The sequence below is a fragment of the Leisingera sp. NJS201 genome, from assembly GCF_004535885.1.
Taxonomy (GTDB): domain Bacteria; phylum Pseudomonadota; class Alphaproteobacteria; order Rhodobacterales; family Rhodobacteraceae; genus Leisingera.
Map to the genome: position 1 here is coordinate 3,200,001 of NZ_CP038234.1, position 114,314 is coordinate 3,314,314.

At 61.9% G+C, this 114,314-nt stretch carries 103 protein-coding genes and 12 pseudogenes (2 of these 115 cut by a window edge); 63 read left to right on the forward strand and 52 right to left on the reverse strand.

Annotated elements, in window-relative coordinates; translation table 11 throughout:
* The 4 genes in view from ETW23_RS15590 to ETW23_RS15605 are tightly spaced (at most 5 nt apart) and all read right to left on the reverse strand, a layout consistent with a single transcriptional unit that may run on beyond the window.
* Positions 1-28 carry the start of a carboxymuconolactone decarboxylase family protein gene (locus ETW23_RS15590; RefSeq protein ID WP_134830544.1) on the reverse strand. The gene continues 356 nt to the left of window position 1, outside the view, so the window shows 28 of its 384 coding nt (coding positions 1-28); its start codon is at positions 26-28; its stop codon lies beyond the left edge, outside the window.
* Position 29: 1 nt separating this feature from the next.
* On the reverse strand, positions 30-1,484 hold the full coding sequence (locus ETW23_RS15595) for an aldehyde dehydrogenase family protein (RefSeq protein ID WP_134830545.1): 1,455 nt from the start codon (positions 1,482-1,484) through the stop codon (positions 30-32).
* Positions 1,485-1,489: 5 nt separating this feature from the next.
* Positions 1,490-2,590 (reverse strand): aromatic ring-hydroxylating dioxygenase subunit alpha, encoded by a 1,101-nt coding sequence (locus ETW23_RS15600; protein WP_134830546.1) that lies wholly within the window; start codon positions 2,588-2,590, stop codon positions 1,490-1,492.
* Positions 2,587-3,474: a MurR/RpiR family transcriptional regulator gene (locus ETW23_RS15605; protein WP_134830547.1), complete on the reverse strand. Its 888-nt coding sequence runs from the start codon at positions 3,472-3,474 to the stop codon at positions 2,587-2,589. Before ETW23_RS15605 ends, ETW23_RS15600 begins: the two co-directional genes overlap by 4 nt.
* A 70-nt stretch (positions 3,475-3,544) precedes the next feature.
* Between ETW23_RS15605 and ETW23_RS15610 the strand changes: the two are divergent.
* The 9 genes and pseudogenes from ETW23_RS15610 to ETW23_RS15650 all read left to right on the forward strand — a co-directional run bounded on the left by ETW23_RS15610 (position 3,545) and on the right by ETW23_RS15650 (position 12,762).
* Positions 3,545-6,002: pseudogene (locus ETW23_RS15610) on the forward strand (FAD-dependent oxidoreductase).
* Between the two features lie 98 nt (positions 6,003-6,100).
* On the forward strand, positions 6,101-7,183 hold the full coding sequence (locus ETW23_RS15615) for an alcohol dehydrogenase family protein (protein WP_134830548.1): 1,083 nt from the start codon (positions 6,101-6,103) through the stop codon (positions 7,181-7,183).
* Positions 7,180-7,788, forward strand: a complete 609-nt coding sequence (locus tag ETW23_RS15620; protein ID WP_134830549.1) for a dimethylsulfonioproprionate lyase family protein — start codon at positions 7,180-7,182, stop codon at positions 7,786-7,788. The genes ETW23_RS15615 and ETW23_RS15620 overlap by 4 nt, the downstream gene beginning before the upstream one ends.
* Positions 7,789-7,805: 17 nt before the next feature.
* Positions 7,806-8,090, forward strand: a complete 285-nt coding sequence (locus ETW23_RS15625) for a hypothetical protein (RefSeq protein WP_134830550.1) — start codon at positions 7,806-7,808, stop codon at positions 8,088-8,090.
* A 356-nt stretch (positions 8,091-8,446) separates the two neighbouring features.
* Complete coding sequence (locus ETW23_RS26820) at positions 8,447-8,617, forward strand: hypothetical protein (RefSeq protein ID WP_348773148.1); 171 nt, start codon at positions 8,447-8,449, stop codon at positions 8,615-8,617.
* Positions 8,614-9,723 (forward strand): mandelate racemase/muconate lactonizing enzyme family protein, encoded by a 1,110-nt coding sequence (locus ETW23_RS15635; RefSeq protein WP_134830551.1) that lies wholly within the window; start codon positions 8,614-8,616, stop codon positions 9,721-9,723. The genes ETW23_RS26820 and ETW23_RS15635 overlap by 4 nt, the downstream gene beginning before the upstream one ends.
* 4 nt (positions 9,724-9,727) lie before the next feature.
* Positions 9,728-10,321 carry a dimethylsulfonioproprionate lyase family protein gene (locus ETW23_RS15640; RefSeq protein ID WP_134830552.1) on the forward strand — a complete coding sequence of 198 codons (594 nt, stop codon included), beginning with the start codon at positions 9,728-9,730 and terminating at the stop codon, positions 10,319-10,321.
* Positions 10,318-11,421, forward strand: a complete 1,104-nt coding sequence (locus ETW23_RS15645) for a mandelate racemase/muconate lactonizing enzyme family protein (protein WP_134830553.1) — start codon at positions 10,318-10,320, stop codon at positions 11,419-11,421. Before ETW23_RS15640 ends, ETW23_RS15645 begins: the two co-directional genes overlap by 4 nt.
* A gap of 66 nt (positions 11,422-11,487) precedes the next feature.
* Positions 11,488-12,762, forward strand: a complete 1,275-nt coding sequence (locus ETW23_RS15650; RefSeq protein ID WP_134830554.1) for an aspartate aminotransferase family protein — start codon at positions 11,488-11,490, stop codon at positions 12,760-12,762.
* 71 nt (positions 12,763-12,833) lie between these two features.
* Here ETW23_RS15650 and ETW23_RS15655 read toward each other — a convergent pair whose 3' ends face one another.
* The 4 genes from ETW23_RS15655 to ETW23_RS15670 form a co-directional block, all read right to left on the reverse strand.
* Positions 12,834-13,877: an Ldh family oxidoreductase gene (locus ETW23_RS15655; protein ID WP_134830555.1), complete on the reverse strand. Its 1,044-nt coding sequence runs from the start codon at positions 13,875-13,877 to the stop codon at positions 12,834-12,836.
* A 269-nt stretch (positions 13,878-14,146) separates the two neighbouring features.
* Positions 14,147-14,497 (reverse strand): RidA family protein, encoded by a 351-nt coding sequence (locus tag ETW23_RS15660; protein WP_134830556.1) that lies wholly within the window; start codon positions 14,495-14,497, stop codon positions 14,147-14,149.
* A gap of 49 nt (positions 14,498-14,546) precedes the next feature.
* Positions 14,547-14,888, reverse strand: coding sequence for a hypothetical protein (locus tag ETW23_RS15665; RefSeq protein ID WP_134830557.1), 342 nt, complete (start codon positions 14,886-14,888; stop codon positions 14,547-14,549).
* 87 nt (positions 14,889-14,975) lie between these two features.
* Positions 14,976-15,848, reverse strand: coding sequence for a MurR/RpiR family transcriptional regulator (locus ETW23_RS15670; RefSeq protein ID WP_129369955.1), 873 nt, complete (start codon positions 15,846-15,848; stop codon positions 14,976-14,978).
* A 153-nt stretch (positions 15,849-16,001) separates the two neighbouring features.
* Between ETW23_RS15670 and ETW23_RS15675 the strand changes: the two genes are divergently transcribed.
* The 7 genes from ETW23_RS15675 to ETW23_RS15705 all read left to right on the forward strand — a co-directional run bounded on the left by ETW23_RS15675 (position 16,002) and on the right by ETW23_RS15705 (position 24,129).
* On the forward strand, positions 16,002-16,787 hold the full coding sequence (locus tag ETW23_RS15675; protein WP_134830558.1) for an N-formylglutamate amidohydrolase: 786 nt from the start codon (positions 16,002-16,004) through the stop codon (positions 16,785-16,787).
* On the forward strand, positions 16,780-17,376 hold the full coding sequence (locus ETW23_RS15680; RefSeq protein WP_134830559.1) for a TRAP transporter small permease subunit: 597 nt from the start codon (positions 16,780-16,782) through the stop codon (positions 17,374-17,376). The genes ETW23_RS15675 and ETW23_RS15680 overlap by 8 nt, the downstream gene beginning before the upstream one ends.
* Positions 17,376-18,878: a TRAP transporter large permease subunit gene (locus tag ETW23_RS15685; RefSeq protein WP_129369952.1), complete on the forward strand. Its 1,503-nt coding sequence runs from the start codon at positions 17,376-17,378 to the stop codon at positions 18,876-18,878. Before ETW23_RS15680 ends, ETW23_RS15685 begins: the two co-directional genes overlap by 1 nt.
* Before the next feature lie 52 nt (positions 18,879-18,930).
* Entirely contained in the window at positions 18,931-19,965 is a 1,035-nt protein-coding gene (locus tag ETW23_RS15690; RefSeq protein WP_129369951.1) for a TRAP transporter substrate-binding protein, read from the forward strand.
* Positions 19,966-20,082: 117 nt separating this feature from the next.
* On the forward strand, positions 20,083-21,435 hold the full coding sequence (locus ETW23_RS15695) for a glutamine synthetase family protein (protein ID WP_134830560.1): 1,353 nt from the start codon (positions 20,083-20,085) through the stop codon (positions 21,433-21,435).
* 100 nt (positions 21,436-21,535) lie between these two features.
* Complete coding sequence (locus tag ETW23_RS15700) at positions 21,536-22,918, forward strand: aldehyde dehydrogenase family protein (RefSeq protein ID WP_134830561.1); 1,383 nt, start codon at positions 21,536-21,538, stop codon at positions 22,916-22,918.
* A 65-nt stretch (positions 22,919-22,983) separates the two neighbouring features.
* Entirely contained in the window at positions 22,984-24,129 is a 1,146-nt protein-coding gene (locus ETW23_RS15705; RefSeq protein WP_134830562.1) for an iron-containing alcohol dehydrogenase, read from the forward strand.
* Positions 24,130-24,198: 69 nt separating this feature from the next.
* On the opposite strand, the gene ETW23_RS15710 is transcribed toward ETW23_RS15705, so the two are convergent.
* Positions 24,199-24,414: a hypothetical protein gene (locus ETW23_RS15710; protein ID WP_134830563.1), complete on the reverse strand. Its 216-nt coding sequence runs from the start codon at positions 24,412-24,414 to the stop codon at positions 24,199-24,201.
* Between the two features lie 147 nt (positions 24,415-24,561).
* Positions 24,562-25,565: pseudogene (locus tag ETW23_RS15715) on the reverse strand (LacI family DNA-binding transcriptional regulator).
* Between the two features lie 143 nt (positions 25,566-25,708).
* On the opposite strand from ETW23_RS15715, the gene gap reads away from it, so the two are divergent.
* Both gap and ETW23_RS15725 read left to right on the forward strand, forming a co-directional pair.
* Positions 25,709-26,737: a type I glyceraldehyde-3-phosphate dehydrogenase gene (gene gap, locus ETW23_RS15720; RefSeq protein ID WP_134830564.1), complete on the forward strand. Its 1,029-nt coding sequence runs from the start codon at positions 25,709-25,711 to the stop codon at positions 26,735-26,737.
* 278 nt (positions 26,738-27,015) lie between these two features.
* Positions 27,016-28,089 (forward strand): Mrp/NBP35 family ATP-binding protein, encoded by a 1,074-nt coding sequence (locus tag ETW23_RS15725; RefSeq protein ID WP_134831341.1) that lies wholly within the window; start codon positions 27,016-27,018, stop codon positions 28,087-28,089.
* A gap of 222 nt (positions 28,090-28,311) precedes the next feature.
* On the opposite strand, the gene ETW23_RS15730 is transcribed toward ETW23_RS15725, so the two are convergent.
* From ETW23_RS15730 to phnC, 5 genes and pseudogenes are all read right to left on the reverse strand, one after another.
* Positions 28,312-28,926, reverse strand: coding sequence for a chloramphenicol acetyltransferase (locus ETW23_RS15730; protein WP_134830565.1), 615 nt, complete (start codon positions 28,924-28,926; stop codon positions 28,312-28,314).
* A 25-nt stretch (positions 28,927-28,951) separates the two neighbouring features.
* Positions 28,952-30,323 (reverse strand): annotated as a pseudogene (phnE, locus tag ETW23_RS15735) (phosphonate ABC transporter, permease protein PhnE).
* Positions 30,320-31,188 (reverse strand): annotated as a pseudogene (gene phnE, locus ETW23_RS15740) (phosphonate ABC transporter, permease protein PhnE). The pseudogenes phnE (ETW23_RS15735) and phnE (ETW23_RS15740) overlap by 4 nt, the downstream one beginning before the upstream one ends.
* A gap of 115 nt (positions 31,189-31,303) precedes the next feature.
* Positions 31,304-32,205, reverse strand: a pseudogene (gene phnD / locus ETW23_RS15745) (phosphonate ABC transporter substrate-binding protein).
* A gap of 67 nt (positions 32,206-32,272) precedes the next feature.
* On the reverse strand, positions 32,273-33,091 hold the full coding sequence (gene phnC, locus ETW23_RS15750) for a phosphonate ABC transporter ATP-binding protein (protein ID WP_134830566.1): 819 nt from the start codon (positions 33,089-33,091) through the stop codon (positions 32,273-32,275).
* A 215-nt stretch (positions 33,092-33,306) separates the two neighbouring features.
* Here phnC and rpe point away from each other — a divergent pair, with 215 nt between their 5' ends.
* A complete protein-coding gene (gene rpe, locus ETW23_RS15755) occupies positions 33,307-33,996 on the forward strand; it encodes a ribulose-phosphate 3-epimerase (RefSeq protein WP_129369939.1) in 690 nt (229 codons plus the stop codon).
* Positions 33,997-34,182: 186 nt separating this feature from the next.
* Here rpe and ETW23_RS15760 read toward each other — a convergent pair whose 3' ends face one another.
* The 6 genes and pseudogenes from ETW23_RS15760 to ETW23_RS15785 form a co-directional block, all read right to left on the reverse strand.
* Positions 34,183-36,273: a 3-hydroxyacyl-CoA dehydrogenase NAD-binding domain-containing protein gene (locus tag ETW23_RS15760; RefSeq protein ID WP_134830567.1), complete on the reverse strand. Its 2,091-nt coding sequence runs from the start codon at positions 36,271-36,273 to the stop codon at positions 34,183-34,185.
* Positions 36,274-36,530: 257 nt separating this feature from the next.
* Positions 36,531-37,763 (reverse strand): Tm-1-like ATP-binding domain-containing protein, encoded by a 1,233-nt coding sequence (locus ETW23_RS15765; protein ID WP_134830568.1) that lies wholly within the window; start codon positions 37,761-37,763, stop codon positions 36,531-36,533.
* 104 nt (positions 37,764-37,867) lie between these two features.
* On the reverse strand, positions 37,868-39,310 hold the full coding sequence (locus ETW23_RS15770; RefSeq protein WP_134831342.1) for an aldehyde dehydrogenase: 1,443 nt from the start codon (positions 39,308-39,310) through the stop codon (positions 37,868-37,870).
* Positions 39,217-40,835, reverse strand: a pseudogene (locus ETW23_RS15775) (tripartite tricarboxylate transporter permease). Before ETW23_RS15775 ends, ETW23_RS15770 begins: the two are co-directional and overlap by 94 nt.
* Before the next feature lie 9 nt (positions 40,836-40,844).
* The gene (locus ETW23_RS15780) at positions 40,845-41,375 is read right to left on the reverse strand and encodes a tripartite tricarboxylate transporter TctB family protein (protein ID WP_134830569.1); all 531 of its coding nucleotides are present in this window, start codon (positions 41,373-41,375) and stop codon (positions 40,845-40,847) included.
* Between the two features lie 72 nt (positions 41,376-41,447).
* Positions 41,448-42,395, reverse strand: a complete 948-nt coding sequence (locus ETW23_RS15785; RefSeq protein WP_134830570.1) for a tripartite tricarboxylate transporter substrate-binding protein — start codon at positions 42,393-42,395, stop codon at positions 41,448-41,450.
* Between the two features lie 195 nt (positions 42,396-42,590).
* On the opposite strand from ETW23_RS15785, the gene ETW23_RS15790 reads away from it, so the two are divergent.
* Together ETW23_RS15790 and ETW23_RS15795 are read left to right on the forward strand one after the other, a co-directional pair.
* Positions 42,591-43,370 (forward strand): IclR family transcriptional regulator, encoded by a 780-nt coding sequence (locus tag ETW23_RS15790; protein WP_134830571.1) that lies wholly within the window; start codon positions 42,591-42,593, stop codon positions 43,368-43,370.
* 47 nt (positions 43,371-43,417) lie between these two features.
* Positions 43,418-44,773: an aspartate aminotransferase family protein gene (locus ETW23_RS15795; protein WP_134830572.1), complete on the forward strand. Its 1,356-nt coding sequence runs from the start codon at positions 43,418-43,420 to the stop codon at positions 44,771-44,773.
* 191 nt (positions 44,774-44,964) lie between these two features.
* Here ETW23_RS15795 and ETW23_RS15800 read toward each other — a convergent pair whose 3' ends face one another.
* Positions 44,965-46,254 carry a glutamine synthetase family protein gene (locus tag ETW23_RS15800; RefSeq protein WP_134830573.1) on the reverse strand — a complete coding sequence of 430 codons (1,290 nt, stop codon included), beginning with the start codon at positions 46,252-46,254 and terminating at the stop codon, positions 44,965-44,967.
* A 108-nt stretch (positions 46,255-46,362) separates the two neighbouring features.
* Entirely contained in the window at positions 46,363-47,622 is a 1,260-nt protein-coding gene (locus ETW23_RS15805) for a cytochrome P450 (protein ID WP_134830574.1), read from the reverse strand.
* Between the two features lie 80 nt (positions 47,623-47,702).
* On the opposite strand from ETW23_RS15805, the gene ETW23_RS15810 reads away from it, so the two are divergent.
* Positions 47,703-48,413, forward strand: coding sequence for a type 1 glutamine amidotransferase (locus tag ETW23_RS15810; RefSeq protein ID WP_134830575.1), 711 nt, complete (start codon positions 47,703-47,705; stop codon positions 48,411-48,413).
* Positions 48,414-48,520: 107 nt separating this feature from the next.
* Here the strand turns inward: ETW23_RS15810 and ETW23_RS15815 are convergent, their stop codons facing one another.
* Both ETW23_RS15815 and ETW23_RS15820 read right to left on the reverse strand, forming a co-directional pair.
* Positions 48,521-49,171: a GntR family transcriptional regulator gene (locus ETW23_RS15815; protein ID WP_129369928.1), complete on the reverse strand. Its 651-nt coding sequence runs from the start codon at positions 49,169-49,171 to the stop codon at positions 48,521-48,523.
* Positions 49,172-49,302: 131 nt separating this feature from the next.
* On the reverse strand, positions 49,303-50,928 hold the full coding sequence (locus tag ETW23_RS15820; protein ID WP_134830576.1) for a sulfatase-like hydrolase/transferase: 1,626 nt from the start codon (positions 50,926-50,928) through the stop codon (positions 49,303-49,305).
* A 55-nt stretch (positions 50,929-50,983) separates the two neighbouring features.
* Here ETW23_RS15820 and ETW23_RS15825 point away from each other — a divergent pair, with 55 nt between their 5' ends.
* The 21 genes and pseudogenes from ETW23_RS15825 (at position 50,984) to ETW23_RS15925 (ending at position 68,925) form a co-directional block, all read left to right on the forward strand.
* Positions 50,984-51,586 (forward strand): N-acetyltransferase, encoded by a 603-nt coding sequence (locus tag ETW23_RS15825; protein WP_348773146.1) that lies wholly within the window; start codon positions 50,984-50,986, stop codon positions 51,584-51,586.
* Between the two features lie 174 nt (positions 51,587-51,760).
* Positions 51,761-52,963 carry a 3-oxoadipyl-CoA thiolase gene (pcaF, locus tag ETW23_RS15830; RefSeq protein WP_134830577.1) on the forward strand — a complete coding sequence of 401 codons (1,203 nt, stop codon included), beginning with the start codon at positions 51,761-51,763 and terminating at the stop codon, positions 52,961-52,963.
* A gap of 23 nt (positions 52,964-52,986) precedes the next feature.
* Complete coding sequence (paaA, locus tag ETW23_RS15835) at positions 52,987-53,964, forward strand: 1,2-phenylacetyl-CoA epoxidase subunit PaaA (protein ID WP_118069580.1); 978 nt, start codon at positions 52,987-52,989, stop codon at positions 53,962-53,964.
* 73 nt (positions 53,965-54,037) lie between these two features.
* Positions 54,038-54,322, forward strand: coding sequence for a 1,2-phenylacetyl-CoA epoxidase subunit PaaB (gene paaB, locus ETW23_RS15840; protein WP_014879084.1), 285 nt, complete (start codon positions 54,038-54,040; stop codon positions 54,320-54,322).
* Complete coding sequence (gene paaC, locus ETW23_RS15845) at positions 54,322-55,083, forward strand: 1,2-phenylacetyl-CoA epoxidase subunit PaaC (protein WP_134830578.1); 762 nt, start codon at positions 54,322-54,324, stop codon at positions 55,081-55,083. Before paaB ends, paaC begins: the two co-directional genes overlap by 1 nt.
* Before the next feature lie 122 nt (positions 55,084-55,205).
* Positions 55,206-55,679, forward strand: a complete 474-nt coding sequence (paaD, locus tag ETW23_RS15850) for a 1,2-phenylacetyl-CoA epoxidase subunit PaaD (RefSeq protein WP_134830579.1) — start codon at positions 55,206-55,208, stop codon at positions 55,677-55,679.
* Positions 55,680-55,689: 10 nt separating this feature from the next.
* Positions 55,690-56,763, forward strand: coding sequence for a 2Fe-2S iron-sulfur cluster-binding protein (locus ETW23_RS15855; protein ID WP_134830580.1), 1,074 nt, complete (start codon positions 55,690-55,692; stop codon positions 56,761-56,763).
* A 24-nt stretch (positions 56,764-56,787) separates the two neighbouring features.
* Positions 56,788-57,549, forward strand: coding sequence for a Phenylacetic acid catabolic protein (locus ETW23_RS15860; RefSeq protein WP_134830581.1), 762 nt, complete (start codon positions 56,788-56,790; stop codon positions 57,547-57,549).
* A gap of 342 nt (positions 57,550-57,891) precedes the next feature.
* Positions 57,892-58,755: pseudogene (locus tag ETW23_RS15865) on the forward strand (branched-chain amino acid aminotransferase).
* Positions 58,756-59,068: 313 nt separating this feature from the next.
* Positions 59,069-59,524 (forward strand): universal stress protein, encoded by a 456-nt coding sequence (locus ETW23_RS15870; RefSeq protein ID WP_129369919.1) that lies wholly within the window; start codon positions 59,069-59,071, stop codon positions 59,522-59,524.
* Positions 59,525-59,546: 22 nt separating this feature from the next.
* On the forward strand, positions 59,547-60,146 hold the full coding sequence (locus ETW23_RS15875; RefSeq protein WP_134830582.1) for a 2-hydroxychromene-2-carboxylate isomerase: 600 nt from the start codon (positions 59,547-59,549) through the stop codon (positions 60,144-60,146).
* 69 nt (positions 60,147-60,215) lie between these two features.
* Positions 60,216-60,782, forward strand: a complete 567-nt coding sequence (locus ETW23_RS15880) for a NifU family protein (RefSeq protein WP_129369917.1) — start codon at positions 60,216-60,218, stop codon at positions 60,780-60,782.
* A gap of 21 nt (positions 60,783-60,803) precedes the next feature.
* Positions 60,804-61,400, forward strand: a complete 597-nt coding sequence (gene tsaB, locus ETW23_RS15885; RefSeq protein ID WP_134830583.1) for a tRNA (adenosine(37)-N6)-threonylcarbamoyltransferase complex dimerization subunit type 1 TsaB — start codon at positions 60,804-60,806, stop codon at positions 61,398-61,400.
* Complete coding sequence (locus ETW23_RS15890; RefSeq protein ID WP_237455265.1) at positions 61,393-61,818, forward strand: GNAT family N-acetyltransferase; 426 nt, start codon at positions 61,393-61,395, stop codon at positions 61,816-61,818. The genes tsaB and ETW23_RS15890 overlap by 8 nt, the downstream gene beginning before the upstream one ends.
* A 155-nt stretch (positions 61,819-61,973) precedes the next feature.
* Complete coding sequence (locus ETW23_RS15895; RefSeq protein WP_134830584.1) at positions 61,974-62,969, forward strand: BMP family protein; 996 nt, start codon at positions 61,974-61,976, stop codon at positions 62,967-62,969.
* A gap of 17 nt (positions 62,970-62,986) precedes the next feature.
* Positions 62,987-63,340 (forward strand): nuclear transport factor 2 family protein, encoded by a 354-nt coding sequence (locus ETW23_RS15900; RefSeq protein ID WP_134830585.1) that lies wholly within the window; start codon positions 62,987-62,989, stop codon positions 63,338-63,340.
* Positions 63,337-64,866, forward strand: coding sequence for an ABC transporter ATP-binding protein (locus tag ETW23_RS15905; protein ID WP_134830586.1), 1,530 nt, complete (start codon positions 63,337-63,339; stop codon positions 64,864-64,866). The genes ETW23_RS15900 and ETW23_RS15905 overlap by 4 nt, the downstream gene beginning before the upstream one ends.
* Entirely contained in the window at positions 64,867-65,961 is a 1,095-nt protein-coding gene (locus ETW23_RS15910; RefSeq protein ID WP_129369912.1) for an ABC transporter permease, read from the forward strand.
* Positions 65,961-66,926, forward strand: coding sequence for an ABC transporter permease (locus tag ETW23_RS15915; protein ID WP_134830587.1), 966 nt, complete (start codon positions 65,961-65,963; stop codon positions 66,924-66,926). The genes ETW23_RS15910 and ETW23_RS15915 overlap by 1 nt, the downstream gene beginning before the upstream one ends.
* A 287-nt stretch (positions 66,927-67,213) precedes the next feature.
* The gene (locus ETW23_RS15920) at positions 67,214-68,137 is read left to right on the forward strand and encodes a sulfite exporter TauE/SafE family protein (protein ID WP_134830588.1); all 924 of its coding nucleotides are present in this window, start codon (positions 67,214-67,216) and stop codon (positions 68,135-68,137) included.
* 2 nt (positions 68,138-68,139) lie between these two features.
* Positions 68,140-68,925, forward strand: coding sequence for a TIGR02186 family protein (locus tag ETW23_RS15925; protein ID WP_134830589.1), 786 nt, complete (start codon positions 68,140-68,142; stop codon positions 68,923-68,925).
* Between the two features lie 165 nt (positions 68,926-69,090).
* Here the strand turns inward: ETW23_RS15925 and ETW23_RS15930 are convergent, their stop codons facing one another.
* From ETW23_RS15930 to ETW23_RS26125, 8 genes are all read right to left on the reverse strand, one after another.
* Positions 69,091-69,828 carry an SDR family oxidoreductase gene (locus tag ETW23_RS15930; protein ID WP_134830590.1) on the reverse strand — a complete coding sequence of 246 codons (738 nt, stop codon included), beginning with the start codon at positions 69,826-69,828 and terminating at the stop codon, positions 69,091-69,093.
* Positions 69,825-71,363, reverse strand: a complete 1,539-nt coding sequence (locus ETW23_RS15935) for an ATP-dependent RecD-like DNA helicase (protein WP_134830591.1) — start codon at positions 71,361-71,363, stop codon at positions 69,825-69,827. Before ETW23_RS15935 ends, ETW23_RS15930 begins: the two co-directional genes overlap by 4 nt.
* 63 nt (positions 71,364-71,426) lie before the next feature.
* Positions 71,427-72,068 carry an acyl-homoserine-lactone synthase gene (locus ETW23_RS15940; protein WP_134830592.1) on the reverse strand — a complete coding sequence of 214 codons (642 nt, stop codon included), beginning with the start codon at positions 72,066-72,068 and terminating at the stop codon, positions 71,427-71,429.
* A gap of 93 nt (positions 72,069-72,161) precedes the next feature.
* The gene (locus ETW23_RS15945) at positions 72,162-72,881 is read right to left on the reverse strand and encodes a LuxR family transcriptional regulator (RefSeq protein ID WP_129369905.1); all 720 of its coding nucleotides are present in this window, start codon (positions 72,879-72,881) and stop codon (positions 72,162-72,164) included.
* A gap of 354 nt (positions 72,882-73,235) precedes the next feature.
* On the reverse strand, positions 73,236-74,522 hold the full coding sequence (gene ccrA / locus ETW23_RS15950) for a crotonyl-CoA carboxylase/reductase (RefSeq protein WP_129369904.1): 1,287 nt from the start codon (positions 74,520-74,522) through the stop codon (positions 73,236-73,238).
* Positions 74,523-74,634: 112 nt separating this feature from the next.
* Complete coding sequence (locus ETW23_RS15955; RefSeq protein ID WP_134830593.1) at positions 74,635-76,065, reverse strand: 1-acyl-sn-glycerol-3-phosphate acyltransferase; 1,431 nt, start codon at positions 76,063-76,065, stop codon at positions 74,635-74,637.
* An 81-nt stretch (positions 76,066-76,146) separates the two neighbouring features.
* Positions 76,147-76,815 (reverse strand): acyltransferase family protein, encoded by a 669-nt coding sequence (locus ETW23_RS26120; RefSeq protein ID WP_368075851.1) that lies wholly within the window; start codon positions 76,813-76,815, stop codon positions 76,147-76,149.
* A complete protein-coding gene (locus ETW23_RS26125) occupies positions 76,800-77,234 on the reverse strand; it encodes an acyltransferase (protein ID WP_254695052.1) in 435 nt (144 codons plus the stop codon). The genes ETW23_RS26120 and ETW23_RS26125 overlap by 16 nt, the downstream gene beginning before the upstream one ends.
* A 205-nt stretch (positions 77,235-77,439) precedes the next feature.
* Here ETW23_RS26125 and ETW23_RS15965 point away from each other — a divergent pair, with 205 nt between their 5' ends.
* From ETW23_RS15965 to deoD, 3 genes and pseudogenes are all read left to right on the forward strand, one after another.
* Positions 77,440-79,407 (forward strand): protein meaA, encoded by a 1,968-nt coding sequence (locus tag ETW23_RS15965; protein ID WP_129369902.1) that lies wholly within the window; start codon positions 77,440-77,442, stop codon positions 79,405-79,407.
* A gap of 93 nt (positions 79,408-79,500) precedes the next feature.
* Positions 79,501-79,841: pseudogene (locus ETW23_RS15970) on the forward strand (H-NS family nucleoid-associated regulatory protein).
* Positions 79,842-79,862: 21 nt separating this feature from the next.
* Positions 79,863-80,567 carry a purine-nucleoside phosphorylase gene (gene deoD / locus ETW23_RS15975; RefSeq protein WP_134830594.1) on the forward strand — a complete coding sequence of 235 codons (705 nt, stop codon included), beginning with the start codon at positions 79,863-79,865 and terminating at the stop codon, positions 80,565-80,567.
* Positions 80,568-80,810: 243 nt separating this feature from the next.
* Here the strand turns inward: deoD and ETW23_RS15980 are convergent, their stop codons facing one another.
* The 14 genes and pseudogenes from ETW23_RS15980 to ETW23_RS16040 form a co-directional block, all read right to left on the reverse strand.
* Entirely contained in the window at positions 80,811-81,665 is an 855-nt protein-coding gene (locus ETW23_RS15980; RefSeq protein ID WP_134830595.1) for a DUF1989 domain-containing protein, read from the reverse strand.
* A 99-nt stretch (positions 81,666-81,764) separates the two neighbouring features.
* Positions 81,765-82,939, reverse strand: a pseudogene (locus ETW23_RS15985) (type III PLP-dependent enzyme).
* 330 nt (positions 82,940-83,269) lie between these two features.
* Positions 83,270-83,467: a hypothetical protein gene (locus ETW23_RS15990; RefSeq protein ID WP_134830596.1), complete on the reverse strand. Its 198-nt coding sequence runs from the start codon at positions 83,465-83,467 to the stop codon at positions 83,270-83,272.
* A 47-nt stretch (positions 83,468-83,514) separates the two neighbouring features.
* On the reverse strand, positions 83,515-83,667 hold the full coding sequence (locus ETW23_RS25210; protein WP_167738133.1) for a hypothetical protein: 153 nt from the start codon (positions 83,665-83,667) through the stop codon (positions 83,515-83,517).
* A gap of 129 nt (positions 83,668-83,796) precedes the next feature.
* Positions 83,797-84,507: a ZIP family metal transporter gene (locus tag ETW23_RS15995; RefSeq protein ID WP_134830597.1), complete on the reverse strand. Its 711-nt coding sequence runs from the start codon at positions 84,505-84,507 to the stop codon at positions 83,797-83,799.
* A 44-nt stretch (positions 84,508-84,551) separates the two neighbouring features.
* Positions 84,552-84,821, reverse strand: coding sequence for a hypothetical protein (locus ETW23_RS16000; protein WP_129369895.1), 270 nt, complete (start codon positions 84,819-84,821; stop codon positions 84,552-84,554).
* A 119-nt stretch (positions 84,822-84,940) separates the two neighbouring features.
* Positions 84,941-85,720 (reverse strand): succinate dehydrogenase iron-sulfur subunit, encoded by a 780-nt coding sequence (locus tag ETW23_RS16005; protein ID WP_134830598.1) that lies wholly within the window; start codon positions 85,718-85,720, stop codon positions 84,941-84,943.
* Between the two features lie 11 nt (positions 85,721-85,731).
* Positions 85,732-87,537 (reverse strand): succinate dehydrogenase flavoprotein subunit, encoded by a 1,806-nt coding sequence (sdhA, locus tag ETW23_RS16010; RefSeq protein ID WP_129369893.1) that lies wholly within the window; start codon positions 87,535-87,537, stop codon positions 85,732-85,734.
* A gap of 18 nt (positions 87,538-87,555) precedes the next feature.
* Positions 87,556-87,927: a succinate dehydrogenase, hydrophobic membrane anchor protein gene (gene sdhD / locus ETW23_RS16015; RefSeq protein WP_129369892.1), complete on the reverse strand. Its 372-nt coding sequence runs from the start codon at positions 87,925-87,927 to the stop codon at positions 87,556-87,558.
* Positions 87,928-87,944: 17 nt separating this feature from the next.
* Positions 87,945-88,328: a succinate dehydrogenase, cytochrome b556 subunit gene (sdhC, locus tag ETW23_RS16020; RefSeq protein WP_129369891.1), complete on the reverse strand. Its 384-nt coding sequence runs from the start codon at positions 88,326-88,328 to the stop codon at positions 87,945-87,947.
* Between the two features lie 194 nt (positions 88,329-88,522).
* On the reverse strand, positions 88,523-89,224 hold the full coding sequence (locus ETW23_RS16025; protein WP_134830599.1) for a DUF1194 domain-containing protein: 702 nt from the start codon (positions 89,222-89,224) through the stop codon (positions 88,523-88,525).
* Positions 89,225-89,529: 305 nt separating this feature from the next.
* Positions 89,530-91,044 carry a tripartite tricarboxylate transporter permease gene (locus ETW23_RS16030; RefSeq protein ID WP_134830600.1) on the reverse strand — a complete coding sequence of 505 codons (1,515 nt, stop codon included), beginning with the start codon at positions 91,042-91,044 and terminating at the stop codon, positions 89,530-89,532.
* A gap of 1 nt (position 91,045) precedes the next feature.
* On the reverse strand, positions 91,046-91,528 hold the full coding sequence (locus ETW23_RS16035) for a tripartite tricarboxylate transporter TctB family protein (RefSeq protein WP_134830601.1): 483 nt from the start codon (positions 91,526-91,528) through the stop codon (positions 91,046-91,048).
* A 54-nt stretch (positions 91,529-91,582) separates the two neighbouring features.
* Positions 91,583-92,569 (reverse strand): tripartite tricarboxylate transporter substrate binding protein, encoded by a 987-nt coding sequence (locus ETW23_RS16040; RefSeq protein ID WP_134830602.1) that lies wholly within the window; start codon positions 92,567-92,569, stop codon positions 91,583-91,585.
* Between the two features lie 106 nt (positions 92,570-92,675).
* Between ETW23_RS16040 and ETW23_RS16045 the strand changes: the two genes are divergently transcribed.
* From ETW23_RS16045 to ETW23_RS25505, 4 genes and pseudogenes are all read left to right on the forward strand, one after another.
* On the forward strand, positions 92,676-93,341 hold the full coding sequence (locus tag ETW23_RS16045; RefSeq protein WP_134830603.1) for a response regulator transcription factor: 666 nt from the start codon (positions 92,676-92,678) through the stop codon (positions 93,339-93,341).
* Positions 93,334-94,701 carry a sensor histidine kinase gene (locus ETW23_RS16050; protein WP_134830604.1) on the forward strand — a complete coding sequence of 456 codons (1,368 nt, stop codon included), beginning with the start codon at positions 93,334-93,336 and terminating at the stop codon, positions 94,699-94,701. The genes ETW23_RS16045 and ETW23_RS16050 overlap by 8 nt, the downstream gene beginning before the upstream one ends.
* Positions 94,702-94,718: 17 nt before the next feature.
* Entirely contained in the window at positions 94,719-95,687 is a 969-nt protein-coding gene (locus ETW23_RS16055; RefSeq protein WP_368075852.1) for an ABC transporter substrate-binding protein, read from the forward strand.
* Positions 95,688-96,283: 596 nt separating this feature from the next.
* Positions 96,284-96,394, forward strand: a pseudogene (locus tag ETW23_RS25505) (transposase); the annotation flags it as partial.
* Between the two features lie 262 nt (positions 96,395-96,656).
* On the opposite strand, the gene ETW23_RS16065 reads toward ETW23_RS25505, so the two are convergent.
* The 4 genes and pseudogenes from ETW23_RS16065 to ETW23_RS16080 form a co-directional block, all read right to left on the reverse strand.
* The gene (locus tag ETW23_RS16065; RefSeq protein ID WP_134830606.1) at positions 96,657-97,703 is read right to left on the reverse strand and encodes a MaoC family dehydratase; all 1,047 of its coding nucleotides are present in this window, start codon (positions 97,701-97,703) and stop codon (positions 96,657-96,659) included.
* On the reverse strand, positions 97,703-97,906 hold the full coding sequence (locus ETW23_RS16070; RefSeq protein WP_027235108.1) for a DUF1737 domain-containing protein: 204 nt from the start codon (positions 97,904-97,906) through the stop codon (positions 97,703-97,705). The genes ETW23_RS16065 and ETW23_RS16070 overlap by 1 nt, the downstream gene beginning before the upstream one ends.
* A 22-nt stretch (positions 97,907-97,928) precedes the next feature.
* Entirely contained in the window at positions 97,929-98,477 is a 549-nt protein-coding gene (locus tag ETW23_RS16075; RefSeq protein WP_129369881.1) for an NnrU family protein, read from the reverse strand.
* A 34-nt stretch (positions 98,478-98,511) separates the two neighbouring features.
* Positions 98,512-99,365 (reverse strand): annotated as a pseudogene (locus tag ETW23_RS16080) (CoA ester lyase).
* 349 nt (positions 99,366-99,714) lie between these two features.
* Between ETW23_RS16080 and ETW23_RS16085 the strand changes: the two are divergent.
* Positions 99,715-100,029, forward strand: a complete 315-nt coding sequence (locus ETW23_RS16085) for a hypothetical protein (protein WP_134830607.1) — start codon at positions 99,715-99,717, stop codon at positions 100,027-100,029.
* A gap of 90 nt (positions 100,030-100,119) precedes the next feature.
* On the opposite strand, the pseudogene ETW23_RS16090 reads toward ETW23_RS16085, so the two are convergent.
* A pseudogene (locus ETW23_RS16090) lies at positions 100,120-100,873 on the reverse strand (sulfite exporter TauE/SafE family protein).
* Positions 100,874-101,030: 157 nt separating this feature from the next.
* On the opposite strand from ETW23_RS16090, the gene mdh reads away from it, so the two are divergent.
* From mdh to ETW23_RS16150, 12 genes are all read left to right on the forward strand, one after another.
* Positions 101,031-101,993 carry a malate dehydrogenase gene (gene mdh, locus ETW23_RS16095; RefSeq protein ID WP_129369877.1) on the forward strand — a complete coding sequence of 321 codons (963 nt, stop codon included), beginning with the start codon at positions 101,031-101,033 and terminating at the stop codon, positions 101,991-101,993.
* A gap of 302 nt (positions 101,994-102,295) precedes the next feature.
* Complete coding sequence (gene sucC, locus ETW23_RS16100; protein ID WP_129369876.1) at positions 102,296-103,489, forward strand: ADP-forming succinate--CoA ligase subunit beta; 1,194 nt, start codon at positions 102,296-102,298, stop codon at positions 103,487-103,489.
* A gap of 950 nt (positions 103,490-104,439) precedes the next feature.
* On the forward strand, positions 104,440-105,210 hold the full coding sequence (locus tag ETW23_RS16105) for a glycosyltransferase family 25 protein (protein ID WP_247676705.1): 771 nt from the start codon (positions 104,440-104,442) through the stop codon (positions 105,208-105,210).
* Positions 105,211-105,223: 13 nt separating this feature from the next.
* On the forward strand, positions 105,224-106,108 hold the full coding sequence (gene sucD / locus ETW23_RS16110) for a succinate--CoA ligase subunit alpha (protein WP_134830609.1): 885 nt from the start codon (positions 105,224-105,226) through the stop codon (positions 106,106-106,108).
* 79 nt (positions 106,109-106,187) lie between these two features.
* On the forward strand, positions 106,188-106,679 hold the full coding sequence (locus ETW23_RS16115; protein ID WP_129369872.1) for a DUF805 domain-containing protein: 492 nt from the start codon (positions 106,188-106,190) through the stop codon (positions 106,677-106,679).
* Positions 106,676-109,627: a 2-oxoglutarate dehydrogenase E1 component gene (locus ETW23_RS16120; RefSeq protein ID WP_134830610.1), complete on the forward strand. Its 2,952-nt coding sequence runs from the start codon at positions 106,676-106,678 to the stop codon at positions 109,625-109,627. The genes ETW23_RS16115 and ETW23_RS16120 overlap by 4 nt, the downstream gene beginning before the upstream one ends.
* Positions 109,628-109,639: 12 nt before the next feature.
* On the forward strand, positions 109,640-111,163 hold the full coding sequence (gene odhB, locus ETW23_RS16125; protein ID WP_134830611.1) for a 2-oxoglutarate dehydrogenase complex dihydrolipoyllysine-residue succinyltransferase: 1,524 nt from the start codon (positions 109,640-109,642) through the stop codon (positions 111,161-111,163).
* Between the two features lie 95 nt (positions 111,164-111,258).
* Positions 111,259-111,729, forward strand: coding sequence for a hypothetical protein (locus tag ETW23_RS16130; RefSeq protein ID WP_134830612.1), 471 nt, complete (start codon positions 111,259-111,261; stop codon positions 111,727-111,729).
* A complete protein-coding gene (locus tag ETW23_RS16135) occupies positions 111,726-112,118 on the forward strand; it encodes an MAPEG family protein (protein ID WP_134830613.1) in 393 nt (130 codons plus the stop codon). Before ETW23_RS16130 ends, ETW23_RS16135 begins: the two co-directional genes overlap by 4 nt.
* 165 nt (positions 112,119-112,283) lie before the next feature.
* Positions 112,284-112,553, forward strand: coding sequence for a hypothetical protein (locus tag ETW23_RS16140; protein ID WP_129369867.1), 270 nt, complete (start codon positions 112,284-112,286; stop codon positions 112,551-112,553).
* Positions 112,554-112,623: 70 nt separating this feature from the next.
* Positions 112,624-114,015, forward strand: coding sequence for a dihydrolipoyl dehydrogenase (lpdA, locus tag ETW23_RS16145; RefSeq protein WP_134830614.1), 1,392 nt, complete (start codon positions 112,624-112,626; stop codon positions 114,013-114,015).
* A 119-nt stretch (positions 114,016-114,134) separates the two neighbouring features.
* A protein-coding gene (locus tag ETW23_RS16150) for an EthD family reductase (protein ID WP_134830615.1) crosses the window boundary here: on the forward strand, positions 114,135-114,314 show its 5' portion. 129 nt of this gene lie beyond the right edge of the window; 180 of the gene's 309 nt are visible here — the first part of the coding sequence; it begins with the start codon at positions 114,135-114,137; its stop codon lies beyond the right edge, outside the window.

The window sequence follows — 114,314 nt, forward strand, 5'->3', positions numbered from 1 at the left end:
GGAACAGATCTTCGTCAAATGCGCTCATCTCAGCCTCTCAATTTCATGGCGATGTTTTTGGTCTGCACGTAGTTCCACAGCGCCTCGCGGCCCTTTTCGCGGCCGTAGCCGGATTTGCCGTAGCCGCCAAAGGGGGTTTCGACCCCTCCGGCATACCATTCGTTCACAAAGACCTGGCCTGCGCGGAGCTGGCGGGCGCAGCGGGTGGCGCGGTCCAGGTCGCGGGTGAAGACGCCGCCAACCAGCCCGTATTCGGTGCTGTTGGCGATCGCGATCGCCTCAGCGTCGGAGCGGAACTTGAGCACCGAGAGGACGGGGCCGAAGATTTCCTCGCTGGCGATGCTGTCGTTCGGGGTGATGCCGGAGACGATGGCCGGGGCCAGGAACGCACCCGCATTGCCAACGGGCGTGCCACCGGTGGCAACGGTGGCGCCGTCTGCCTGCGCCTGCTGGACGATGCCCAGGGCGCGGTCGCGCTGGGGCATGGAGACCATGGCGCCCATGTTGGCGCCAAACTCCGGCCGGTCGATGCCGGGGCCAACGTTCAGACTGCTGGCCACATTCATCGCGCGCTCGACCAGCTCATCATGGCGGCTTTCGTGCACGATCACCCGGCTCATGGCGCTGCACACCTGACCTGCGTTGAAATAGATGCCCCAGCGGATGTCATTCTCAAACGCGTCGAGGTCGGCGTCCTCATGCACGATGGCAGCGGACTTGCCGCCGAGTTCCAGCACGCAAGGCACTACGTTCTGTGCCGCTGCGGTGGCGATACGGATGCCAGTGGGAACAGAGCCGGTAAAGACGATCTGGTTGACCTGCGGATGGCCGGAAAGAGCGGCGCCTGCTTCATGCCCGTAACCACAAAGAACATTGACCGCGCCAGCCGGGAAACCCGCAGCCTCCGCCGCGCGGGCGAGCCAGGCATTGGTGAGCGGGGTGAGTTCCGGCGTTTTGATCACGCAAGCGTTGCCGGTGGCAAGTGCAGCCGACAGCGAGCGCGCCGTCATCTCCACGGGGTAATTCCAGGGGATGATCTGGGCGGAGACGCCCATCGGCTCATTCTCGGTCCAATCGAAATAGCCGCCGCCCAGCGGGATCGAGCGGCCTTCGACAGTACTGGCCTGATTGCCGTAATATTCGAAATAGAGGGCCGCGCCTTCGACCTCGATCCGGGCTTCCCAAAGCGGCTTGCCTTGTTCCAGAGTCAGGACGCGCGCGATTTCGTCGAGATTGTCCAAGAGGTAGCCACCCATTGCCTGCACCATGCGCCCGCGCGCAATCGGGCGCAGCGATGACAGCTCCCCTGACAGATGCAGCCGGCGGGCGGCCTGCACGGCACGGTCCACGTCGGCGGCGTCAGCCAGCGCTTGCCGGGCCAGCAGTTCGCCATTCGCCGGGTTGGTGACATCAATCCACCCTGCCCCGCCGGGCACCCAGGCGCCGTCGATGTAGTTCAGCCATTCGGCATCTAGCTGTGTCATTTTCGTTAGGTCCCTGCTGCAAGATCATGGTCTGCCGCTTCACGCATCCACTTCTGAAGATGCAGGATTGAATGTTCCGAGTTCACTCCGCAAGAGGGATCAACCACCAAGGGTCCGGGAACATAGCCGCGGCTTTTGAGGCCGCGCTGCACGGATTCAACCAGGTGGATATCCTCCTCTACCGTGGTTGCCCGGTCCTGAACCGCCATCCGGCGCACGGTTTCATTGTCCTCGCCGCCGATGGAATACCAGCCGCGCCAGACCACCACGTGATCAGCGTCCACGGCCCGCCAGTGATAGGTGTTCAGCAGATTGCCCGGGTAGACCTGAAAGGAGAACATCGGCCAGAGGAACCAGCTGGAGTATTTCTCGTTGTTTTCAAAACCGGAGTTGATGTCATAAGTCATCTGGTCCAGCGAATTGCACTCGGTGGTGTGGCGCAGGCAATAGCCCTGGGGCTGGATGTCATAGGTTTCCGGCTTGATCACCCCGGTGGAGAAGGTCGGGTGGTTCAAGCTGCAGTGGTAGCATTCAGAGTAGTTCTCAACGGAAACTTTCCAATTGCAGGTCTCCGGGATACCCACCCATTCCAGCGGCTTCAGGTCCGCCCAATTGGGGACAAAACTCTCCAGCTCAGCCCGCACATCCGGGAACCAGTCTTCCATCGGCCGCGCCTCCGGGTCTAGGTTCACAAAGATAAAGCCAAGGAAAACCTCGGTGCGGACCTTGGTCAGGCAAACCTTGGATTTGTCGAACCTCTGAACCGATTTGAGGTTCGGCCCGGCGCGCAGCTGGCCGGTCAGCTCATAGGTCCAGGCGTGATAGGGGCAGACCACAACCCGCGTGGTGCCCTCGCCCGAGACAAGCTGATGGGCGCGGTGCTGACAGACGTTATAGAAGGTGCGGATTTCGCCATCGCGCCCCTTGATGCTGAACAGGTTTTCGCCGGCCATCTCAAATGCGAAATAGTCGCCAACGTTCGGGATCTGGCTGGCATGGCCCGCAAACTGCCAGGTCCGCGCAAGAAGGCCCTTGCGCTCGGCCTCAAAGAGGACCGGGTCGATGTAATACCGCGCCGCAAGAGAATGGATCGGGGCTGCGTTCATTCAGGGTCCTCCGCGTAGATGCCCAGCTGGTGCCGGCGTTTGTGGAACTTCTCCACCCGCGCGACAATTTCCTCGCTGGAGACCGCAATCACAAAGGAGAGCAAAGTTTCCAAGAGAGCGATCATCGAGACGGATGACGGGAAGAATTGCGGCGTATCCACTGCAACGACAAAACCATGATCCGCATTGAGGATCACCGGGCTGGCGGGGCTGTCAGAGACCCCGATAATGGCGACCCCTTGTTCGCGCGCTATCCGGATCGCCTCGATCACTTCGGCCCGGTAGGGCTTGCAGGTCATCGCGATCAGCACATCCTGGCCGTCCGCCCAGGCAAGATCATCCACCGCCGTCGAGCCGGGCCGCGGTATGGCGTGGAATTGCTTCATGCCGGTTGAGGCAAGATAGGTGAAATTGCGGGCATTGGCGTTATTGACGCCGACACCCAGCGTGAACACCTGGCGGGAATTCCAAATCGCATGCGCTGCTGCCTCCAAAGCGCTGGCGTCGATCCCTGCAAAGGTGTCTTCGATATTGCGGATCGCGGCACCAACCATATCGGCATAAAGCCCGCCCAGTTCACCGGACTTGGCCGTATCCTGCAACCAGCGGGCGCGGTCGGGAAACGACACCCCGCCTTTGCGAATCGCCTCGCGGAAGGGGGCGCGGAAATCCTCGTAGCCGTCAAAGCCCACCTGCCGCGCCATGCGGACAAAGGTGTTGGGCTTCACATTTGCAGCCTCGGCAATCTCGCGCACGGTGGAAACCCCAACATCGGCAGGGTTTTCCAGCACATAGCGGGCCGCTTTCTGTGCCTCAGGAGTCAGCGCATCCCACTCCTCCGTGAGGCGCTCCAAAACAGTCAGTGATACATTTGTGCCATTCATGATTGACGATGGTACAAATATGGAATTAGCCTGTCGAGCAGAAAAGCGCATTGCAATCAGGAACAGCGAAATGGCTGAGAAAGATTTCCCGGCACAGGCCCGTGTGGTCATCGTGGGCGGCGGCGTGATGGGGGTGGGCCTGGCCTATCACCTGGCGCATGAGGGCTGGGGCCCGGAGGTGGTGCTGTTGGAGAAATCCGAGCTGACCTCGGGTTCGACCTGGCACGCGGCGGGCCAGATCACCCACTCCACCAGCTCCTTTGGCCTTGGCAAATGCGTGGATTACAACATCGGCCTCTATTCCGGAAAGCTGGAGGAAGAGACCGGCCAAGCGGTAACCTGGCACGGCTGCGGCTCCTTCCGCCTGGCCTACACCGAGGATGAGATAGACTGGCTGCGCCATACCTTGTCCGTGGGCCGGTCGCTGGGGTTCAATATCGAACTCACCGGCCCGGAAAAGGTTGCCGAGCTTCATCCCTTCTATAATCTCGAAGGGGTTCTGGGGCGCTTCATACCCCGACGACGGCCATGTGGACCCGACCAACGTCACCATGGCAATGGCCGCAGGCGCCCGCCAGAAGGGTGCCCGCATCATCCGCCACTGCCGCGCCACCAACATCGCTCAGGCCGATAACGGCGAGTGGATTGTGGAATCGGAAAAAGGCACCATTCGCTGCGAGCATGTGGTCAATGCCGGCGGCACCTATGCCCGCCAGATGGGCGAATGGTCCGGGCTGCAGCTGCCGATGACCTCGATGACCCACCACTATTTTGTGACCGAACCGGTGCCGGAGTTCGAGGCACTGGACAAGGAACTGCCGGTGATCCGCGACGACAGACAGGTCTCCGGCTACATCCGCATGGAGCAAAAGCGCGGGCTGATCGGCATCTACGAGAAGGAAGGCAGCAACTCGGTCTGGCACGACCACTGCCCCTGGGAATATGAGAACTGGCTGTTTGACGCAGATTACGACCGGGTGATGCCGTGGCTGGAGGAAAGCCTGAACCGGATGCCGGTCTTTGCTGACCTCGGCATCCAGCGCGAGGTGCATGGCGCGATCTCGCATCCGCCCGACGGCAACCCGTTGATCGGCCCGGCGCCGGGCGTCAAGAACTACTGGTGCTGCTGCGGCACCCAGATCGGCATCGGCTGGGGCCCGGGTCTCACCCGCGAGCTGGCCCGCTGGATGGTGCATGGCGCCGCCGATATCTCGATGCGCGACTACGACCCGCGCCGCTTTGGCTCCTATGCCACCAAGGACTGGCAGGTGACCAAGGCGCATGAGGACTACAAGCTGCGCCACGAGATCCCCTTCCCGCATTTCAACCGACTGGCGGGCCGCCCTATCAAACCTTCGCCGCTTTATGAGCGGCTGAAGGACAAAGGCGCTGTCTACGAAGAGGTCTTTGGCCACGAGCGTCCGCGCTGGTTTGCCAGGAACGGTGTGGAGCAGCGCGACCACTATTCCTTCAAGCGCAACGAAGTGCACCATTTGGTCGGCCTGGAGTGCAAGGCCGTGCGCGAGGGCGTGGGTATCATGGACATCTCCGCCTTCACCAAAGTCGAAGTCTCGGGCCCCGGCGCCGCCGCCCTGCTGGACCGGCTGACCGCCAACCGCCTGCCGCAAAAGACGGGCGGCATCGCCCTCACCCACATGCTGAACCGCCGCGGCCGGATTGAGCTGGAAACCACCGTGGTGAAGCTGGCGGAGGGCAGCTACTACCTGGTCTGCGCCGCCTTCTTTGAACAGCGGCTGCTCGACCACCTGAACCAGAACCGCGCAGGTGAAAAGGTGGAAATCACAACGCAGTCCACCGATTGGGCTGCCATCGCTCTCAACGGCCCGAAAGCCCGCGAGGTCCTGGGGGCCTGCACCGATGCGGACCTGACAAACGCCGGTTTCAAATGGCTGACCGCGCAACAGATCGAAGTTGCGGGCCATAAGCTCCGGGCCTTCCGGATGTCCTATGCGGGCGAACTTGGCTGGGAACTGCACATCCCGCGCGGCAGCGCCCTGGCGGTCTATGACGCGCTGTGGGCCGCGGGTGAGGCGCATGGCATTGCCGACTACGGCTCCTTTGCGATGAATGCGATGCGGATGGAGAAGGGTTTCAAGGGCGCGAGCGAACTCACCAACGAAGTGACCCTGGCCGAGGCGGACGTGCTTCGCTTTGCCCGCACCGACAAGGCGTATCTGGGCAAGGACAAGACGCTGAACGCCGCTGATAAGCCCTGGGTCTGCGCCTATCTGGAGATTGAGCCAGACGGCATCTCCGACGGCCACGGCGGTGAAGCCGTCCTGCTGGAGGGCCAGGTCGTGGGTTCCACCGCCTCGGTCGCCTATGGCCATACCGTCGGCAAGATCCTAGCCTTTGCTTATCTAAAACTGCACGCCAATGTGCCGGACACGCAGATCGAGGTGATTGTTGCCGGAGAGCCGCGCAAGGGCCGGATCCTTGGCGCCCCCGCTTATGACCCCGACAGCCTGCTGCCCCGTAGCGACGCGGAACGCACTCCGGCAGAATGAGCAAACAACAGGCCCCCTTCATCTTTTCAAAAATACTCCGGGGGAGCCGAAGGCGGGGGCAGCGCCCCCCTCCCCATAGCCAATAGGGAAACACAAAAATGACCCTGCCCGACACAATGAAAGCGATGGTTCTGACCGGCCACGGCGGTCTGGACAAATACGAATGGCACCTGGACTGGCCGGTGCCGCAGCCGGGTCCAATGGAGGTGCTGCTCAAGGTCGGCGCTTGCGGGCTTAACAACACCGATGTGAACACCCGATCCGGCTGGTACTCCAAATCAGTCAAAGGCGCCACCACCGGCGGCGCCTTTGACGAAGCGGGCAAGGAAGACCCGAGCTGGGGCGGCCGCCCCCTCACCTTCCCGCGCATCCAGGGGGCCGACGCGGTCGGCGAAGTCGTGGCCGTCGGCGACGGTGCCGATCCAGCCCTGATCGGGAAGCGCGTCATGGTCGGCGGCTGGGTCCGCGACTGGGACGACCCCGAGAACAAAGACAAGGCCGGATACTTCGGCTCCGAATGCGATGGCGGCTTTGCCGAATATACCAAGGCGGACGTGCGCGGTGTGGCGGTGGTCAAAAGCCCCCTCACCGATGCGGAGCTGGCGACTTTCTCTTGCTCTTATGTCACCGCCGAAGGGATGTTGAGCCGGGCGGGCGTGGACACCGGTGACACGGTGCTGGTCCCCGGCGCCTCGGGCGGGGTTGGCGGTGCGCTGATCCAGCTTGCCAAGCGCCGCGGCGCGCGGGTGATCGCGATGTCCTCGGAAGCCAAACATGCAGAGGTGGCCGGGCTTGGCCCTGACCGGATCCTGCCGCGGTCGCCGGAAAACCTGCGGGCTGCGCTTGGCGGCGAAAAGGTCACCGTGGTGGCCGATGTGGTCGGCGGCGCGGCCTGGCCCAAGCTGATCGGCGTGCTGGAGCGCGGCGGCCGCTACACCTGCTCCGGCGCGATTGCCGGACCGTTGGTCGAGCTGGACCTGCGCACCTTCTATCTGCGTGACCTGACCTTCACCGGCTCCACCGTAACTCCGCACCGCAACTTCACCGACGTGGTCTCCTATATCGAAAAGGGCGAAATCAAACCGGCACTGGCCGCAGCCTATCCGCTGTCGGACCTGAAAGAGGCGCAGGCCGCCTTCATCGCCAAGAAGCACACCGGCAATATCGTGGTGCTCCCATGAGCCGGGCGCTGTTTGATAAGGCGCTAGAGGCCGCCAAGGCCTACCATGCGGCGCTGCCCGCGGCAGCTGAATTCCAGCCCTGGCCCGATGACATCACTTGGGCAGGTCGCGCAGGCCATCAAATTCCCGGCGCAGAACTGGTGCAATCCGACCCGGGTTTTGCCGCCAAAGGCATCCCGGCAGAGGCGGAGGTGCGCGCTCTGCAACAGGCGATCATGGCGCTGGCTCCGCACGCGGAATGGCGCCTCACCTATACCGAGGAAGAAGTCGGCAAGGACTTCCTGCAGCGCTATGGCTGGTTTGAGCTGGTGGGGCCCACCGGCCACTTCCATTCGCAGCAAAGCCGGATGACAATCGGCTACTGGGGGCCGGGTCTCAACTATCCCTGGCATCAGCATGGGCCGGAAGAGCTCTATACGATCCTCTCCGGCAGTGCCGACTTCATGGCCAAGGGCGAGGAAGTCCGCCGGCTGGTGCCGGGCAGCACCAAGATGCACGGGCCCGGCCAGCCGCATGCGATGATCACCAACGAGCATCCTATCCTCTGCTTCGTGTTCTGGCGCGGCGAGGGGCTGGCGGATGATCCGGCAATGTCCCCGGGCTGACCACAGGAGCGCCAGAGATGAAAAGCAACTGTATCCGCATCTTTCAGACCGGCCTGCCTTATGCTGACGGCGCCTATGTCCGGGGCGCAGGCAACGCCATTGAAACCGCCACCGCCTCAATCGTTGTCACCGGCACCGGCGCAGGGCAGCAAGGCTGCGGCGGGTTCACCCTCTGCGGCGGGAATTGCATCGCGGCGCATTCCGAAAGCGTGCCGCCACTGGCACGGCTGATAGCGCCCGCGCTGACCGGCGGCGCGCCGATGTACCGTATAGTACCCCAAAAGGCACTGCGGAGACCATAGCCGGGATGGGCGGCTGCCGAACACAAGGATACTGCCGGCTCCAGGTCAAGACCGGCGGCGATCGGGCTGAAACCGGCAAGCTCTATGCGCCGGATGCACCCGGGCTGGGCGCGGCACCGGATTTCGAATGCCCCGGCACGCCGGCGGCCGCATTCGGAACCGCCAAATAACACACCCGGTCTTCTTCTGGCCGAAAATATCCCCGCCAGAGGCTCCCGCACTCTCAACAAGGACCGTCCCACATGACCATCGCAGCCCAGGCCACCCGGATAACCGGCGATGTCCGCGTGCGGATGATCCGCTTCAACTTTGCCCCCGGCGCCGAAACCGGCTGGCATTAGCAGGCGATGGACTAAGTGATCACCGCCGTCACAGACTGCTGCATGCGGCTGGAGCCGCCGGGCGGCAAGAAAAAGGAAACCACTGTCCCCGCGGGGACAGCCAACGGCCGCGAGGAAGGCGTCGAACACAATGTGATCAACGCCGGAGATGCCTCGATGAGCATTGTGGAAGTGGAGCTGAAATGAAGATCACCCGGATCACTGTCTACCAGCTCGATTTGCCGCTGAGCGAGCCCTATTACCTTTCGGGCGGGCGGCTGAAGTTCGAGAAACTCGACAGCACCTTTGTGCGCATTGATACCGACGAGGGCATCTCGGGCTGGGGAGAAGGCTGCCCCTGGGGGCATACCTATCTGCCCGCACACGGGCCGGGGATCCGGGCCGGCATTGAAACGCTGTCGCCTGCGTTGATCGGGCTGGATCCGCGCAGCCTGGATCACGTGAACCAGGTGATGGATGTGCAGCTGCCGGGCCATCCATATGTGAAATCACCGGTCGACATGGCCTGCTGGGATATTCTCGGCAAGGCTACAGGCCTGCCGCTGTGGCAGCTTCTGGGCGGGGCCGAGGCAGCACCGGTGCTGGTGAATTCCTCCATTTCCACCGGCAGCCCGGAAGATATGCTGGCGCTGATCGCCCGTGCCGCGCAAAAGGGCTTTACCGTGCATTCGGCCAAGGTCGGCGGCACCGATACCGGCCTCGACATCGACCGGATCGAAGCGATCTCGGAAAGCTTGCCCAAGGGCCACAAAGTGACCTTCGACGTTAACCGCGCCTGGCAGCCGGGGGTCGCAGTGGAGGTGCTGAACTCGGTCAAGGCCCGCGACTGGGTAGAGCAGCCCTGCGAAACCTTGGACCAATGCGCCCATGTCGCCTCCCGCGTTTCCAATCCGATCCTGCTGGATGAATGCATGCATGACTTCGGCGACCATCTGGAGGCCTGGAGGCGCGGCGCCTGCGAGGGCGTGAAGGTGAAGCCGAACCGGGTCGGCGGGCTGACCCGCGCGCGGCAGATCCGCGACTTTGGCGTCTCGGTGGGCTGGCAGATGCATATCGAGGACCTGGGCGGCTCGGCGCTGGCCGATACCGCGGCGATCCATCTGGCCGCCTCGACACCGGAAGCCAACCGGCTGGCAAGCTGGCTTTGCCACTATCATCTGGACGTGGACCCGGTGCCAGGCCAGGGCGCGCGCAATGACGCAGGGGTATCGGTGCCGCCCTCCCTGCCCGGACTTGGTGTGATACCGGAAGACGGCGCACTGGGGGACCCGGTTGCGGTCTACGGAGGCTGAGGCGATGCCTGCACAGTTGCTGCATGAGCTGACACAACTGGCTGCCCGGACTGAAGGCCTGGGCTGGTTTGCTGCGCGGATGCAGAGCCTGCCGCGGCTTTGGGTGGAACCGCGCCGACTGCCGGTCTGCGGGAAAATTGAAGAGCTTGCGGATGCCGGAAGGCAGTTCTGCAAATTGACCACGCCCGCAGTGGCCGCGCTGGCCGCTGCCCTGCCCCGATTACGCTGGCAGCAGACATACACCGAGGCTGACGGGTTTTCCCGCGACTGGCTGGACAATTACGGCTGGGCCAATCTGATCTCGCCTGAAGGGCTGTACCAAAGCGATGAAATGCGGCTTTCCATCGGCTATTGGGGCGCTGGACAGCATTACGGCGAGCATTCGCATGCGCCGGAGGAGACCTACCTGATCCTTGCAGGCCAGGCCCGGTTCCACTCCGAAGGCCGCACAGCGCGGGATGCGGGGCCTGGGGACATAGTCCACCACGCCCCGCACCAGAAGCACGCCATAGATATGGTGCCGGGACCGCTGCTGGCGGCGGCGTTTTGGCGCGGTGACGACCTTTTGAAGAAATCCGACCTGGGGACACGCACATGAAAATCACCCGGATATCCCTGTGGCATGTGCCGCTGACCAGCCACACCGCCTATTACATGGCCGAGGGCAAGACCTGCAGCACAGTCGAAAGCGTGGTGCTGGCGCTGGACACTGATACCGGCCTCACAGGCTGGGGCGAGGTCTGCCCGATCCCGCATTACCTGCCCGCCTATGCCCGCGGCGTGGTGCCCGCGGTCGAGGAGATGGCGCCGCTGCTGCTGGGTGCCGATCCGGTGGGGCCAGAGGCGGTGATGGCGAAGCTGGACGCCTGGCTTCAGGGGCACGCCTATGCCAAATCAGCCATCGACATAGCCCTGTGGGACCTGACAGCGCAGGCGGCAAATCTGCCGCTTCATGCATTGCTGGGCGGACAGCGGCAGGCGGATATGCCGCTTTATCATTCGATCACCTGTGTCGCCCCCGAGGAGATGGCCCGCATAGCCCGCGAGGCGCAGGCCACCGGCATCACCCAGTTTCAGGTGAAGCTTGGCGCCGACCGCGACTGGCAGGCCGACGTGGCGCGGCTGCGGATGGTGCGCGAAGCGGTGGGCGATGGCCCGCTGGTCTATGGCGATTGGAACTGCGGTGCCTCCTCGCTGGATGCCTCCCGCGTGGGCCGGGCTGTTGCAGATCTGGACATCATGTTGGAACAGCCCTGCGCCACCATCGAGGACTGCGCCCGGGTGCGCGCGGCCTGCGGCTTGCCGATGAAGCTGGACGAGAACGCTCATGACATGGCCTCCTTGCTGGCAGGTCATGCTGCGGGCGTGATGGATGCGGCCGCCATCAAACTGTCGAAATTCGGCGGTCTGTCAGCCTCGCGCCGGGCCCGCGACCTGTGCCTGCATTTGGGTGCAAAAATGTGCATCGAGGACACCTGGGGCTCGGACATTACCACCGCTGCCCTGCTGCATTTGGGTGCTGCTACCGAACCGCTTCGGCTGATGAACGTCTGCGACCTGTCCTCTTATGTCAGCCCGCGGCTGGATCCGGCGGGTCCAGAGCGCAGCAATGGCCGCATCGCCCCGCCCGAAGGCCCCGGCCTGGGTGTACGTCCCGACCGCGAGGGACTGGGCGCTCCCGCAGCTGTGATCGATTAATTTTTGACTTTTTGGTCAAATTCCACCTAACTTCGGGCAACCCGGCCCTCAACAGGAATTGAAGACATGGAAAAGATCCTCTCCCAGGCTGAATGGACCGAACGCGCCCGCGCGGTGCTGCCCGCGGGCGGATTTGGCAATTTCGAACCCGGTATCGTCATCCGCGAGGGCAAGGGTGCGCGTGTGCGGGATGAAGACGGCAAGGAGTACATCGACTATCTGATCGGCTCCGGTCCGATGATGCTGGGCCATGGCCATCCGGAAGTGATGGAGGCGGTGCTGGAGCAGCTGCCCAAGGGTATGACTTTCTTTGCCAGCAACACCCGCGGCATTGAGCTGGCCGAGGAAATTTGCCGTGCCGTGCCCTGCGCCGAACAGCTGCGCTATGTCTCCACCGGCGGTGAGGCGGACATGTATGCAATCCGTCTGGCGCGGGCCTTCACCGGGCGCACCAAGATCGTGAAGTTCGAGGGCGGCTATCACGGCATGTCGGCAGAGGCGCAGATGAGCCTGGCGCCCTCGGTGCGGGTGAACTTTCCGCAGGCAGTGCCGGACAGCGCCGGGATCCCGCCGTCGGTCGCCGCCGAGGTGCTGGTGGCGCCGTTCAACGATTTTGAGTACATCAAGCAGCTGATGGCAGAGCACGGGCACGAGATTGCGGCGATCATCGCCGAACCGCTGCAGCGCATCGTGCCGCCGCTGCCGGGTTTCCTGGAGCTGCTGCGCGAGGAGACCCGGAAACACGGCAGCCTGCTGATTTTTGACGAAGTGGTGACCGGGTTCCGCTCCACCTACGGCGGCGGGCAGGAGCTGTATGGCGTGACGCCGGATCTGGCGGCATTGGGCAAGGTGATTGGCGGCGGCTTCCCCCTGGCAGCCATCGTTGGCCGTGCCGATGTCATGCAGCATTTCGACAAGGCGCAGGTCGGCGCCGAGGGCTGGCTGATGCAGCTGGGCACGCTGTCGGGCAATCCGGTGGCGGCGGCGGCGGGCCTCAAGACCATGGAGGTGCTGCGCCGCGAGGGCGCCTATGACCGGCTGAACGGCTCCGGCAAGCGGCTGATGCAGGCAACCAGTGCGGCGCTGGAAGAGGCCGGGGTGCCGTTCCGGATCGTCGGGGAGCCTGCGCTGTTCGAAGTTGTGTTCACGGACAGCAAAGTCCGGGACTACCGCGATACCCAGGCGGGCAATGCGGAGCGCACCAGACGTTACAATGCGGTGCTGCGCGCGGAGGGCATCTTCAAGTCGCCAGGCAAGACCTACCCAAGCCTGGCACTGACAGAAGAGGATCTGGAACAGACCGAAGCAGCCATCCGCAAGGCGGCAATGGCTCTGGACTGATCCAGGCGGCTTTTGCCGGGCTGTGAACCCCGGGTGTAACGGCAGGCCCTGCAGCACCGCCGTTCATCGGATCATGCCGCCCCCAGGCTTTCGGCCAGCTCCTGGATCTGGCGCCAGGTCTCCAGTGGCACCGCGATCTGCCCCTCTGAAGCAGCACGGTGGTTGCGTTCGCGCTCCCCTGGGATCTCTACCTGCTCAAATCCCGGCGCAGGCGGGCAGCTGCGCAGATCGGCCAGCACGTCTTCGGCCGCAGCCTGCATGGCCGGCGCGTCGCGGAACCGGGCGGCCTCCAGGGTGATCAGCAGCCAGTTGCATTCGGTTGTGGACGGCCCCAGCATCGCCTCGCCGATGAGTTCAGCCACCAGCGCCAGCGCATAGCCCTTTTGCGCGCCGGCAGGCAGGATGGCACCGCCTGCAAAATAGTCTTCGGGATCGCGGGTCGGGTTGCCATTGCGGTCGATCACGCAGCCCTCCGGCAGCAAAGCGCCCGCGGATTTGGCAGCGTAGATCCAGCCGCCGGCAATCTTGGACGTTGCAAAATCCAGCACCACCGGCCCCTGGGCGCCGCCCGGGATGCCTGCGCACCAAGGGTTGGTCGGCAGTTTGGCCTGCGCCCCGCCATGGGGCGCCACCTGGCGCCAGGTCTGCCGGTTGCCGCCGCCGATGCAGATGGTCAGAAAACCCTGCTCTGCCGCCATGTCAGCAAAGGCGCCATGGCGGCCGGTGTGACCCGCATGACGGATGGAAAGCGCCGAAATCCCGCGCTCCCGCGCCTCGGCGATGCCGGTTTTATAGGCAAGCTGCATCGCCGGGATGCCGATGCCGCCGCCGCCCTCGACCCGCATCACACCGCGGCTGTCCCGGAAGGCACGCGCTGTGCCCTTGGGGTCCAGATAGCCTGACCGCGTTTGATTGGCATATTCCAGCACCCGCATGACGCCGTGGCTTTCCACGCCGCACAGGCTGGTGTCGGTCAAATGATGCGCCACCTGCGCCGAGACATCCGCGCTGTACCCCAGATTGGTGAAAATTTTATGGATCAGGCCTTCTGCCTCAGCCGCTTCGACGGATGTGCGGCTCCCCCGCAGGGTGAGCTTGGAAGCTGGTGATTGCATCAACGCATGCGCCCCCAGCAGGGTATTGGGCCCTGGCTGCTGTGTGAAAGAGACTGATCTGCCATGCCGCGGTCTCCGTCCCCCTACCTGCACCAATCACTCTACCGCCGGGCAGCAGCGGGAAAAGAAGGCAAAACGGAACAATCTATACTGCTAGGATTGTTATCCCGTTTCACCAGATTGCTGCGGTTCAGGCCACTGAGCGCAACCTTGGGCATGCACGGGCGGCGCAGGAGCGATAGGGGGCCTGAACTGGACTGCCGCCGGGGTCAGGCCCTGGCAGCGGTGACGATAAATTCGACCAGAAAATCCTCGCTGGCCAGCTTTGCCTCGCCGCAGGCGCGTGCCGGGGCGTGGCCTTCGGGGACCCAGGCGTCCCAAACTGCGTTCATCCCGGCAAAATCCTTCATGTCGGCAAGCCAGATCACCGTCTGCAGAATGCGGGTTTTGCTGCTGCCGGCCTCGGCCAGCAGCGCGTCGATCTTGTCCAGGCAATCCTGGGTTTGCTGCTCCACGCTGGCACCGGCAGTTCCGACCTGGCCTGCCAGATAGATGGTATCGCCATGGGTCACGATCTGGCTCATGCGCTGGCCGGTGTGTTTGCGGGTAATATCAGTCATCATATTATCTCCCTTGCGCTGTATGGAACGTTTTACGCTATGCGCCCGGTTACTGGGTCAACAGCCAGTCAGTCCCCGACGGGCAAAACCTGCGCCGGACCTGCTTGGGGTCCTGACTGTCCTTGAGGAAGGCCTGATGCTGCAAAAGCAGGCAATCACCCTCCTTGCCGGCCACCCGGACCTCGCCATGTGCGCCACTGTCCGGATTGGTCCATTCAGCCCGATTGCCAGTGCCGGCCTGCACCTCGGCCAGCAGAGACTGTTCGGCCTGGCGCATGATATTGGTGTCCTGCGGCGTCAGCCCTGACTTGGCCAGAATACGGCTGAGCGGGTTGGCCGCGGCGGGTGCTGCAGCAAGTGCTGCCAGCGCCAGAATTCCGATTAGTCGCATTTGAATACTCCTGCCTGAAAGAAACCGGCCTGTTGCCCAGTAAGGCGCAACCGGAGGTCAATGTCCATGCGGCAGCCGGTCTTCTGATCAGGAGAACTTGCGGAACAGGCGGGTCATATCAAACAGCTCATCCAGACGGTCGTAGCGATCCTTGGTTTTGTCCCAGCTTTCCTCCTGGGTGGCGGCGATCATCGCCTCCAACAGCATCATGGTGGAGATGTTGGAGTCCCAGGCGGACGGGATCTCGACCCAGCAGTTGAAGGTATGTTCGGCAACCGACGCAATCGGGCTGGCCCATTGGTCCGTAATAAGAACAATCTTTACTCCGCGTTCGGAGGCGAGTTCGGCCAAGCGCTGCAGGTTGGTTTCATAACGGCGCACATCGAACAACAGCAACGTGTCACCCTCGACCATATCCAGCACGTAGTGCGGCCAGGTGGCCGAGGATGACGTCATATGCGTGACCCGCTGCCGGATCGCCTGGAAATGGGTAAAGGCGTAATCCGCCAGCGCCCGGGTGATGCGGCCGCCAACCACATATAGCCGCCCCTCGGTGTTTGACAGCTGATGCACCGCCGCATCAAACTGCGCGGTGTCGATGTTTGAGAATGTCTGCTGCAGGTTGTCGGTCACGGCCTGTGCAAATCTGTTCAGCAGGTGGCCTTCGGGTGCCTCGGTCGCCCAATTGTCCCGCCGCTTGGTCGGGCCTGAGACTTTAGCCTCCAGCTCCTTCAGCAGTGCCTGGTGGAATTGCGGATACCCTTTGAAGCCCAGCTTCTGCACCATCCGCGCCACTGTGGGCGTCGAAACGTCAGCATTGGCAGCCACAATCGTGATCGAAGCCAATCCTGCCGCAGGGTAATTCTCCAACAGCAAATTCGCAAACTTGCGTTCGGACTGGGTGAGCGAGGAATAGGTCTCTCGGATCAATTCGCGAACGGTGGCTGGCGATTTCGTCAACGGGGCATTCCTGCTTTTGAACAAACACTTTCCTACCCGGATCCGTCCTGAAAAGAAAGTTTCAGGAATCTCTGTGCGAAACCGGTCATGAAAATATATTGACACAAATATCTCTTCATGGAAAGTTTTTTCCAAATCGCAGGGGGGCAGCATATGCGAGGGAGCGATTCTCACGCTCAAGCGGAGACAGTAGAGGTGGTGAACCGCGAGGGCACCAGCCCGGTTCTACTGCTGTGCGAGCACGCCTCCAGCAACATCCCCGTGCGCTATGACGGGCTGGGACTGCGGGATGAGGACCTGCTGAGCCACGCCGCCTGGGACCCGGGCGCGCGGGCGGTGGCCCTGCATATGTCTCAGGCCCTGAATGCACCGCTGGTGGCCAGCACCGTGTCGCGGCTGGTTTACGACTGCAACCGTCCGCCCGAAGCTGCCTCGGCGATGCCGGAGAAATCCGAACTGGTAGAGGTGCCCGGCAACAAAGACCTGACAGCCGCGCAGCGGCAGGAGCGTGCGGACACGGTTTATGCACCGTTCTGCAGCGCTGTCTCCGAGCTGATCAAGGCCCGCAAGGATGCCGGGCTGCAATCCGTTCTGGTCACCATGCACAGCTTCACCCCGGTCTATTACGGCGAGGCCCGCACGGTTGAGATCGGCATCCTGCACGACGCCGACAGCCGCCTGGCTGACGCCATGCTGGCCGCGGCCCCTGCCCTGCCGCACCGCCGGGTGGAACGGAATGAACCCTATGGCCCGGCGGATGGCGTCACCCATTCGCTGAAGATCCACGGGCTGGCACACGGGCTGGCCAATGTGATGATCGAAATCCGCAACGATCTGGTGACCACGCCAGAAGAAGAAGAGGCCATGGCAGAAGAAATGCTGACATTGCTGCGCCCGGCCCTGGCCGCGCTGGCGGCGGAAGGGGGCTTTGGTGCCTAAAGTAATAAGGGCCTATGTCCGCGGCATTGACGCGATGAACCGCCTCATCGGCCGCTTCGCCATGTATCTGATCTTTGCCCTGATCGGGGTTTTACTGTGGTCGTCGGTCTCCAAGACGTTCTTCGACCCTTCGCACTGGACGCTGGAGACGGCGCAGTTTGTGATGGTGGCCTATTACATTCTGGGCGGGCCATATTCGATCCAGATGGGATCAAACGTGCGGATGGATCTGTTTTACGGCGGCTGGTCAACAAAAACCAAGGCGCTGGTTGATGCTTTCACTGTGCTTTTCCTGATCAGCTACCTGATGATCCTGATGTACGGCGCGCTGAGTTCTACGGCCTATTCGCTGGGATACTTCGGGCTGGAGCCTGTGCAGTTCTTCTGGGACCTGCTGAAGACGCTGCTGAGTGAAGGCCCTGCCGCTGCTGGTGAAAAGCTCGGCTATCTCGAGCGCAGTTCCACCGCCTGGCGCCCCTTCCTGTGGCCTGTAAAAACCATCCTCTGCTTCGGTGTCTTTCTGATGCTGCTGCAATGCCTTGCCGAATTGTTCCGGGATATCGGACGCCTGCGCGGAGTTGAAATCTGATGTCCTACGAATGGATTGCTATCGTCATGTTTGCCGGCATGATGCTGATGCTGATGACCGGCCAGCGGGTGTTTGGCGCCATCGGCTTTGTCGGTGCGGTTGCGGGCATGCTCCTGTGGGGCACCGGCGGGGTGGAGATCCCCTTCTCCGCGGCGATGAAGCTGATGAAATGGTATCCGCTGCTGACGCTGCCGATGTTCATTTTCATGGGTTACGTGCTGTCTGAATCGAAGATCGCCGATGACCTCTACCGGATGTTTCACGTGTGGATGGGTCCGGTGAAGGGCGGTCTGGCGATTGGCACCATCGGTCTGATGGTTCTGATTTCGGCGATGAACGGTCTGTCGGTCGCCGGCATGGCAATCGGCGCGACCATTGCGCTGCCGGAACTGCTGCGCCGCGGCTATGACAAGATCCTGGTGACAGGCACCATTCAGGCCGGGTCTTCGCTTGGGATCCTGGTGCCGCCGTCGGTGGTGCTGGTCCTTTATGCGATGATCGCACGCCAGCCGGTGGGCCAGCTGTGGCTGGCAGGTGTGATCCCCGGCCTGCTGATGGCCACCATGTTCATCATCTACATCTACGTCCGCTCCCGCATGCAGCCCGATCTGGGTCCGGCCATGCACCCCGAGGATCTGGCAGAATACGAGCAAATCACTGACCACCCGCTGCGCTTGAACTACATTGTGCTGGGCGCGCTGGTGCTGGTGCCGCTGCTGATCAAAACCGGCACGTTGGAGGCCAAACCCGCGCTTGGTGTGGCGCTGGCCTTGGGCGCGCTGTCCTTCCTGACCCGCAAGAACGCGCTGTTTTACAAAGACGTGTTCATGAAGGAAAAATACCGCCTGCTGTTCTCCGGCGTGCTGCCGCTGGCGATCTTTGCCGCGATGATGGTGCCGTTTGTGAACGGCTGGACATCACTGGTGGAAAGCTCGGCCATCGGTGCCATGACCGCCTTTATTGCCGCGGTGCTGAAGGGGCGGATGACCAAGGATGTGTTTGAGACTTCGGTGCGCTCGACCCTTGGCATCTCTTGCATGTTCATGTGGATCATCCTGGCGGCGCTGGCCTTCGGGGCGATCTTTGACGGCCTCGGCGCGGTCAAGGCCATCGAAGACCTGTTCACCACCAAGCTGGGCCTGTCGCCTTGGATGATCCTGATCCTGATGCAGCTGAGCTTCATCGTGATGGGCACCTTCCTGGATGACACCGCAATGCTGGTGATCGTGGCGCCGCTCTATGTGCCGCTGGTGGGGGCGCTTGGGTTTGATCTGATCTGGTACGGGGTGCTTTATACCATCACCACCCAGATCGCCTATATGACGCCGCCATTCGGCTATAACCTGTTCCTGATGCGGGCGATGGCGCCGCCGGAAATCGGGCTGAAGGACATCTATGTCTCGATCATCCCCTTTGCCGCGGTGATGGTTCTGGCCCTGGCCCTGATCATGATCTTTCCGCAAATCGCCCTGTGGCTGCCGGACTATGTCTACGGAAAATAACCAAGCAAGAGTCCCGCCAAGGGACCGGATATTTCAACAAGGAGTGAGTATAATGACAACAAGACGCAAGTTTCTGAAGACCGCCGGCGTTGGCGCCATGGCGGCACCTCTGGCCACCCCGGCCCTGGCCCAGTCCACCATCAAATGGCGGATGCAGACCTATGCCGGTGCGGCGCTGGGTGAGCATGTGATCAAACCCGCCATCGACATGTTCAACAAGATCGCCGGCGACCGGATGCAGATTGAGCTGTACTACGCCGATCAGCTGGTCCCCACCGGCGAGCTGTTCCGCGCCATGCAGCGCGGCACCATTGATGCGGTTCAGTCGGATGATGACTCCATGGCTTCGCCCACCGAAGTCACCGTGTTCGGCGGCTACTTCCCCTTTGCCTCGCGCTACTCGCTGGATGTGCCGGTGCTGTTCAACCAGTATGGCCTGAACGAGATCTGGGACGCGGAATATTCCAAGGTCGGCGTCAAGCACATCTCGGCCGGCGCCTGGGACCCCTGCCACTTTGCCACCAAGGACCCGATCAACTCGCTGGCGGATCTGAAGGGCAAGCGGGTCTTCACCTTCCCGACTGCAGGCCGCTTCCTGTCGCAGTTCGGCGTGGTGCCGGTCACCCTGCCCTGGGAGGACATCGAAGTCGCGGTGCAGACCGGTGAACTGGACGGGATCGCCTGGTCTGGCATCACCGAGGATTACACTGTCGGCTGGTCAAAGGTCACCGACTACTTCCTGACCAACAACATCTCCGGCGCCTGGGCCGGGTCGTTCTTTGCCAACCAGGGCCGCTGGAATGAACTGCCCGAAGATTTGCAAACCCTGTTCCGCGTCTGCTGCGACCAGTCGCATTATTACCGTCAGTGGTGGTACTGGGGCGGTGAAGCCAACCTGCGCGTCAACGGCAGCGACATGAAGCTGACCACCATTCCGGATGACGAATGGGCACAGGTCGAAGACGCCGCAGTGAAGTTCTGGGACGAGATCGCGGCCGAGTCCGAGACCAAGGCAAAGGTTGTCGAGATCTTCAAGAAGTACAACGCCGACATGCAAAAGGCGGGCCGCCCCTACCGCTACGGCTAAGGGACGGGCAAACAAAACGGAACTTGGCCTGCCGCGCAGCAGGCCAAATTCCTTACCCAAGGAATTTGCCAAAACTTTTGAGGAAAAGTTTTGGCCCAAGCACGCAAAGGGCTGCTCATGCTCTCCTTCGATGATTTGAAATCCCAGGTTTCTTCGGGCCTGGTCGACACGGTTCTGGTATGTCTAGTGGACATGCAAGGGCGGCTGATGGGCAAACGCTTCCACGCCAAGCATTTTATTGCCGGAGCCTGGGAAGAGACCCATTGCTGCAACTACTTGCTGGCAACGGACCTGGAGATGGCGACGCCGGATGGCTATGCCTCGACCAGCTGGGAAAACGGCTATGGCGACTATGTGATGAAGCCGGATCTGGCGACCCTGCGCCCGGTGCCGTGGCTGGAGGGCACGGTGATGGTGCTGTGCGATGTGCTGGATCACCACACGCATGAAGAAGTTCCACACTCCCCGCGCGCCATTCTGAAAGCCCAAGTAAACCGGCTTAAGGCGATGGGCTATGACGCCATGTGCGCCACCGAGCTTGAGTTTTTCCTGTTCGAAAAGAGCTTTGACGAGATCCGTAAGTCCGGTTTCCGCGATCTGGCGCCGATCTCGGGCTACAACGAGGATTACAACATCCTGCAGACCACCCGTGAAGAGCATGTGATGCGTCCGATCCGCAACCACCTGTGGGACGCGGGCTTGCCGATCGAGAATTCCAAGGGGGAAGCGGAGACCGGCCAGGAAGAGCTCAACATCAAATACGCCGCGGCGATGGACACTGCAGAGTACCACACCATCGCCAAACACGCGGTGAAGGAAATCGCCCACCAGCAGGGCCATGCGGTGACCTTCCTGCCGAAATGGAGCCACGATAAGGTCGGCTCTTCCAGCCATGTGCATCAGTCGCTGTGGCAGGACGGCAAGCCCGCGTTTCATGACCCGTCGGATGAGCTGGGCATGTCGCCGCTGATGAAGGCCTACATGGGCGGGCTGCTGAAGTACGCGCCCGATTACACTGCCTTCATGGCGCCTTACATCAACAGCTACAAACGCTTCATGAAGGGCACCTTTGCGCCGACACGGATCATCTGGTCGGTGGATAACCGCACCGCCGGCTACCGCCTGTGCGGCGACGGGACCAAGGCGATCCGGGTCGAGTGCCGCATTCCGGGCTCTGACATGAACCCCTATCTGGCGATGGCGGGCATGCTGGCGGCGGGCATTGCCGGGATCGAAGAAGGGCTGGAACTGCAGCCCCCGTCAAAAGGCGATGTCTACCAAGGTGACACGGGCATGATACCGGGCACACTGCGCGATGCCGCGGTGGCGCTGAAAGGCTCGGCGATGCTGCGTTCCGCCCTTGGCGACGATGTGGTCGACCATTATGTACGCGCCGCCGAGGTGGAGATCGAGGAGTTTGACCGCGTGGTTACCGACTACGAGATTGCCCGCGGCTTCGAGCGGGCGTGATCCGGACCTGGTGGGCTGGGGGCCGGCCCCCTGACCCCCGGGGTATTTTTGACCAGAAAGAAGCAGGGGCGGCAGTGCCCCTTGGAATGGAGTTGATGGCATGGGCCAGACACTGAAGTGCATCTCGCCGATCGACGGATCGGTTTTTGCCGAACGCGAAAGCCTATCGCGCGAGGCAGCTTTTGACGCGGTGGCACGCGCCCGCGCGGCCCAAACCGCCTGGGCCGCACGCCCCCTGCAGGAGCGGATCGGCCTGGTGATGGCAGGCGTCGCTGCCGTTGGCGCGATGAATGATGAGATTGTGCCGGAACTGGCCCATATGATGGGCCGGCCGGTGCGTTATGGCGGCGAGTTCGGCGGCTTTAACGAGCGTGCCTCGCATATGGCCAAGATCGCTATGGAATCGCTGGCCGATATCGAGGTTGGCGAGGACGCCACCTTCAAACGCTATATCAAGCGTGTCCCGCATGGGGTCGTGCTTGTCGTGGCGCCCTGGAACTACCCCTATATGACCGCAATCAACACTGTGGCCCCTGCCCTGATCGCAGGCAATACGGTAGTGCTGAAGCACGCCACCCAGACACTGCTGGCAGGCGAGCGCATGGCGCAGGCTTTTGCTTCGGCGGGCGTGCCCGCGGATGTGTTCCAGAATGTCTTTTTGGACCATGACACCACTTCGGCGCTGATTGCCGAGAAGGCGTTCAACTTCGTGAACTTCACCGGCTCGGTGGGCGGCGGCCAGGCGATGGAACGTGCGGCGGCAGGCACCTTTGTGGGCGTCGGCACTGAGCTGGGCGGCAAGGATCCGGGTTATGTGATGGAGGACGCCGATCTTGATGCGGCGGTGGACACGCTGATCGACGGCGCCATGTTCAACTCCGGCCAGTGCTGCTGCGGCATCGAGCGGATCTATGTGCATGAAAGCCTTTACGATGCCTTCCTGGAGAAGGCGATTGCCATCGTCAAAGGCTACAAGCTGGGCAACCCGCTGGACGCGGAGACCACCATCGGGCCAATGGCCAATGTGCGCTTTGCTGATGAGGTGCGCAGCCAGATCGCCGAGGCCGTGGAGGCAGGTGCAGTGGCCCATATCGAAACCTTGCCGGAGGATGACGGCGGCGCCTACCTGACGCCGCAGATCCTGACCGGTGTGACCCACGATATGCGGGTGATGCGCGAGGAAAGCTTTGGCCCGGTCGTCGGCATCATGAAGGTGCAGTCGGACGACGAGGCCATTGCGCTGATGAACGACAGCAACTTCGGTCTCACCGCATCGCTTTGGACCCGCGATCTGGAGCGGGCGCAGGCGGTGGGCAACCGGATCGAGACCGGCACGGTGTTCATGAACCGGGCCGATTACCTGGATCCCGGTCTGTGCTGGACCGGCTGCAAGGATACAGGCCGCGGCGGCGGGCTGTCGGTCATCGGCTATCACAATCTGACCCGTCCCAAGTCCTATCACCTGAAAAAGGTGACCGGCTGACGGACGGCCCCGCCCGCCCCGGCGTCTCCTCCCCGGGGCGGGCCATTGCATCAAAGGAACACGATATGAGCCTTAACGGAAACTGGTCCTACCCGACCGCAATCAAATTCGGTGCCGGCCGGATCAACGAACTGGGTGATGCCTGCGCCGCTGCCGGCATCACCAAGCCATTGCTGGTCACCGACAAGGGGCTGGGCGATCTGCCTGTCACCCAAGGCACCCTGGACATCATGGACGCCGCTGGGCTGGGCCGCGGCATGTTCTCGGACGTGGACCCGAACCCGAATGAGAAGAACCTGGAGGCCGGAGTCGAAGCCTATAAGGCGGGCGGTCATGACGGCGTGATCGCATTCGGCGGCGGCTCGGGCCTGGATCTGGGCAAGATGGTTGCCTTTATGGCCGGCCAGACCCGCCCGGTCTGGGATTTTGAGGATATCGGCGACTGGTGGACCCGCGCCGATGCCGATGCCATCGCGCCGATCATCGCGGTGCCGACCACCGCAGGCACCGGATCCGAGGTGGGCCGCGCCAGCGTGATCACCGACAGTGTCAGCCATCAGAAGAAGATCATCTTCCACCCCAAGGTGCTGCCCGCGGTAGTGATCTGCGACCCCGAGCTGACGGTGGGCATGCCCAAGTTCATCACCGCAGGCACCGGCCTGGATGCCTTTGCCCATTGCGTCGAGGCGTTCAGCAGCCCTCATTATCACCCGATGTCCCAGGGCATCGCGCTGGAAGGCATGCGGCTGGTCAAGGACTACCTGCCGCGCGCCTATGCCGACGGCACCGATATCGAGGCGCGCGCCCAGATGATGTCCGCCGCGGCGATGGGGGCCACCGCCTTCATGAAGGGGCTGGGCGCCATTCACGCCATGAGCCACCCGATCGGAGCGCACTTCAACACCCACCACGGCACCACCAACGCGGTCTGCATGCCAGCGGTGCTGGAGTTCAACGCGCCTGCAATCGCAGACCGGTTCACCATGGCGTCGGCCTACCTCGGCATCGAGGGCGGTTTTGACGGGTTCCGGACGTTTGTGCAGGAACTGAACGACAGCCTCGGGATCCCCCGCAAGCTGGCAGATCTGGGCGTCACCGAGGATGCAATCCCCGAGTTGGTCAAAGGCGCGATCATCGACCCCAGCTGCGGTGGCAACCCGATTGAGCTTTCTGAGGAGAACCTCACCCAGCTGTTCAAGGCAGCATTGTAAACAACGGCATTTCGCCAGGTTTCAGCGCTCTCCGCCCGGCGGGGAGCGCTGTTTCGTTCCGCTACAGCGTCAGCCGCTGACGTAGACCTTGTCTTTGGGGTAGTAGAAGATTTTCTGATTGTGCAGCCGGCCCAAAAGCTCGTGCACGCGGCGCAGCGTTTCGCCCTCGCTGCTGCCCGCTGCCGGTTGGGCCTCTGACAGGGTATCCCTTGTGGCTTGCAGGGCGGTCTCTATCAGCTCCATATCTGTAACGGACAGTTCGAACATGTCGTTGTACTGGGGCATCTGGGCTCCTTTTCCGGCTGGCTGGACTGAACTGGCTGCCTACAGGCTGCCCCATGGCGGGCCGCAAAGCCACAGGAAAGCGCCAAAATCAACCGTGCCCAGCCCCGGATCGCGGAAACGCCGCCGGTTTCAGCCGCCGGGAGGCTGTTAGAGCGTCTCACCCAGATTAATCGCGGGGCACAACCGGTCGAACACCAGACTGTCCGTGCTGCCGGCCTCGCGCGATTGCAGGATGACCCGCGCGGCACGTTCGCCAATCTCACGGCGGCAGGCATCCGTTGTGGCCAGCTGCTGCGGCATGCCCTGCAGGATTTGCAGATTGTTGAAGCCGGCCAGCGCAATATCGCCCGGCACCGATAGGCCTGCAGCCAGGCAATGCATCAAGCCGCCAACACTCATCACGTCGCTGGAATAGTAGATGCAATCAAGATCCGGGTTGCGCGCCAGCATCTGCGCGGTCAGCTGGCGGCCGGTCTGGATCGCACTTTCGCCGGCATAATGCTCGATATCCCCAGAGCGATACCCTGGGCGGCCAAACCGTCGGTGAAACCGTCAAAGCGTTTCCGGGCGCGGAAGTCCTGCGGCATCTTGGTGCCGATAAAGCCGATCTTGCGGTAACCGCAGGCCAGAATCTGCTCTGCCATGTCGCGGCCTGCCTGCAGATGCGAAATGCCGACGCAATGGCGGACCGGATCGCCGTCCACATCCATAACCTCGACCACCGGGCAATCCGCCTGCTGCAGCATCCGCCGTGTCGTTTCGGTATGCTCCAGCCCTGCGACGATCAAACCGGAGGGGCGCCAGCTGAGCATTTCGCGGATAACACCTTCCTCTTCCTCAAGATCATACCCCGACACCCCGACCACCGGCTTCAGCTGGCTGTCCTTCAGAACAGCGGAAATGCCCGAAAGCACCTCCGGAAAAACAAAGCTGTTCAGCGACGGCACCACCACCGCCACCAGATTGACCGATTGCGAGGACAGAGAGCCGGCAATCCGATTGGGCACATAGCCGTGGTTGCGGGCGATTTCTTCAACCTTGGCCTTGGTTTTGGCGGACACATCCGGGGCACCGCGCAGGGCACGGGAGGCGGTCATCTCGCTGACGCCGGCCAGATGGGCCACGTCCTTCAGCAGCAGTTTCTTGGTCATCCGCCCATGGTCAAGCACTTTGCCGGCAGCCGCAAGGGCTGGTCTGCCGGCACGGGGGTTGATTTCCAGAACCGTTATCGCTATCGGTATCGCAACCGTTATCGTTACCGGAATCATTCCGGCCCAGCAGCCAGAGGTGAGGCATGACACTGAAAATCGCAATAAACGGATTTGGACGGATTGGCCGCGGGGTGCTGCGCGCACTTCTGGAAAGCGGCGAAAAAGACATCGAAGTTGTTGCCATCAACGACCTGTCGCCGCCCGAGACCCTGGTGCATCTGCTGAAATACGACAGCGTGCACGGCCGCCTGAAGACGCCGGTGTTTCTGGCCGATGACCTGATCCGCGTGGGCCGCCACAGCATCCGGCTGAGCGCGATCCGCAACCCGGAAGAGCTGCCCTGGCAGGATGTCGATATCGCCTATGAATGCACCGGACTGTTCACGGCCCGCGGTGACGCCGCGCGGCATCTGAAAAACGGCTCCAAGCGGGTGCTGATCTCTGCCCCCGGCAAAGATGCCGACCGCACCGTGGTTTTCGGCGTCAACCACATGGATCTGACGGCGGACGACGTGATCGTCTCCAACGCTTCCTGCACCACCAACTGCCTGGCACCGCTGGCGCAAGTGCTGGACGGCGCCTTTGGCATCAAGACCGGCTACATGACCACGATCCACGCCTATACCGGCGACCAGCCGACCCATGACACCAGCCACTCGGATCTCTACCGCGCCCGTGCGGCCTCGCTGTCGATGATCCCCACCTCCACCGGAGCGGCCCGGGCGATTTCCCAGGTGCTGCCGCATCTGAACGGGCGACTGGAAGGTTCGGCAATCCGGGTGCCCACCGCGAATGTGTCCGTGGTGGACCTCAGCTTTGTGCCGGAACGCACCGCCACCGTGGAAGCCGTCAATGCCGCAGTGAAGACAGCTGCCGAGAGCGGGCTTGCGGGCATTCTGTCCTATGAAGAAGACCCGTTGGTCTCTGTCGATTTCAACCACGATCCGCATTCCAGCTGCTTTGCCGCAGCGCAGACTGCTGTCACCGCCGAAGGGCTGGTGCGGGTGGTCAGCTGGTATGACAACGAATGGGGTTTTTCCAACCGCATGGTGGACACCGGCCGCCGTATTGGCGAGGTGATGAGGTCCGCCGAGGTCGCACTGGCCAGCTGACAGGGTCAATCGGCGGACGCCTGTTGACGGGAGCCTCCCGCCCGTCGTCCGGTACCTGCCGGTACCTTCCTCCCGTTGGGCCCAGCGCCGCGCTGACGCGCGGCGCTGCTGCGTTCTGCCGCTAGCCCTCTGTGCCGCCCGATGGGCAAGGCCAGCTGGCACATAAGCTGACTCCAGGATGCGCCAAATCAAACTCCGGGCAGCGAACCGCTGGCATACCGCGCTGAATTGCGCCAGAACAGGCGCAAGGCATGACCAGCTACAGGAGCAAGACCGGCGTGACCATCTCCCGTGAAACCGTCCTTGAGGCGCTCAAATCTGTCGCCGACCCCGTCAGCGGCAGTGATATCGTCAGCGCAGGCATCGCCCGTGCAGTGACCGTCGAGGGCAGCACCGTCCGCTTTGTGCTGGAAATCGACCCCGGCAAGTCCGAGGCTTATGGTCCGGTCCGCGATCAGGCTGACGCCGCTGTGACTGCGCTGCCGGGGGTCGGGAAGGTCTCGGCCATGCTGACCGCCCACTCGCAAAAGGCGCCGCCGGATCTGAAGCCCAAGCAGCCCGCCCAGGCGCAACAGCAGGCAGCGCCGCAGAAGGTTCCGGGTGTGGCGCGGATTCTTGCGATTGCCTCCGGCAAGGGCGGGGTCGGAAAATCCACAGTCTCGGCCAATATCGCCTGCGCGCTGGCGATGCAGGGGCGCAAGGTGGGGCTGCTGGATGCCGATGTTTACGGCCCGTCGCAACCCAAGATGCTGGGTGTCAGCGGCCGGCCCGCCAGCCCTGACGGCAAGACCATCCTTCCCTTACGCAACCATGGCGTCACCATGATGTCGATGGGTCTGATGACCGGCGAAGACCAAGCGGTGATCTGGCGCGGCCCGATGCTGATGGGCGCGCTGCAGCAGATGCTGCTGCAAGTGCAATGGGGCGAGCTGGACGTGCTGATCGTCGATCTGCCGCCCGGCACCGGCGATGTGCAGATGACGCTGGCGCAAAAGACCCATGTAGACGGCTCCATTGTGGTCTCCACCCCGCAGGACGTTGCATTGATCGACGCCCGCAAAGGCATCGACATGTTCCGCAAGATGAACGTGCCGGTGCTGGGCATGATTGAGAACATGTCGACTCACATCTGCTCGAACTGCGGCCACGAGGAGCATGTCTTCGGCCATGGCGGCGTGGCGCAGGAGGCCAAGAAGCTGGGCGTTCCGCTGCTGGGCGAGGTGCCGCTGCACTTGGACGTGCGCCTGGCCGGCGACAACGGCACCCCGATTGTGGCAGCGCAGCCCGACAGCGCCCAGGCCAAAGTGTTCCTTGATATCGCCACCCAGCTGGTAGACGCAGGCGCCGCATAATCCTGCCGTCCCCGGGCCAGAGGCCGCAAAACAGCGGCGCGCAGCGCCGTTCACCCTTGAGGCGGGGATGGCAGACCTTAAAATGAACAAGGCGTTTGAAGGGCAGATTTGCCCCTCAAGCGCGTCTCGGCAGGCCCTTTCGCCGCGCAGCGGCGCCACACCCAACTGTGAGGCGCATTCTATGAATGCGCTGGAACAGGCGGGAGCTTCCCGCCCGCCGGATCAGGCATATGTCTCCAGAAACGCCTCCGCCCGCAATGTGCGGAAATCCGGCAATGCGGCGCGCAAAGTGCCGTGGTCCCAGTCCCACCAGGCCAGCTCCATCATCTGCCCGGCGACAGCCTCGGTATAGCGGCGGCGGATCACCTTCGCGGTGTTACCTCCTACTATCGTGTAGGGCGCCACATCCTTGGTCACGATAGCGCCCGCGGCTACAACCGCACCATGGCCGATGGTCACCTCCGGTTTGATAATTGCGGCGTGGCCGATCCAAGTGTCATGGCCGATAAATGCTGTGCGCCCGGCGCGGCGGGAAAACCACTCTGCATCCTGTTCCGCATCGTCCCAGTAGTCGCCGGACCGGTAGTGGAAATGATGCAGCGAGGCTTTTTCCATCGGATGATCAGTCGCGCCGACCCGGACTAGACTTGCGATATTGGCAAACTTGCCGATCTTTGCATTAGCGATATCGCAGCTGCGGTCGCAATAGCTGTAGTCGCCAACCGCAGAATTCGCGACCCGGCTGCCGGCGCCGATCTCCACATAGCGCCCGAACCGGCTGTCTGTGATCTGGCATTCCGGGTGAAGTAACGGGGTTTCCGCCTGCAAACGGGGCATGGTTTTTCCTCTGAAATGTCCGGGATCAGGGCAGCAGGAAGGTGCCGCCCTCTTGCGCCTTGGATGCCTTGCGTTTGGCCGGGCCGCTGCCGCCCGTGATCAGTTTCCGCCGCAGCCAGCCCGAGAACCAATCCATCAGCATCACCATCAGGATGATCAGCGTGATATAATAGGCCACCTCCTCCCAGTCCTTTTGGGTGATGATCGCCTGGGTCAGCAGCAGGCCGATGCCGCCGCCGGTGATTGCACCGATGATGGTGGCCGAGCGGGTGTTGGATTCCAGGAAATACAGCAGCTGGCTCAGCAGCACCGGGGTGATCTGCGGAATCACTCCGAACCGGTAACGCTGCAGCGGTTTTGCGCCGGTGGAGGCGACGCCCTCAATCTGTTTCTGATCAACGTTTTCCAACGCTTCTGAGAAGATCTTGCCGAAGGTGCCGGTATCCGTGACCAGGATCGCCAGCGCACCTGTCAAGGGCCGGGGCCAAAGGCGCGGGCCAAAACCACGGTCCAGATCAGCGAGTCCACGCCGCGGAAGAAATCGAACAACCGGCGCATGGCAAAGCGCAGCGCCCGGAAAGGCATAAAGTTCCGGGTGGCAGCAAAGGCCAGCGGCAGCGCGATGATCCCGGCGCCAATAGTGCCCAGAAAGGCCATCAGCAAAGTTTCCGCAATCGCCCAGGCCACATCCTGATGACGCCACATCTTGTTGGTCCAGAACTCCTGGAGAATCGCGCCTGCCTCACCGGTGGCCGCGCGCTGCAGCAGCTCCCCTGCCCCCATCTCGTAGTACGGGCTGTCGAGGGTGAAAAAGAACAGCTCCCAGCCTGCGAAATAGCGGAACACTTCGGCCCGGTTGCGGGTCACCGTCAGGCGCCCGGCCCCGGTATTGACCGCCAGACGGTTCTTGGAGACGCTGATCCACTCCGGAACTTCGCCCGGCGGCAGTTCTGCCTGCACACCTGCGCTGCGGCTGGGGTGGCGCGCACGCTGCCATAGCCGGGGATGTTGTACTCGATGATCTCCGGGCCGAAGGTGACGGTATGGCCGTCCTCCAGATCAATCACTGTGGTGTCGCCCAGGGCCACCCAATCCGGTGCAAAGCCATCGGGATAGGCGCCCTTGCGCTCCCCTTCGATTGACACCGAAACCGCGCCGTTGCGGTTGTCGCGGGTCACATGGGTCTTGTAGCTGTAGCTGTCGCTGACCAGGGTTCTGGCGTTCTTAAGGCTCGCTTTCTCCCACAATCCAAAAACATCAAAAGCCACAAAGACATAGGCCAGATAGACCAGCACCGCGGCGGGCAGTGCGAAGCCCAGCAGCCGCTTCTTCAGGAACAGCCTTGAGATATCCAGCTTCAGCTCTGCCGGGGTGAGAGTGGTATCGAAAGTGGTCATGCTTTCGCTCCATGGGTCAGACGGTCGCGCAGCAGGCCGGACAATTGGTCAACGGCAACGATGGTGATGAACAGCAGCAGGAAAATCGCGGCGGCCTCATCATAACGCCCCTGCCCCAGGACATTGCGTTCTTCAGCTCGTAGCCGATGCCGCCCGCGCCGACAAAACCGAGAATGGCCGAGGCCCGGATATTGATCTCAAACCGCAGCAGCGCGTAGCTGACGTAGTTCGGCCCGACCTGCGGGATCACCCCCAGCGCCATCCGCTGCGCCCAGGTGGCGCCGACCGATGACAGACCTTCCACTGGTTTCAAAGAGGCGTTCTCGTTCACCTCGGAGAACAGCTTGCCCAGCGCACCGGCGGTGTGGATGGCAATGGCGATCATCGCAGGCACCGGCCCGCCGCCAAGGACAAAGATCAGCACCAGCGCAATAACGATTTCCGGGACAGCGCGGCAAATATCGCTGATGCGGCGGAACAGCGGGGTCAGCGTCGGCCACGGCGCCATGCCGCGGGTTGCCAAGAGCGACAGCAGGGTTCCGAACACCGCGCCCACCAGTGTTGATGCCGCGGCGATATTCAGCGTCTCTACCAGTGCCGGAAAGAAATGCGCCACATGGCCCGGCAGCTGGGCGGCCTTCTGGGACGCCTCTGCCAGAACCTCGGCCGGGTAGTCGAAAACGCGGGTGAACCCATCAGCAAAGGAGCCTGCATTACGCGCATCGGCGGTGCGGAAACCTGCAGCCATCAGCGCCACAAAAACGGCCAGCAGAATGCCGCCGTACAGCCGCTTGCGCTGGGTATGAGCAGTGTATTGCTGCCGGATGTCCTCGATGCCCGGCCGGGCGGCGGTGAGATCTGCCATGTAGGGGTCCTGGTCTTGAAGGGGTGGCAATTTTCACGTGCCATCAAGGAAATTGCGGGGTTCCGAGCCAGGCCCGACCCCCGCAGAGCACAATATCAAAGGTACGGTACTGAAATTACTGGGATTTCAATTTACGGGCTTCGATGATCACCTCGTAGGCGTCATGGGTGATCGGCATCAGGCCTTTCGATTCACCGCCCAGCACATTGTACATGCAATCCGGATCGATCGAGTTCATCGAGGCCAGCAAGCCGGTCATCCTGACCTTCACGTCCACAGGCAATTCGCTGCGCAGCACAAACGGGCCTTCCGGGATCGGCGCGGATTTCCAGATCTCAACCAGATCGTTCATGTCCACCAGGCCCGCATCCACCGCACGGCGCAGAGCGCCGGAGTTGTAGCCGTCTTCCCATTCGCCAAGCCCATCGGCCCAGCTGACACCGCCAGCAACGTCGCCATTGGCCACAGCAACAATGGTCTGTTCATGGCCGCCAGTGAATTTCACTTCGCCAAAATAGTCGCCCGTTTCCATGGTGGCACCCGTCACTTGCGGGATTTCAATCGACGGGATCAAATAGCCCGAGGTGGAGTTCGGATCGCCAAAGCCAAACGTCTTGCCCTTCAAGTCTTCCAGCGAAGCAACGCCGCTGTCCTTGCGCGCAAAACCAACCGAATAATAGCCAAAACCGCCGTCCGCATTGACCTTGACCAGAACCGGTTCAACCGCTTCGGGGTTGGACAGATAGGTCTTGGCATAGCCCGACGCGCCCAGCCAGGCCATGTCGATGGTGCCGCCCAGCAGGCCCTGGATCACACCATTATAATCGGCAGGTGCAAACAGTTTTGTTTCGACACCCAACAGTTCTTCGGTCTTCTCGCGCAGGCATTCCTGCTTGCTCAGACGGTCCTGTGCGTTCTCGCCGCCCAGGATGCCGATGCGGAATTCTTTGATTTCCTCCGCCGCGACGGGGCGGTCAGCGCGGTGGTTGCCAGAACGGCAGCAATCAGATTCTTCATCTCAAGTCTCTCCGGTTGGTCACGCCCCGGGGAGCAGCCCCCGGGGTCGATGAAAACAAATCAGGGGTTATTCGGCAGGAATGGCGGCGCGCATCGCGTCCGTCTTTTCCAGTGTTTCAATCTCGGTTGAGGTTGCCGCCTCGGAAAACTCATCCCCGGCGCCGTAAATCTCGCGGGCAACGCCGGTGGTCAGCTGCGCGGGCAGCCCGTCAAAGACGATGCGCCCGTCACGCATTCCGACCACCCGGTCGCAGTAGCGGCGCGCAGTATCCAGCGTGTGCAGGTTAGCAATCACCGTGCGGCCGTCTTCCTCGTGAATACGGCGCAGCGCCTCCATCACGGTCTGGGCGTTCATCGGGTCGAGCGAGGCAATCGGTTCATCCGCCAGAATGATCTTCGGATCCTGCATCAGCGCCCGGGCAATCGCCACCCGCTGCTGCTGACCGCCCGACAGCGCCTCGGCGCGCTTGGCGGCGTGTTCGGCAATGCCGAGACGGTCCAGGATATCAATCGCCGTGTGAATATCCGCCATCGGGTAGAGGTTGAACAGCGTCGCCATCACGTTACGCCGGTTCAACGTGCCGTGCAGCACGTTGGAAACCACATCCATCCGCGGCACCAGGTTGAACTGCTGAAAGATCATCGCGCAGTCGGACTGCCAGGCCCGCTTGTCCTTGCCGTTCAGGCCTGTGATTTCACGGCCCTGAAACAGAATGCGCCCGTCACTGGCGTCTTCCAGCCGGTTGAGCATCCGCAAAAGCGTGGATTTGCCTGCACCGGAGCGGCCGATAATGCCGATCATGCAGGGCTTGTCGATGTCCAGCGTGGCGGTATCCACCGCAATCTTGCCGCCGAACCGTTTTGTCAGTTTGTCTATGCGCAGCACCGGGGCGCTCCCTCTTCGTTCGGGACCTGCCTAATGCGCTTGCTCAAACCTCATGTGTCACCGCCGTGAAAGTTTTGTAACGCCGGGCTGCGCAACCCGTGGGCGTGCAGCACAGAGTTACGGGCCTGCTGCGCATTCTGCCCCTGTCCACAGGGGCCGGGACGGTCTATACGGCCTTCGACTCCTCAATTCCCTTTGCAAAAGGAAGCTGCCAGATGTCCTTTGACCGCAAGATCAAGATCGCGCCCTCGATCCTCTCTGCCGATTTCGCCAATTTCGGCCAAGAGATCCGGGCCATCGAAGCCCAGGGCGCCGATTGGGTGCATGTGGATGTGATGGACGGGCATTTCGTGCCGAACCTCACCTTTGGTCCGCAAGCGGTGAAGGCGTTCCGCCCGCATGTGAAGACAGTGATGGACGTGCATCTGATGATCGCGCCGGTTGATCCCTATATCGACGCCTATGCCGATGCCGGCGCCGACGTGCTGACCGCCCATATCGAGGCCGGACCGCACATCCACCGCACCTTGCAGGCGATCCGCGGGGCCGGAATGAAGGCAGGCGTCGCATTGAACCCCGGCACCCCAGCGGAAGCGGTGGCGCATCTTCTGGACCTGACCGATCTGGTCTGTGTTATGACCGTGAACCCCGGCTTTGGCGGCCAGAAGTTCATCGACATGACCGCCAAGATCCGCAGCCTGCGTTCGATGATCGGCGACCGCCCGGTACATATCGAAATCGACGGCGGAGTGGACCCTGTCACCGCGCCGCTGGTCACTGAGGCCGGCGCCGACGTGCTGGTGGCAGGCTCTGCCGTATTTAAAGGCGGTTCGGTCAACGATCCCACGGTTTACGGCGAAAACATCCGCAAGATCCGTACTGCCACCGAAGGCACCTGGACCTAAAACGCACTGAGGTTCTCCCGTCAATCGCCGGGCGCATTAAAGATGCGCCGCTCTTGTTGGGCCAAGCGCCGCGCGTTCCGCGCGGCGCTTTTTCGTGATGCGGCCAGCGTTTGCGCGTCCAGCCCGGCACAGCCGGGCCGCGCCCTGATGGCCCTCGACGGGCCGGAAGGGCGCCCGCCTGCCTATTCAGCCGCCTTTGTTCAGTGTGTCAAAGGACTTGCCCTCCGCCACCAGCTGCTCCAGCAGCGGCGCGGGCTGCCAGAAGAAATTATCCTCTGCCGCATAGGCCCGAATGTCGGCCAGGATCCCATCCAGCCCTTGCAGATCCGCCCATTTCAGCGGCCCGCCCCAGAAGCGCGGGAAGCCGTAGCCGAACAGCATCACCATATCCACATCCAGCGGACGGCGGGCAATGCCCTCGCCCACCACCTTGGCGGCCTCGTTGACCATGGCGCACATATAGCGCCGCAAAACCTCCGCGTCCGGGAAATCCCGCGGGGTGACACCCTGCTCTTCCTGATCCCGGGCAATCAGCCCGGCCACTTCCGGGTTCGGAACGCCGCCGCGCGTGCCATCCTCGTAGAAATAGAAGCCTTTACCGGTCTTCTGGCCGAAATCGCCGCCCTCGCAGAGCATTTCGTAGAATCGCGGCACCCGTTCACGCGGATCGCGGGTCGGGGCGCGGCGCTTGCGGGCGGCCCAGTTAATGTCCAGCCCGGCCAGATCGCCCATCGCAAAAGGCCCCATCGGGAAACCAAATCCGGTTACAACCGCGTCCACCTGATAAGGCGAGGCTCCATCCAGCACCAGATACTCCGCCGCTTTGCGGTAGGCGTTCATGATCCGGTTACCGATGAACCCGTCGCAGATGCCCGAGCGCACCGCGACCTTCTTCAGCCTCTTGCCAAGGGCAAAACCAGTCGCCAGCACCTCAGGCGCAGTATCCTTCGCCACCACAACTTCCAGCAGCTTCATCACATGCGCGGGCGAGAAGAAATGCAGCCCGATCACATCCTGCGGCCGGGAGGTCGAGGCGGCAATCTGATCCACATCCAGATAAGACGTGTTTGTCGCCAGCACCGCGCCCGGTTTGCAAATGGCATCCAGCTTGCCAAAGACCTCGCGCTTGACACCCATGTCCTCAAACACCGCTTCGACCACCAGATCCGCTTGCGCCAGCGCAGCATAATCCGTCGCCACAGTCAGCGCCTCGCCGGTCAGCCGATCATACTGCGCCTCGGTGATCTTGCCGCGCTTCAAGGCCCCTTTCAGGTTGCCTTCAATCCGGCCGCGTGCCGCAGCCGTAGCATCATCGGTCATCTCTATCAGCACCACCGGCACATCCGCCAGCAGCGCTGCGGTGGCGATTCCCGCCCCCATGGTGCCGCCGCCGATCACTCCCATCAAGGCCACCTCGCGCGGCGCAATGCCCTCCAGCTCCGGCAGTTTGCTGACCGCGCGTTCCGAGAAGAAAGCATGGATCAACCCCTGCCGCTGATCAGAGCCCATCAGCTCCATGAACAGCGCACGCTCGCGCTTGAGGCCCGCCGCAAAACTCTCCGCCTCAGCCGCCGCCTGTACCGCGCACACAGCCGTGGCCGGCGACAGCTGGCCGCGCCCCTTTTTCAGCGTGGCTGCATAGGCCGCATCAAAGTCCACCGCTTCCGGCGCGGGCATTTCCCCAACGGCCCGGCGCGGGGCGCCCTGCTCCAGCAGCTCTTGCACATAAGCCAGGCCGATCCCGCGCGGATCCCCCTCTTCGATTTTGTCGATAATGCCCTTTTCCAGCGCCTCCGCGGCGCCGAAATGCCGGCCGCTGGTGATCATCTCCAGAGCCGCTTCGGTTCCGGCCAAACGCGGCAGCCGCTGGGTGCCGCCCGCACCGGGCAAAATGCCCAGGTTGACCTCAGGCAGACCCATCCTGGCGGACGGCACCGCAATCCGGTAATGCGAGGACAAGGCCACCTCCAGCCCGCCGCCCAGTGCCGTGCCATGCATCGCGGACACCACGATCAGCGGCGAGGCCTCGATCCGGCTGCACAGGCCGGGCAGCTGCGGCTCCTGCGGCGGCCTGCCGAATTCACGGATGTCGGCACCGGCAAAATAGGTCCGGCCCTCGCCATAGATCAGTACCGCCTTGGCACCGTCCTGTTCCGCGCGTTCGATCCCGGCCAGCAACCCTTTGCGCACCTCAGCACCCAGCGCGTTCACTGGCGGATTCTCCGCCTTCAGAACAGCAATATCGCCTACACGCTCATACGCTATGGTTTCACTCATCCGGTCATCCTCTTTTTCCCGGTGCGGCAGCAGCAGCGCCCGGCTATCATCCGATTAGGCACGGCAGCCAAACCGGCGCCAAGCCCCAATGGCCGCCAATGGCCTGCAAACCCCGCGTCTGAAACGCCCGGGCGCTGCCAAAGCCGGACATGCCGCCCATTACGTAACAGAATATCGACCAATTGGAAGCTATTTGAAACTCCCCACCAAGAGGCACAGCCAATAGGCATAGCCAAGAGTTCAAGGGGATTCGCTGTTCAGCCAGTCTTCACCACACCGCTGGAAATCCAGCCGTCCAGAATTTCCAAAGCCTTGCCGGAAAACGCAGCATCATTGATATGGCAGTCCAGATCATGCAGCACCGCATTTTCCGGGCAGGAGGCACGCATTTCGTCGCAAAATGCCGCCAGCCCTTCTCCGTCATGCAAAGGCGCGCCGGGGCGGTCCCACTCGTTGCAACCGCCCACAGGCAGCAGAACCGCCACCGGCGCCTCTGCAGTGGCCAGTTTGCCGCAAATCGCCTGCGCAACCTGCCGCCGCTCGGCAGCATCCAGCATCGCGGAGGTGAGCAGCCGGTTGTGGGCATGTGTTTCCCGCCCCTTCAACTGCACGGGCGTCTCCTGCCAGCCGACAAAATCCACCAGGTCATAACAGCCCGGCGCCACCAGCTGCGGCGTGCCTGAACGCCCGGCATTGGTCATCCGGTCCGCTCCCGCCGACAGCCCGCCGAACAAGTGGTTCGACACTTCCTGCGGCGCGAAATCCATCACCGCAGCAAAGGCGCCCTCAGCAGCCAGGCTTTCAAACGCCCGTCCGCCCATGCCGGTTGCGTGAAACACCGCAACCTCAAACCCGCGCGCTTCCAGCGCTGGTTTCAGCGCCACCATGTAACGCAGCACAGTCTTGCCAAACGACGTCATGCCGATCAGCGGCCTGTTCCGTTTTGGCGGCTCCACCGACCGCGCCGCGCCCAGAACCGCGCCTGCGGCCTGCGACAGGGACGCCTTGCAGATCGTGTTCAACCCAAACAGCCCGCCCGCCCAGAGGATCATCTGCACATCCGCCGGGATCCGCTCGGGCGGCATCAACGGGGAAAATGCGACAGTTGAGACGATGTATTTGGGGACCCCCACGGGCAGCGCCGCACATATATCCAGCGCCAGATCAGTACCCATGGTGCCGCCTAGCACAATCACCCCGTCAATGCGCCCCTGCCGGTACAGCTCCAGCGCCAGGGCCGCGGCACCTGCACCCATGATCTGCATGGCACTGTTTTCATCGCCAGTGCCGATCGCCGCCCGGATAGTGCTGCCGCCGGCCTCTGCCACTTCATGCTTGCTGACGTCCGTTGATTGGCTGGGATTGCCCAACACACTCACATCCATCGTCAGCACACTGCCGCCCTGCCCGCGGATCACCTGCGCCAGGTAGCCAAGCTCATCATCCTTGGTGTCATATGTCCCGGCAACCAGGATCGTTTTGGCCGTCATATTCCGTCCTCCTCTCGGCCTGCGCTCTGCAGCCAGGCCGCCCCTTCATCTTTCCCCAAATACTCCCGCCGGAGGCTGCGGGTTTTGCCGCTGCAAAACCTGCATCACAGCTGTATCCACGCGGTTTTCAGGTCAGTGTATTTGTCCAGCGCATGCAGCGACTTGTCATGGCCGTTGCCGGACTGGCCGACACCGCCCAGCGGCACCGTATTGTCAGAGCCGCCATAGGTGTTCACATGCACCACCCCGGCACGGATACCTGCGACCATCCGGTGCGCCCGGGACAGGTTTTCCGTCCAGACCCCAGCCGCCAAGCCATAGGATGTGGCATTGGCCAGGCTCAGCGCCTCCTCCTCGGTTTCGAATTTGGTGACCGCCAGCACCGGCCCAAACACCTCGCGCTGGAACAGCGCGTGGTCCTGCGCCACTTGGGTGACGATCGCCGGCGACATATAGGTGCCGCCGGTGTCTTCCAGAATGCGCACGCCACCGGTCACCACCTGTCCGCCCTCGGACCGCGCCATGTCCATGAAAGACAGGTTGCGGCGCAGCTGGTCTTCCGAATTCACCGCCCCGACCTGGCTGCTGAGGTCCAGCGGATCGCCCACCCGCAGGGCTTCGGCCTCGGCCTGCAGCATTTCGACAAACGCGTCGTGAACCGAGGCCTCGACCAGCAAGCGGGAGCCCGCGATACAAACCTGCCCGGAATTGCGAAAGATGCCAGCGGCAGACACTTTGGCCGCCTTGGCCAGATCCGGCGCATCCGCAAAGACGATATTCGGGGACTTGCCGCCCAGCTCCAGATAGCAGCGTTTGAGGTTGGAACGCGCCGAGGCCTCCAGCAGTTTGCGTCCAGTGGCGCCCGAACCGGTGAATGCCAGCACATCGACATCCATCGAGGCGGCCAGCGCCGCGCCGGTTTCTGCACCTGAGCCGGTTACCACGTTCAGCACCCCATCCGGCAGGCCGCATTCCGAGCAGATCTCCGCCAGCCGCAGCAGCGTCAGCGAGGCGGTTTCAGCCGGTTTCAGCACCACCGAATTGCCCATCGCCAGCGCCGGCGCCAGCTTCCACGCACCAATCATCAGCGGGAAGTTCCAGGGCACGATGGCGCCCACCACGCCAACCGGCGTCCGCTGCACCAGCCCCAGCACATCCGGCGCGGTCGGCGCGACCTCGCCCGGCACCTTGTCCAGCGCCTCGGCATAATAGCGGAACGTGGCCGCCGCCGATCCCGGTTCAGCCTTCAAGGCCATGTTGAACTCGGTGCCGTTGTCGCGCACGCCCAGCACCGCCAGTTCCACTGCCTCGGCGTCTATCCGGTCTGCAATCCTGTGCAGTACTTTTTTCCGTGCGGCGGGGGACTGTCCCGCCCAGCGGCGGTCGTCGAATGCCCGCCGCGCCGAAGCCACGGCGTTTTCAACATCTGTTGCAGAGGCGCCCTGCAGCGTGGTCAGAACAGATCCGTCAACCGGCGAAGCAACTTCGAGTGTCTGGCCCGAACCCGCTTGCCATGATCCTTCAAGAAAGAGTTTTTGCGGCGCCACATCAAGCTGCCGAAGCTTGTCGATGCGCTGTTGGTCTGCCATTCGGCCTCCTTCAGTTCCTTATGGTCCTTCAGCACCCGCAGGATGTGGACCGCCAGAACGATGATGATGAGTAGAAACAGGATGAACGCCACCGGGCGGTCAATGAAATCAAAGGGTTCTTTTACCCGCGCCATTGCGGCGCGCAGTTTCACCTCCATAATGCCGCCCAGGACCATACCCAGGATGATCGGCACCGCAGGCAGCGACAGGCGTTTCAGCACATAGCCAAGGATACCAAACGCCGCCGCCATCACGCAGTCGGTGGCGGAATTGCGCAAGGAATAGACCCCGACAAAGCTAAGCGTCAGGATGCAGACGCCCAAAAACCGGTTGGGGATGCGCACCACCTGGATCAGCGACCTGGTAGCAAAAAGCAGGAAAACAAGAACCAGGACATTCAGCACCAGCAGCGCGAGGTACAGTGCCACCACAAAATCCATGTCGTTCTGAAACAGTCCCGGCCCCGGCACCACGTTGTGCACATAAAAGACCGACAGCATCATCGCCGTCAGCGCCTCACCCGGAATGCCCAGCGCCAGGAGCGGCACCATGGCGGCGGCCGGCACCGCATTGTTGGCGGTCTCGGCCGCGATCAGCCCCTCGGAGGAGCCGTTGCCAAAGTCCTGCGGACGTTTCGAGGTTTTCTGCGCATAGGTGTATGACATGAACTGGGCAGTGAATTCGCCGACGCCGGGAACCATGCCCATCAGCACGCCGAAGGAGGCCGAAACCCCTGCGACACGCGGATGGCGCGTCAGTTCGCGCAGGCCCTGGAACATGCCGCCGCGAAGGCGGGTCATGCGGACCTTCTCGTCCTCGTCCGTCAGCAGTACAAAGGCCTGCGAGATGGCAAACAGCCCCAGCACCACCACGATCAGGTTGATGCCGCCGCCCAGGAAATCCTGCCCGAATGTGTAGCGCTGGGTGTATTTCACCGGCTCCAGCCCGATGGTCTGCAGAAAGATCCCGAAACAGGCCAAGGCACCGGCAATCAGCGCCTGGCCGCGATGGGCAACCACAACCAGGATCAGGCCAAGAAGAGCCGCCAGGAATATCTCGCGCGAGCCGAACATCGGTGCGATCCTGGCCAGCACCGGGGCAAACAGGATCAGACAGATGACCGAGAAGATGCCGCCAAAGAAGCTGGCGGAATAGGCAAGGCTCAATGCCCGCTGCGGCTCGCCCCGCGCCGTCATCGGATAGCCGTCATAGGTGGTCAGCGCGTTGACCGCGGTGCCAGGCGTATTGATCAGGATCGCCGGAATGGCGCCGCCGTACATGGAGGAGCCGTAAATCCCCAGCAGCACCGTCAGGCCCACAATCGGATCCATCGAGAACGTCGCGGGCAGCAGGATCGCAATGGCAACCGCCGGTCCGACACCGGGAATGGCGCCGATCAGCACCCCCCGACAGAACCCGCCAGCAACGCTAGCGCCACGTCCCAGCGCATCAGGATTTCTATGGCGGAAAAGATCAGATCCATATGAGGCGCCTAGAGATAGAGAATGAAGAAACTGCGGACTGGTCCCGGCAGATACTCATATAGCATCGCCCCCGGAATCTTGACCGACAGGACGGCCTTGAACAGCACCACCACAGCGACGGCAAAAGCCGCGCTGATCCACAGCATGAAGCGGCTGCGATAGCCCATGCGCCAGCTGAGAAGCGGCATGAAAGCCAGAGTCACGGGCAGATAGCCAATGATCGGCACCAGCAGCACATAGCCCATGAACCAGCCGGCAAACTCCAGCACCTGTGCCCAGCGCTTGACCTCCCGCAGGTCATACCGGCTGACCCGCCGCCAGGGCAGTTTGTACAGATGCAGCCCGCCCATCAGCACCATGCCGCCAACCGCGACAGCGGGCCAGAACCGCGGCTGGGCGAACAGCTTGGCTTTACTGACCCAAGTGGTCTGATCCCCAATCAGAGCCAGCAGCAGCAGCGCCGCCGCCACCAGAAACAGGGCAAAAACCAGCTGTCCGCGCCGTGGTCCGGCAAAGCGGTGTTCACGTTCCGAAGGCATGTGAGTTGTTCATTGTCCGCGCGATTTGAAAAGGCACCGGGGTCCCTCAAGACCCCGATGCGGAGGGGAGGATTACTCCGACAGCAGGCCACTGATGCGGGCCATGGTGCTGATGTCGTTTGACACCCGTGCCGCGCTGTCATCAGCGCCCTGCCAATAGACCAGCGCGCCGGTTTCCTTGGCAACATTCTGGGCTCGCTCGCTCATCACGGCCTTTTCCGCAACCGCGATGATTTTGTCGCGTACGTCCTGCGGGGTGTCCTTGGTCACGAACAGACCGTTCCACAGCGCGATGTTCAGGCTTTCGTCCAGCTCGCCGATGGTCGGCGCGTCGGGAGCCAGCGGGATGCGTTCGTCCGTGATCGCGACCAGCACCTTGACTTGATCCAGGCAGGGCAGCACCAGCTGCAGCGTGGTGTTGATCACATCCGCATCGCCCGACGCCAGCGTGTTGCAGTCCAGCGCATCAAAAGCCGCATCCGAGCCCCACTCGAAACCGGCGTTCTTGGCATAGGCCTTGGTCACTTGGGTCGGGGTCAGAACATCGCCGAAATGGCCCAGCGCCACGTCATTTTCCTTGGCATAACCCGCCAGCTCTTCCATCGTGCTGTAGGGCGCATCGCCGGAGGTGGCGATCACAAAGGGATAGGTCAGGAAAATCCCCAATGGGTCGAATTTCTCGGGCGTCAGCGGCGGGATGTCGATCTGGTGGCCCATCACCGGCACACCGATCACAAAGGAGCCGACAGTGTAGCCGTCGCTTGGCGCATTGGCGACTTCAATGGCGCCAGGGAACGGCCCGCCGCCGCCGCCCGGCTTGTTCACCACCGCTGCCGCAACACCGTATTCGGCCTGAAAATCCTCGGCGATCATCCGCGTCAGCACGTCCTCCAGATCACCCGGCGGCCAGGGCACGATGAAATTCACCGGCTTCTCCGGATATTCGGCCTGCGCGGCAACCGCGCTCAGCCCCAGCGCCGCTGCTGCGGCGGCACCTTTCATAAGGGTTTTGAGTTTCATCGTTTTCCTCCCAGTTTCCTTACCGGCCTCCGCCAGTTTCCTTACCGGCCTCCGCCGATGGTTCATTATTCGAACCGTTGGTTTGAATTTAGATTGACAGGCAGTCCGCTTATCTGTCAACAAAATTGCATCAAAGGTGCGTCTTTTTCCAAAGGCACCACCTGCCAAGACCGAACAGGGAGAACGGACAGGCCCATGGGAACGGTATCCAAAGCCTTGTCATTACTGACATATTTCAATCACGGCCGGACCGGGATCGGGCTCAGCGACCTCACTCGCCTGTCCGGCATGAACAAGGCCACTGTCTTCCGGCTGATGAGCGAGCTGCAGGAATCAGGTTTTGTCGAACAGACCGATGGCGACCGCATGTACCGGCTTGGGCCACAGGTTCTGCGCCTGGCTGCCCTGCGCGAGGCGGCGGTTCCGATACTTTCGGTCTCGCGCCGTGTGCTGCGCGATCTGAGCGACGAGACCGGCGAAACCACCCACCTGTCGCTGTTGCAGGGAAGCCAGCTGAATTCGCTGTCGCATGCTTATTCCCCGCGCCACGCAACCAAGGTGATGATGGAGGACGCCGAAGTGCTGACCTTTCACGGCACCAGTTCGGGCTTGGCGGTGCTGGCCTATGCCGACCCCTGCTTTGCTGACGCGGCACTGGCGCAGCCGTTGCAGGCCCACACATGTGACACGATCACCGATCCGCAGGAGATCCGCACCCAGCTGGCAGAAGTCCGCAGCACCGGAATGGCCCAATCCATCGGCGGGTTCGAGGCGGATGTGCATTCCCACGCGGTGCCGGTCTTTGGCCCCGACCGCCAAGTGATCGGCGCGCTTGCTGTGGCCGCGCCGGTTTCCCGCATGACCCCGGAACAAAAACAACGGATTCTCGCAGCTCTGCGCCGCGCGGGCGTCACTCTCACCCATCGCATCGGCGGCTCGCCGCCTGCGGATTTTCCGCAGCAACGCACCGCCTGATTTCCCCTCTCCGGCCCCGGCGCGGGCCGCATCCAGGAGCTGACCCCATGAAAGACTCCAACTTTCTGAAAGAGCACAACGCCAGATCCCTCTGGCACCCGATGGCGCATCCCGGCGACAGCCTGGCCAACCCGCCTGCCATCATCACCTCGGCCCAAGGGGTGAAGATCACCGATATCGACGGGCATGAGGTAGTGGATGCGGTCGGCGGCCTGTGGAACGTGAACCTTGGGTTCTCCTGCCAACCGGTCAAGGACGCGATTGCCGCGCAGCTGGACGTGCTGCCTTATTACTCCACCTTCCGCGGCACCACCAATGACCAGGTAATCCAGCTGGCCGAGGAACTGCGCAAGTTCTTCGCCGCCGATGGCCTCACCCGCGCCTTCTTCACATCCGGCGGCTCGGATTCGGTGGAAACCGCCTTGCGGCTGGCCCGCCAGTACCACAAAATCCGCGGCGAGGCCGGGCGCAGCAAGTTCCTGAGCCTGAAAAAGGGCTATCACGGCACCCACATGGGCGGCGCCTCGGTGAACGGAAATGCAAATTTCCGCACCCAGTACGAACCGTTGCTGCCCGGCTGCTTCCAGCTCCCCGCACCCTATACATACCGCAATCCGTTCAATGAGACCGACCCCGAACGCCTCGCGCAGCTCTGCCTGCAGGCGCTGGAGGATGAGATTGCCTTCCAGGGCGCCGGCACCATCGCGGCCTTCATCATGGAGCCGGTCCTGGGCGCCGGCGGGGTGATCCCGCCACATTCCAGCTTTATGCCGGGCGTGCGCGAGATCTGTTCGCGAAACGGCATCCTGCTGATCGCAGATGAGGTCATTACCGCCTTTGGCCGCACCGGTTCCTGGACCGGTTCGCGCCACTGGGGCGTGCAGCCCGACATGATGGCGACGGCCAAGGCGATCACCAATGGTTACTTCCCTTTTGGTGCCGTGATGATCGCGGACCACATGACGGAGACCTTCGAAAAGGACACCAGCGGAAAGGCCGCCATCGGCCACGGCTACACTTACTCCGGCCATCCCGTAGGCGCTGCAGCAGCGCTGGCTTGCCTAAAAGAAACCCTGCGCCTGAACGTGCCCGAAAATGCCGCCGCCCGCGGCACTCAGCTCCACCGGGGTTTGCTGGAGCTGCAGCAGAAACACGAGCTGATCGGCGATGTCCGCGGCGGCCATGGGTTGATGAGCGCGCTGGAGCTGGTCGCTGACCGCAGTACCAAGGCTCCGGCTGACAAGAAAACCACCGGCATACTGCAGGAAGCCGCCTATAAGGCCGGCGCGATGGTGCGGGTCTCCGGCCCCAACATCATCCTGTCACCGCCGCTGGTGCTGAGCGCGGCTGAGGCGGCAACCATCCTCTCTGCCCTGGACGCAGGCCTGGCGGCGGTGAACTGACACCCGCGCCGGACGCCACCGCGCCGCGCCAGCGGCGCCACCGGATACCATGGCGGGCCCGAAGCATCTGCTTCGGGCCCGCGCCTTCGGCAGCGCCGCTGGCGCGGCGCGGTGGCGTGATACGGAAACGGGCGCAGCTGCCGCAGCCGCGCCCGTTTCCATGTCCCTTGCAGGGAGCCCTTACGCGAATATCAGATAAAATGAACGTAGAAATCACGCATGCCGTCGCCTTCCAGGTCACGGGTCTTGCGCACTTCCTTGCGTTTCATGAAGACGTGGTTGGCGACCAGTTCCGGCCCGACAGCCTCTGCCAGAACGGTGTCCTTCTCCAGATCACTCACGGCCCCTTTCAGATCAGCCGCCGTGCCGTCGCGTGCGTCAGTCCGGTCAAAGCCGTCGCCAGTTTCCATCGGCGGCAGCTGATGGCTGCTCTCCACCCCCAACCGTGCAGCATGAAGCACAGCCGCCACCGCAGTATAGGGATTGGCCGAAGCATCCGCCATCCGGTGCTCCAGCCGCGCTTTGGCGCCGCCCTCGGAGCTGATCCGCGTGGTCACATTGCGATGATCGCCGCCCCAGTTCCTCCAATACCCCGACAGTGATCCCGGCTGCAGCCGCATATAGCTGTTGGCGGTTGGCGCAATCAGCCCCGCCAGCCCCTTGTGGTGATGCAACAGCCCCGCCAGGCAGCCGCGCGCCAGGTCATTCATATGCTCCGGTCCTCCCCGCGGCCCCGCGGACAGCGCATTGCCGCCCGCCTCATCATTAAAAGAGAAGTTGATATGCATGCCCGAACCGCCGGCCTCAGCCACTGGTTTCGGCATAAAGGTCAGGACAATGCCGTATTCCAGCGCCACTTCCCGCGCCATCAGCCGGAATAGTACAATGTCATCCACAGCCTTCACCGCGTCATCAAAGGTCAGCGTGTATTCGAACTGCGGGCTGTCGAATTCGGCGGTGATCATGTCGAGCGAAAACCCCATGTCATCCGCCATCGCCCAAATCCGGTCATTGAACCGCAACGGATCGGCAAACGGCCCGGTACCGTAAACCACCCCGCCCGGCGCATCATAGGGCATCAGCCGCCCGCGATCATCCGCCTGCAGGGCAAAGGCCTCCAGCTCGATCCCAACCTTCGGTTTCAGCCCATGCTTCTGCCAATCCGCGACCGCCCGTTTCAGCGCCCCGCGCGGGCACAGCGGCAGCGGCTGACCCTCATCATCATATAAATCCCCCAGCACCACCTTGGTCGAGGCATGCCAGCTGTCGCGGATATCGTCATGCAGCCATTTCAGCTCCATGTCCGGCAGGCCCTGTTTCACCATCGCGCCCGGCGCATCCAGCAGGTCCCTGTCGTAATGGGTGCCAAACACCGACCGGCAGAACCGGGTCGAGTCATCGCCGATCTTGGAATTCGGCAGGTATTTTCCCCGCATGATGCTGAGGTGATCGCAAAACATCGCGCGCAGGCGGGTCTTCATGGCTCAAGGTCCTTCGCTGTTGGTCAGTCTTCGCATCGCGTCCCGTGCCGTGTTACTTAACATATTTAGCGGTTTTTGCGGAGTCTTTCCTGTGAGACAACCCATTTGCTAGGCAGCCTTCACCCGTACCGGCAGCGTCTTGATTCCGCCGACAAAGTTCGAGCGCAGGAACTTGTGCGGCCCCGCCGCCTCGATATGAGTGATCCGTTTGGCCAATTCCTGGAACAGCACCGTCACCTCCAGCCGCGCCAGCCACATACCCAGGCAGACATGCGGGCCGAACTGGCCAAACGACAAATGGCGGTTCGGGCTGCGGTGAAGATTCACGTGAAATGGATCCTCGAAATACCCTTCATCCCGGTTCGCCGAAGCAAACCAATACAGCACCTTGTCGCCTTGCCGGATGGTCTTACCATGCATCTCCACATCCCGCGTCGCGGTGCGGCGGAAATACAGCGCAGGCGTGGCCCAGCGGATGATCTCATCTGCCGCGGTCTCCCATACCGCGCCGCCCGCCTGCATCTGCGCCAGCAGCTCCGGCTGATGGCACATCGCCTGGATCCCGGCGGCAATCGAATAACGGGTGGTGTCATTGCCCGCTGCGACCAGCAGGCAGAAGAAATTGCGGAACTCGGTTTCAGTAATGACCGAACCATCCTTGGCCGGCTCCAGGATCAGGTTCAGCACGCCGGATGTATCCCCCTTGCGCGCTTTCGCCTCCATCAGCTCTTTGGCATAGACGTACAACTCCGCTCCGGCGGGAGAATTGAAGGGCATCATCCGGAACTCATCCGTCTGCATCTTGTCCAGCACATGCGAGGTGAAATCCGGATCGGTATTCGCAATCAGCGCATCGCCCTTTTCCACCAGCCAGGGCAGGTCCGCCTCCGGCAGGCCCACCACCCGGCCCAGCATCCGCATCGGCAGCTGCCGGGCAATCTCCTTGGTGGCGTCGAACTCCCCCTTGGCCAGCGCCTGATCCAGAATCTCCGCACAAAGGCCGCGGATATCCTGTTCATACTGCGCCATGGTGGTTTTTGAGAACGCCTTCAGCAGCTTCATCCGCACCTTGGAATGATCCGGCGGATCGGTTTCCTGAAAGGTGCGCCGCGCCAGGTATTCCTCGTAGGACTGATCCTCCATCCGGATCCCGCGGGCAGAGGAAAACACTTCGGTGTTCTTGTTCATCACCGTGATGTCTTCATAGCGGGTGACCGACCAGAAATTCGCACCACCTGCATATTCGGTCCAGTGCAGCGGATCCTCGCGCCGCAGCCGTGCAAAAGTGTTGTGCGGCGCACCATCGGCAAAGGCATCATGGCTGCTCAGATCCGCATAGCCGTCATCGGTGGGGGTCCAAACTGTCATTGCGGGCTTCCCTAGCTTGCTTACGTATGTATATTAATAATGATCGTAAATATGTAAATGATAATCTTGCGAGCACTCTCATGCACTTGGCCATCCTGATGACCAACACAGACGAAAGCGAATTTGCCCAAAGGCATCCAAAGGACGGGGAAAAGTTCACCGGTCTGATCCGGATAGCCCGGCCAGGCTGGCGTACTTCGGTGTTTGCCGTGAAAGACGGAGATTTCCCGCAGGATCTGTTTGAATTCGACGGCGCCATGATCACCGGCAGCCCGGCCTCGGTCCGCTCCGGCGCGCCTTGGGTGGTGCAGCTGCTGGACTTGATCCGCGACGCCCATGCCCGGAATTTCCCGCTGTTCGGCGCCTGCTTCGGCCATCAGGCCATCGCGCTGGCCCTTGGCGGCGGCATGGATCTCAACCCTGACGGCTGGGTGCACGGGCTGACCCGCAACAAATTGCTGAACCGCCCGGACTGGGCTGCACCTTTGCCGGATGAGGTGAAGCTTTACGGCTCCCACTGCGAATGCGTCCGCAAGCTGCCAATGGGTGCCGCCGCATTCAGCGCAAGCGGCGGTGTCAACACAGGCTTCACCCTGGGTAGCCACATCTTTACAACCCAGCACCACCCGGAAATGACGCATGACTTCATTACCGCGCTGACCAAAGAAATGCAGCAGACCCTCGGCCCCGAAGCATACGCCCGCGCGCTGGACAGCCTAGCCGGGCGCTCAGACCAGCAAGCCTTTGCCGAAAGCCTCGCCCGCTTCTTCGAGCAGGCCCGGCAACCCTGACCCTGCAGCTTCTTTCTGGTTAAAAATACCCCTGTCCCGCTGCCCGGCAGGCGGCTTTGCCGCCGAGAGGGGAGGCACAGGGCAGCAAGGCCCCGTTCACCGCAGTCTCAGCCCAGCGCGGCCAGCAGATCCATCACCGTGACCTGATCGAATTGAACATGGGATATCATCGCCGCCTCCGCTTCCTCACGGTCATGGGCAGTGATCAACACAGCAATCTCCCGGTGTTCCTTGGCGGATTGGGCAATGGCGCCGGGATAACGGTAGCGCGCCCGGTAATAGGCCATCAGTTTGCGCGCATTGGTCTTGATCATCTCGACCAGAAAGGGGTTGCCCGACCCTTCGGCCACACAGGCATGAAACCGCAGGTTCAGCTGGTAGTAACCGGCCGGATCACCGTCGCCCTTTTCCGCTGCATGCTTTTCACATGCCGCAACCGCCGCCTCCAGCTCCCTGGCCTGGACCGGAGACAGCCGCCGCGCTGCCAGTGCCGCCGCCTGGCCCTCCAGCCGGGCATGGACTTCCAGAATTGCCAGAAACTCCTCCAGCGTCGGCTTGAACAGCACCGCCCCCTTGCGCGGCAGCCGTTTGATCAGCCCGATTGCTTCCAGCTGAATAAAGGCCTCCCGCACCGGCGTGCGGGAAACACCGTGACGGTCCACCAGCTCGCTCTCCTCCAGCGGCGCGCCGGGCACCAGCCGGCCCGCCTCGATGTCCTGAAGGATTGCGTTCAGAACCTGCTCTGTCTGACCTGCCATTGCGCCGCCCTTGATGCGTTTGCGGCCAATTTATGCCTGCGTTCCTTGCATGGCAACGCGCAAAGGGGGGGCCTGCCCCCGCCTGCGGGCTCCCCCGGAGTATTTGTGCAAAGATGAAAAGTCCGGGGCGATTATTGCGGCACCGGCCCGCGGTATTTCTCTGTCAGCTCCGGCGCCGCCTCATCCGCCTCATAGACGCCCAGCAGGATACCCTTGCGCCCCGACTTGCCCCGGCGCGCCTTGATCTGCGCATCCGACAGGGTGATCCGCTGCGACATCCTGAGGCCCCATTCCAGCAGCCGGTCATACATCAAATCAATGACCTCCTGATGCGCGTCACCCTTGGCCAGATCCACAAGTTCTTCCGGGTCGCACTCCATGTCGAACAGCATCGGCCGCAGCCCGCCTTCGGCATGCATGAACTTCCAGCGCTTGTCCGCCACCATGAACAGCCGCGCATCCTTGGGCTCCAGCCCCAGCTTTTCGCACAGCGGCATGGTGGAATAGTCGAACTCGGCAATTGCATAACCCCGCCAGTCCGGGGTTTCACCGCGCAGGAAGGGCATCAGCGAGCGCCCCTCCAGGATATGCGGCGCCGGATCGCCGCCCGCCGCCTCCAGGAAAGTCGGCAACAGGTCGATCGCCTCGACCAGTTCATCGCAGGTTGTTCCACGTGCAGCATCAGCCTCCGCGCGCGGGTCATAGATGACCAGCGGCACCTTGATGGAGGGGTCATGGAACAGGTTCTTTTCGCCCAGCCAATGATCGCCCAGATAATCGCCATGGTCCGAGGTCACCACAATCATCGTGTCCTGCATCCGGCCGGTATCTTGCAGCCAGGCAAACAAACGGCCCATCTGGTCGTCGGCCTGCTTGATCAGCCCCATATAGGCGGGGATCACCTTGTTTCGCACCTCGTCCCGGCTGAAGGTCTTGCCGATCAGGTTGTTCATCATGCCATCAAACACCGGATGCGCCGCGTCGCGTTCCGCGTCCGAGCGCACAGCTGGCTGCACATGCTCCGCCCCGTACATATTGTGATACGGCGCCGGCACGATATAGGGCCAATGCGGTTTGATATAGCTGAGATGCGCGCACCAAGGGCCCTCGGCCTGATCGATGAACGCCATCGCCTGAGTTGTCAGCCAAGGGGTTTCACTGTCTTCCCCGGCGATATTGGCAGGCTTATCCGCATTTGCCATGAACCAGCCCGAGGCGATCTCCTTGCCTTCGGTGCCGGCATTGGCAAAGTCGTTCCAGGGGTTTTGGCCGGGGTAGCCTTTTTCCTTCAGGTACTCATTATAAGGGCTGCGTTTCTGGTCATAGAATCCGTCCGGCCCTTCCGCCCACAGCCCGTCATCCCGCACCCACGGGTCGAACCCGCATTCCGACTGGCGCACACCGATCACGCTGTCCGGCGCCAGCCCCAGCCGCTGCATCCCTTCGGCGTCCGCCACCATATGCGTCTTGCCGATCAGGTGGCAGCCCATGCCCGCCTTGCGCAGGTGGTCGCCCATGGTCCACTCGCCCACCCGCAAGGGGTAGCTGTTGAACTGCACACCATGGCTGGACGGGTAGCGCCCGGTATAGCTCGACATCCGCGACGAGCCGCAGGTGGGCGATTGCACATAGGCGCGGGTAAAGCGCACGCCCCTGGCCGCCAGCCCATCAATGTGGGGCGTGTGCAGATGCGGATGGCCAGCGCAGCTTAGATAATCGAACCGCAGCTGGTCGAACATGATGTAGAGAATGTTCATCGGCGCCTCCCGGTAAGTTCCGGGATTATTGAACACGTGAAGCAAAATGGCGAGGATGAATTACCTCACCAGCCAAGCCCCCGCGGCGCACTCCCTGCCCGCAGTATTTCCAAAGGCAAGACACAACATGAACGATACACCCGATCCCGGAACCATCCGCGCAGCCCGGAGCGAAGACGCCTCCTGTCTGGCGGTGCTCTCCATCGAAGTGTGGATTGGCACATATTTGCGCCAAGGCATCAGCAGTATCTTTGCGGACTATGCGCTTGGCCAATTCACCCGCGAACACTTTCTTGATCTTGTGAACCAACCTGCGGAAACGCTGCTTGTTTCAGAAAACAGGGAAGGAATAGACGGCTACATCCGGGTGTCACATGGCAACCCGTGCCCAGGCGGCAGCAGCTCAGAAACTGAGATCTCCACGCTTTATGTGCAGCCCCGGCACCAGGGTAAGGGCCTGGGACAATCCCTGCTTTCTGCAGGGATCGAGGCGTGCCGCACCAACGGCTGGGACGCCCCGTGGCTGGCCACCAACTCAGAAAACAAAGGCGCCATCGCCTTCTATCTCAGCCACGGCTTTAAGAAATCGGGCCTCACTCATTTTCAGGTTCAGGACAGACGCTGCCCCAACGACGTCCTGCACTGCATTGATTTTTAAAACCGGGTCACAGCGCATGTATCGGCGAAGGATTGAAATCTGCAGGACTCGTTACATAATTTTGGTCCTTGGAACTTTTCCGTTACATTTAACTTGCCGCGAATCATCTTCCAGCGTATCACCGACCCAACGGTCGGCTTATCCCTGCCGCCGCCACAGGAGACGCGAATACCCATGGATGCCTTCATCTGCGATGCCACCCGCACCCCGATCGGCCGCTACGGCGGCGCGTTGAGCCAGGTGCGGACCGATGACCTTGCTGCTCTGCCGATTGCCGCCCTGGCGGCGCGCAACCCGGATGCGGACTGGGGTTCCTTGGATGACGTGATCCTGGGCGACGCCAACCAGGCCGGCGAAAGCAACCGCAACGTGGCCCGCATGGCCGCCCTGCTGGCAGGCCTGCCTGCCACCGTGCCCGGCACCACCATCAACCGGCTTTGCGCCTCCGGCATGGACGCGGTCGGCATGGCGTCGCGCGGTATCAAGGCGGGCGACTATGACATGGCCATCGCCGGCGGTGTTGAGAGCATGTCGCGCGCTCCCTTTGTGATGCCCAAGGCAACCTCCGCCTTCACCCGCGAAAATGCGGTCTATGACACCACCATCGGCTGGCGTTTCGTGAACAAGAAAATGCACGAGATGTACGGCACCGATTCCATGCCGCAGACCGCCGATAATGTCGCGGCGGATTATGGTATTTCCCGCGAAGATCAGGACGCATTTGCCGCCCGCAGCCAGGCTCGCTGGGCCGCAGCACATGAGGCAGGCATTTTCAGCGGCGAGATCACCCCGGTGACAATCCCCCAGCGCAAAGGTGATCCGCTGGTGGTGGACACCGACGAACACCCCCGCCCCGGCACCTCAGCTGAAAAGCTGTCAAGCTTGAAGGGCGTCAACGGACCGGACAAGACTGTGACCGCAGGCAATGCCTCCGGCGTCAACGACGGCGCCGCGGCGATCCTGATGGCGAATGAGGCGGCGGCTGCCAAAAACGGCCTGAAGCCCATGGCCCGCATCGTCGGCATGGCCGCTGCCGGGGTTGAGCCGCGCATCATGGGCATCGGCCCGGTGCCCGCCACCCGCAAGGTTCTGGCCCGCACCGGCCTGACCATCGACCAGATGGACGTGATCGAACTGAACGAGGCCTTCGCCGCGCAGGGGCTTGCGACGCTGCGCGAACTTGGCGTTGCCGACGACGCGCCCCATGTTAATCCCAATGGCGGTGCAATTGCACTGGGCCACCCGCTTGGCATGTCCGGCGCCCGGCTGGTGCTGACCGCTGCGTATCAATTGCAACGCACCGGCGGGCGCTATGCGCTTTGCACCATGTGCGTCGGCGTCGGACAGGGCACCGCCCTGATCCTGGAACGCGTGTAACAAACCCAAGGGAGGTCCCAGACATGTATGCTCAGATGGTCAAATCCGAAGCGACCCAGGACGATCCGGAACAGCTGGCGGCCTTTCAGGCGCGCATCGACGCGGGCGAGAAGATCGAGCCCAAGGACTGGATGCCCGAAGGCTACCGCAAGACGCTGATCCGCCAGATCGGCCAGCACGCGCATTCCGAAATCGTCGGCCAGCTGCCCGAGGGCAACTGGATCACCCGCGCGCCGACGCTGGAACGCAAGGCGATCCTGCTGGCCAAGGTGCAGGATGAGGCCGGGCATGGCCTGTACTTGTATTGTGCGGCGGAAACGCTGGGCGTGTCCCGCGACGAGATGACCGAAATGCTGCTGGACGGCCGCATGAAGTATTCCTCGATTTTCAACTATCCGACACTGAACTGGGCCGACATCGGCGCGGTGGGCTGGCTGGTCGATGGTGCTGCGATCATGAACCAGGTGCCGCTGCAGCGGACCTCCTTCGGCCCCTATTCCCGCGCGATGATCCGCGTCTGCAAGGAAGAAAGCTTCCACCAGCGCCAGGGCTATGACGCCATCCGCCAGATGGCCGAGGGCACGCAGGCGCAAAAGAAAATGGCCCAGGATGCTCTGAACCGCCTCTGGTATCCGTCGCTGATGATGTTCGGACCGTCCGACAAGGACTCGGTCCATTCCGCCCAGTCGATGGCCTGGAAGATCAAGATGAACACCAACGACGAGCTGCGCCAGAAGTTCGTCGACCAGACTGTGCCGCAGGCCGAATACCTTGGCCTCACCGTCCCCGACCCGGACCTGAAGTGGAACGAGGAACGCGGCCATTATGACTACACCGACCCGGACTGGTCCGAGTTTTTTGACGTGATCAAGGGCAACGGCCCCTGCAACGTGGATCGCCTTGCCGCCCGCAACAAGGCCTGGGACGACGGCGCCTGGGTCCGCGACGGACTGTTGGCGCATGCTAAAAAGAAGGCCGCGCAAAAGCACGCTGCCGAATAACCCCAAGCATTCCGGCGCTCTGCCCGTTCTTGAACACTGCGGCGGCGCCCCCTCAGCCAGGAGGATTTAAGACATGAAAAACGAATGGCCCCTCTGGGAAGTCTTCATCCGCGGCCAGCACGGGATGAGCCACCGCCACGTCGGCTCCCTGCACGCGCCCGACGCCGAGATGGCGATCAAGAACGCCCGCGACGTCTATACCCGCCGCAACGAAGGCGTGTCGATCTGGGTGGTGGAAGCCAACCACATCGCCGCCTCCTCGCCCAGCGACAAGGGCCCGCTTTATGAGCCGTCCGAGTCCAAGGTCTACCGCCACCCGACCTTCTTCGACATCCCCGAAGAAGTGGGGGCAATGTAATGACCCGCGAAGACGCATTCACTCAGTTTCTGCTGCGGATGGGCGATAACACCCTGATCCTCGGCCACCGGGTCAGCGAATGGTGCGGCCATGCGCCGGTGCTGGAAGAAGACATTGCACTGGCCAACACCGCGCTGGACATGATCGGCCAGACCCAGATGTGGCTCGGCCTCGCGGCTGAGGTACAAGGTGACGGCAAATCTGCCGACGACCTGGCCTTCCTGCGTGACGCCTGGGATTTCCGCAACGTGCTGCTGGTGGAGGTGCCGAACGGCGACTTCGGCCGCACCCTGATGCGCCAGTTCCTGTTTGACGCCTGGCACTCGATCCAGCTGGGCCGGCTGATGAAATCCTCGGACGAACGCGTTGCCGCGATTGCTGAGAAGGCTTCGAAAGAGGTGGCCTATCACTTGGAACGTTCCGCCGATACGGTTGTGGGCCTGGGCGACGGTACTGAGGAAAGCCACCGGCGCATGCAGGAAGCGCTGGACTATCTGTGGCCCTACGTCGGCGAGATGTTCCAGTCCGACGATGTGGACGCCGAAATGGTCAAAGCGGGCATCGCACCCGATCCGGCCTCCCTGCGCGAGGAATATGACGCGCTGGTCTCCCGCATCCTGGGCGACGCAACGCTCACCGTCCCGGACAGCCGTTTCGCCCACAAGGGCGGGCGCACCGGTGCCATGCACACGGAACATCTGGGCCATCTGCTGACCCAGATGCAATGGCTGCAGCGCGCCTATCCCGGCGCCAAGTGGTAAGGCCACAGCCAAAGAACTGAGGGCGGCCCCCGGCCTCGGGTGGGGGTGAAGCCCCCTCCCGTGGGGGAGGTCGGGGGCTGCCCGGCCTATCGTCCGGGCGGTGCATAGCAAGGATAAACCGCATGAGCCAAGTGACAACTCAGCCAAGCATCAACCAGATCTGGGAGTGGCTCGACGCCGTGCCGGATCCGGAAATCCCGGTGATCTCGCTGGTGGATCTGGGCATCATCCGCGATGTGGCCTGGGAAGGGGAAACCCTCGTGGTCAGCGTCACCCCGACCTATTCCGGCTGCCCGGCAACTGCAGTGATCGCCCTGGATATCGAAACCGCCCTGCGGGACCGCGGCATCACCGATCTGAAACTGAAGACCCAGATCTCCCCCGCCTGGACCACCGATTGGCTGTCCGAGAAAGGCCGCGCCAAGCTGGAGGATTACGGCATCGCCCCGCCCCAGGCCGCAGGCGGCCCGGAAAAATGCCCCAACTGCTGCAGTACAGAAGTCACCAAAGTCAGCCAGTTCGGCTCGACCCCCTGCAAGGCCCACTGGCGCTGCCAGGACTGCCTAGAACCCTTTGATTATTTCAAGTGCATCTGAGGAGACCCTGATGGCGCGCTTTCACGACCTTGAAGTCACCGACGTCCGCAAAACCATCCGCGATGCGGTGGTCGTCACCCTGAAGCCCGCAGGCGGCGCCGCGGAGACGTTCAATTTCACCCAAGGCCAATATCTGACCTTCCGCCGCGACTTTGACGGCGAGGAGCTGCGCCGCAGCTACTCGATCTGTGCCGGCCGTGACGAAGGCATCCTGCAGGTCGGCATCAAACGCGTCGACGGCGGCGCCTTCTCAACCTGGGCCAATACTGATCTGCAAGCAGGTGACACCCTGCAGGCGATGGCGCCGATGGGCAGCTTCTTCACCCCGCTTAATGAGGCGGCCGAGAAGCACTATCTGGGCTTTGCCGGCGGTTCCGGCATCACCCCGGTTCTGTCGATCCTTAAGACCACGCTGGCGGCAGAGCCGAACGCCTCCTTCACACTGGTCTACGCCAACAAGGGTGTGAACACGATCATGTTCCGCGAGGAGCTGGAGGATCTGAAAAACCTCTACATGGGCCGCTTCAACGTGATCCATGTGCTGGAATCGGACGCCCAGGAGATCGACCTGTTCACCGGTCTGGTGACCGAGGAGAAATGCGCCCAACTGTTTGAGCGTTGGATAGATATCAAATCGGTCGGCACCGCCTTCATCTGCGGCCCGGAACCGATGATGCTGGGCATCGCCGCCGCGCTGCGCACTGCCGGTCTGGACGACAGCCAGATCAAGTTTGAGCTGTTCGCCTCTGCCCAGCCGGGCCGCGCCAAACGCAAGGCCGCCGCAAGTGATGCTGCCAGCAGCGCCAATCAGACCAAGGCTGCGATTACCCTGGACGGCGCGACCCAGACCATCGACATGGGCAAGGACATGACCCTGCTGGATGCAGCGTTGGAGAACGCAATGGATGCGCCCTACGCCTGCAAGGCCGGCGTCTGCTCCACCTGCCGCTGCAAGGTGCTGGAGGGCGAGGTCGAGATGGTCGCCAACCATGCGTTGGAGGATTACGAAGTAGAAAAGGGCTATGTGCTGTCCTGCCAGGCCTATCCGGTCACTGACAACGTCGTGGTCGATTACGACCAGTAACGCCTGCCCAAGGGAGAACGGATCATGACTGATGACATGAGTATTGAGAACTACTTGGCTCAGGGCGGCGTGCTCAGCAACCCTTCCAACGTGCCGCCGCGCTACCGCGCCGAGCTGATGAAGATGATGGCAACCTTTGTCGACAGCGAACTGGCAGGGGCCGCCGGCTTTGCCGACATCATCAACGAAGGTCCGGGCATAAAGGCGCGCATCGCCGCCGCCAGGATCGTGCTGGAGAAAAACGACAGCGCCGAAAAAGTCCTGCGCATCATGGGCGACTTCGGCGCGGATATTGAGCGTTATGCCGACCACCACCCCTGGACCGCCCGGCTGGAGCGCGGCGCGGATATCGGCCAGAGCCGGACCAAGCACGACATGCGGCTTGCCGTGTTCAACTACCCGCTGGAAGGCTGGGCCGATGCGGTGATGATGAACCTCTTGATGGGCCGTGCGGTGGCACTGCAGCTGGAGGAGCTGTCCCATGTCTCCTACCAGCCGCTGGCCGAAGCCTTCCGCGCCATTCTGCCCGTCGAGGCGCACCATGCTGAACTGGCCGAAGAAGGCCTGATGGTGCTGGTGGAGGCGCAAGGTGCCGATGCCCTGCAGGAGCTGGCAGATTACTGGTGGCCGCGGGTCGCCGCAAGCTTTGGCCAGGAGGCCTCGGAGAAGTTCGAAGGGCTCAAGGCCATGGGGCTGCGCCGCACCCCGAATGCCGGGCTGAAAGCCCGATGGCAGCAGGACGCCGGGGCCATTCTTGACAAGACCGGGCTGAAACCGGCTGCGTAGCAAACCGGAGCCAGGCACTCCCGTCCGGGCCTGCACGCATCAAGATGCGCTTGCCCGGTTGGGCCGGGCGCGCCTTGCGGCGCGCAGGACCCTGCCGGCAGCACAGGTAAAAGCTGATCAGGTCAGCATTACTGTCCGAATGTTTCGCGCGCGAAACAAATGGGCAGCATTACTGACCTGCAAGACGCCACCTCAGATCCGCGGCGCACGCCGCACAAAGCACTGAAAAACATGACACTTGCGCATCTCAAGGCCGCTCTTTCAGCCATCTGGAACGCAAGCCTGCCTGAACGGCCGCGCCAACTTTGCCTGGGTTTCGCGGCGTAAAGCGAGAGCGATGAAATGGCCGCGGGCAGCACCATCCGGACTTGTTTCGAAGGCAAATGGCATGATGGCAACCTGGCGGTGTTGCGGGCCGAGGATCATGCGATGTGGCTGGGATCTTCGGTGTTTGATGGCGCCCGGCTCTTTGACGGGGCGACCCCGGATCTGGACCTGCACTGCGCCCGCACCAATGCTTCGGCCCAGGCGCTGATGATGACGCCAATGCTTTCGGCAGAGCGGATGGTGGAGGTCGTCCGCGAAGGGCTGGAGGCGTTTGCGCCAGGTGCTACGGTCTAAATCCGGCCCATGTACTGGGCGGCCGGCGGGGATGAAACCCTGATCGCCCCCAAGGCGGACAGCACCTGCTTTGCGGTCACTCTGGAGGAAATCGCGATGGCGCCGGAAGCTGCTGCGGCAACGCTCACCCGCACCCGCTTCCGCCGTCCCGTCCTGGAAAACGCGGTGGTGAATGCCAAGGCCGGCTGCCTGTACCCCAACAACGCCCGGATGCTGCGGGAGGCACGCAGCAAAGGGTTCTCCAATGCGCTGGCGCTGGATGCGATGGGCAATGTGGCGGAAACCGCGACCAGCAATGTCTTCATGGTGCGTGATGGTGAGGTGTTCACGCCGATCCCAAACGGCACGTTTCTGGCCGGCATCACCCGCGCCCGCCACATCGGCCACATGCGCGCAGACGGTATCAAGGTACATGAGTGCGTGCTAGGCTACCAGGACTTCGAAGAGGCCGACGAGGTCTTTCTCTCCGGCAATATGAGCAAGATCACCCCAGTCACCGCCTTTGACGGGTGCCGGTATCAGGCCGGTCCCGTGGCCAAGCGGGTACGCGAAACGTACTGGGACTGGGCGTCCGGCCAGCAATAACGTTCTGCGCGCACCGCTGCCGGAGGAGGCTCCCGTCCGCATGCGACCTTTTTTGCAAAAGCCCGTGAAGCGGTTGGGCATTGCACCGTGCCTGCGCACGGTGCAATGCCGCGCATCTGCGCGGCGCCCGGCCCAATGCTGCCAAGGGGGTTCCGGCACAGCCGGAAACTCCTGCGGGAGCGGGAGCGCCCCTTCAAGCCTGACTGGCGGTATGCCTAGAGCCAGATGAACGCAACGGCCAAGCAGTTGTGGCTCTATTGCCTGATGCGCCTGCTTGGTTCATGATCCGCGGCGGAACAACGAGAGAGCGAAGATGCGCAAATTCCTAGTGGTCCTGGATGACAGCCGCGAATGCCTGAACGCAATGCGCTTTGCCGCGATGCGGGCAGCGCATACCGGCGCGGGCGTGACCATCCTGTCAGTCATCCCGCCCGACGAGTTCAACCACTGGATCGGTGTCGGCGAAGTGATGCGGGAAGAGGCGCGGGAGCGGATCCACGCCCATTTCGAAGTCTTTGCCAAATGGATGCGCGACCGCCAAAGCGTCGACCCCGATCTGGTGATCCGCGAAGGCGAACCGGTGCCCGAAATTCTGAAGTACATTGAGGACGACGCGGAAATCGGCGTGCTTGTGCTAGGAGCCGGCACCGGGCGCAAAGGACCGGGACCGCTGGTCACTCAGCTGACCAAAACATCCGGCGCCCTGCCGGTTCCGATCACGATTGTGCCGGGCGATCTGTCGAAAGAAAAGCTGGAAGCGATTACCTGACAGTCTTTGGGGGGCAAAGCCAATGGAACGCAGTGTCGCTTTCTGGTTCGAATTTGCCTCCACTTACTCCTATCTCAGCGCGATGAGGATCAGCAGCGCCGCCAAAGCGCGCGGCATTGCTGTTATCTGGAAGCCGTTTCTGCTGGGTCCCATCTTTGCCGCCCAGGGCTGGGACACGTCGCCGTTCAACCTCTACCCGGCCAAAGGGCGCTATATGTGGCGCGACATGCAGCGGATCTGCGCAGCCCGCGGCCTGCCCTTTTGCCACCCGGATCCGTTTCCGCAAAACGGGCTGATGGCCGCACGGCTGGCGCTGGCCGCATCGGAACAGGACCGGATCCAAGCCTTTGCCCAGTCCGTGTATCTGGCCCAGTTCGGCGACGGGGCCGATATCTCCGCTGAACCCGTTCTGCTGGACTGTTTGCACAAAGCTGGACTGGATGCGAACCTGCTGGACCGCGCGCAATCGCCTGAAATCAAATCGGCACTGCGCGCACAGACCGAAGCGGCCAGTGTCGCAGGCATTTTCGGCGCGCCCAGCTTCACCAGCGGCACAGAACTGTTCTGGGGCGACGACCGGCTGGAACAGGCTTTGGATCACGCCGCAGCCCGAACGATTTAGAATAGTTCCAAATCTTGACTTGGCGGGCCGCAGAGCGCATATCGGGGGCACGCTTAACGGAGACCCGACATGTTCATTCAGACTGAATCCACGCCCAACCCGGCGACGCTGAAATTCCTGCCGGGCCAGACCGTTCTGGAAGCAGGCACCGCTGATTTCCCCAGTGCTGATGCCGCAGGCAAATCGCCGCTGGCCTCCCGCATCTTTGCGGTAGACGGCGTGACCGGTGTGTTTTTCGGCAACGACTTTGTGACCGTGACCAAGGCGGACAGCATTGAGTGGGATCATATCAAACCCGCCATCCTGGGCGCGGTGATGGAACATTACCAGTCCGGCCAGCCGGTGATGGCGGACGGCTCTGCCGATCCGGCCTCGGGCCATGCCGAACATTCCGGCGAGGACGCAGAAATCGTCAACCAGATCAAGGAGCTGCTGGACAGCCGCGTGCGCCCGGCGGTGGCCCAGGACGGCGGCGATATCACCTTCCACGGCTTTGACCGCGGTGTGGTCTATCTGCATATGCAGGGGGCCTGCGCCGGCTGCCCGTCTTCGACCCTGACACTGAAGATGGGCATCGAGAACCTGCTGCGCCATTACATCCCGGAAGTCACCGAGGTGCGCCCGGTTGCTGTCTGATTGGCTGCGAAAGGACAAACCATGACGTCCGAACCGCTGGTTCTGGGTTTTGACACATCGGCCGCGCATTGTGCGGCCGCTTTGCTGCGCGGCGACGCAGTGCTGGCCTCCCGGCTTGAGGAAATGACCCGCGGCCAGGCTGAGCGGCTGATGCTGCTGCTGGAGGAGGTGCTGGCCGAAGGCGGCGCTGTCTGGCAGGATCTGGATGCGATTGGTGTTGGCATCGGCCCCGGCAATTTCACCGGCATCCGCATCGCCGTTTCCGCCGCCCGCGGCCTGGCGCTGGGGCTGGAGGTGCCGGCGGTGGGCGTCGACGGGTTTGAGGCCCGCGCCGCCGAGGGCACCCTGCCCGCCGTGCCCGCCCCGCGCGATCAGGTCTATGCCGCCTTGCCCGGCGAAGCACCGCGTCTGATGCCGCGCCAGGAGGCTGAAGATGCCGCCCGCGGTGCCGGGCTGGCCTTTGCGCCCGTGGCAAGCCCGGCAGGGATTGCCGAAGCTGTTGCGCGCATTGCCGCTGCACGGTTCCGCGCCGTGACTGATCCGCCTGCACCGCTGTACCTGCGCGCTGCAGATGCGGCGCCGTCCAGCGATGTTCCGCCTGCGCTGATTGATGAGTGAACCGCTGACACCAAAGAAGATGGCCGCGACCCATGCCGCGGCCTTTACCCGGTCCCGCCCGTGGCGCGCTGCTGAATTCGCCTCCCTGCTGGACAGCCCGCTGGTTTTCGCCGCCGGTGATGCGCGCTGTTTTGCCCTGGTGCGGGTAATTGCGGATGAGGCGGAACTGCTGACAATTGCCACCGATCCCGCGCATCAGCGCCAGGGATTGGCGCGGCGCTGCATGGCCGAGTGGGAATCAGCCGTCCGGGATCGCGGGGCCGCCGAAGCCTTCCTTGAGGTGGCCGAGGACAATGCCCCGGCGCAGGCACTGTACCGGGCCGGCGGATTCGCGGAGTGCGGCCGCCGGAAGGGCTACTACCTCCGCCAGGGTGCCGCCGCAGCGGACGCGATCCTGATGCGTAAAGCGTTACCTTAGGCCAGTTGCGCGGATTCCGCACCATTTGGTCAAAAAGCGGTTGACCCCCTCCCCGACCTGCAGGCTAAATTGCCGCACCCTTTAAGGCCTGAACGGGGCCGGGCAGCGGAGACCCCCCGCTGCATCCAACAATAATGACAGTGGGAGTTAACCTGATGACCCTGATGAAATCGCTGACGGGCGCAGCCGCGTCGCTGGCCCTGACCGCAGGCGCCGCACTGGCCGAGCCTGCGCTGATCTTCGACCTGGGCGGCAAGTTCGACAAAAGCTTTAACGAGGCAGCACACGGCGGCGCCCAGCGCTGGGCCGCTGAAACCGGCGAAAGCTACCGCGAGATCGAGCTGCAGTCCGAAGCCCAGCGCGAACAGGCGCTGCGCCGCTTTGCCGAGGCCGGCGCCAACCCGATCGTGATGGTGGGTTTTGCCTTTGCCGATGCCCTGGGCCAGGTGGCAGCCGATTACCCGGACACCAAATTCACCATCATCGACATGGTGGTTGAGGGCGACAATGTGCGCTCGGTTGTGTTCAACGAGCACGAAGGTTCCTATCTGGTTGGCATGATGGCGGCGATGGCGTCGAAATCGAACACCGTCGGCTTTATCGGCGGCATGGACATCCCGCTGATCCGAAAATTCGCCTGCGGCTATGCCGAAGGTGTCAAGGCGGCCAATCCGAACGCCAACGTGATTTCCAACATGACCGGCACCACCCCGGCGGCCTGGAACGACCCGGTCAAAGGCTCAGAGCTGACCAAGGCGCAGATCAGCCAAGGCGCTGACGTGGTCTATGCCGCGGCAGGCGGCACTGGCGTCGGCGTGCTGCAGACCGCGGCCGATGAAGGCATTCTGTCGATCGGCGTGGACAGCAACCAGAACCACCTGCATCCGGGCAAAGTGCTGACCTCGATGACCAAGAAGGTCGGCAACGCCGTGTTTGAGGCCTTCACCGACGGCGCGGACATGGAGACCGGCTTCTCTGTCATGGGCCTGTCCAATGGCGGTGTCGGCTATGCCATGGACGAGCACAACGCTTCCCTGGTCTCGGCTGAGATGCAGTCCGCCGTGGATGAAGCTGCCGCCAAGATCGCCTCGGGCGAGATCAAGGTGCACGATTACATGGCGGATGACAGCTGCCCCGCGCTGAGCTTCTAAAGAGAAAGCCCCAGGCCATGACGGATTCACTTCACACTCTGTTTGCGGCCTGGGGCGACCCAACGCCTGAAGGCCGCGCTGCAAAAACGGACGCGGCCATCGGGCCTCGTTTTTACTACTCCGATCCCAACTCTCCTGCCCCAATCGAAGGGCGCGATGCCTATCTGGAATATGTCGCGCAGTTCAGCGCGATGATGCCCGGTGCCGCGGCCAAGGTGGTTGCCGTCTCGGAACACCACGGCCACGTGCGCGCCACGGTGGATTTCGAAAAGGATGGCAAGCGCATGGTGCGCGGCCAGTATTTTGCTGATCTTGAAGACGGCAAAGTGGTGCGGCTGATCGGATTTACAGGCATGGGAGAGCCCGATTGACCGCCCCCGCCATTGAACTCAAAGGCATCTCCAAGGCCTTTGGCCCGGTCCAGGCGAACAAGGACATCTCGATCAGCGTCGCCCCCGGAACCATTCACGGGATCATCGGGGAAAACGGCGCCGGCAAATCAACGCTGATGTCGATCCTCTATGGGTTTTACAAGGCCGACAAAGGCGAGGTCTGGATCAAGGGGCAGCGGACTGCGATCCCCGACAGCCAGGCGGCGATTGCTGCCGGCATCGGCATGGTGTTCCAGCATTTCAAACTGGTGGAGAACTTCACCGTTCTGGAGAACATCGTGCTGGGCGCCGAGGACAGCGGCATGCTGATGCCCTCTCTGCGCCGCGCCCGCAAGGAGCTGAAGGCGCTGGAGGAGGAGTATGAGCTGTTTGTGGACCCCGACGCCCGCATCGACGAGATCGGCGTCGGCATGCAGCAGCGTGTCGAAATCCTCAAGGCGCTGTACCGCAAGGCCGAGATCCTGATCCTGGACGAGCCGACCGGCGTGCTGACGCCGTCCGAGGCCGATCAGCTGTTCCGCATCCTTGACCGGCTGCGCGCCGAAGGCAAAACCATCATCCTGATCACCCACAAGCTGCGGGAGATTATGGAGTATACCGACACGGTCTCGGTGATGCGGCGCGGCCAGATGACAGCCACCGTCAAAACGGCTGAAACCAGCCCCGAACACCTGGCCGAGCTGATGGTCGGCCGCAAGGTGCTGCTGCGGGTGGATAAGGTGCCCGCCCGGCCCGGGGCGCCGGTCCTTGAGATTGAAAACCTGCGGGTAGTGGATGAAGCCGGCGTTGAACGCGTCAAGGGTATCAACCTGACGGTGCGCGCAGGCGAGATTGTCGGCATCGCAGGGGTAGCCGGCAATGGCCAGTCGGAGCTTTTGGAGGTTCTGGGCGGCATGCGCGCGGGCAGCGGCAGCATCAAACTGCATGGCACCCCTTTGCCGCTTCAAGGCCATGGCGCGGATGCACGTGCGCGGCGGGACGCCCATATCGGCCATGTGCCGGAGGACCGCCAGCGCGAGGGCCTCATCATGGACTTCCACGCCTGGGAGAACGTGGCCTTTGGCTATCACCGCGATCCGGCCTACAAAAACGGACTGCTGTTGGACAATGCCGCCCTGCGGGCGGATACCGAAGCCAAGATGGAAAAGTTCGACGTGCGCCCGCCGGATCCCTGGCTGGCCGCCAAAAGCTTTTCCGGCGGCAACCAGCAGAAAATCGTCGTCGCGCGCGAGATTGAGCGCAACCCGGAGCTTTTGCTGATCGGCCAGCCGACCCGCGGCGTCGATATCGGCGCCATTGAGTTCATTCACAAACAGATCGTGGCCTTGCGCGATCAGGGCAAGGCGATCCTGCTGGTCTCGGTCGAGCTGGAGGAAATCCTGTCGCTGGCGGACCGGGTTGCGGTGATGTTTGACGGCATGATCATGGGGGAACGCCCCGCCGATCAGACCGACGAGAAAGAGCTGGGCCTGTTGATGGCCGGTGTCGCGGGGGAGGCCGCGTAAATGGAAAAGATGCCGAAATGGGCCGATGTGGTCCTGATCCCGCTGATCAGTCTGTTGCTGGCCGCGATCCTGTCAGCCCTGGTGATCCTCGGGATTGGCGAAGACCCGGTCGCCGCGGTCAAACTGATGGTCGATGGCGCCCTGGGGTCCACCTATGGCTGGGGCTACACGCTCTATTATGCCACCAACTTCATGTTCACCGGCCTTGCGGTGGCGGTTGCTGCCCATGCAGGCCTGTTCAACATCGGCGGCGAAGGCCAGGCGATGCTGGGCGGGCTTGGCGTGGCGCTGGTCTGCCTGCTGATCCCCTGGCCGCATTGGTCGCTGGCACTGGTCTTTGCCGCCCTCGGCGCCGGGATTTTCGGCGCCGCCTGGGCTGCGATCCCTGCCTATCTGCAGGCCAAGCGCGGCAGCCATATCGTGATCACCACCATCATGTTCAACTTCATTGCAGCAGCGGTGCTGAACTATGTGCTGGTCAATGTGCTGCGCCCCCAAGGCTCGATGGACCCGGCCACCGCGCGGTTTCCCGAAGCTGTGCATCTGCCGTCTTTGCATGAGCTGCTGGCCCCGGTCGGCATCAGCTTTTCCAAATCGGCACCGGCCAATGTCAGCCTGCTGGTTGCCGTCGGCGCCTGCCTGTTTATCTGGCTGCTGATCTGGCGCACGCCGCTGGGCTATGAAATCCGCTCGCTTGGCAAATCGGAACCGGGCGCGCGCTATGCCGGCATTTCTTCGGTGCGCACTGTCATGATCGCGATGCTGATCTCCGGCGCGATGGCCGGCATGATGGCGGTCAACAATGTGATGGGCGAGGCTGAACGGCTGGTGCTGAATGCCACAGAAGGCGCCGGTTTCATCGGCATCGCGGTGGCACTGATGGGCCGCAACCATCCGTTCGGCGTATTCCTGGCGGCGATCCTGTTCGGGTTCCTGTACCAGGGCGGCGCCGAGCTGGCGCTCTGGACCTCGATCCCGCGCGAGCTGATTGTGGTGATCCAGGCCTTGGTGATCCTGTTCACGGGCGCACTGGACAACATGGTGCGAATGCCGCTTGAAAAGATCTTCCTGGCGGCGCGGAAGGGGCGGAGCTGATGGATTTCCTGACGATCATCCAACTGCTGGATTCCACCGTCCGCCTGGCGACGCCGCTGCTGCTGGCCTGCCTCGCGGGCCTCTTTTCCGAACGCGCAGGCATTTTTGACATCGGCCTGGAAGGCAAGATGCTGATGGCAGCCTTCTTTTCCGCCGCTGTCGCTGCCGTCACCGGCAATGTCTGGCTGGGGCTGCTGGCCGGTATCGGATCCTCGCTGGTGCTGGCGGGCCTGCACGGGGTGGCGTCGATCACCTTCCGCGGCAACCAGCTGATTTCCGGCGTGGCCATCAACTTCCTCGCGGCAGGCATGACCGTGCTGATCGCACAGGACTGGTTCCAGCAGGGCGGCCGTACGCCTTCGCTGATCAGCGAAGGCCGGTTTGGCCCGGTCTCCTTGCCTTTTGCCGACAGCCTGTCCGGCGTGCCGGGACTGGGACCGGTCTATTCCGAGCTGCTATCGGGGCATTCAATCCTGGTCTACATCGCCTTTCTGGCGGTGCCTGCCACCTGGTGGGTGCTGTTCCGCACCCGCTTTGGACTGCGCCTGCGTGCGGTGGGGGAAAACCCGGCGGCGGTAGATACCGCCGGCGTCTCGGTTGTTGGCCTGCGATACGCGGCAGTGATGATCTGCGGCCTGTTGTGCGGCATTGCCGGTGCTTATCTGGCCACCGCCCTGCAGGCAGGTTTTGTCAAGGACATGACAGCGGGGCGCGGGTTCATCGCGCTTGCGGCGCTGATCTTCGCCAAGTGGCGGCCCTGGCACGCGATGGGCGCCTGCCTGCTGTTCGGCCTTTTGCAGGCCGTCGCGCTGCGGTTCCAAAACATCGAACTGGGCGGCATCACCATTCCGGTGCAGGCGATGGACGCACTGCCTTATGTGCTGACGGTGGTGATTCTTGCAGGTTTTGTCGGCAAGGCGATTCCGCCCCGCGCTGGCGGCGAGCCTTACGTCAAGGAGCGTTAAGCCCTGCGTCTGCCCTGCTGAAACACCCGGCCCCGCGCCGGGCGTTTCCTTTTCTGCCCCTCAGAGGCGTCACAGCAGGCCCCCGTTGCTCCGCACGCAGTGCGGTGCCCGGCCCAAGGCCGCCAAGGGGATTGGCGCAGCCATCTCCTGCGGGCGCGGGAGTGTCCCGCCTGTCCCCGTTCCGCAAACCCAGCGATAAGTCCAGTTTGATGCGTCAAATCAGTCCTGCACGCTGCAGAGCGGCATAGATCATTGATTTCTGAACGAACTGCGGTTTAACAAGGACCATGCAGATATACCTTCCCATAGCTGAGGTCTCGGTCAATGCCTTCCTTCTCCTGGGCCTCGGGGGAGTGGTCGGGGTTCTCTCGGGCATGTTCGGAGTCGGCGGCGGCTTTCTGATGACGCCGCTGTTGTTTTTCATCGGCATCCCGCCAGCCGTGGCGGTGGCCACGGAAGCGAACCAGATTGTCGCCTCGTCCTTTTCCGGGGTGCTGGCGCATTTCCGAAGGCGCACCGTCGATATCAAGATGGGACTTGTGCTGCAGGCCGGCGGCCTGATGGGCGCGGCGCTTGGGGTGGTGGTGTTCAACTACCTCAAGGCGCTTGGCCAAGTCGATCTGCTGGTCAAGCTTTGCTATGTCGTCTTCCTGGGTGTGGTCGGCGCGTTGATGTTCATCGAAAGCCTGAATGCCATCCGCAAATCCAAGAAAGCGGGCGGCGCGGCCCCTGCAGCACGGCGCCAGCGCAGCTGGGTTCATGCGCTGCCATTCAAGATGCGGTTCCGCACCTCGGGTCTCTATATCTCGGTGATCCCGCCGGTGCTGGTCGGCATCTGCGTCGGCATTCTGGCCGCGATCATGGGGGTCGGCGGCGGTTTCATCATGGTGCCTGCGATGATCTACATCCTCGGCATGCCGACCAAAGTGGTTGTCGGCACCTCGCTGTTCCAGATCATCACGGTCACCGCTTTCACCACCATGCTGCATGCCACCACCAACTATACGGTGGACATCGTTCTGGCAGTGCTGCTGCTGGTCGGCGGCGTGATCGGCGCCCAGATCGGCACCCGCATCGGTGTCTACCTCAAGGCCGAACAGCTGCGCATCCTGCTGGCGCTGATGGTGATCATCGTCTGCGTCAAGCTGGGGCTTGAGCTGCTGCTGCAACCGGCTGAGCTGTACTCCCTCGGCGCTGCGGGAGGCCATTGATCATGCGCAAGCTGTTTATGTACGCCCTCACAGCTGCCGCCCTGGCACTGCTGCCGCAGTCAGCGGCCCAGGCCGCCAAGGAAGAAGTTGTTTTGGGCCTCAGCCAGGACCGGGTGGCAATCACCGCCACTTTCGATGGTTCGGAGATTCTGATCTTTGGCGCGGTGAAACGCGAAAGCCCGATCCCGTCGGAGGATCCGCTGGAAGTGATCGTCACAGTGTCCGGCCCTGCCCCGGCAGTCATGGTGCGCCGCAAGGAAAAGAAACTGGGCATCTGGGTCAATGTGGACAGCGTGCTGGTCGACTCGGCCCCGGCTTTCTATGCGGTAGCCACCAGCGCACCGTTTGCCCAGGTGCTGACGGATACCGAAGATCTGCGTTTCCGGGTATCCATCGAACGGGCCATCCGATCGGTCGGTGCGGCAATGCACATCCGCGGCGCCCAGTCCTTTGCTGACGCGGTGGTGCGCATCCGCGAGGACAACGGGCTCTACTCGCTGCGGGAAAATACTGTCGCAGTGGATGAGCAGACCCTGTTCCGCACCGCCATCGAAATGCCGGCGGACCTGACTGAGGGCGATTACCAGACCCGCATCTTTCTGACCCGCGGCGGCGAGGTTGTGTCCAGTTACGAGACCACAATCGATGTGCGCAAAGTGGGGCTGGAACGGTTCCTGTTTTCGATGTCCCGCGAGCAGCCGTTTCTTTATGGCCTGATGGCATTGGCCATTGCGATCGCCTCCGGCTGGGGCGCCTCCGCGGCCTTCAGCCTGCTTCGGAACCGGTAAGAGGGGCCTGCCCCTCTTGGCCGTACGGCCAATTCACCCCGGGGTATTTTGACCAGAAAGAAGCCCCCTGGTCCTTCTTTGCGGAAGCACTCCCGCCGGAGGCGCGCTGCGCCATGCCCAACGGGAGCGGCGCATATCTAATGCGCCGGTGACGGGCGGGAGACATCAGCCGCGTCCGATATAGGGCATTTTGGCCGCCATCACCGTCATGAACTGAACATTCGCCTCCAGCGGCAAACTTGCCATATGCAGCACTGAGTTTGCTGCATCCTCCACCGCAAATGTATGCATCGGTTCGGCACCAGGGTTGGCGACGGCGTGACGCTGGCTCAGGTCTTCGACCATCGGGGTCCTGGTGTTGCCGATATCGATCTGGCCGCAGGCGATATCAAAGGGGCGGCCGTCCAGTGACAGGCTTTTGGTGAGGCCGGTGATCGCTGCCTTGGTGGCCGCATAAGGCGCCGAATGGGGCCGCGGGACATGGGCGGCGATTGAGCCGTTGTTGATGATCCGCCCGCCCTGCGGCGATTGCTGCCGCATCTGGCGGAAACACGCTCGGGCGGTCAGGTACATACCTGTGAGGTTCACATTGACGGAGGCAAACCAGTCTTCCAACGGGATTTCATCAATGGTGCCGGGCGGGGTGAAGATGCCAGCGTTGTTGAACAGAACGTCCAGCCGCCCCGCCGCCATGGCAAAGCTGTTCACCGCATGATCCACAGCCGCCGGGTCGGTCACATCCGCTGGCAGCACATGGGCGCCCGTGCGGCCCTGTGCCACCTGCTGCAGCTTGTCCGCGCGGCGCGCCAGCAGGCCAACCTGCCAGCCTCCCGTCAGGAACAGTTCTGCGACGGCACGGCCGATGCCTGAGCTGGCGCCGGTGATCAGGATGGATTTGCTCATGCCGGGGTACTCTCCTGCGTCTCCAGCGTCAGCGCGGCGGCTGGCACCGCCTTCAGGTCATCCACCTGCAAAGGGCCCGACGGTTTGGCCAATCGGTTGCGCACCACCCAGATCAGCCGCTCCTGCGCCCGGGTGATCGCCACATAGGCGAGGCGCTTCCACAGCGGCTGGCCTGCTTCGACCCGGCCCATGCGGGCGGCGGCATAGATATCCGGGGCAAACACCTGAGTGGTGTCCCATTGCGAGCCTTGCGCCTTGTGGATGGTCACCGCCGCACCATGCAGGAAAGTGGCGCCCATGCGGGCGGCGTAGGGGATGAACGGCTCTTCCTCGTCCGGTTTTTCGATTTTCACGATAGAGGCCGCAGAGACCTGCGGATCCTCGGCCCCCATCACATGCAAGCGGGAGAATCCGGGTTTACGGCCGGCGCCGAGAAAGATCACCTGGGCGCCCTTGATCAGCCCGCGGGCCTCCAGGTCCAAGCGTTTCTTGCGGTGTTTCATCGGCAGTTCGATACCGTCGCAAATCAATGGCTCTCCGGCGATCAGCGCATCCTCAGGTGCGCCGTGGACATTCCGGAAGGCATTGATCAGCCGGATTCTTGTATTGTTGCGCCAGACCAGCACCGGTGAGCGCGCCATCAGGTCAACCTCGACCCGCTGACCCCAAACCACACGGTCATCGCGCCGGGCGGTGTCTTCGATCATCCGCTCAAAATCCTCGAACCGCAGCTCCGGGTCGGCCAATGCGTGGGCAAGATCCAGGATCGGATTGCCAGCCTCTTGCCGGTGGATGCGGTTCAGGATCAGGCGCTGCGGCTCCGGCAGGGTATCAAACACCATTGAGCCTGACTGATTGACCGGGGCCAGCTGCGCCGGGTCGCCAAACAGCACCAGATTGGGGAAAATCTCCTTCAGGTCTTCGAACTGGCGGTCGTCCAGCATCGAGGCTTCGTCGACAAAGCCGATGTCCAGCGGCTCCTCGCGCCGTTTCCAGCCGGTGATGAAGTCCGAGCCGCGCAGGCCCGCGGCGGCCAGGGCGCCGGGGATCGATTTGTTTTTCTCAAAGAACGCAGCCGCGCGGGCCAGGGCTTCCTCGGTCAGCCCTTCAATCTCGGGCTTGTCCCCCTGCCCCGCCAGCCATTCGGCGATGCGTTCGTATTCCGGGTCATAGACCGGTGTGTAAAGAATGCGGTGAATGGTGGTCGCGGGCACGCCGCGCAGGCGCAGCACGCTGGCGGCCTTGTTGGTTGGCGCCAGGATCGCCAGGGTGCGGCGGTCGTCGCTCTTCTTGCGGCTTTCATAGTCGCCGGAGACGACCTCGACCCCGGCCTGCTCCAGCGCCTTGTACAGCTCGGCCAGCAGCAGCGTCTTGCCCGATCCAGCCTTGCCGATCACTGCCATCACCCCGGCGTCGCCGCGGGGCGGGTGCAGCAACCCGTCATCAAGATCCACCCCTGCCTTGCGCAGGAGTTCGGTCACGCTGTCAAAAGCGGTGGCCTGGTCGTCGGAGAACTGTACGGGCAGAGCTGTCATTGCGCGACCCTACAGCCGCGGGACCGGGTCCGCCAGAGGATCCGGCCCCGGATTTCGACTCAATCAGCCGGTGAGAGCCATGGGTGCTGCTGCACTGGCACTGCCAAAGGACCGATCGAACCAGAGCTGCGACAGATCAGGGGCAATCCCGGCCTTGGAGGCGACTTTCAGATAGACCTCAGGCGTGTATTCCCACAGGCCGAGGCAGATCCGTTCACGGCCTTCGCCCTGGGTGCCGATGATGTCCGGGCTGAAGCCGAGGCTGCGGTAGATCCGCACCATGCGCCGGTCAAAGACCCCGGCGAAATGCGCGACGGAAAAATTGCGCATGATCTCGACCCCGCCCAGGGTCAGCGCCCCCGCCACATTGACGCCCGCGTCGCGTGACAGGCAGAAGCGGGTGCATTCCCAGATCAGCGGGCTGCAGATCGGCACCCCGCCGGCCAGGTCAAGAAAGACGTCATTGACCATCACCGGCCCAGTGGTCGGAAGAAACCGCATCGAGCCGCCATGGCTGCCATCCGGCATTTCCCAGACCACATAGAGCGGATCCAGCTGGTCGTACTGGTCGCGCTCCTCCCCCTTGCGGTCCACCTGCACCTCCCAGCCCAGCCGGGCCTGGAATTGATCCGCACGGTCGCGGAACATCGAGTGTGCAAGGTCTGCATGGTTGTGAAGATCATGGCCGTAGATATAGCGAAGCATTGATTAGTCCCCTTCTGGTAGATCAGTGGGGACAGATTACGCCTGCGAAATGCAATTTCAGAGTGTATTTACAAAGACCGTCACACTCTGACGTTAAACTACAATAAAACCGAGTGTCATGGCCCGGGCAATGGCGTGCGTCGTATTGATTGCACCAAGCTTGAACCGGGCACTTTCAATATAGACACGCAGCGTGTGCTCAGAGATTGACAGGGTTTTTGCCACCTGTGCACGGCTGTAGCCGATGGCCAGCAATGTCAGGGCGTCCACTTCACGCGGTGACAGCGGCTGAGCCTGCTCCGGGCTGCGGCTGGGCTCAAACTCAAGCGCCTTCCGGTTGAAATAATGTGCCATCAGGATCATATCGCGGCTGCAGCGTTCCGTGAGCTTTTCCCAGGTCTCGTCGTCGCAATTATGGCTGACGGTAAACACCGCAAATTGCCCGTTCGGCCCGCGGATCGGAATTGAGTAGCCCTGGTTGCCGACCCCATGCTCCAGCGCGTCTTTCAGGAACTCGCGAGCCGGTTTCGGCGACCAGTCCAGCCGCTTCCAGTCAACCGGGTGGAACCGCTGATAGCAGCCGGCCACCACCGGATCGACCCGCACATAGGCCATTTCCTGGTAGCGCTCGACCCAAGCCTGCGGATAGGTGCCGAAATGGTAGTGGTCGCCGGCGCTGTCGACCCAGTGATACATGGCATGATCAACCCCGAACACACCGCGCACCTGGTCAATAATCAATTGCAGCCCGTCAAGGGTCTTGGTGGCGTCAAGCGCCTCCAGAATGCGGTCCAACTCTGCCTTATGTGCCATTGCCGTATACCAGTTCAGTCCAGAGCCTGCCCGATCCGGCTATTCACAACCAGCAAGGCTGTCTCTGGGTTCGTTGCAGACAACTGTTGTTCTTTTGCAGTGCGGGGCTTTGTGCGGTCAATGACAACCTCAAGGGTTTGGGCAGTTTACTGCTGCCAGGCATCCGATTGCGCGGGTATTGCGCCGGGAGCGCAACACCAACAACATAATTTCGCGGCCTGCGAACCGCGCCTCCCCAGAAATAGGGAGGGCGCAGCGGTTAACTTCCTGAAACGGATAAAATTACAAAAAAACCCGCGAAGCACATATGTGATTCGCGGGGAGATTTCAGTCCATCCTGAACGCGCCGGCAAATCAGCCTTTGGCGTCGAGCACATCCTGAAGGGTGCGCAGGCCGGTCTTTGGCGCCTGAACCAGAACCGACATGTTGCCGGGCAGGTGCTCGTTGCGCAGCATCTTCATATGCGCCTCCGGCAGATCGTTCCAGGTAAAGACTTCGGACATGCAGGGATCCAGGCGGCGCTCGACCATCAGTTTGTTTGCAGACGCGGCCTGCTTGAGATGGGCAAAATGCGAACCCTGCAAACGTTTCTGATGCATCCACATGTAGCGCACGTCAAAGGTCAGGTTATAGCCGGTGGTGCCCGCGCAGATCACAACCATGCCGCCCTTTTTACAGACGAAAGTCGAGACTGGAAAAGTGCTCTCACCGGGATGTTCGAACACCATGTCGACGTTTACGCCTTTGCCGGTGATGTCCCAGATCGCTTTGCCGAATTTACGCGCTTCCTTGAACCAGGCAGCGTATTCGGGGGTGTTCACTGTGGGCATTTGCCCCCAGCAATTGAAGTCCTTGCGGTTCAGAACGCCCTTGGCGCCCAGCCCCATGACAAAGTCGCGCTTGCTTTCATCCGAGATCACGCCGATGGCGTTGGCGCCGGCCGTGTTGATCAGCTGGATCGCATAGGACCCCAGGCCGCCCGAAGCGCCCCAGACCAGCACGTTCTGGCCCGGCTTCAGGTCATGCGGCTCGTGGCCGAACAGCATCCGGTAAGCGGTGGCGAGCGTCAGCGTGTAGCAGGCGCTTTCTTCCCAGGTCAGGTGCTTGGGGCGCGGCATCAGCTGCTGGGCCTGCACATTGGTGAACTGAGCGAACGAACCGTCCGGGGTCTCATAGCCCCAGATCCGCTGGCTGGTCGAGAACATCGGATCGCCGCCGTTGCATTCCTCGTCGTCGCCGTCGTCCTGGTTGCAGTGGATCACCACCTCGTCGCCGACTTTCCAGCGGGTGACTTTGGAGCCGACCGCCCAGACGATGCCGGCAGCATCGGAACCGGCAATGTGATAAGGCGCCTTGTGGCCGTCAAAGGGTGAGATCGGCGTGCCGAGGGAGGCCCAGACGCCATTGTAGTTGACGCCCGCCGCCATCACCAGAACCAGCACTTCGTTGCTGTCCAGCTCGGGCACGTCGACCACTTCCTGCTCCATCGCAGTGTTCGGCTCGCCGTGGCGTTCCTTGCGGATCGCCCATGCGTACATCTTTTTGGGCACATATCCCATCGGGGGCATTTCGCCCATCTCATAGAGATCTTTCTCGGGCGCCTCGTACGACATGACGTCAGTCTGGGTATCCAATGCCATGATGGCCTCCTTTGCATCCTGTCAATTGCCGCGGTGCAGAATCGCAGCGGTTACCTGAGGGATAGGATTGAGAAGGTAATATTGCAACCTCTTTTGGCAAGTATGGGTAATTTTATGACCCTGCAGATGCAGCATTGTCCTTGGCAGGTGCAGAAAAACCGTCGCCGCCATCCGCGTTCGGACCGTTTCGAGGCAACAGGTGGCGGATCGAATTGGCATAGAAGGCCAGCAGATCGCGCCGCGCCGCGACCGGGCTGAACCGCCCGTTGTTCTCGGTGATAAGACCGCGCCGCGCCAGCTGCCTCAGCCCTGCGTCCGCGGCATAGGCCAGGTTTTCCCGCGGCATGTGGACATGGGCCAGCGGCATCGCCGCAATCAGATCCGCCAGCTGATGCTCAACCGCGGCACGGCTGAGGGGACCGTGCTGCTGCAGGATGGCGGCAATCAGCGGCACCGGCAGAACCGGGACAATGGCGCTGATCCGTGCCATCAATTCACGCCCCAGCGGCTTGGTCATGTCCCCGTCCCGCCCGGCACCAAACGCGGCCAGGCTGAGGGGGCGGCCAAAGTTCACGCCGGCATAGCCCGAACGGTGGTAACGCCCGGTCATCCACAGCCACAACAGCCGCAGCAGCCGCAGCGCCACCAGGCCGATGCGGGCCCGGAACCTGCGGTCGCCATCCTTGGCAGCAGAGGTCAGGATCCTGTCTTCCAGCACCCGGTCGTAATTCAACGCCACCGGCACAAAGACCACATCGCGCCCCTCCGGGTCATAACCTTCGACAATATACTTCAGCAGGCCCAGCTTGGGTGCAGCAATGGCACCGTCCAGGCTTAGGCCCCCTTCGGGAAACATCGCCTGGGTGGATCCGCCGCGGGTTGCCAGCCGCACATAGGAGGCCAGCACTTTGCGGTAGAGATCATTGCGCGAACGGCGGCGGATAAAATAGGCGCCCATCGCCCGGATCAGACGTGACAGCGGCCAGACCCGCGCCCATTCCCCCACCGCATAAGACAGCGCCGTGCGATCCGCCGCCAGATAAGTGACCAGCACATAGTCCATGTTCGAACGGTGGTTCATCACAAAGACCACCGTTGCATTCGGGTCGATGGCGCGCAGCGCCGCCTCGTCCTGATGGCCCAGCCGCACCCTGTAGACCGTATTGGACAACAGCCGCGCCGCGCGGATGGCGAGGCCGAAATAGGCAAAAGCGGAAAACCCGGGCACGATCTCGCGGGCATAGCGGCGCACCTGTTCAAACGCCACGTTTTCGGGAATGCCTTCTGCCGCCGCGTGATCCGCCGCTGCCTGCGCGACCTGCGGATCGTGGATCAGCCGCTGAATCATGTCGTGGCGCCGGGCCAGCTTGAACGGCTCAATCGGGCGCTCCAGCCGCTTGTTCAGCCGCGCCACGGCACGCTCCAGACGCCGCCGGAAAAACCAGCGCACCGAAGGAAACAGAAAATGCGAGGCAAAAGTCACCGCGGCGAAGCCCACGATCAGCATGAATAACCACAGCGGAATTTCCACAGTTTGCGTCATATCGGGACAGTTGCGCAGGCCGCAGGGTGTTACAAGGGAAATTGAGGACGCGCACCGGTCCTGCCGCAATGCTGCCGCGCATTACTCCCGTTGCAGGCCGTCCGGCACATCCGCCGGTCTGGGCTCCTGGAACCACGCGCCCAATCGTCTGGCAAGAGATTGCGAGGGCTTCTCGACCCAGGTGAAGACACCCCAGGACAGCAGCACTATCCCGCCCAGCACCCCCGCAGCGCTGGCAAGATACACCGCGCCGGGCAGGCCTGGGGGTAACAGGGACAACAGCGTGATACCGATATTGTTGTGCAGCAGATAAACCGAATAACTGACCAGCCCGATCCAGGACAAAGGCCGCCATCCCAGCAGCCGCGCCGCAGGCAGGCGCCAGGCGCAGGCGGCAACAATCAGGTAGATCAGCGTCAGTATTGCAGCCTCTCCCGTGTCCTGCGCCATGCCCAGCGCCACCGCAAAACTTGCCCCCAGCAGCGCAAGCGTACGGGTGCAGGCGCCATGGCTGTATACCTGGGCAAAAAGGACACCGGCCGCAAACAAATGCGCATAGCCCACGAGCAGCAGCATGTTCAGTTGCAAAGGCACAAGGTCTGGAAAAATGAAGTCCGCCGCTAACAAGACAGATTGCCCGGCCAAAAGCACCAGGGCTGCACCTTCGGCAAACCGGCGGAGCCCGAAGACTGCAAACAAAACCGCCGCCCAGAGGTAAAACAGCACTTCACAGGTCAATGTCCAGTACACCCCGTCAATGTAGCCGTCGAAGCCGAAATTGAACCGCCAGAAGGCTGGGGGATAAAGCTTAGCGATGCCGCAAAGCCGCTGAAGCCGGTCTGCACAGAGTTGCTGAATGCGCTGTCGATGAGGTGCATGGCCATAAAAGTGATGACCGCGCAGACCGCCAGAGGCGGCCACAGCCGCAGCAGGCGCTTGAACAGAAACACGTGCAAGCCGCTTCCAGACCTGAGCGAGACCGAAATGACAAAACCGGAAATGACAAAGAACAGGTGAACACCAAGGTAGCCGTAACCCGCCACGGGCAGAAGGCTGTCCCCATAGGGGTAGAATTCTGGAAAACGCTGAAAGTAGTGGAACAGAACGACGGACAGCAAGGCAATGGCGCGCAACCCGTCAAACTCGGTCAGCCTGCTGGTTTCAGCCATAAAGCCCTCAATGAAAATTAGATGTAAATACCGCGGACCCTATGCGGGAGGCGGCTTTGCCGCAATCTACCTTTTGGAGAAACTGAAGAAATTGATACTGCTAAGGGCAATGCCGCAACGCAGCGAATTGACATGGGTCGAAAATTGCAGTTTACATCTGCGTGACGAAATAAAATTACCGCCACACTGACTCGCGAGGCCCGACATGCCGCAGATGCAAAAAGACCGCCCCTGGCTGATCCGCACCTATGCCGGCCACTCCACGGCATCGGCGTCCAACGCGTTGTACCGCGCCAACCTGGCCAAGGGACAGACCGGCCTATCGGTGGCCTTCGACCTGCCGACCCAGACCGGGTATGACAGCGACCACGTGCTGGCGCGCGGCGAAGTGGGCAAGGTCGGCGTGCCGGTCGGCCATCTGGGCGACATGCGGGCGCTGTTCGATCAAATCCCGCTAGAGCAGATGAATACCTCGATGACCATCAATGCGACGGCGCCCTGGCTGCTGTCGCTTTACATCGCGGTGGCCGAGGAACAGGGCGCGGATGTCGCCAAACTGCAGGGCACGGTGCAGAACGATCTGATCAAGGAATATCTGAGCCGCGGCACCTATGTCTGCCCGCCCAAACCCAGCCTCAAGATGATCGCGGATGTGGCCGAGTACTGCTATACCAACGTGCCCAAGTGGAACCCGATGAACGTGTGTTCCTACCACCTGCAGGAGGCCGGTGCCACGCCGGAGCAGGAGCTGGCCTTTGCACTGGCCACCGCCCAGGCGGTTCTGGACGAGCTGAAGCCGCGCATCGCGCCGGAAGACTTCCCGGCGATGGTCGGGCGGATCTCCTTCTTTGTGAATGCGGGCATCCGCTTTGTCACCGAGATGTGCAAGATGCGCGCCTTTGTCGATCTGTGGGATGAGATCTGCCGCGACCGCTACGGCGTGGGCGATCCGAAATTCCGCCGCTTCCGTTACGGCGTGCAGGTCAACTCGCTGGGCCTGACCGAACAGCAGCCGGAAAACAACGTCTACCGCATCCTGATCGAGATGCTGGCGGTGACCCTGTCGAAAAAAGCCCGCGCCCGCGCGGTGCAGCTGCCCGCCTGGAACGAAGCACTTGGCCTGCCCCGCCCCTGGGACCAGCAGTGGTCGATGCGGATGCAGCAAATTCTGGCCTATGAGACCGATCTGCTGGAGTATGGCGACTTGTTCGATGGCAACCCGGCGGTGGATGCCAAGGTCGAAGAGCTGAAGGACGGCGCCCGGGCCGAACTGGCCAACCTGGAATCGATGGGCGGCGCCGTCGCCTCGATCGAGTATATGAAGGGCCGCCTGGTCGACTCCAACGCCGAGCGTCTGAACCGGATTGAAAAGAACGAGACCGTTGTGGTCGGCGTCAACAAATGGACCGAGGGCGAGCCTTCGCCGCTGCAGACCGAAGACGGCGGCATCATGGTTGTGGACCCGGCAGTCGAGCAGGAGCAGATCAACCGCCTGAACGCCTGGCGCGCTGAACGCGATACTGCGGCGGTCGAAGCTGCACTAGCCGCCCTGCGGGCTGCGGCGAAAAGCGGCGCCAATATCATGGAACCGTCCATCGCCGCTGCCAAGGCTGGCGTCACCACCGGCGAATGGGCCGAGGAGATGCGCAAGGTCCACGGCACCTACCGCGGTCCGACCGGCGTGTCGGCGTCCGTTTCCAATAAGACCGAAGGACTGGACGACCTGCGCGATGCGGTGAATGCGGTCAGCGACGTCCTGGGCCGCCGGATTAAATTCGTGGTTGGCAAGCCGGGGCTGGACGGCCATTCCAACGGCGCCGAGCAAATCGCCTTCCGTGCCCGCGATTGCGGCATGGACATCACCTATGACGGCATCCGCATGACCCCGGCAGAGCTGGTAGAAGCCGCGCAAAAAGACGACGCCCATGTGGTTGGCCTGTCGATCCTGTCCGGCAGCCACCTGCCGCTGGTCGAGGAAATGATGAGCCGGATGCAAGAGGCCGGTCTTGGCCACATCCCGGTGATTGTCGGCGGGATCATCCCCGATGACGACGCGGCAAGGTTGAAAACCATGGGCGTGGCTCGCGTTTACACCCCCAAAGACTTTGAGCTCAATTCAATTATGAGCGACATTGTGAACTTGGCAAGGCCACCGGAAATTGCAGCAAATTGATCTTTCTTAGGCAATTTTCCGCGAATTTCCAAAAAGATGCTGAAACGCGTCTGGCATTTGCGCCATAAGGAATGACATACCGGGGCTTCCGGTATGTCATTTAATGTGGAGTGCAGAATGACCCTCGATCTTTCGGCAATGACCAGAAAAGAACTTCTTCAGCTGCAAAGCGATGTGGAAGAAGCGCTGCGCACAGCAGAACTGCGCGAACGCCAGGAAGCTTTGAAAGCGGCTGAAGAAGCGGCTGCGAAATACGGCTTCTCCCTGGACGAAATCGCCGGTACTTCGCGCCAGGGCGTAAAGAAAAACAAAGCGGCCCCAAATACCGCAACCCCAGCAACCATGACGAAACCTGGACCGGCCGCGGCCGCAAACCGCATTGGGTGCATGCTGCGCTGACCGCAGGTATGGATATTTCCGACCTGGAAATCTGAACCTGACGGCGGAGCAAAACCATGACCATTCATATTGGTGCCGCAAAAGGCGATATTGCGGAAACTGTTTTGATGCCTGGCGACCCCTACCGGGCGAAATGGGCTGCTGAGACATTTTTGAAAGACGCCAAACTGGTTAACGAAGTGCGCGGGATGCTGGGCTACACCGGCAGCTGGAACGGGCATCCGGTGACCATTCAAGGCAGCGGCATGGGGATGCCCTCGCTGTCGATCTACGTCAATGAGCTGATCCGCGATTTCGGCGCCAAGACGCTGATCCGCATCGGCTCCTGCGGTGGCATGCAGGACAGGGTCAAGGTCCGCGACGTGATTCTGGCGATGACTGCCAGCACTCTGAACAGCCCCTCCAGCGGCATCTTCCGGGAGCTGAACTTTGCCCCCTGCGCTGATTGGGACCTGCTGCAGGCGGCGGCGCAAGCTGCGGCGAAACGTGATGCTGCAACGCATATCGGCGGCATCTACTCGTCAGATGTGTTCTATGACGAGCGCCCCGATCTGAATGAACAGATGGTGCGTCATGGCATTCTAGGCGTGGAAATGGAAGCCGCAGAGCTTTACACGCTTGCGGCCCGGCATGGCTGCCGGGCTCTGGCAGTGCTGACGGTGTCTGACCATCTGCGCACCGGCGAAGCCTTGCCGTCCGATCAGCGGGAACGCAGCTTTGGCGACATGGTGGAAATTGCGTTGGAAGCCGCATTTTCCTGATGTCGGGTTAATTCATTAAAAAGTAAGGGCAGCGGTTTTCCTCTGCCCTTTTTATTGCCAGCCTGAATTTTTGACCAATGCGGCCAAGAGCCACTTTGAATGCATTCTCTGCCTGCATTGCCTCATGGTGCCCTTAAGGCTGAACCCGTGTGACGCCGCTGCATTCCAGAAAATCCCTATCTCCCCAGAATTCACGCCAATATTGGCGCTTCCGGTGAAACTGCAGCTTTCCTTTTCTGACCGCTACCGGCCATGGCTGCGGTCATAACCATTGCGGGGCGGGCTTTGCCAGCCCTTCAGCGCGCTTGCTGCGGGTGCGAAGATCTCGATCAGCAGCGGATGGCAGGCAGCGGTATCGCTGGAATGCTCAGCCGAGCAATCGCCGCCGGGACAGGCGCTGAGGGCGCCGAGAAGATCAATTTCGGCAAAGAACTCCAGATAATCACCGGGCCGCACCGGGCTGGCCTTCATGAAGTACTGGCCGGTATCCCGGGTAAAGCCGGTACACATGAAGACGTTAAGCACGTCATGCACATGCGGTTCCGCCTCCGCCAGGGAAAGGCCGAGATGTTCCGCCAATGCGCGTGTCAGGTTGGAATGGCAGCAGTGGTGGTACTGGCTGCCGGCCAGCAGGTTGCCGGTGTAAGGATCGCAGCGGGTGCCGATCACGTCATGCACCGAGCCGCCGAAATCATCGATCCCGTACCAGCCCAAGGTATCTGCGGTAATCGTGGCCATGGGGCGCAGATGCGGGAAACTGGTCCACATCCGCTCGCCCGTGGTGATATGGGTGCCATGCAAGGCGCGGGTCTTGCCGGAATAGAACCGCTCGCTCAGGTCGTTCCTGTTCCACAGGTTGAGGTCGCCGACTTGCGGCCCCTCCAATGAGCTGATCCGGAAGAAATGCCCGGCCGGCACCTCAAAACAAGCGGCTTCGCGGGGCTGCGCCAGCACCTCGCCGGTTTTCACTGCGCCCAGCCGGGCCTGCTGATACAGTGCCAGATCGGGCGCAGGCAGGGTCTCGTTGGGATAGCAGACCACGGGCTGGACGGCGCGGCGGGCCTCCGCATCGGCGGGGGCTGCGGGTATGTCGGTCATGGGGCAAGCCTTCCTGTCTGTTTGCCCCATCAAGACCGCATCGCCGCGGGCTTGCAAGCCCCGCCGCAACGACCGGAACACCCGGCCGGATCACAACCGTCAGATCACCACAACATCCAGCGGCGGGAAGCCGTTGAAGCCGACCGACGCATAGGTCGAGGTATAGGCGCCGCAGGAATGGATCACCACGCGGTCCCCGCCCCTCAGCCCCAGCGGCAGCTGGTAGGGCTTGCGCTCGTACAGCACATCCGCGCTGTCGCAGGAAGGTCCGGCAAGAATGCAGGGGCCGGTGGTCTCGTGGTCACGGTCCGTGGTGATCCGGTAGCGGATCGCCTCGCCCATGGTTTCGGCCAAGCCCGAGAACATGCCGATATCGAGATAGACCCAACGGTGCAAGTCATCGTCATGCTTACGCGAGACCAGCAGCACCTCGGCGGCAATGGCGCCTGCCTCGGCCACCAACCCGCGGCCCGGTTCGGCCATGATCTCCGGCACATCGCCGAAATACGCGCCAACCTGCGCCATCACTGCGCGGGCGTAATCTTCGGCCGGCATCATGTCCGAACCATAAGAGGCCGGAAAACCGCCACCGATATTGAGCAGGTTCAGCTTATGGCCTGCCTCATGCGCCTGCCGCCAGACCCGCGCCACCTGCTCCAGCGTGCCCTGCCACATCTGCGGTTCGCGGGTTTGCGAGCCGACATGGAAAGACAGGCCTTCGACCTGCAAGCCGCGGGCGGCAGCATAATCCATCAGCTTCAGCGCCTTTTCCGGCGTGCAGCCGAATTTGCGGCTGAGCGGCCAATCGGCTTCGCTGGCCTCAACAACCAGCCGCAGGCAGATCTTGGCACCCGGCGCATGGGCAGCCAGCTTATCCAGCTCCTCACGCGCATCGGCGGCAAAATGGGTGATGCCGATGCTGTGGGCAAAGGCAATGTCGGCAGGCCGTTTGATGGTGTTGCCAAAGGTGATCCGGCTGGCCGCGGCCCCTGCCGCCAGGCATATTTCGATCTCCGCCCGGCTGGCCGCGTCGAAATTGGATCCCTCCTGCACCAGCCGCTCAAGAATGCCCGCTGCCGGATTGGCCTTGACCGCATAGTGAATGCGGGCGCGGCCCAGTCCGCGGCCAATGCTTGGTATTTTGCGGCAACCGCTTCGGCGTCCACCACCAATGTCGGCCGCTCGAACCGGCTTGCGGCGATGAAGCTCAAAGTACGGGATACAGTTTCGCAATTACGGGCAGTCAGCCCGGCTACGTTTGCGTTCATGGTCATCTCCAAAAGACCCGGCCATATATGACCGCTCAGTTCTGTCAGAGACGTTACCGTCGCTACGTAACCGTAGGGGCGTAACCCCTTTCGCCAGAGGCGCGTGCGTTGGCGTCTTGGGCGTCCATATCGGGCATGTGCCTGAGTCGTTCAAGTGTTTTCTTTGCCATGCCTGCAGCAGACCGGCAGACCGGTGCGCTCCCGCCTGCTTCAGGGGCTTTGCAAAGCCCCGCCGCAGTTGGGCCCGGCACCGCGCCTTGGCGCGGTGCCGGGCCCAAGGCCGCACGGAAGGCGCTCCGGCGCAGCCGGTGCGCCTGCGGGCGCGGGAGAGTTTCCCTAGGGCTTACGCTGCGGATTGCCGCAGATCCGCGGGGCTTCCCCGCCCGGCGCAACCGCGCCGCAATAGCTGCAGCGCCATTGACTATTGGCGCGCTGCTGGCGCCAGCGGCAATTCCGGGTCAGACCGGAGGCGCTGCGGCGCCACAGGAAATAGCCGAACACACCGGCGAGGAGAAACAGCAGCAATAGGGGCATAGCCCTTGTCTACCCGGCGGCAGCAGCAGCCTCAACCGCTATGGCACTCAGGCCGCCTGATAGTATTCGATCACCCATTCGCCGGGGTCAGCCTCCTCAACCGCCGGCAGCGGTTCCGGGGTGTAATAGGCGAAGGCTTGCTCCAGCACGTCCAGTGCGTCTTGTGCGGCCTGCTTCTTTTTTGGTTTCACGGGGTTCATCTGGTTGCCTCCATAGTCTGGCAATATCCTCCCTCGCGGAGGAGGATAGGCGCAGGCCAAACCCGCTGCAGCAGATGATTGTGCAAAGGCGCCATGCAGGCACCGCATTGCAAACCCGGCAGGCAAGTCTCAGCCGGTCAGAAGCTCCCCGGCCAGCCCCAGCGCAAACCCCGCAACCGCACCCAATGCCGGCACGCTGCTGCGGCTGGAATGGGCCTTGGGCGCGATATCCTGAAACAACAGATAGAGTATTCCGCCAGCCGCAAAGATCATGATCGCCCCCAAGGCGGCGCGGGCGTCCGCCAGCCAAACAAGTCCTGCCAGCGCGCAGACCGGCCCCAGCGCGGCCAGCCCGAGAAAGGCCAGCAACACATGCCAGGCCGGGCTGCTGCCATTCCAGACTTCGCGGAAGGCGGCAAAGCCTTCGGGAAGGTTCTGCAGGAAGATCATCAGCGCCAGCAACTTGGCAGTGGCAGCATCGGCCACCAGCATTGCGCCAAGCGCCATCGCCTCCGGCAGGTAGTCCAGCAGCATCGCCAGAAGCAATGCACCGCTGCCGCCATGGCGCTGCAACAGCGTATCGACCGCATAAAACACCGCTCCGCCAGCGGCAAACAGGCCAACCGCCCAAGCGGGCGGCAGCACCCCGGCCGCTTCCGGCACCAGCACCAGCGCCACTGCCGAGGCCAGCGCCCCGCCGCCAAAGGCCCCGATGGTGTGCAGCACTTCGTCCCGTAGCATCGGGTTGCGGATATGCTCGCACCAGGCAAGGAAGCCGCCCAGCGGCATGGCGAGACCGGCAAGCCCGGCTAAAAGAATGGCAAAAACATGTGGTTGCATGCCTGCAGCCTAGGGCGGCTAAACCGAACCTCAACCCGATTGCGTCAGGCGTTAATGCAGGAGGTTGCCTGCGCCGCCTGCCCGTCCGTCACATTTTGCCCGGACTGCACGGTCCGCAAGACAATTGCCCCGGCCCCATGGCCCAGGAACTCGGTCCGCACCCGGTATTGCCCGGTAATGCCCGCCGCGTCGATACAACCGGGGATGCGGGCGTCGGTGGCAGCAAGCTGCGCACCCAAGCGGTCATTGTCTGCCGCCGACAAGCAGCCTGAAAGAATGCTTAAGGCCGCAATGGCCGGAAAGATGGTTTTCATTTCTGTGCCTGCCGTTTGCATGGGGAAAAACAATACCCCCGGTTTCGCAGGAAACCGGGGGTGGTGCAATTTTCATCGCTGCTGGACAGCGGATCCTTGCGGATCAGTCGTGTTGCATATCAAACGCTGCGCTCGACCATCATTTGCTTGATATGCGAAATCGCCTTGGCCGGGTTCAGACCCTTGGGACAGGTCTTGGCACAGTTCATGATGGTGTGGCAGCGGTAAAGCTTGAACGGGTCTTCCAGCTGATCCAGACGTTCAGGCGTGGCCTCATCGCGGCTGTCGATGATCCAGCGGTAAGCATGCAGCAGGGCTGCGGGCCCAAGGTACCGGTCGCCGTTCCACCAGTAGCTTGGGCAGGAGGTCGAGCAGCTGGCGCACATCACGCACTCATAAAGCCCATCCAGCTTCTTGCGGTCCTCAATCGACTGTTTCCACTCCTTTGCGGGGCGGTTGGTCTTGGTTTCCAGCCAAGGCATGATTGAAGCATGCTGGGCATAGAAATGCGTGAGGTCGGGAATAAGGTCCTTGACCACCGGCATATGCGGCAGCGGATAGATTGCCACATCACCCTTGATCTCATCCATGCCATAGATACAGGCCAGTGTATTGATGCCGTCGATGTTCATCGCGCAGGAGCCGCAGATCCCTTCGCGGCAGGACCGGCGGAAGGTCAGGGTCGGATCAATCTCGTTCTTGATCTTGATCAGCGCGTCCAGCACCATCGGGCCGCAGGTGTCCATGTCCAGGAAATAGGTATCGACACGCGGGTTCTGGCCGTCATCCGGGTTCCAGCGGTAGATCTTGAACTTGCGCACATTGCTGGCACCGTCCGGCTTGGGCCAGGTTTTGCCCGTGGTGATCTTAGAGTTCTTCGGGAGGCTGAATTGTACCATGATCTGTCTCCTTAGAACGTCCGCGCCTTGGGCGCGATTTTGGCAAGGCTGATGCCGCCTTCTTCTTCGGTGGACAGCGGGTCGGTGATCACCGGACGGTAGCTGAGCTCTACCTTGTTGCCCGCCACGCGGGAAACGGTGTGGACACGCCAGTTTTCATCGTCGCGGGTCGAGAAATCTTCATGTGCGTGGGCGCCGCGGCTTTCCTTGCGGGCCTCGGCGCCAACAATGGTGGCCAGCGCGCTTGGCATCAGGTTTGTCAGCTCCAGCGTTTCCATCAGGTCGGAGTTCCAGACCAGCGACCGGTCGGTCACCTGCAGGTCGTCCAGCTTGGCGGCGATCGCGGTCATCTTCTCGACGCCTTCGGCCATGGTTTCCGCAGTGCGGAACACCGCCGCGTCGGCCTGCATGCATTTCTGCATTTCCAGCCGCAGATCCGCAGTCGGGATGCTGCCTTTGGCATTGCGCAGGGCATCAAAACGGTCGAACGCCTTATCAACAGAAGCCGTGTTCAGCACCGGGTTCGCCGCCTCAGGATCCACAACCTTGCCCGCGCGGATGGCCGAGGCACGGCCAAAGACCACCAGGTCAATGAGCGAGTTGGAGCCAAGCCGGTTGGCGCCATGCACTGAGGCACAGCCAGCCTCGCCCACGGCCATCAGGCCCGGCACAACACCGGTCGGATCGTCAGCCGTCGGGTTCAGCACCTCGCCCCAATAGTTGGTCGGAATGCCGCCCATGTTGTAGTGCACGGTGGGCAGAACCGGGATCGGTTCCTTGGTGACGTCCACACCGGCAAAGATCTTGGCGCTCTCGGAAATGCCCGGCAGCCGTTCCGCCAGCGCCTCGGCGGGCAGGTGTGAAAGGTTCAGGTGGATATGGTCGCCCTCGGCGCCCACACCGCGGCCTTCGCGGATTTCCATCGTCATCGAGCGGGAAACATAGTCGCGCGGCGCCAGGTCTTTGTACTGGGGCGCATAGCGCTCCATGAACCGTTCGCCTTCGGAGTTGGTGAGGTAGCCGCCCTCGCCCCGCGCGCCCTCGGTGATCAGGCAGCCGGAGCCGTAAATACCGGTCGGGTGGAACTGCACGAACTCCATGTCCTGCAGCGCCAGGCCGGCACGGGCCACCATGCCGCCGCCGTCGCCGGTGCAGGTATGCGCCGAAGTGGCGGAGAAATAGGCGCGGCCATAACCGCCGGTCGCCAGCACCACCATCTTGGCGTTGAAGATATGCATGGTGCCGTCATCAAGCTTCCAGCACACCACGCCCTGGCACTGCCCGTCGTCGGACATGATCAGGTCGATGGCGAAATACTCAATATAGAATTCGGCGTTGTTCTTTAGGCTTTGGCCATAAAGCGTGTGCAGGATCGCGTGGCCGGTCCGGTCAGCGGCGGCACAGGTGCGCTGCACGGCGGGGCCCTCACCGAACTCGGTGGTGTGGCCGCCGAACGGGCGCTGGTAGATCTTGCCTTCCTCAGTGCGCGAGAACGGCACGCCATAGTGTTCCAGCTCGTAAACCGCCTTGGGGGCTTCGCGCGCCAGATACTCCATCGCGTCGGTGTCGCCCAGCCAGTCGGAGCCCTTGACGGTGTCATACATATGCCACTGCCAGCTGTCGGGCCCCATGTTGCCCAAGCTGGCGGCGATGCCGCCCTGCGCTGCCACGGTGTGGGAGCGGGTCGGGAACACCTTGGTCACGCATGCAGTACGCAGCCCCTGTTCCGCCATGCCCAGCGTCGCGCGGAGGCCAGCCCCGCCGGCGCCAACCACGACCACGTCATATTCATGTGTTTCGTATTCGTAAGCAGCCATTGATGGAAACCTCGGAGATTACAGGGCCAGGCGGATCAGCGCATAGGCGCTGGTCGCGGCGACGGCATAAGACAGGCAGTTGACCAGAATGATCGTCAGGCGGCCTTTGACGCCGTGAACATAGTCTTCGATCATGATCTGGGCGCCGGACTTGAAGTGCATCATGCCGACCCAGATGGTCAGCGCCGCCACAAGCGCCGGGAACGGGCGCGCATAATAGGCGGTGATCTCCTCGTAAGATCCGCCCAGCGCGGAGCCGAAGGTGAAGACAAACAGCGGCACCAGGATCAAGAGAGCAACCGAGCTCACCTGCATCGCCCAATGGTGGCTGGTTCCGGATTTTGCAGCGCCCATGCCAACGGCGCGCTTGCGGTCAGTCAGAAATCGCATCGCGTGTGTCCTTCAGCTTAGACGATAATGATGGTCAGAACGGTCAGGATCACTGATCCTGTGATCACAAACCAGCCCAGCTTCTCGGCCTGGTCCAGATCCAGCATATAGCCATTGTCCCAGATCAGGTGCCGGATACCTGCAAGCGTGTGATACCAAAGACCCAGCGCCGACAAGGTCATCACCAGATCGCCGAACCAACTGGTCAGCACGCCATTGGCAATGGCGAAGTATTCAGGCGAGGTTGCGGCGGCCAGGAACCACCAGGCAATCAGCAGCGCCGAGACGATCAGCGCATTGCCGGTGATCCGGGTCAGGATCGACGTCAGGGAGGTCAGCTGCGGCCGGTAGACCTGCAAATGCGGCGAAAGCGGGCGGTTGCCCCGATTGACATCGGCCATGTTGGCTCCTTTTCAGGTTGGCTGACGACGTTTTAGCCGATTTTTACGGCGTGTCACCCGAAGGAAGTGTTAAAAAACACGGGAAATTGCTCTGTTGGCGCTAAAAGGCCACGACTTGTGATCACAGCAAATAATTAGTGATCACAAATTTACAAATTGGAAAATTTTTGCAGAATCACAAGGCAATCTGCAAATCACTGCAAAGCCAGCGCCCTCCTGTCTGCCTCGGGCGGCAGCGCAGCGGTCTGCTTGGCAACCTCCCGCACCAGCTTTTTGCGGATCCGCGAAGGGTAGTCGTCAAAGCTGGAGGCGGTGACCACAAAAGCCCCGTCGCCGCGGATCACGTTTTCAAAAAAGTAGGCTGTCAGATCCGGTTCGCTCTGCTCGATGGCGATGGCGTTCACTGTCACCCCAAGGGCGGACAGCGCCCCATGCGCTTCGCGCGGCTCAACACCTTCGTTGGAAAACCCGTCGCCGGAAATGTCGATCACCCTGCGCCTGCAGTCCGGCACTGCGGAAAACTGATCCAGCGCCAGGAACAGCGCCTCCCCCACCGCGGTGGAGTAATTGCGCCAGGGCCGCGGCGCCTGTTCGATCTGCCGGGCCAATGCCTCGACATCGGCAAAACTGCGCACCGGAACCCAAGGCAACGTCACCTCCTGCCGTGACTCGCCGGACCATTGCACCAACAGCACCTGCGCGCGCGCCTTGACCAGCGCCTCTGACACCAGCCCGTCGCGCAGCCCTGCCGCCAGCCCGTCCATCTGAATGCGGTATTCCTTGGCATCCACCGACCCGGAGACATCCACCGCCAGCACCAATGCCAGATCGCAGGCCGCTGCCCGCAACGGCCAGAGGGAGAGCGCCGAGATTACCAGAAGCTGCAAAACCCGCATGCAGCCAGCTTAAGCGGCAATCGCGCCAAGGGTCATCACATTTCTGCCAGCCTCCTCTGTTCATCCGGCTGAAAATTTCTGCCGTGTTGCTTTGATCAACACCTGTTCGCTTCGTAAGCCGGGGCAAAGATCGTGTTGACGCCAAATACCGGACCGCTCTTTGCCCATGCGATTTTCAGCAGAGCAGCCGCTCGTCTTCTGCGCAGAGAAAACCGGCAAGTGCTCAAGCTACGTTTTCTGCGGCATACTCGAACCGTTACAAAGCGCTGAACGGCGGGCGTAGACCAGGTTCCAAATTTCGCCGTTTAATCACCATCAGCTGTGCCTGAGGCACGCAGTGCGGCCCGCCTTGCCCGATAACCGGGAAGAACGACAAGCAGTCCCGCGACTACGAGAAGGCCGACTGTAATCGGGCGTTCCCAAATGAACGAAACACCATCGTAGAGCTGCATCGAACGGGCGAAATTATCTTCGAGCATGCCGCCGAGAATGAACCCGATAAGCAGGGGGGCAAGTGGATAGTCCGCAAACCTCAGTGCTGTGGCGCAGATGCCGAACCCCACCAGGATCAGCAATTCGGTCGCGTTGTTTTGACCAATATACGCCCCCATCAGCGTGAAAAAGAGAATGAAGGGGATCAGGTAGTTGCGCGGAACCAAAAGCACCTTGGCGATGTAGGGGATCAACGGCAGGTTCAGTACGAGCAACACCAGATTGCCAATAAACATCGACATAATGACTGCCCAGAACACCTGCGGTTCGTCAATCATCAAACGCGGGCCGGGTGTTACGTTCAGCGCGATGAGCGCGCCCAGCAGAATCGCGGTCGTACCCGAACCGGGAATGCCCAGAGTCAGCAAGGGCACAAATGAACCGGTGCAGGCGGCGTTATTGGCTGTTTCCGGGGCGGCAAGGCCCTTGATCGAGCCTTTGCCGAATTCAGCCTGCTCGTCCTTGGTTGCGATGTTACGTTCGACCGCATACCCAAGAAAGCTGGCGATCGTGGCGCCTGCGCCTGGCAGAACTCCTATGAAGAACCCTTGTAGCGACTGCCTGCCAATCACTGGTGCGATCGCCTTGGCCTCGGTACGGTTGATCCGCAAATCCTTGATCTCGTCATCGCTGCCGTCATGTGTCTCCTTTGGCTTCAACACCAGAAAGAGCGCTTCGGGCAGGGCGAACATCGCCATGGCAAGAGTGATGAAACCGAAGCCGGATTGCAGATCCATGATCCCCATCGTGAAGCGCGGCAGGTTAAACAGTGCGCCCTCCCCTACTGTCGCCATGATCAGGCCAAGCACAGTCATCAATAGAGCCTTGGCAACCTGCCCGGTGCCAGCGAAGGCCGCAATCGCCGACAGACCGACGACCATCAGTGCAAAATACTCAGCCGAGTGAAAGAGAAGCGCGACCGAGGACAGGGCGGGGGCAAAAACCATCAACAGCAGCGCCCCCACGGTGCCGCCGCAAAAGCTGGCAATGGCAGCAATAGTCAGGGCCTTGCCGGCCTTGCCCTGCTTGGCCATCGGATATCCGTCAAAACTCGAAGCTACCGTTCCTGCGACGCCTGGAGCGTTCAGCAGGATCGACGAGGTTGAACCGCCAAAAATGGCCCCGTAATAGACACCGGCCAGCAAAATCAATGCCGCCGATGGATCGCCCATTGAAATCGCCACCGGAATCATGATGGCGATGATCGACATTGGCCCAAGACCGGGAAGCATGCCGATAAAAGTACCGATCAGGCAACCGCCGATCACCATCAATAGATTTTGAATTGAGAACGCCGTTTGCAGACCGATGAGAAGTCCTTCGAGCATATCAGCCTCCGAAAAAGCCCGGCAGCGGGCGCATGTAAATGCCGAGGACCTGTTGCACCAGGTACCAGACAACCAATGTGGCGATCAGCGCAACGATGATCATGATATGCCACTTGCGCTCTCCCAGAACGAACGAGCCGAGGATCAGAAAGGCAGCGGTTGAAACGATAAAGCCCAGCGGCCGCAGGCACAGCGCATAGGCAACCATCAGCGCCAGCAGCAGGATGGCCTGCCCTAGCTTGTATTCGCCCAGCCGGCGGTAATCGATTTCGCCAATCGTCACGTCGCCCTTTTCGAGCCCCAGAAGAACAGCCAGCGAGGCAAGCACGCCCAGGATTGAAAGCACTTTGGGAAAGGTGCTTGGCCAGATCGGGTTGCGCTGCATGAACGGTGCAAGCCCTGTATCCATCGTGAACCAGGCGGTAAAGCCATAGGTCAGGCAAATACCTAGCAATATCAGTGCAATCCATCGATCAAGTGCCATTTTCCCCTCCCGTTGCAACAAGCAGAGCGATCACCCGCTCTGCCAGTCCAGGCTTCACAGGAAGCCCAGCTTTTTCATCAAATCGCCGATGACTTGCTCTTGCTCTTCCAGGAAAGTTTTGAACGCATCGCCCGAGTTGTGGATGTTGACCCAGCCGTTACGGCCCCGGACATCCTCCCACTCCGGCGTGTCATACATCTTTGAAAGTGCAGCCTGGTACATGGTGACCTTGTCCGCCGGCAGCCCCGGCGCGCCGAAGAAACCGCGCCAATTCACAAATGTCGTACCGATGCCCTGTTCTTTCATCGTCATTGCATCCGGCGCTGCCGCTACGCGCTCCTCGGATGTCACCCCGATGATTTTGATCTCGCCCGCAGCCGCCAGGTCCACTGCTTCCGAAAAACCGGTCGACAGGGCTGCAATTTCACCCGACAAAAGCGCGGCCATGGCTTTGCCGCCCGCATCGTACGGAATGTATTTGACGTCCAGCGGATCCTTGCCCGCCGCTTCCATCACCATCGCAGCGACCAGATGATCCATGCCGCCGGGAACCGAACCACCGCCAATCGCAGTTGCGCGCGGATCAGCGTCGAAGGCGGCCAAAAGGTCTTCCATCGAGTCGATAGGGCTGTCCTTGCCAACGACCAGCGCGGCATAATCACCGATTGTTCCGGCAACCAAGGTCAGATCGCGGAAGTTATGCGGAAACACACCTGTCAGTGACCGGATCACGATGGGTGTCGAGTTGACCATTAAAGTGCCGTGGTTGCTTTCAGAGTTTTCGATGAGATAGCCGATGGCCTTGCCACCGCCGCCCCCGGACATGTTTTCGTAGGATGCGTTGCCGACAAGCCCAGCCTTGGTCAGGGCCTCGCCAGTGCCGCGGGCTGTGCCGTCCCATCCGCCGCCGGCACCGCCTGGAATCAGAAAATGAATACTGTCGAGGACTGGTTCTTCGCCCGCAAATGCCGACGCTCCAAGACCAAGCGCCGCAACAGCGGCCGCCATAAGGACGCGACGGCCGATTTTGAATGTCGTCATATTTTCCTCCCATTTGACAACTGTCCGCAAGACGGCTCAGTTGAGACATTCAAACACGCCAACCTGACACAGACCTGTCACGCCGCAAAAAGCGGGGTAAATCCTGATGAAGTTTCTCTTGATCGAAGATAATGCCGACCTGGCAAATGCCATTTGTTCACGGTTGAAATTTGACGGTCATGTGGTTGACCATGCGTGTAAAATCCGGGATGCCATCACTTATTCCGAAGTTGGCGATTATGATCTGATTCTGCTGGATATCATGCTGCCGGATGGGGATGGCCGGACGTTTCTCAAACAGCACCGGGCCCGGGAGAAGGACACACCTGTTATCGTTCTGACCGCGCGTTCCCAGGTTTCCGACAGAATCAGCCTGCTGGATCTCGGAGCGGATGATTATCTCACCAAGCCTTTTGACCACGCCGAGCTTCAGGCGCGTTGCCGCGCCGTGCTGCGACGCAAGACCGGTACTGCGCAAACCGTATTGCGCATCGGCGACGTGATCTTTGATCCGGTGGCAGGCCGCCTCGCGGTTGGCGGCGAGACCGTCAACCTGCGCAATCGTGAACTGCGGCTGCTTGAACTTCTGATCAATTCTCCTGGCCGGATTTTCCCGAAACAGAAGCTGGCCGACAGCCTCTTTTCCTACGATGAGGACGTGTCGGAAAACGCGATTGAAGTGTATATAGGCAGGCTTCGCAAACATCTTGAAAGCTCCAGCCTAAAGATCACCACCCATCGCGGTCTTGGATACCGGCTGGACCATGAGTGATGCGTTCCGTGTTTCAGGATCGCTGCGGAACCGCCTGGCGATCACCCTGATCGGCGGCGCTGCACTGCTTGCCATTCTGTTATTTTTTGTAGCGCGGAGCTATGCGGCGCAAATTGCACAGCGAGGTCAGGACAACATCATAAACGCCTCGGTGACATCAATACTGGACGCGGCCATCCTGCGTGACGGTGCCGTTGAAATCGACTTTCCCTATGCGTCTTTCGCCATGCTGGCGACGGCATCCGATGACCGGATTTTTTATGCGATCTATCAGGATGACACCGTGTTGTCGGGATATGAAGACCTGCCGCGCTTGCAAATGCCGCCCGGAAAGAGGGCCGGCTTTCAGACTATTGCGTTCCGCGGTGCCGAAATGCGCCTGGCCACGGCATCGCGTGTCTTGATCGGGGCAGATGCCAAAACCCGGATTACGGTCTCAATTGCCCAGACCCAGGATGCTCTGGCCGGAACGCTGAACGTGATTTCCCGCAACGTCGCAATTTTTGGTCTGGGGTTCTTTCTGCTGGCCACACTGCTGTCGTTCTGGGCAACCTCCACAACCATTGGACAGCTCAGGCGGCTTGCCCTGTCGGTGACCCGCCGCGGGCCGCAGGACCTGCGGCCGGTCTCGCAGCCGGTGCCGTCGGAAATGGCCCCGCTGGTCTCCTCTCTGAACAGGTTTATGACACGCCTCGACCACTCCCTGCAGCAATCCGAAGATTTCATCGCCGAAGCCGCCCATCGGGTGCGCACGCCGCTGGCCACGGTCCGGTCCCATGCCGAGGCAACTTTGCAGCGCGTCGGCAAGGAGGAAAACCGCCAGGCATTAAGGGCCATGGTGCGCGCAATCGACGAAAGCTCGCGCGCTGCCGGGCAGCTGCTGGATCATGCGATGATTACATTTCGCGCCGATCATCTGGAACGCCAGAACCTTGATCTGGGTGATCTGACGAAGGAACTTGTGCAGCGCCTGTCACCGGTGGCTGAGATGAAAGATGTAGAGCTGCGATTGGATACCGAAACTACGGTGCCGATATCAGGCGACCCGATCCTGCTTCAGAACGCCCTCCGCAACATCATCGACAATGCGCTCAAATACGCGCCAAGCGAAACTGTCATTCATATCCGCATCAGGTCGAGGCCCCGGGCGCAGGTTGAAGTCCGTGACCAGGGGCAAGGTTTCCCTCCGGACGAGATCGGCACCCTGGCGTCACGTTTTACCCGGGGAGCAAACGCCAAAAACATCATCGGTTCCGGGCTTGGCTTGACGATCGCGCGGGATGTTGCGGTTGCGCATGGCGGGACATTGGATCTTTCGAATAAACCGGAAGGCGGCGCATGCGTTATCTTTTCGTTGTAATCATCTGTCTTTGGCCGTTGCTGGCGGCCGCGCAAGACTGGGAAGACCGGCAAGTCTTTGAAGGGCAATCCGCGACCCGGACCCTGCGGGTGCTTTCAAGCACCGACACCTCGTTCATCGCCCCGATCATTACCAGTTTTCTAGCGGTGAACCCGAATGTCTCGGTGGAATATCTGGTCACCGGAACCGTTGAAGTAGACAGGTTGATCCGGCAGGCGCCGCAGGCGTTCGATCTGGCGGTCTCCAGCGCGATGGATCTTCAGCTCAAACTTGCCAATGATGGCTACGCCCGTGCCGTTCCGGCGCTGGAAGTCCCTGATTGGTCACAATGGCGGCGCAGTCTTTTTGCCTTCACCACCGAACCCGCTGCCATTGTGATAAACCGCGCGGCTTTTTCCGGACATGAAGTTCCAAAAACCAGGCAGGCATTGATCCAGGCCATGCGTGATCGGCCGGATTTCTTCCGCAACCGGATCGGAACCTATGATGTTCGCAAGTCCGGCGTCGGATATCTGTTTGCCACCCAGGATGCTCGCGCCTCCGAGACCTATTGGAGGTTGACGGAAGTGATGGGAAGCCTGGGCGTGCGCCTCTATTGCTGTTCGGGCGAGATGATCGATGACCTCGCCAATGGTACTATCGCAGTTGCCTATAACGTGCTTGGCAGCTATGCCGCGGCGCGCCCCAATCCGGATGATGGTTTGCAGATCATCCTGCCTTCCGATTTTCCGACAACAATAATGCGGACCGTCTTCATTTCAAAAGACGCACCAAACCCCCAGATTGCAGCCGCGTTCATCCGCCACCTGATCTTCCTGCAATCCAGCAAGGCTGGCGAAAAACACATCAAGCTGCCGCCCCTTGGCTCAGCGCAAGACAGTGTTCGCCAGTCGGCTATTGCTCTGGAACCCGCGCTGCTTACCTATTTGGACAAACTGAAGCGGCGGACATTTCTCGAAGAGTGGGAAAGCGCCGTTTTCCAGTAGTCTTGCCAATAGTCTTGCCGGCGACTTGGACGCATTGGTGTCGCCTGCGCGCACCTCCCTAGTTCATTCTGCTTTTTTTCGGCGGTATTGGGCAGAACCATATTGGCAGTGCGAGATCAATGTCATGGCGCTGGCTCCCCTTGGCGCTTCGCTCAGGATAGCTGCCATTGGCCCGTCCGCAGCGAATGGTGGCTCTGTCCGGCACCTTTCCAGTTCAAACACCGCGCAGCAAAAGGACGGTCTGGCTTCGGCATCCCATTCCGGGGGGTCAATGGCGGCATCGGTGACGTGGGCTGCAACTCAGCAGAAAGCCGGCTGGACGGCCGCGGTCGCCTTGGGTCTGGAACCAATGGCGCCCGCAAGGCTCACTGGTGAACCGCATTGTCCGCCCGCGCCCTCTCGGCAGAATTGCTATGCAAATCGCCTGCCGGGTAACACATGGCCTGTGCCGATTGCGGCCGGATCGTTCAATCCGTGCTGCCGTCACGCCCCTCGGGCGCGGCGTCCCGGTCCTGGTATTTTGGCACATGTCCTGGTCAGCAAGTTCGAAGGGGACCGCCGATGTGGGGCGGCGCAAGCCCCGAAAGAACACCGGTCACTGTCCGCTGTACCGGCAGTCGCAAACCTATGCCCGCGACGGGGGCGATCTGGATCGCTCGACGCTGACCGATTGGGTTGGCCGCTCGACCGCGCTTCTAGGGCCGCTGGCCTCCTCTCATTGATTGCTGCGCAATCATCTGCCGTTCGGATGGCCGGACATATGGCGCGGCGGCTGGCGGGATATTTTACGACCGCAATGCCGACGGCTTCAGTTCTTTCCAGGGGTCGGCCACCCACCGCCAGTCCCCTGGATGGCTCCCCGGAAAACCGGCCCCCCTCAATCTGGCACCGGCCGCATCAACGGCAATGACGAACACGTAAACCCTGAGGATGAGCGCCCAAGGCGCAAGGGGGCAAAGCCCCCTTGCGTCACTTCGGCATCAACGCCCAGTAATCGAGATCCAGCAGCACGTCCGGCAGGTATTTGCCATCCTCGCCCTTCAGCTCAAACGGCGCGCCGCCCTTGGTCGCCACCAGCCGCAGCCGGATCGCACCAACGCCTGGCGCGCTTGTATCGGCCTTGTCCAGCACCTCGGACCAGGCCCGCACGGTCAGACCCGACAAGCACGGATTAGCGTGCGCACCGCCGTTCAATCCCGCAATCATCTGCGCATTGGCCAGCCCGTTGAAGCTAAGCGCGCGCGCCATTGAAATCACATGGCCGCCATAGATCAGCCGGGTGCCGTCGGGCCGGGCAGTATTGTCGAAATGCACCTTGGCGGTGTTCTGCCACAGGCGGGTCGCCATCATGTGCTCGGCTTCCTCGATGGTGACGCCATCCACATGGTCGATGGTCTCGCCCACCGCGTAGTCGCCCCAGCGGTGCGGCTCGCCGGCCAGGGTGAAATCGTAGTTGCGGAAGTCCAGCCCGGCCGGGATCACCAGCTGGTCCGCCGGGATCACCTTGTTCAATTCCGGGATCACCGTTTCCGGCGCCGGCGCATCCGGATCGCCTTTGCGCACCATCACCCAGCGCACATACTCCATCACGCAGTCATCGCGCTGGTTCAACCCGCGGGTGCGCACATAGACCACGCCGGATTTGCCATTGGAGTTCTGCTTGAGACCAATCACTTCGGATTCTGAGCGCAAGGTGTCGCCGGGATAGACCGGCAGCAGCCAGCGCCCCTCGGCATAACCAAGGTTTGCCAGCGCATTCAGCGAAATGTCCGGCACCGTCTTGCCGAACACCACATGGAAGGCCGCCAGATCATCCAGCGGCGCCGAAGGCAGACCAGCGGCCCGGGCAAATTCATCCGAAGAATACAGCGCATGGCGCGCCGGATAAAGCGCATGATACAGCGCCCGCTCGCCGCCCGACACCGTGCGCGGCACCGCATGGCGGATCACCTCGCCAACGGTATAGTCTTCGAAAAAGCGTCCCGGATTGGTTTTGGCCGGACTGGTCTTGGCCATCAGTGTTCTCCCAGTTTGGTCTCAGGGGTGTAGGTCCCGTCCGCCTCTTTCACCACGGCCTGGCCGCAGCGCATGATCCCCTTCACGGGATCAAAAGCCTGGGTCGGGCTGCCATGCAGCTCCCAGCCCTTGTTCAGCGCATCGGTCACCTTGTGGCAAAAGGCCGAGGTGTCGTCTTCGGACAAAAATCGGTAAAGTTTCATAGCATCCTACCCTGCAAAGCCCCTATCCCGGAAAGGGCGAAGGCCCGACCAGTGCGTGGACGTAGCCGATCACCCCCATCAGAACAATCGAAGCGGCAAAGAACATCCCGTCCTTGGCGATGGAGCCCTTGGGGCCCGGCTGCCAGTCCGGTTCGGAGCGGTTGATCACGATCACCTCAGCCACTGCCCAGGCTAGCAAACCGCCGAACAGGATGATCGACGCCAGGTCGCCATTGACCAGCAGGTGCGCTGCAGCCCAAAGCTTGAAGCCCGCCAGCATCGGGTGGCGCATGCCGTTCAGCAGCGCGCCTTTCTTTGGCGCCGGACTCATCATCCAGATGGCGATCAGCACAGCCAGGTTGTTGATATGCACCATGAAGGACGGCGGCGCCCAGATGTGGATGAACTCCATGCTGCGGTAGCCCAGCACCATCAGCACCACGCCGGCAACCAGCACCAGTGCAACCACACCGCGGCCGCCGTTGCCCATGGACGCGCGCGCCTCCGGTGCCAGCCGTTTGAACAGGTGGCCGCCCCACCACAACAGGATGCCAAGGATCAGTAACGCCATATCAGTCTCCAAATGCTGTCAGCCGGGACAACAGCTAGGCCGAAAGCGCGGCGATTGCATCCGCTTTTGCCAGGATTTCACGCGCCGTAACCACATGCAGGTTCTCGACTATCCTGCCATCGACCACGGCAACACCCTGGCCTGCGGCTTGGGCCTCATCAAAAGCGGCGATCTGGCGGCGGGCAGTCTCGGCCTCGCGCTCCGTCGGGGCAAAGGCGGCATTAGCCACCTCCACCTGCGCCGGATGGATCAGTGTCTTGCCGTCAAATCCCATGTCGCGGCCCTGCGCACATTCCCCGGCCAGCCCCTCAACATCCTTAAAAGCGTTATAGACCCCATCGACAATCACCAGCCCCTCTGCCTTGGCAGCCAGCAGGCACAGGCCCAGCCCCGCCATCATCGGCAGCCGGTCGGGGCGGAAACGGGTCTGCAATTCCTTGGCCAGATCATTGGTGCCCATCACCATGCCTTGCAGCTTGTGGTGCGCCGCGATGGCGGCGGCATTCAGCATGCCGCGCGGGGTTTCCATCATCGCCCACAGCGGAATGTCCCCGGTGATTTCCGCCAGCGCATCCAGATCCGCAGGTGTATTCACCTTGGGCAGCAGAATCGCGTCGCAGTCCATCTGTGCCGCCGCTTTCGCATCTTCACGCCCCACGGCGTATCCAGCCCGTTGATCCGCACGATCTTCATCCGGGCGCCAAAGCCGCCCGTCTCCAGCGCCTGGGTCAAAGTCGCGCGGGCATTGGGTTTTTCGTCCACCGACACCGCGTCTTCCAGATCAAAGATCACAGCGTCCACCGGCAGGGTTCTGGCCTTCTCCAGTGCACGCGGCTTGGAGCCGGGAATGTACAAAACCGAACGGTACGGGCGCGTGCGCGGGTCCATCAAGGCTCTCCAAAGTTATTTTGTTGCGTAAAGCGGTACAGATTCGATTGTATACTTTCAAGTACAATTCCGCCGCAGCGCAGCGTAACCTTCTCCGCGGATGCAGCAAGACACTGATATATTTAGTGATTTTTAGGCGCTCGCAGGATTAACCACTTATCAGCACCTGATTGCCAAACTGATAGATACCAAGGCACAGGACCCCTGCCGCCGCCCCAGGCCGCACCTGATGCCCGCAGGCATGGGGCCTGCATTTCGAATTGCGTTACACACCGGCCCGCACAGGGATACCGGGGGCTGCCGTCAGGCACCCGGCTCTGTCCGGCCGTTCCGGAAAGGGTAAAACAAGATGAAAATGCCAATCTTCGCACTGCCGGCAGCCTTTGCCGCACTGACCCTGGCAGCTGCACCTGCCACCGCACAAAGCCGCAACTGCGCCCCGCGCGATACGGTGATCAAACGGCTGGCCGAAAAATACGGCGAAAGCCGTCAAAGCATCGGCGTGGGCCAGAAGGGCATGGTGATGGAAACCTTTGCCTCTGGCAAGACCGGCAGCTGGACCATCACAGTCACGACCCCCAACGGCATGACCTGCCTGGTGGCATCGGGCCAGTCTTACGAAGTGCTCGCAGAAGCACTGCCGGACACCGACAGCGACGCCTGAACAAGTATCCTGAGCAGGTATTGAGGCAGGTTTCCAGGCTGCGGTTACAGTGGCCGCAAACGACACGGCGGGCTGCTCCTGACACAGGTATCAGGTCAGCCCGTCCCAGATAAGCTTGGCTCCGGTCGCGGTCAGAAGCACATAAGTCAGCACAAAGAACCCGCGCTCCGGAATGCTGTGGTGCAGCCTCACCCCCAGCCACGCCCCTAGCAGCGCAAAGGGCGCCAGGATCAGATCCAGAAGCAGCGTTTCACGTGTAAACAGGCCAAGCCCTGCATAGGGCACCGCCTTAGCAAGATTGATAACCCAGAAGATCAGAACCGTGCTGGCCTGATACTCGGTCTTCCGCAACTTCAGGCTGAGGAGGTACACCGCAGCCGGCGGCCCGCCCGCATGGCTGACAAAACTGGTAAAGCCCACCGCCACCCCGGCCAGCGCCCCTGACCCGGATGAATGCGGCGCTCTGGCGAACACGTTTAATCCAAAACGGCTGCGCAGCTGCCACAGCACGAATCCGACTGAAACGGCACCGATCAGCACCCGCATCGCTTCGTCATTCACTGCCGCATACAGCCAGGCCCCAGCGCCACTCCGGGTAAACCCCGGCAATCAGCAGCAACGAGGCGCGCAGGTTCCAGCGCCCCCAATATGGCTTCAGCGCTGCCAGATCGATCAGCATCAGCAACGGCAGCATCAGCGCCAATGCAGCGCCCGGCTCAATCACCAGCGCCAGAATCGCCGCGGATGCAAAGGCCGCGCCGGAACCGAAACCGCCCTTGGACACGCCCGCAAAAACGACCGCGGGGATGGCAAAAACGAAAAACATAGCGTCAAATGCCGCCATTGCCCGCCTCCGAAAGCCCTGAATTACACGCCCTTTAGCGATATCAGCGCAGCATACATAAGTATACCGAACCCTTTGCCGCAGCGCGGAACCCTTGCACGGCGGGCCGTTACGCCGTAGGCATCAGGAAATTTCAACCGGACCGGAGACATTCCCAATGGCACGACCCAAAATCGCCCTCATCGGCGCAGGTCAGATCGGCGGCACCCTTGCACATCTCGCAGCCCTCAAGGAACTCGGCGACGTCGTGCTCTTTGACATCGCCGAAGGCACCCCCGAAGGCAAGGCGCTGGACATCGCACAATCCGGTCCTTCCGAAGGCTTCGACGCCAGCCTCAAAGGCACCCAGTCTTACGAGGACATCGCAGGCGCCGACGTCTGCATCGTCACCGCAGGTGTGCCGCGCAAGCCGGGCATGAGCCGCGACGACCTTCTGGGCATCAACCTGAAGGTGATGAAGTCGGTCGGCGAAGGTATCCGCGACCACGCGCCGGACGCATTTGTGATCTGCATCACCAACCCGCTGGACGCGATGGTCTGGGCACTGCAGCAGTTTTCGGGCCTGCCCGCGAACAAGGTCTGCGGCATGGCCGGCGTTCTGGACTCCGCCCGCTTCCGCCATTTCCTGGCCGAAGAGTTCAACGTCTCCATGAAAGACGTCACTGCATTTGTGCTGGGCGGCCATGGCGACACCATGGTGCCCTCCGTGCGCTATTCCACCGTGGCCGGCATCCCGCTGCCCGATCTGGTCAAGATGGGCTGGACCACCCAGGAACGTCTGGACGCGATCCTGCAGCGCACCCGTGACGGCGGCGCAGAAATCGTCGGCCTCTTGAAAACCGGTTCTGCCTTTTATGCGCCGGCCACAAGCGCCATCGAAATGGCCGAAGCTTTCCTGAAAGACCAGAAGCGCGTGCTGCCCTGCGCGGCCTATTGCGACGGCGAGCTGGGCGTAAAAGGCATGTATGTGGGCGTGCCCACCGTGATCGGCGCCGGCGGCATCGAAAAGGTCGTGAACATCCAGTTGAACGAGGAAGAGCAAGTCATGTTCGACAACTCGGTCAATGCGGTAAAGGGCCTGGTCGAGGCTTGCAAAGGCATCGACGGTTCGCTGGCCTGAGCCTTTTAGCCTTACACAGATCAGAGGGTCCGCTTTGGCGGGCCCTTTTCTTTTGCTTCGGCACAACCGGACCGGCGACTGACGCTTTTGGCCTACGATGCGGCGGTGGCGGCGCATGGCGGCCGGCTTCGAATCACCGCCGTTAAGCTTCCGATAATTTGTGATCACACCCCCAAAAACCGTGATCACAAAACTCGAAAATCTTCATCATTTCCCCGCACCCTGTCAAAAAAGCCTTTAACAGTTGGCTTTAAGACGGCCTATTGAAGCCAGACAATTGCAGCCAGACGGGACAGTTTCAGATGAACATCCACGAATATCAGGCCAAAGCCCTCCTTCGCAGCTACGGTGCTCCGGTGTCAGACGGCAAAGTGGTGCTGAAAGCCGAAGACGCCAAAACCGCCGCAGGTGAACTTGACGGCCCGCTCTGGGTAGTGAAGGCGCAGATCCACGCAGGCGGCCGCGGCAAGGGCTCTTTCAAGGAGGCCGACGCCGGCGAAAAGGGCGGCGTGCGCCTGACCAAGTCGGTTGAGGAAGCCGCCGAGGAAGCCAAGAAGATGCTGGGCCGCACCCTGGTCACCCATCAGACCGGCCCGGCGGGCAAGCAGGTGAACCGCATCTATATTGAGGCCGGCTCCGGCATCCAGACCGAACTGTACCTGGCGTTGCTGGTAGACCGCCAGACTTCGCGCATTTCCTTTGTCTGCTCCACCGAGGGCGGCATGGATATCGAAGAAGTGGCCGCCGCCACCCCGGAAAAGATCCTGTCCTTCTCCGTCGATCCGGCCACCGGCTACCAAGCCTACCACGGCCGCCGCATCGCCTTCTCGCTCGGTCTTGAAGGCGCGCAGGTCAAGCAATGCGTCAAGCTGATGGGCCAGCTCTACAAAGCCTTCGTCGAGAAAGACATGGAGATGCTGGAGATCAACCCGCTGATCGTGGCGGACGACGGCAGCCTCAAGGTGCTGGACGCCAAGGTCGGCTTTGACGGCAACGCGGTCTACCGCCACGCCGACGTGGCCGAGCTGCGCGACACCACCGAGGAAGACCCGAAAGAGCTGGAAGCCTCGAAATACGATCTGAACTACATCGCGCTGGATGGCGAGATCGGCTGCATGGTGAACGGCGCCGGCCTGGCGATGGCCACCATGGACATCATCAAACTGTACGGGGCTGAGCCTGCCAACTTCCTCGACGTGGGCGGCGGCGCCACCAAGGAGAAGGTCACTGAAGCGTTCAAGATCATCACCTCGGACCCGCAGGTCAAAGGCATCCTGGTCAACATCTTCGGCGGCATCATGCGCTGCGATGTCATCGCCGAAGGCGTGGTTGCCGCAGTGAAGGAAGTCGGCCTGAAGGTGCCGCTGGTGGTCCGCCTGGAAGGCACCAACGTCGAGAAAGGCAAGGAGATCATCAACACCTCCGGCCTTGACGTGATCGCCGCCGACAACCTGAAAGACGGCGCCGAGAAGATCGTGAAAGCGGTGAAGGGCTGAGCACCATGCGGTTTGGCTTCCTTCCAGCAGCTTGCCTTGCGCTGATGGGCGCGGCCTGTTCCAGCGGTTACTCCGCTGGAACCATTCAGCAGGTCCCGTCGTCAGCAGACAGCTTCAGTTATGAACAGCCCAGCGCTGTTCAGGATGCAGGAGGTAGGTACGACCCCGCAACTGACACCTTTGTCCCTGCTTCCCACGCCAGTGGCGACCCCAAGGGGTTGAACTCCACAGCGAGCCCAACAGATCTCAGTGACTCAGTTTCCTCGGCAAGTGCAACTGCACCAGCAGCACAGGGCCAAACCGTTGCGTTTTCTTCCCCATCGGTTAGCCCGGCAGGAGAAGTGCCATTACTGGTGCAAACCTGTGTGCAATCCGTTTCCGGAGCTTTCGGAACTGCTGAAAAGCTGGCGCAGCAGGGATACAAGCTGCAACGCGCCTCAGAGTCCCGGCGCAAATTTCATCGGAAATTCCCAGTTTCCACCGTTGCGGCTCTAAACGGCTCACACCGGTCATCGGGCTTGGAACTGCGAGCAAATCCGCGGCGGTCCGAGAACTATTGCTCCGTCAAAATCACAAGCAATGAAAGCCCTGGAAACGTGACTGCCGCTTTGCGCAGCACTCTTGTAAACGCAGGTTTTCGCGAGATTGGCGGTGGAACGTGGAGCAACGGCAGCAGGCAATTCAAGGTATCCCAGTTTCTGTCCGGCTCCAGAGTCGCCTGGACCACCTCGATAAACATCACTGAGGCTAGGTAGCGAAATTTTGCACCCCTCGGATCATGTCACTCTAGGAGCCTTTCAAATGCAACGACCAACTGGCGGAAACAACCCGAACATTGGGCAGCAGCAAGCTGTTCCAATGGCTGTTTCCCCCACTGTGCAAAGCCAAGCCTCGTGAAAGCCGCCGTCTACCTCATAGGCTTACAACAGGCCACAGGCCGGGCCGCACTGATGCAGCAAGAGCTGGATCAGTGCGGGCTCACGGCTGCGCGCATCGATGCGGTAGACAGCACACAGGTCAGCCGCGAGGAAATGCTGCAGCAGTGCGCCCCTGAGGGTAACTGGGGTTATTTCCAGACCAAGGACATGGCCTGCACTCTCAGCCATGCCAAGGCCTGGGAGGCGTTTCTGGCGTCAGACGCCGATGTGGCGCTGATCCTGGAGGACGATGTTTTCCTGTCGCCCGACACCGGCGCCTGGCTGAATGATCTGTCGTGGTGGCCGCAGGATGCCGGTATCGTCAAATTCGAACGCTGGCGGGCCAAAAAGCTGCAGGTGGCGCTTGGCAAGGATGGCTTTACCTACATGGGCCGCGAGGTGCGCCAGATGCTGTCGCGCCATGCAGGTGGTGCAGCCTATGCGGTCTCCCGCCAGGCGGCGCAGCACCTTCTGGACAGCCGCCCGTTTGAGATCACCCTGGACAACCTGCTGTTCAACTTCGACGCCTCCAAGCCTGCGCGCGCCGTCAAAGTCTATCAGGTCCAGCCGGCCTTGGCCGAACAGGGCAACGAGGCCCCCGGCGAACATGCCATCGGCCCGGCGCGCCACCGGCCCAAGGGCTGGCCGCTGATCCGCCAGAAACTCCGGCGCGGGATCTATGAATTCCGTGGCGGTTTCAGAGTATTTCCCAGTGTGGTCCTGGGGCGGGCCACCCTCGAAAAAATCCGCTTCGACGGCCGATCCTTGGCCACACCGCAGAACCAACAGACACATACCGCTTGAAGGAACCGACATCATGGCAGTCCTCATCGACGAAAACACCAAAGTTATCTGTCAGGGCTTCACCGGCTCGCAGGGTACTTTCCACTCTGAACAGGCCATCGCCTATGGCACCAAAATGGTCGGCGGCGTCACCCCCGGCAAAGGCGGCCAGACGCATCTGAACCTGCCGGTCTTCAATTCCGTGCATGAAGCCAAGCATGTGACCGAAGCCAATGCCTCGGTGATCTACGTGCCGCCGCCCTTTGCCGCGGATTCCATCCTCGAGGCGATCGACGCCGAAATGGAAGTCATCGTCTGCATCACCGAAGGCATTCCGGTGCTGGACATGATGCGGGTGAAGCGGGCGCTGGAGACCTCCAAGTCGCGCCTGATCGGCCCCAACTGTCCCGGTGTGATCACCCCGGACGCCTGCAAGATCGGTATCATGCCCGGCCATATCCACCGCCGCGGTTCGGTTGGTGTTGTGTCGCGCTCCGGCACCCTGACCTATGAGGCGGTGAAGCAGACCACCGACGTCGGGCTTGGCCAGTCGACCTGTGTGGGCATCGGCGGCGACCCGATCAAAGGCACCGAGCATATCGATGTGCTGGAATGGTTCCTGGCGGATGACGAAACCGAAAGCATCATCATGATCGGCGAAATCGGCGGCTCCGCCGAGGAAGAAGCCGCGCAGTTCCTGGCCGATGAGGCCAAGAAAGGCCGCTCCAAGCCGGTTGCAGGCTTCATTGCCGGCCGCACCGCCCCTCCGGGCCGCCGTATGGGCCACGCGGGCGCAATTGTCGCCGGCGGCAAGGGCGGCGCCGAGGACAAGATCGAAGCAATGAAATCCGCAGGCATCGTGGTCGCCGAAAGCCCGGCCGGCCTGGGTGAAGCGGTGCTGAAAGCGATCGGCAAGTAAGTCAAAGAAACTGGATTTGCCGCGCTAGCTTTGTTTTGAGCGAGCGCGGCAAACTCACAAGAAAAGGTATGGTGCAGCAATGGGCTTTTGGGCCTCAGTCAAAACTTGCATGGGCAATTATGCACAATTCGGCGGGCGCGCAGCCCGAAGCGAGTTTTGGTTTTTTGTTTTGGTTTTGGCACTTGTCCAGTTCGTTGGATTGAATCTGACTACGGATCAGCCCGAAGGCAGTTTCAAAATTCACTTTGGGGTCTATTTCTACCTCGGACACCAATACCCCTGGTTCTTTAGTCTTTTTACTGGATTGTTCGCCATACCGTTTTTCGCTGCACTTTCGCGGCGTCTGCACGATGTAGGCATAACAGCCAGTACAATATTTGTTGTGCCATTTGCACTCTTCGCAATCCTGATGTTCGCACTGAAAGCTCTACCCAATCTGCAGCAGCTCCAAAGTGGAATAGGTTTCGCAGCCGCAATGATCCCGCTCGTTTTGTTCCTTTTCTTTACCTCAAAGAAATCCCAGCCAGGTGAGAACAAATACGGTCCCAACCCGCACGAGGCACCCCAATGACCGAACAAAGCCCTAACGACCTCTTCCGCGCCTCCTCTTTCATGCAGGGGCACAATGCGGAGTATCTGGAACAGCTTTATGCCCAATACGCCAATGACCCCAACGCGGTGGATGCCGCCTGGGCCGAGTTCTTCCGCCAGATGGGCGATGCAGAACTGGACGTAAAGGCTGAGGCTGCAGGCCCGTCCTGGGCGCGCAACGACTGGCCGCCGGCGCTGGATGATGACCTCACCGGCGCGCTGACCGGCGAATGGCCGGCCCCGGCCGAGACCAAGGGCGCAGGCAAGAAGATCAGGGAAAAGGCCTCCGCCAAGGGCGTCGAGGTCACCGACGATCAGGTGCAGCGCGCGGTGCTGGACTCGATCCGGGCGCTGATGCTGATCCGTGCCTACCGGATCCGGGGCCATCTGGCAGCGGACCTGGATCCGCTGGGCATGCGTGCCGCCTCTGCCCACCCGGAGCTGGACCCCAAGACCTACGGCTTTACTGACGGCGACATGGACCGGCCGATCTTCATCGACAATGTACTGGGGCTGCAGGTTGCCACCATGCGGCAAATTGTCGACATCGTGAAGCGCACCTACTGCGGCACCTTTGCGCTGCAGTACATGCACATCTCCGACCCCGAGCAATCCGCCTGGCTGAAAGAGCGGATCGAGGGCTACAACAAGGAAATCACCTTTACCCGCGAAGGCCGTAAGGCGATCCTCAACAAGATGGTCGAGGCCGAAGGGTTCGAGAAGTTCCTGCACGTCAAATACACCGGCACCAAGCGGTTCGGCCTGGACGGCGGCGAGAGCCTCATTCCGGCGATGGAACAGATCATCAAACGCGGCGGTGCGCTGGGGGTGTGCGACATCGTGATCGGCATGCCGCACCGCGGCCGTCTGTCGGTTCTGGCCAATGTGATGCAGAAACCTTACCGCGCCATCTTCAACGAATTCCAGGGCGGCAGCTTTAAGCCCGAAGACGTGGATGGCTCAGGCGATGTGAAATACCACCTTGGCGCGTCGTCCGACCGCGCGTTCGATGGCAACAATGTGCATCTCAGCCTGACCGCCAACCCCTCGCACCTTGAGGCGGTGAACCCGGTGGTGATCGGCAAGGTCCGTGCCAAGCAGGACCAGCTGGGTGACAAGGACCGCAGCAAGGTGCTGCCGATCCTGCTGCATGGCGACGCGGCTTTTGCCGGCCAGGGCGTAGTGGCGGAGTGCTTTGCGCTGTCGGGCCTGCGCGGCCACAAGGCTGGCGGCACCATGCATATCGTGGTGAACAACCAGATCGGTTTCACCACTGCGCCGCATTTTTCACGTTCCTCCCCCTATCCCACCGACAATGCGCTGGTGGTTGAGGCGCCGATTTTCCACGTCAACGGCGACGACCCGGAGGCGGTGGTCCATGCCGCCCGCGTTGCCACCGAATTCCGCCAGAAGTTCCACAAGGATGTGGTGCTCGATATCTTCTGCTACCGCCGGTTCGGTCACAACGAAGGCGACGAGCCGATGTTCACCAACCCGTTGATGTACAAGAAGATCAAGGGCCACAAAACCACGCTGACGCTCTACACCGACCGGCTGGTCAAGGATGGCCTGATCCCCGAAGGCGAGATCGAGGACATGAAGGCCGCCTTCCAGGCGCATCTGAACGAAGAGTTTGAGACCGGCAAGAACTACAAGCCCAACAAGGCCGATTGGCTGGACGGGCGCTGGTCGCATCTGGACAAGAAAGACGCCGATTACCAGCGCGGCCGCACCGCGATCGCTCCGGAAACCCTGTCAGAGATCGGCGCCTCGCTCAGCCGGGTGCCCGACGGCTTCCCGATGCACCGCACCGTGGGCCGTTTCCTGGATGCCCGCGGCAAGATGTTTGAAACCGGCCAGGGCTTTGACTGGGCGACGGGCGAGGCGCTGGCATTCGGCTCGCTGCTGCTGGAGGGCTACCCGGTACGCCTGGCGGGCCAGGACGCCACCCGCGGCACCTTCTCGCAGCGCCATTCCGGCATCGTCAACCAGGAGACCGAGGAGCGTTACTATCCGCTCAACAACATCCGCGCGGGCCAGTCGCAATACGACGTGATCGACTCGGCCCTGTCGGAATATGCGGTGCTTGGCTTTGAATACGGCTACTCATTGGCGGAACCCAACGCGCTGACCCTGTGGGAAGCCCAGTTCGGCGATTTTGCCAACGGCGCGCAGATCATGTTCGACCAGTTCATTTCCTCGGGCGAGAGCAAATGGCTGCGGATGTCGGGCCTCGTGTGCCTGCTGCCGCACGGGTTCGAGGGCCAGGGCCCTGAGCATTCCTCCGCCCGGCTTGAACGCTTCCTGCAGATGTGCGGCCAGGACAACTGGATTGTGGCCAACTGCACCACGCCTGCAAACTATTTCCACATCCTGCGCCGCCAGCTGCACCGCACCTTCCGCAAGCCGCTGATCATGATGACCCCGAAATCCCTGCTGCGCCACAAGCTGGCGGTCAGCAAGGCAGAAGAGTTCACCACCGGTTCCAGCTTCCACCGGGTGCTATGGGATGATGCCCAGCACGGCAACTCCGACACCCGGCTGGTGGCGGATGACAAGATCAAGCGCGTCGTCATGTGCTCGGGCAAGGTATATTACGACCTGCTCGAAGAACGCGATGCCCGTGGCATCGACGATGTTTATCTGATGCGGGTCGAGCAGTTCTATCCGTTCCCGGCCATTTCCATGGTGAAGGAGCTGGAACGCTTCAAACAGGCGGAAATGGTCTGGTGCCAGGAAGAGCCCAAGAACCAGGGCGCCTGGAGCTTCATTGAACCCAACATCGAATGGGTGCTGACCCGCATCAAGGCCAAGCACACCCGGCCGGTCTATACAGGCCGCGCCACCTCGGCCTCGCCCGCAACCGGTCTGGCCAGCCAGCACAAAGCACAACAAGCAGCCCTCGTGAACGAAGCGCTGAGCATCTGAGGATAAAGAGACATGACAACCGAAGTCCGCGTACCCACCCTGGGCGAATCCGTGACCGAGGCCACCGTGGCCACCTGGTTCAAGAAACCCGGCGACACCGTCAATGCCGATGAAATGCTCTGCGAGCTGGAGACCGACAAGGTGACGGTCGAAGTGCCCTCGCCTGCCGCAGGCACCCTGGGCGAGATCGTCGCCGGTGAAGGCCAGACTGTCGGCGTCGACGCTCTGCTGGCCACCCTGTCCGAGGCCAATGGTGCTGCCGCTGCCCCTGCCCCTGCAGCACCGGCTCCTGCTGCTGCGCCCTCCGGCGGCGATAGCGCACCGGTGCCGGTCATGGTTCCCGCGCTTGGCGAGTCAGTTTCCGAGGCCACCGTGTCTTCGTGGTTCAAAAAGGTGGGCGACACCGTCACGCAGGACGAAATGCTGTGCGAACTGGAAACCGACAAGGTGTCGGTAGAGGTGCCCGCCCCGGCTGCCGGCGTGCTGACCGAGATCATCGCCGCAGAGGGCGCCACCGTCCAGGCTGCCGCACAGCTGGGCGTGATCGCTGGCGGCGCAACCGGGTCTTCCGCGGCCCCTTCCGCACCTGCCGCCGCCCAGAACCCGGCTGCCGCCACCGCGTCGGCGTCCAAGGATATTGCCAACGCCCCCTCGGCGGAAAAGGCGATGGCCGAGGCAGGCCTCAATGCGTCGCAAGTCAGCGGCAGCGGCCGTGACGGGCGCATCATGAAGGAAGATGTTGCTGCTGCCGTGGCCGCCGCCAAGACCGCACCGCCTGCCGCTCCGGCAGCCCCGGCACCGGCCCAGGTGCGCGGCCCTGTCACCGCAGATGATGCCGCGCGCGAAGAGCGGGTAAAGATGACCCGCCTGCGTCAGACCATCGCCAAGCGCCTGAAGGACAGCCAGAACACCGCAGCCATGCTCACCACCTACAACGAGGTCGACATGACCGAGGTGATGGCCCTGCGCAACGAGTACAAAGACCTGTTCCTGAAGAAGCACGGCGTGAAACTGGGCTTCATGTCCTTCTTCACCAAGGCCTGCTGCCATGCGTTGAAAGAAGTGCCCGAGGTCAATGCCGAGATCGACGGCACCGACATCGTCTATAAAAACTTCGTACACATGGGTGTTGCCGCAGGCACTCCGACCGGCCTGGTTGTGCCGGTGATCCGCGATGCTGACGCGATGTCCTTTGCCGCGATCGAGAAAGCGATTGCCGAAAAAGGCGCCCGCGCCCGCGACGGCAAGCTGTCGATGGCCGAGATGCAGGGCGGCACCTTCACCATCTCCAACGGCGGCGTCTACGGCTCGCTGATGTCGTCGCCGATCCTGAACCCGCCGCAGTCCGGCATCCTCGGCATGCACAAAATCCAGGACCGCCCGATGGCGATAAACGGCAAGGTGGAAATCCGCCCGATGATGTATCTGGCGCTGAGCTATGACCACCGCATCGTCGACGGCAAAGGTGCCGTGACCTTCCTGGTCCGCGTCAAGGAAGCCCTCGAGGATCCGCGGCGTCTGCTGATGGATTTGTAAAATAGAGGAATGAGGGCAAGGGAACCGCCTTGCCCTCACTCACTTAAAAGGTTCTGCATAAGCGATCAGAAATCGGCAGAGACAGGCACTTTTTCATGTCAAACGTTGTGTCCGCAAAACTGTTCTTCGGAGTTGTTTTGGACGAACTCCAATCGTCTTTCCCTGCCGCTGTACACTTGCAACTGGATGACCTCTGGCCCGAGTTTGAAAAACTCGCCAAAGGGCGGAGCCTGGCACTGAAAGATGGGAACCGTTCCTTTCGAGAGATCCCAGTTGCTGAAGTAGCTCAGAGCGAACAGCTAAAGCTGCAATATATGAAACTGATGCTGGGGTGGATGGCCAAGGAAGGTTTCTTGCACAGCGATCCAACTTCTGGGTTTGTTTATGACTACGTCCTGTCTTCCAAAGCTCTTGCAGTTCTAGGCCTTTCTCTAGCCGAAGAAAAAACAACACTAGGTGATGCGCTGGGACGCGCCACCGGTCGTGTTGGGGAGGCAGTTCAAGCCGAAGTCGTTGCAAGATTGATGGACAAGGCCTTCGAAGCAATTCAAGGGATGTCAATATGACCCTCCCGCTCTGGGGCCTCGTCTGCCTCTCGATCCTCGCCTTGGCCCACGTCAGCTGCGACAGCTTCCTTCTGAAGCTCTCGGTCGGCAACGCCTGGACCGCAGGCCCGCGCGACACATCCGTCTCCCGCAGCGCGCTGGCGGGCCGGGCGCGGCGCGCCTTCACCAATTTCCTGGAAACCGCACCGATCTTCATCAGCTTGGCGCTGGTCGCGGAACTGGCCAGCCTGCAAGGCGCCCTGATCACCGGCGGGATATACACCTATCTCGGGGGCCGCGCCCTCTACCTGCCCGCCTACCTCAGCGGCGTGCCCTATCTGCGCACCGCAATCTGGCTCATCGCCACCAGCGGCCTTGCCGCGATGCTCGCGGGGGTGCTCCTCGCATGAGCTTTCACCTTTACAAAAATACTCAAATTGGCTCCGCCCAAGCCGGGCCCAGCGCCGCAATTCTGCGGAAACTGCGGCAGCACCCGCCTTTCTTGAGTGGCATCAAAGCGCTCCCTTGCCAAAGCAGTGCACTCTGCCTGCAGAACGGATAAAGGAGTAACCCCAATGGCAACCCATGTTCTCTGGCAGGCCGATGTGGCCGATTTCACCGCTTGGCTGACCGTTTTCCGGCAGGACAAGGCCAACCGCCAGGCCGCAGGCATCACCGACATGAACGTATGGAGCGATCCGGACCGCACAAACCACGCCGTGGCGCTGTTCGCGATCACCGATCCGGAGAAGGCCCGTGCTTTTTTCGGATCGGAAGAGCTCGCTATGCACCTAGAACGCGACGGGGTCACCAATATCTCGATCAAGATGTTGACCCCCGTCTAATCCTAAGACCACTATCCCCTAATGCGTGTTCCGCCAAACGGAACCGGGGAGAACAGAGGAAAACCAACCCATGTCCCAATATGACGTCATCGTAATCGGCGCCGGCCCCGGCGGCTATGTCTGCGCCATCCGCTGCGCCCAGCTGGGACTGAAGACAGCTGTGGTCGAGGGCCGCGAAACCCTCGGCGGCACCTGTCTCAATGTGGGCTGCATTCCGTCCAAGGCGCTGCTGCACTCGACCCACCTGCTGCATGAGGCAGAGCACAATTTTGCCCATATGGGCCTCAAGGGCAAATCGCCGTCGGTCGATTGGGACCAGATGAAGACCTACAAGGATGAGGTCATCACCCAGAACACCGGCGGCATCGAGTTCCTGTTCAAGAAGAACAAGATCGATTGGATCAAGGGCTGGGCCTCAATCCCCGCGGCGGGCAAGGTGCAGGTCGGCGACGACGTGCATGAGGCAAAGAACATCGTGATCGCCTCCGGCTCGGTCCCCGCCTCCATTCCGGGCGTCGAGATCGACGAGAAGATCGTGGTCTCCTCCACAGGCGCGCTGGAGCTGCCGAAGATCCCCAAGAAGCTGGCCGTCATTGGCGCAGGTGTGATCGGGCTGGAGTTGGGCTCGGTCTATGCCCGTCTGGGATCTGAGGTGACCGTGGTGGAGTACATGGATGCGGTCTGTCCGGGGATGGACAAGGACGTGCAGCGCAGCTTCAAGCGGATCCTGGAAAAGCAGGGGCTGAATATCATCCTGGGCGCTGCGGTGCAGGGGGTGGAGACCACCAAGACCAAGGCCAAGGTCAAATACCAGCCCAAGAAAGGCGGCGATGAGGTGACACTGGACGCCGATGTGGTGCTGGTTGCCACCGGGCGCAAGCCCTACAGCGATGGCTTGGGGCTGGACGCGCTGGGTGTCAAAATGACCGAACGCGGCCAGATCGCCACGGACGATCACTGGCGCACCAATGTGCCAGGCGTCTATGCCATCGGCGACGTGATCGAAGGCCCGATGCTGGCGCACAAGGCCGAGGATGAGGGCATGGCAGTTGCCAGTGTTATTGCAGGCAAGCATGGCCATGTGAATTACGGCGTCATTCCGGGTGTCGTCTACACCACGCCGGAAGTGGCCACCGTGGGCGCCACCGAGGACGCGCTGAAGGCCGAAGGTAAGAAGGTCAAGGTGGGCAAGTTCATGTTCATGGGCAATGCGCGGGCCAAGGCCGTCGGCCAGGCCGAGGGCGGCTTTGTCAAGATCATCGCCGACAAGGAAACCGACCGCATCCTGGGGGCTGCGATCATCGGTCCGGCCGCGGGCGACATGATCCATGAGCTGTGTGTGGCGATGGAATTCGGCGCCTCCGCCGAAGATGTGGCGCTGACCTGTCACGCGCATCCGACTTATTCCGAGGCGGTGCGCGAGGCTGCCCTGGCCTGCGGCGACGGGCCGATTCACAGCTAAACCCGGCGAGTCACCGAACATAACAAGGCGCAGCTCACCGCAGCTGCCCTTTTTCGATTGGCACGGCTGGCGATCCGCTCTTTACTGAGCCTCGATTTCACCCCGCAGGAGACACCGCTATGGCCGTTTCTTTACAAGTCATCTACCCCGTCAGTGACGGAAAAACATTCGACTATGCCTATTACGCTGACACCCACATGAAGGTTGTGGACCAGCACATCGGGCCGCATTTGCAGTCAATTGTGGTGACGAGGGGGCTGGCGGGCGGACCGGATGTCCCGCCGCCGTTTTTTGCTATC

Bases quoted from the DNA above. Each gene is read 5' to 3' on its own strand.
- paaC (WP_134830578.1), top strand. From the start codon at position 54,322: ATGACCCGCGAAGACGCATTCACTCAGTTTCTGCTGCGGATGGGCGAT.
- ETW23_RS15790 (WP_134830571.1), top strand. From the start codon at position 42,591: ATGGGAACGGTATCCAAAGCCTTGTCATTACTGACATATTTCAATCAC.
- ETW23_RS15910 (WP_129369912.1), top strand. From the start codon at position 64,867: ATGGAAAAGATGCCGAAATGGGCCGATGTGGTCCTGATCCCGCTGATC.
- ETW23_RS15785 (WP_134830570.1), bottom strand. From the start codon at position 42,395: ATGAAACTCAAAACCCTTATGAAAGGTGCCGCCGCAGCAGCGGCGCTG.
- sdhD (WP_129369892.1), bottom strand. From the start codon at position 87,927: ATGCGATTTCTGACTGACCGCAAGCGCGCCGTTGGCATGGGCGCTGCA.
- ETW23_RS15655 (WP_134830555.1), bottom strand. From the start codon at position 13,877: ATGCAATCACCAGCTTCCAAGCTCACCCTGCGGGGGAGCCGCACATCC.
- ETW23_RS15955 (WP_134830593.1), bottom strand. From the start codon at position 76,065: ATGACGCAAACTGTGGAAATTCCGCTGTGGTTATTCATGCTGATCGTG.
- ETW23_RS15825 (WP_348773146.1), top strand. From the start codon at position 50,984: ATGAATTACCTCACCAGCCAAGCCCCCGCGGCGCACTCCCTGCCCGCA.
- lpdA (WP_134830614.1), top strand. From the start codon at position 112,624: ATGTCCCAATATGACGTCATCGTAATCGGCGCCGGCCCCGGCGGCTAT.
- ETW23_RS16045 (WP_134830603.1), top strand. From the start codon at position 92,676: ATGAAGTTTCTCTTGATCGAAGATAATGCCGACCTGGCAAATGCCATT.
- ETW23_RS15805 (WP_134830574.1), bottom strand. From the start codon at position 47,622: ATGACAGTTTGGACCCCCACCGATGACGGCTATGCGGATCTGAGCAGC.
- ETW23_RS15645 (WP_134830553.1), top strand. From the start codon at position 10,318: ATGAAAATCACCCGGATATCCCTGTGGCATGTGCCGCTGACCAGCCAC.
- ETW23_RS16065 (WP_134830606.1), bottom strand. From the start codon at position 97,703: ATGGCCAAGACCAGTCCGGCCAAAACCAATCCGGGACGCTTTTTCGAA.
- ETW23_RS16040 (WP_134830602.1), bottom strand. From the start codon at position 92,569: ATGACGACATTCAAAATCGGCCGTCGCGTCCTTATGGCGGCCGCTGTT.
- paaB (WP_014879084.1), top strand. From the start codon at position 54,038: ATGAAAAACGAATGGCCCCTCTGGGAAGTCTTCATCCGCGGCCAGCAC.
- ETW23_RS15940 (WP_134830592.1), bottom strand. From the start codon at position 72,068: ATGCTTCGCTATATCTACGGCCATGATCTTCACAACCATGCAGACCTT.
- ETW23_RS16115 (WP_129369872.1), top strand. From the start codon at position 106,188: ATGGGCTTTTGGGCCTCAGTCAAAACTTGCATGGGCAATTATGCACAA.
- ETW23_RS16120 (WP_134830610.1), top strand. From the start codon at position 106,676: ATGACCGAACAAAGCCCTAACGACCTCTTCCGCGCCTCCTCTTTCATG.
- ETW23_RS15690 (WP_129369951.1), top strand. From the start codon at position 18,931: ATGACAACAAGACGCAAGTTTCTGAAGACCGCCGGCGTTGGCGCCATG.
- ETW23_RS15620 (WP_134830549.1), top strand. From the start codon at position 7,180: ATGAGCCGGGCGCTGTTTGATAAGGCGCTAGAGGCCGCCAAGGCCTAC.
- ETW23_RS15930 (WP_134830590.1), bottom strand. From the start codon at position 69,828: ATGAGCAAATCCATCCTGATCACCGGCGCCAGCTCAGGCATCGGCCGT.
- ETW23_RS15615 (WP_134830548.1), top strand. From the start codon at position 6,101: ATGACCCTGCCCGACACAATGAAAGCGATGGTTCTGACCGGCCACGGC.
- ETW23_RS15780 (WP_134830569.1), bottom strand. From the start codon at position 41,375: ATGCCTTCGGAACGTGAACACCGCTTTGCCGGACCACGGCGCGGACAG.
- ETW23_RS15995 (WP_134830597.1), bottom strand. From the start codon at position 84,507: ATGCAACCACATGTTTTTGCCATTCTTTTAGCCGGGCTTGCCGGTCTC.
- ETW23_RS15705 (WP_134830562.1), top strand. From the start codon at position 22,984: ATGAGCCTTAACGGAAACTGGTCCTACCCGACCGCAATCAAATTCGGT.
- ETW23_RS15650 (WP_134830554.1), top strand. From the start codon at position 11,488: ATGGAAAAGATCCTCTCCCAGGCTGAATGGACCGAACGCGCCCGCGCG.
- ETW23_RS16140 (WP_129369867.1), top strand. From the start codon at position 112,284: ATGGCAACCCATGTTCTCTGGCAGGCCGATGTGGCCGATTTCACCGCT.
- pcaF (WP_134830577.1), top strand. From the start codon at position 51,761: ATGGATGCCTTCATCTGCGATGCCACCCGCACCCCGATCGGCCGCTAC.
- ETW23_RS15810 (WP_134830575.1), top strand. From the start codon at position 47,703: ATGCACTTGGCCATCCTGATGACCAACACAGACGAAAGCGAATTTGCC.
- ETW23_RS26125 (WP_254695052.1), bottom strand. From the start codon at position 77,234: ATGGCTGAAACCAGCAGGCTGACCGAGTTTGACGGGTTGCGCGCCATT.
- deoD (WP_134830594.1), top strand. From the start codon at position 79,863: ATGACCATTCATATTGGTGCCGCAAAAGGCGATATTGCGGAAACTGTT.
- ETW23_RS15730 (WP_134830565.1), bottom strand. From the start codon at position 28,926: ATGCCCCGTTTGCAGGCGGAAACCCCGTTACTTCACCCGGAATGCCAG.
- ETW23_RS15795 (WP_134830572.1), top strand. From the start codon at position 43,418: ATGAAAGACTCCAACTTTCTGAAAGAGCACAACGCCAGATCCCTCTGG.
- sucD (WP_134830609.1), top strand. From the start codon at position 105,224: ATGGCAGTCCTCATCGACGAAAACACCAAAGTTATCTGTCAGGGCTTC.
- ETW23_RS16035 (WP_134830601.1), bottom strand. From the start codon at position 91,528: ATGGCACTTGATCGATGGATTGCACTGATATTGCTAGGTATTTGCCTG.
- ETW23_RS15660 (WP_134830556.1), bottom strand. From the start codon at position 14,497: ATGACTGATATTACCCGCAAACACACCGGCCAGCGCATGAGCCAGATC.
- ETW23_RS15600 (WP_134830546.1), bottom strand. From the start codon at position 2,590: ATGAACGCAGCCCCGATCCATTCTCTTGCGGCGCGGTATTACATCGAC.
- paaD (WP_134830579.1), top strand. From the start codon at position 55,206: ATGAGCCAAGTGACAACTCAGCCAAGCATCAACCAGATCTGGGAGTGG.
- ETW23_RS25210 (WP_167738133.1), bottom strand. From the start codon at position 83,667: ATGAACCCCGTGAAACCAAAAAAGAAGCAGGCCGCACAAGACGCACTG.
- ETW23_RS16050 (WP_134830604.1), top strand. From the start codon at position 93,334: ATGAGTGATGCGTTCCGTGTTTCAGGATCGCTGCGGAACCGCCTGGCG.
- ETW23_RS15870 (WP_129369919.1), top strand. From the start codon at position 59,069: ATGCGCAAATTCCTAGTGGTCCTGGATGACAGCCGCGAATGCCTGAAC.
- ETW23_RS16025 (WP_134830599.1), bottom strand. From the start codon at position 89,224: ATGCGGGTTTTGCAGCTTCTGGTAATCTCGGCGCTCTCCCTCTGGCCG.
- ETW23_RS15895 (WP_134830584.1), top strand. From the start codon at position 61,974: ATGACCCTGATGAAATCGCTGACGGGCGCAGCCGCGTCGCTGGCCCTG.
- ETW23_RS15820 (WP_134830576.1), bottom strand. From the start codon at position 50,928: ATGAACATTCTCTACATCATGTTCGACCAGCTGCGGTTCGATTATCTA.
- ETW23_RS16085 (WP_134830607.1), top strand. From the start codon at position 99,715: ATGAAAATGCCAATCTTCGCACTGCCGGCAGCCTTTGCCGCACTGACC.
- ETW23_RS15700 (WP_134830561.1), top strand. From the start codon at position 21,536: ATGGGCCAGACACTGAAGTGCATCTCGCCGATCGACGGATCGGTTTTT.
- ETW23_RS15860 (WP_134830581.1), top strand. From the start codon at position 56,788: ATGACTGATGACATGAGTATTGAGAACTACTTGGCTCAGGGCGGCGTG.
- ETW23_RS15855 (WP_134830580.1), top strand. From the start codon at position 55,690: ATGGCGCGCTTTCACGACCTTGAAGTCACCGACGTCCGCAAAACCATC.
- ETW23_RS15665 (WP_134830557.1), bottom strand. From the start codon at position 14,888: ATGCGACTAATCGGAATTCTGGCGCTGGCAGCACTTGCTGCAGCACCC.
- ETW23_RS15980 (WP_134830595.1), bottom strand. From the start codon at position 81,665: ATGACCGACATACCCGCAGCCCCCGCCGATGCGGAGGCCCGCCGCGCC.
- ETW23_RS15890 (WP_237455265.1), top strand. From the start codon at position 61,393: ATGAGTGAACCGCTGACACCAAAGAAGATGGCCGCGACCCATGCCGCG.
- ETW23_RS16070 (WP_027235108.1), bottom strand. From the start codon at position 97,906: ATGAAACTTTACCGATTTTTGTCCGAAGACGACACCTCGGCCTTTTGC.
- ETW23_RS16005 (WP_134830598.1), bottom strand. From the start codon at position 85,720: ATGGTACAATTCAGCCTCCCGAAGAACTCTAAGATCACCACGGGCAAA.
- odhB (WP_134830611.1), top strand. From the start codon at position 109,640: ATGACAACCGAAGTCCGCGTACCCACCCTGGGCGAATCCGTGACCGAG.
- ETW23_RS15765 (WP_134830568.1), bottom strand. From the start codon at position 37,763: ATGACGGCCAAAACGATCCTGGTTGCCGGGACATATGACACCAAGGAT.
- ETW23_RS15595 (WP_134830545.1), bottom strand. From the start codon at position 1,484: ATGACACAGCTAGATGCCGAATGGCTGAACTACATCGACGGCGCCTGG.
- ETW23_RS15915 (WP_134830587.1), top strand. From the start codon at position 65,961: ATGGATTTCCTGACGATCATCCAACTGCTGGATTCCACCGTCCGCCTG.
- ETW23_RS15605 (WP_134830547.1), bottom strand. From the start codon at position 3,474: ATGAATGGCACAAATGTATCACTGACTGTTTTGGAGCGCCTCACGGAG.
- ETW23_RS15935 (WP_134830591.1), bottom strand. From the start codon at position 71,363: ATGACAGCTCTGCCCGTACAGTTCTCCGACGACCAGGCCACCGCTTTT.
- ETW23_RS15880 (WP_129369917.1), top strand. From the start codon at position 60,216: ATGTTCATTCAGACTGAATCCACGCCCAACCCGGCGACGCTGAAATTC.
- sdhC (WP_129369891.1), bottom strand. From the start codon at position 88,328: ATGGCCGATGTCAATCGGGGCAACCGCCCGCTTTCGCCGCATTTGCAG.
- ETW23_RS15815 (WP_129369928.1), bottom strand. From the start codon at position 49,171: ATGGCAGGTCAGACAGAGCAGGTTCTGAACGCAATCCTTCAGGACATC.
- ETW23_RS15760 (WP_134830567.1), bottom strand. From the start codon at position 36,273: ATGAGTGAAACCATAGCGTATGAGCGTGTAGGCGATATTGCTGTTCTG.
- ETW23_RS15900 (WP_134830585.1), top strand. From the start codon at position 62,987: ATGACGGATTCACTTCACACTCTGTTTGCGGCCTGGGGCGACCCAACG.
- ETW23_RS15945 (WP_129369905.1), bottom strand. From the start codon at position 72,881: ATGGCACATAAGGCAGAGTTGGACCGCATTCTGGAGGCGCTTGACGCC.
- mdh (WP_129369877.1), top strand. From the start codon at position 101,031: ATGGCACGACCCAAAATCGCCCTCATCGGCGCAGGTCAGATCGGCGGC.
- ETW23_RS15640 (WP_134830552.1), top strand. From the start codon at position 9,728: ATGCCTGCACAGTTGCTGCATGAGCTGACACAACTGGCTGCCCGGACT.
- ETW23_RS16105 (WP_247676705.1), top strand. From the start codon at position 104,440: ATGCAGCAAGAGCTGGATCAGTGCGGGCTCACGGCTGCGCGCATCGAT.
- paaA (WP_118069580.1), top strand. From the start codon at position 52,987: ATGTATGCTCAGATGGTCAAATCCGAAGCGACCCAGGACGATCCGGAA.
- ETW23_RS15920 (WP_134830588.1), top strand. From the start codon at position 67,214: ATGCAGATATACCTTCCCATAGCTGAGGTCTCGGTCAATGCCTTCCTT.
- ETW23_RS16075 (WP_129369881.1), bottom strand. From the start codon at position 98,477: ATGGCGTTACTGATCCTTGGCATCCTGTTGTGGTGGGGCGGCCACCTG.
- ccrA (WP_129369904.1), bottom strand. From the start codon at position 74,522: ATGGCATTGGATACCCAGACTGACGTCATGTCGTACGAGGCGCCCGAG.
- ETW23_RS16030 (WP_134830600.1), bottom strand. From the start codon at position 91,044: ATGCTCGAAGGACTTCTCATCGGTCTGCAAACGGCGTTCTCAATTCAA.
- ETW23_RS15965 (WP_129369902.1), top strand. From the start codon at position 77,440: ATGCCGCAGATGCAAAAAGACCGCCCCTGGCTGATCCGCACCTATGCC.
- ETW23_RS15685 (WP_129369952.1), top strand. From the start codon at position 17,376: ATGTCCTACGAATGGATTGCTATCGTCATGTTTGCCGGCATGATGCTG.
- ETW23_RS16130 (WP_134830612.1), top strand. From the start codon at position 111,259: ATGTCAAACGTTGTGTCCGCAAAACTGTTCTTCGGAGTTGTTTTGGAC.
- sucC (WP_129369876.1), top strand. From the start codon at position 102,296: ATGAACATCCACGAATATCAGGCCAAAGCCCTCCTTCGCAGCTACGGT.
- ETW23_RS15875 (WP_134830582.1), top strand. From the start codon at position 59,547: ATGGAACGCAGTGTCGCTTTCTGGTTCGAATTTGCCTCCACTTACTCC.
- sdhA (WP_129369893.1), bottom strand. From the start codon at position 87,537: ATGGCTGCTTACGAATACGAAACACATGAATATGACGTGGTCGTGGTT.
- ETW23_RS15925 (WP_134830589.1), top strand. From the start codon at position 68,140: ATGCGCAAGCTGTTTATGTACGCCCTCACAGCTGCCGCCCTGGCACTG.
- tsaB (WP_134830583.1), top strand. From the start codon at position 60,804: ATGACGTCCGAACCGCTGGTTCTGGGTTTTGACACATCGGCCGCGCAT.
- ETW23_RS16000 (WP_129369895.1), bottom strand. From the start codon at position 84,821: ATGAAAACCATCTTTCCGGCCATTGCGGCCTTAAGCATTCTTTCAGGC.
- ETW23_RS15695 (WP_134830560.1), top strand. From the start codon at position 20,083: ATGCTCTCCTTCGATGATTTGAAATCCCAGGTTTCTTCGGGCCTGGTC.
- rpe (WP_129369939.1), top strand. From the start codon at position 33,307: ATGTCCTTTGACCGCAAGATCAAGATCGCGCCCTCGATCCTCTCTGCC.
- ETW23_RS15990 (WP_134830596.1), bottom strand. From the start codon at position 83,467: ATGCCCCTATTGCTGCTGTTTCTCCTCGCCGGTGTGTTCGGCTATTTC.
- ETW23_RS15800 (WP_134830573.1), bottom strand. From the start codon at position 46,254: ATGAAGACCCGCCTGCGCGCGATGTTTTGCGATCACCTCAGCATCATG.
- ETW23_RS15710 (WP_134830563.1), bottom strand. From the start codon at position 24,414: ATGCCCCAGTACAACGACATGTTCGAACTGTCCGTTACAGATATGGAG.
- ETW23_RS16135 (WP_134830613.1), top strand. From the start codon at position 111,726: ATGACCCTCCCGCTCTGGGGCCTCGTCTGCCTCTCGATCCTCGCCTTG.
- ETW23_RS15675 (WP_134830558.1), top strand. From the start codon at position 16,002: ATGCGAGGGAGCGATTCTCACGCTCAAGCGGAGACAGTAGAGGTGGTG.
- ETW23_RS15635 (WP_134830551.1), top strand. From the start codon at position 8,614: ATGAAGATCACCCGGATCACTGTCTACCAGCTCGATTTGCCGCTGAGC.
- gap (WP_134830564.1), top strand. From the start codon at position 25,709: ATGACACTGAAAATCGCAATAAACGGATTTGGACGGATTGGCCGCGGG.
- ETW23_RS15625 (WP_134830550.1), top strand. From the start codon at position 7,806: ATGAAAAGCAACTGTATCCGCATCTTTCAGACCGGCCTGCCTTATGCT.